Origin of the sequence: Bradyrhizobium sp. IC3195 (assembly GCF_020193585.1) — a bacterium.
Lineage (GTDB): Bacteria > Pseudomonadota > Alphaproteobacteria > Rhizobiales > Xanthobacteraceae > Bradyrhizobium > Bradyrhizobium yuanmingense.
Genome location: NZ_JADYVG010000026.1, coordinates 1 through 101735 on the forward strand (window position 1 = coordinate 1; position 101735 = coordinate 101735).

The 101735-nt window shown below is 60.5% G+C and carries 88 protein-coding genes and 9 pseudogenes; 65 read left to right on the forward strand and 32 right to left on the reverse strand.

All coding sequences use genetic code 11. The features are described from left to right. Positions 1–101: 101 nt before the first annotated feature. From I6F09_RS32355 to I6F09_RS32395, 9 genes are all read right to left on the reverse strand, one after another. Positions 102–2030, reverse strand: a complete 1929-nt coding sequence (locus I6F09_RS32355) for an AAA family ATPase (RefSeq protein ID WP_225143643.1) — start codon at positions 2028–2030, stop codon at positions 102–104. Between the two features lie 2 nt (positions 2031–2032). Continuing rightward, positions 2033–3265 (reverse strand): exonuclease SbcCD subunit D, encoded by a 1233-nt coding sequence (locus I6F09_RS32360; RefSeq protein WP_225143645.1) that lies wholly within the window; start codon positions 3263–3265, stop codon positions 2033–2035. 5 nt (positions 3266–3270) lie between these two features. Then, complete coding sequence (locus I6F09_RS32365) at positions 3271–5397, reverse strand: DUF87 domain-containing protein (RefSeq protein ID WP_225143647.1); 2127 nt, start codon at positions 5395–5397, stop codon at positions 3271–3273. A gap of 7 nt (positions 5398–5404) precedes the next feature. Continuing rightward, positions 5405–6709 (reverse strand): SIR2 family protein, encoded by a 1305-nt coding sequence (locus I6F09_RS32370; protein WP_225143649.1) that lies wholly within the window; start codon positions 6707–6709, stop codon positions 5405–5407. Between the two features lie 74 nt (positions 6710–6783). Then, positions 6784–7704, reverse strand: a complete 921-nt coding sequence (locus tag I6F09_RS32375) for a nucleotidyl transferase AbiEii/AbiGii toxin family protein (RefSeq protein WP_225143651.1) — start codon at positions 7702–7704, stop codon at positions 6784–6786. Further along, positions 7694–8314: a type IV toxin-antitoxin system AbiEi family antitoxin domain-containing protein gene (locus I6F09_RS32380; protein WP_225143653.1), complete on the reverse strand. Its 621-nt coding sequence runs from the start codon at positions 8312–8314 to the stop codon at positions 7694–7696. Before I6F09_RS32380 ends, I6F09_RS32375 begins: the two co-directional genes overlap by 11 nt. Before the next feature lie 210 nt (positions 8315–8524). After that, positions 8525–9244 carry a DCL family protein gene (locus I6F09_RS32385; protein ID WP_225189855.1) on the reverse strand — a complete coding sequence of 240 codons (720 nt, stop codon included), beginning with the start codon at positions 9242–9244 and terminating at the stop codon, positions 8525–8527. Further along, the gene (locus I6F09_RS32390; protein WP_225143656.1) at positions 9245–11728 is read right to left on the reverse strand and encodes an AAA family ATPase; all 2484 of its coding nucleotides are present in this window, start codon (positions 11726–11728) and stop codon (positions 9245–9247) included. After that, positions 11721–11948: a hypothetical protein gene (locus I6F09_RS32395; protein WP_225143658.1), complete on the reverse strand. Its 228-nt coding sequence runs from the start codon at positions 11946–11948 to the stop codon at positions 11721–11723. The genes I6F09_RS32390 and I6F09_RS32395 overlap by 8 nt, the downstream gene beginning before the upstream one ends. 247 nt (positions 11949–12195) lie before the next feature. Between I6F09_RS32395 and I6F09_RS32400 the strand changes: the two genes are divergently transcribed. Together I6F09_RS32400 and I6F09_RS32405 are read left to right on the forward strand one after the other, a co-directional pair. Further along, a complete protein-coding gene (locus tag I6F09_RS32400; protein WP_225143660.1) occupies positions 12196–13389 on the forward strand; it encodes a DUF932 domain-containing protein in 1194 nt (397 codons plus the stop codon). A gap of 173 nt (positions 13390–13562) precedes the next feature. After that, a complete protein-coding gene (locus I6F09_RS32405; RefSeq protein ID WP_225143663.1) occupies positions 13563–15707 on the forward strand; it encodes a ParB/RepB/Spo0J family partition protein in 2145 nt (714 codons plus the stop codon). A 40-nt stretch (positions 15708–15747) separates the two neighbouring features. Here I6F09_RS32405 and I6F09_RS32410 read toward each other — a convergent pair whose 3' ends face one another. Next, positions 15748–16236 (reverse strand): hypothetical protein, encoded by a 489-nt coding sequence (locus tag I6F09_RS32410; RefSeq protein WP_225143667.1) that lies wholly within the window; start codon positions 16234–16236, stop codon positions 15748–15750. Between the two features lie 180 nt (positions 16237–16416). Between I6F09_RS32410 and I6F09_RS32415 the strand changes: the two genes are divergently transcribed. The 3 genes from I6F09_RS32415 to I6F09_RS32425 all read left to right on the forward strand — a co-directional run bounded on the left by I6F09_RS32415 (position 16417) and on the right by I6F09_RS32425 (position 23067). Then, positions 16417–20748 (forward strand): strawberry notch family protein, encoded by a 4332-nt coding sequence (locus tag I6F09_RS32415; protein ID WP_225144986.1) that lies wholly within the window; start codon positions 16417–16419, stop codon positions 20746–20748. Continuing rightward, positions 20748–21809 (forward strand): toprim domain-containing protein, encoded by a 1062-nt coding sequence (locus I6F09_RS32420; protein WP_225144987.1) that lies wholly within the window; start codon positions 20748–20750, stop codon positions 21807–21809. The genes I6F09_RS32415 and I6F09_RS32420 overlap by 1 nt, the downstream gene beginning before the upstream one ends. Positions 21810–22137: 328 nt before the next feature. Then, complete coding sequence (locus I6F09_RS32425; protein ID WP_225172856.1) at positions 22138–23067, forward strand: DUF2493 domain-containing protein; 930 nt, start codon at positions 22138–22140, stop codon at positions 23065–23067. Positions 23068–23142: 75 nt separating this feature from the next. Here I6F09_RS32425 and I6F09_RS32430 read toward each other — a convergent pair whose 3' ends face one another. Then, complete coding sequence (locus I6F09_RS32430; RefSeq protein ID WP_225144989.1) at positions 23143–23811, reverse strand: hypothetical protein; 669 nt, start codon at positions 23809–23811, stop codon at positions 23143–23145. A gap of 295 nt (positions 23812–24106) precedes the next feature. Here I6F09_RS32430 and I6F09_RS32435 point away from each other — a divergent pair, with 295 nt between their 5' ends. Beyond that, positions 24107–24547, forward strand: coding sequence for a hypothetical protein (locus I6F09_RS32435; protein ID WP_225144990.1), 441 nt, complete (start codon positions 24107–24109; stop codon positions 24545–24547). A 47-nt stretch (positions 24548–24594) separates the two neighbouring features. Here I6F09_RS32435 and I6F09_RS32440 read toward each other — a convergent pair whose 3' ends face one another. After that, positions 24595–25353: a class I SAM-dependent methyltransferase gene (locus I6F09_RS32440; protein WP_225145050.1), complete on the reverse strand. Its 759-nt coding sequence runs from the start codon at positions 25351–25353 to the stop codon at positions 24595–24597. A 419-nt stretch (positions 25354–25772) separates the two neighbouring features. Here I6F09_RS32440 and I6F09_RS32445 point away from each other — a divergent pair, with 419 nt between their 5' ends. Next, positions 25773–26012: a cold-shock protein gene (locus I6F09_RS32445; protein WP_249784675.1), complete on the forward strand. Its 240-nt coding sequence runs from the start codon at positions 25773–25775 to the stop codon at positions 26010–26012. Positions 26013–26043: 31 nt separating this feature from the next. On the opposite strand, the gene I6F09_RS32450 is transcribed toward I6F09_RS32445, so the two are convergent. After that, positions 26044–26385 carry a hypothetical protein gene (locus tag I6F09_RS32450; protein WP_225144991.1) on the reverse strand — a complete coding sequence of 114 codons (342 nt, stop codon included), beginning with the start codon at positions 26383–26385 and terminating at the stop codon, positions 26044–26046. Between the two features lie 720 nt (positions 26386–27105). Between I6F09_RS32450 and I6F09_RS32455 the strand changes: the two genes are divergently transcribed. Then, on the forward strand, positions 27106–27432 hold the full coding sequence (locus I6F09_RS32455) for a DUF736 domain-containing protein (protein WP_225144992.1): 327 nt from the start codon (positions 27106–27108) through the stop codon (positions 27430–27432). Positions 27433–27537: 105 nt separating this feature from the next. Here I6F09_RS32455 and I6F09_RS32460 read toward each other — a convergent pair whose 3' ends face one another. Both I6F09_RS32460 and I6F09_RS32465 read right to left on the reverse strand, forming a co-directional pair. After that, complete coding sequence (locus I6F09_RS32460) at positions 27538–27957, reverse strand: hypothetical protein (RefSeq protein WP_225144993.1); 420 nt, start codon at positions 27955–27957, stop codon at positions 27538–27540. 165 nt (positions 27958–28122) lie between these two features. Continuing rightward, entirely contained in the window at positions 28123–28356 is a 234-nt protein-coding gene (locus I6F09_RS32465; protein WP_036046501.1) for a helix-turn-helix transcriptional regulator, read from the reverse strand. Positions 28357–28588: 232 nt separating this feature from the next. On the opposite strand from I6F09_RS32465, the gene I6F09_RS32470 reads away from it, so the two are divergent. The 15 genes from I6F09_RS32470 to I6F09_RS32540 all read left to right on the forward strand — a co-directional run bounded on the left by I6F09_RS32470 (position 28589) and on the right by I6F09_RS32540 (position 40121). Then, positions 28589–28852, forward strand: coding sequence for a DUF2285 domain-containing protein (locus I6F09_RS32470; protein WP_225144994.1), 264 nt, complete (start codon positions 28589–28591; stop codon positions 28850–28852). A 112-nt stretch (positions 28853–28964) separates the two neighbouring features. Then, a complete protein-coding gene (locus I6F09_RS32475; RefSeq protein ID WP_225144995.1) occupies positions 28965–29174 on the forward strand; it encodes a DUF6499 domain-containing protein in 210 nt (69 codons plus the stop codon). Further along, complete coding sequence (locus I6F09_RS32480) at positions 29146–29751, forward strand: DUF2285 domain-containing protein (RefSeq protein WP_225145051.1); 606 nt, start codon at positions 29146–29148, stop codon at positions 29749–29751. The genes I6F09_RS32475 and I6F09_RS32480 overlap by 29 nt, the downstream gene beginning before the upstream one ends. Before the next feature lie 200 nt (positions 29752–29951). Then, positions 29952–30203 (forward strand): helix-turn-helix domain-containing protein, encoded by a 252-nt coding sequence (locus I6F09_RS32485; RefSeq protein ID WP_225144996.1) that lies wholly within the window; start codon positions 29952–29954, stop codon positions 30201–30203. Positions 30204–30216: 13 nt separating this feature from the next. Beyond that, positions 30217–31329 (forward strand): replication initiator protein A, encoded by a 1113-nt coding sequence (locus tag I6F09_RS32490; RefSeq protein WP_225144997.1) that lies wholly within the window; start codon positions 30217–30219, stop codon positions 31327–31329. Further along, positions 31326–31964 (forward strand): ParA family partition ATPase, encoded by a 639-nt coding sequence (gene parA, locus I6F09_RS32495; protein ID WP_225144998.1) that lies wholly within the window; start codon positions 31326–31328, stop codon positions 31962–31964. The genes I6F09_RS32490 and parA overlap by 4 nt, the downstream gene beginning before the upstream one ends. Beyond that, entirely contained in the window at positions 31961–32215 is a 255-nt protein-coding gene (locus I6F09_RS32500) for a hypothetical protein (protein WP_225144999.1), read from the forward strand. The genes parA and I6F09_RS32500 overlap by 4 nt, the downstream gene beginning before the upstream one ends. After that, the gene (locus I6F09_RS32505) at positions 32212–32730 is read left to right on the forward strand and encodes a DUF2840 domain-containing protein (protein ID WP_225145000.1); all 519 of its coding nucleotides are present in this window, start codon (positions 32212–32214) and stop codon (positions 32728–32730) included. Before I6F09_RS32500 ends, I6F09_RS32505 begins: the two co-directional genes overlap by 4 nt. Then, positions 32727–33272 (forward strand): S26 family signal peptidase, encoded by a 546-nt coding sequence (locus I6F09_RS32510; protein WP_225145001.1) that lies wholly within the window; start codon positions 32727–32729, stop codon positions 33270–33272. Before I6F09_RS32505 ends, I6F09_RS32510 begins: the two co-directional genes overlap by 4 nt. A gap of 34 nt (positions 33273–33306) precedes the next feature. Then, positions 33307–33642, forward strand: a complete 336-nt coding sequence (locus tag I6F09_RS32515) for a DUF736 domain-containing protein (RefSeq protein WP_225145002.1) — start codon at positions 33307–33309, stop codon at positions 33640–33642. Between the two features lie 4 nt (positions 33643–33646). Continuing rightward, a complete protein-coding gene (locus I6F09_RS32520; RefSeq protein ID WP_225145003.1) occupies positions 33647–34555 on the forward strand; it encodes a lytic transglycosylase domain-containing protein in 909 nt (302 codons plus the stop codon). Between the two features lie 564 nt (positions 34556–35119). Beyond that, positions 35120–36859 carry a VirD2 family relaxase/mobilization nuclease gene (locus I6F09_RS32525; RefSeq protein ID WP_225145004.1) on the forward strand — a complete coding sequence of 580 codons (1740 nt, stop codon included), beginning with the start codon at positions 35120–35122 and terminating at the stop codon, positions 36857–36859. A 41-nt stretch (positions 36860–36900) separates the two neighbouring features. Then, positions 36901–38883 carry a conjugal transfer protein TraG gene (locus tag I6F09_RS32530; protein WP_225145005.1) on the forward strand — a complete coding sequence of 661 codons (1983 nt, stop codon included), beginning with the start codon at positions 36901–36903 and terminating at the stop codon, positions 38881–38883. 7 nt (positions 38884–38890) lie between these two features. Then, entirely contained in the window at positions 38891–39355 is a 465-nt protein-coding gene (locus I6F09_RS32535) for a dolichyl-diphosphooligosaccharide--protein glycosyltransferase subunit 2 (RefSeq protein ID WP_225145006.1), read from the forward strand. 142 nt (positions 39356–39497) lie between these two features. Continuing rightward, a complete protein-coding gene (locus I6F09_RS32540) occupies positions 39498–40121 on the forward strand; it encodes an NUDIX hydrolase N-terminal domain-containing protein (protein ID WP_225189856.1) in 624 nt (207 codons plus the stop codon). 224 nt (positions 40122–40345) lie between these two features. On the opposite strand, the gene I6F09_RS32545 is transcribed toward I6F09_RS32540, so the two are convergent. From I6F09_RS32545 to I6F09_RS32560, 4 genes are all read right to left on the reverse strand, one after another. After that, on the reverse strand, positions 40346–40777 hold the full coding sequence (locus I6F09_RS32545) for a LysR substrate-binding domain-containing protein (protein ID WP_225145008.1): 432 nt from the start codon (positions 40775–40777) through the stop codon (positions 40346–40348). A gap of 154 nt (positions 40778–40931) precedes the next feature. Beyond that, positions 40932–41348, reverse strand: coding sequence for a LysR family transcriptional regulator (locus tag I6F09_RS32550; RefSeq protein ID WP_225145009.1), 417 nt, complete (start codon positions 41346–41348; stop codon positions 40932–40934). 57 nt (positions 41349–41405) lie between these two features. Then, positions 41406–42179, reverse strand: coding sequence for an enoyl-CoA hydratase/isomerase family protein (locus tag I6F09_RS32555; RefSeq protein ID WP_225145010.1), 774 nt, complete (start codon positions 42177–42179; stop codon positions 41406–41408). A gap of 14 nt (positions 42180–42193) precedes the next feature. Beyond that, complete coding sequence (locus I6F09_RS32560) at positions 42194–42940, reverse strand: FadR/GntR family transcriptional regulator (protein ID WP_225145011.1); 747 nt, start codon at positions 42938–42940, stop codon at positions 42194–42196. A gap of 125 nt (positions 42941–43065) precedes the next feature. On the opposite strand from I6F09_RS32560, the gene I6F09_RS32565 reads away from it, so the two are divergent. The 16 genes and pseudogenes from I6F09_RS32565 to I6F09_RS32640 form a co-directional block, all read left to right on the forward strand. Continuing rightward, complete coding sequence (locus I6F09_RS32565) at positions 43066–44193, forward strand: ABC transporter ATP-binding protein (RefSeq protein ID WP_225145012.1); 1128 nt, start codon at positions 43066–43068, stop codon at positions 44191–44193. Continuing rightward, entirely contained in the window at positions 44190–45245 is a 1056-nt protein-coding gene (locus tag I6F09_RS32570; RefSeq protein ID WP_225145013.1) for an ABC transporter substrate-binding protein, read from the forward strand. The genes I6F09_RS32565 and I6F09_RS32570 overlap by 4 nt, the downstream gene beginning before the upstream one ends. A gap of 43 nt (positions 45246–45288) precedes the next feature. Beyond that, entirely contained in the window at positions 45289–46068 is a 780-nt protein-coding gene (locus tag I6F09_RS32575) for an enoyl-CoA hydratase-related protein (protein ID WP_225145014.1), read from the forward strand. Between the two features lie 3 nt (positions 46069–46071). Beyond that, positions 46072–48186 (forward strand): acetate--CoA ligase family protein, encoded by a 2115-nt coding sequence (locus I6F09_RS32580; RefSeq protein ID WP_225172857.1) that lies wholly within the window; start codon positions 46072–46074, stop codon positions 48184–48186. Then, positions 48183–49025 (forward strand): ABC transporter permease, encoded by an 843-nt coding sequence (locus I6F09_RS32585; protein WP_225145016.1) that lies wholly within the window; start codon positions 48183–48185, stop codon positions 49023–49025. Before I6F09_RS32580 ends, I6F09_RS32585 begins: the two co-directional genes overlap by 4 nt. A 133-nt stretch (positions 49026–49158) precedes the next feature. Further along, entirely contained in the window at positions 49159–49860 is a 702-nt protein-coding gene (locus I6F09_RS32590; protein ID WP_225145017.1) for an ABC transporter permease, read from the forward strand. 150 nt (positions 49861–50010) lie between these two features. Next, the gene (locus tag I6F09_RS32595; protein WP_225189857.1) at positions 50011–50883 is read left to right on the forward strand and encodes a CoA ester lyase; all 873 of its coding nucleotides are present in this window, start codon (positions 50011–50013) and stop codon (positions 50881–50883) included. 441 nt (positions 50884–51324) lie between these two features. After that, a complete protein-coding gene (locus I6F09_RS32600; RefSeq protein WP_141343522.1) occupies positions 51325–51786 on the forward strand; it encodes a transposase in 462 nt (153 codons plus the stop codon). Further along, the gene (tnpB, locus tag I6F09_RS32605) at positions 51783–52136 is read left to right on the forward strand and encodes an IS66 family insertion sequence element accessory protein TnpB (protein ID WP_069279868.1); all 354 of its coding nucleotides are present in this window, start codon (positions 51783–51785) and stop codon (positions 52134–52136) included. Before I6F09_RS32600 ends, tnpB begins: the two co-directional genes overlap by 4 nt. Before the next feature lie 50 nt (positions 52137–52186). Continuing rightward, positions 52187–53750: pseudogene (locus I6F09_RS32610) on the forward strand (IS66 family transposase). Next, positions 53747–53989 (forward strand): hypothetical protein, encoded by a 243-nt coding sequence (locus I6F09_RS32615; RefSeq protein WP_225145019.1) that lies wholly within the window; start codon positions 53747–53749, stop codon positions 53987–53989. The pseudogene I6F09_RS32610 and the gene I6F09_RS32615 overlap by 4 nt, the downstream one beginning before the upstream one ends. Next, positions 53986–54363 carry a UPF0149 family protein gene (locus I6F09_RS32620; protein ID WP_225145020.1) on the forward strand — a complete coding sequence of 126 codons (378 nt, stop codon included), beginning with the start codon at positions 53986–53988 and terminating at the stop codon, positions 54361–54363. Before I6F09_RS32615 ends, I6F09_RS32620 begins: the two co-directional genes overlap by 4 nt. Before the next feature lie 887 nt (positions 54364–55250). After that, positions 55251–56519, forward strand: a complete 1269-nt coding sequence (locus I6F09_RS32625; RefSeq protein WP_225145021.1) for a lysine 2,3-aminomutase — start codon at positions 55251–55253, stop codon at positions 56517–56519. A 95-nt stretch (positions 56520–56614) separates the two neighbouring features. After that, positions 56615–57565, forward strand: coding sequence for a class I SAM-dependent methyltransferase (locus I6F09_RS32630; protein WP_225145022.1), 951 nt, complete (start codon positions 56615–56617; stop codon positions 57563–57565). Between the two features lie 256 nt (positions 57566–57821). Continuing rightward, positions 57822–58595, forward strand: coding sequence for an enoyl-CoA hydratase/isomerase family protein (locus I6F09_RS32635; protein WP_225145023.1), 774 nt, complete (start codon positions 57822–57824; stop codon positions 58593–58595). Positions 58596–58616: 21 nt separating this feature from the next. Beyond that, a pseudogene (locus tag I6F09_RS32640) lies at positions 58617–58709 on the forward strand (amino acid ABC transporter permease); the annotation flags it as partial. A gap of 347 nt (positions 58710–59056) precedes the next feature. On the opposite strand, the pseudogene I6F09_RS32645 reads toward I6F09_RS32640, so the two are convergent. Then, positions 59057–59140, reverse strand: a pseudogene (locus tag I6F09_RS32645) (IclR family transcriptional regulator); the annotation flags it as partial. Between the two features lie 13 nt (positions 59141–59153). Here I6F09_RS32645 and I6F09_RS32650 point away from each other — a divergent pair. The 12 genes and pseudogenes from I6F09_RS32650 to I6F09_RS32705 form a co-directional block, all read left to right on the forward strand. Then, positions 59154–59306: pseudogene (locus I6F09_RS32650) on the forward strand (phosphonate C-P lyase system protein PhnL); the annotation flags it as partial. Between the two features lie 509 nt (positions 59307–59815). Then, complete coding sequence (gene trbB, locus I6F09_RS32655) at positions 59816–60814, forward strand: P-type conjugative transfer ATPase TrbB (protein WP_225145024.1); 999 nt, start codon at positions 59816–59818, stop codon at positions 60812–60814. Beyond that, positions 60811–61152 carry a TrbC/VirB2 family protein gene (locus tag I6F09_RS32660; protein WP_109141606.1) on the forward strand — a complete coding sequence of 114 codons (342 nt, stop codon included), beginning with the start codon at positions 60811–60813 and terminating at the stop codon, positions 61150–61152. Before trbB ends, I6F09_RS32660 begins: the two co-directional genes overlap by 4 nt. Beyond that, a complete protein-coding gene (locus I6F09_RS32665) occupies positions 61152–61427 on the forward strand; it encodes a VirB3 family type IV secretion system protein (protein ID WP_225130570.1) in 276 nt (91 codons plus the stop codon). The genes I6F09_RS32660 and I6F09_RS32665 overlap by 1 nt, the downstream gene beginning before the upstream one ends. A gap of 7 nt (positions 61428–61434) precedes the next feature. Continuing rightward, positions 61435–63873, forward strand: a complete 2439-nt coding sequence (trbE, locus tag I6F09_RS32670) for a conjugal transfer protein TrbE (protein ID WP_225145025.1) — start codon at positions 61435–61437, stop codon at positions 63871–63873. Then, a complete protein-coding gene (trbJ, locus tag I6F09_RS32675) occupies positions 63870–64628 on the forward strand; it encodes a P-type conjugative transfer protein TrbJ (RefSeq protein WP_225145026.1) in 759 nt (252 codons plus the stop codon). The genes trbE and trbJ overlap by 4 nt, the downstream gene beginning before the upstream one ends. A gap of 10 nt (positions 64629–64638) precedes the next feature. Then, positions 64639–64959 (forward strand): putative entry exclusion protein TrbK-alt, encoded by a 321-nt coding sequence (gene trbK-alt / locus I6F09_RS32680; RefSeq protein WP_225145027.1) that lies wholly within the window; start codon positions 64639–64641, stop codon positions 64957–64959. Then, positions 64956–66308: a P-type conjugative transfer protein TrbL gene (gene trbL / locus I6F09_RS32685; RefSeq protein WP_225172859.1), complete on the forward strand. Its 1353-nt coding sequence runs from the start codon at positions 64956–64958 to the stop codon at positions 66306–66308. The genes trbK-alt and trbL overlap by 4 nt, the downstream gene beginning before the upstream one ends. 3 nt (positions 66309–66311) lie before the next feature. Further along, positions 66312–67001 (forward strand): conjugal transfer protein TrbF, encoded by a 690-nt coding sequence (gene trbF, locus I6F09_RS32690; protein ID WP_225145029.1) that lies wholly within the window; start codon positions 66312–66314, stop codon positions 66999–67001. Continuing rightward, positions 66998–68077: a P-type conjugative transfer protein TrbG gene (trbG, locus tag I6F09_RS32695; RefSeq protein WP_225145052.1), complete on the forward strand. Its 1080-nt coding sequence runs from the start codon at positions 66998–67000 to the stop codon at positions 68075–68077. Before trbF ends, trbG begins: the two co-directional genes overlap by 4 nt. Then, positions 68068–69270: a TrbI/VirB10 family protein gene (locus I6F09_RS32700; RefSeq protein WP_225145030.1), complete on the forward strand. Its 1203-nt coding sequence runs from the start codon at positions 68068–68070 to the stop codon at positions 69268–69270. Before trbG ends, I6F09_RS32700 begins: the two co-directional genes overlap by 10 nt. Next, on the forward strand, positions 69267–69524 hold the full coding sequence (locus I6F09_RS32705) for a DUF2274 domain-containing protein (RefSeq protein ID WP_225129157.1): 258 nt from the start codon (positions 69267–69269) through the stop codon (positions 69522–69524). The genes I6F09_RS32700 and I6F09_RS32705 overlap by 4 nt, the downstream gene beginning before the upstream one ends. Here the strand turns inward: I6F09_RS32705 and I6F09_RS32710 are convergent. Both I6F09_RS32710 and I6F09_RS32715 read right to left on the reverse strand, forming a co-directional pair. Next, positions 69488–70405, reverse strand: a complete 918-nt coding sequence (locus tag I6F09_RS32710; protein ID WP_225145031.1) for a LysR family transcriptional regulator — start codon at positions 70403–70405, stop codon at positions 69488–69490. The two genes, I6F09_RS32705 and I6F09_RS32710, sit on opposite strands and share 37 nt — an antisense overlap. Before the next feature lie 470 nt (positions 70406–70875). Further along, positions 70876–71580, reverse strand: a complete 705-nt coding sequence (locus I6F09_RS32715; protein ID WP_128930987.1) for a GntR family transcriptional regulator — start codon at positions 71578–71580, stop codon at positions 70876–70878. A 131-nt stretch (positions 71581–71711) separates the two neighbouring features. Between I6F09_RS32715 and I6F09_RS32720 the strand changes: the two genes are divergently transcribed. The 6 genes from I6F09_RS32720 to I6F09_RS32745 all read left to right on the forward strand — a co-directional run bounded on the left by I6F09_RS32720 (position 71712) and on the right by I6F09_RS32745 (position 80106). Continuing rightward, complete coding sequence (locus tag I6F09_RS32720) at positions 71712–72878, forward strand: mandelate racemase/muconate lactonizing enzyme family protein (protein ID WP_050992058.1); 1167 nt, start codon at positions 71712–71714, stop codon at positions 72876–72878. 308 nt (positions 72879–73186) lie between these two features. Next, positions 73187–74695, forward strand: coding sequence for an ABC transporter substrate-binding protein (locus I6F09_RS32725; RefSeq protein ID WP_225145032.1), 1509 nt, complete (start codon positions 73187–73189; stop codon positions 74693–74695). 43 nt (positions 74696–74738) lie between these two features. Then, complete coding sequence (locus I6F09_RS32730) at positions 74739–75725, forward strand: ABC transporter permease (RefSeq protein WP_225145053.1); 987 nt, start codon at positions 74739–74741, stop codon at positions 75723–75725. Next, positions 75719–76639, forward strand: coding sequence for an ABC transporter permease (locus I6F09_RS32735; RefSeq protein WP_097669317.1), 921 nt, complete (start codon positions 75719–75721; stop codon positions 76637–76639). The genes I6F09_RS32730 and I6F09_RS32735 overlap by 7 nt, the downstream gene beginning before the upstream one ends. Beyond that, a complete protein-coding gene (locus tag I6F09_RS32740; RefSeq protein ID WP_225189858.1) occupies positions 76636–78468 on the forward strand; it encodes an ABC transporter ATP-binding protein in 1833 nt (610 codons plus the stop codon). The genes I6F09_RS32735 and I6F09_RS32740 overlap by 4 nt, the downstream gene beginning before the upstream one ends. Before the next feature lie 54 nt (positions 78469–78522). Beyond that, positions 78523–80106 (forward strand): GMC family oxidoreductase N-terminal domain-containing protein, encoded by a 1584-nt coding sequence (locus I6F09_RS32745; RefSeq protein WP_225172861.1) that lies wholly within the window; start codon positions 78523–78525, stop codon positions 80104–80106. 486 nt (positions 80107–80592) lie between these two features. Here the strand turns inward: I6F09_RS32745 and I6F09_RS32750 are convergent, their stop codons facing one another. Next, on the reverse strand, positions 80593–80868 hold the full coding sequence (locus I6F09_RS32750; protein ID WP_225145035.1) for a helix-turn-helix transcriptional regulator: 276 nt from the start codon (positions 80866–80868) through the stop codon (positions 80593–80595). Between the two features lie 348 nt (positions 80869–81216). Here I6F09_RS32750 and I6F09_RS37785 point away from each other — a divergent pair. Beyond that, positions 81217–81438 (forward strand): annotated as a pseudogene (locus I6F09_RS37785) (ArdC-like ssDNA-binding domain-containing protein). A 540-nt stretch (positions 81439–81978) separates the two neighbouring features. On the opposite strand, the gene I6F09_RS32760 reads toward I6F09_RS37785, so the two are convergent. Next, the gene (locus tag I6F09_RS32760; RefSeq protein ID WP_225145036.1) at positions 81979–82311 is read right to left on the reverse strand and encodes a DUF2285 domain-containing protein; all 333 of its coding nucleotides are present in this window, start codon (positions 82309–82311) and stop codon (positions 81979–81981) included. An 811-nt stretch (positions 82312–83122) separates the two neighbouring features. Here I6F09_RS32760 and I6F09_RS32765 point away from each other — a divergent pair. Then, on the forward strand, positions 83123–83467 hold the full coding sequence (locus I6F09_RS32765) for a hypothetical protein (protein ID WP_157785278.1): 345 nt from the start codon (positions 83123–83125) through the stop codon (positions 83465–83467). 83 nt (positions 83468–83550) lie between these two features. Next, positions 83551–83724, forward strand: a complete 174-nt coding sequence (locus I6F09_RS32770; RefSeq protein ID WP_157785279.1) for a hypothetical protein — start codon at positions 83551–83553, stop codon at positions 83722–83724. Positions 83725–84399: 675 nt separating this feature from the next. Here the strand turns inward: I6F09_RS32770 and I6F09_RS32775 are convergent. From I6F09_RS32775 to I6F09_RS32785, 3 genes and pseudogenes are all read right to left on the reverse strand, one after another. Continuing rightward, the gene (locus I6F09_RS32775; protein ID WP_225145037.1) at positions 84400–84999 is read right to left on the reverse strand and encodes a hypothetical protein; all 600 of its coding nucleotides are present in this window, start codon (positions 84997–84999) and stop codon (positions 84400–84402) included. Positions 85000–85449: 450 nt separating this feature from the next. After that, a pseudogene (locus I6F09_RS32780) lies at positions 85450–85729 on the reverse strand (DUF2285 domain-containing protein). Between the two features lie 76 nt (positions 85730–85805). Beyond that, positions 85806–86135, reverse strand: coding sequence for a hypothetical protein (locus tag I6F09_RS32785; protein WP_050992060.1), 330 nt, complete (start codon positions 86133–86135; stop codon positions 85806–85808). 899 nt (positions 86136–87034) lie between these two features. On the opposite strand from I6F09_RS32785, the gene I6F09_RS32790 reads away from it, so the two are divergent. Further along, the gene (locus I6F09_RS32790) at positions 87035–87259 is read left to right on the forward strand and encodes a hypothetical protein (RefSeq protein ID WP_157785281.1); all 225 of its coding nucleotides are present in this window, start codon (positions 87035–87037) and stop codon (positions 87257–87259) included. 129 nt (positions 87260–87388) lie between these two features. Here the strand turns inward: I6F09_RS32790 and I6F09_RS32795 are convergent. From I6F09_RS32795 to I6F09_RS32810, 4 genes and pseudogenes are all read right to left on the reverse strand, one after another. After that, positions 87389–87897 (reverse strand): annotated as a pseudogene (locus I6F09_RS32795) (recombinase family protein); the annotation flags it as partial. Positions 87898–88231: 334 nt separating this feature from the next. Beyond that, positions 88232–89596, reverse strand: a pseudogene (locus I6F09_RS32800) (IS1182 family transposase). A 57-nt stretch (positions 89597–89653) separates the two neighbouring features. After that, positions 89654–89977: a hypothetical protein gene (locus I6F09_RS32805; RefSeq protein ID WP_225129178.1), complete on the reverse strand. Its 324-nt coding sequence runs from the start codon at positions 89975–89977 to the stop codon at positions 89654–89656. Between the two features lie 9 nt (positions 89978–89986). Further along, positions 89987–90817, reverse strand: coding sequence for an acetoacetate decarboxylase family protein (locus tag I6F09_RS32810; RefSeq protein ID WP_225129179.1), 831 nt, complete (start codon positions 90815–90817; stop codon positions 89987–89989). A 1200-nt stretch (positions 90818–92017) separates the two neighbouring features. Between I6F09_RS32810 and I6F09_RS32815 the strand changes: the two genes are divergently transcribed. Further along, complete coding sequence (locus I6F09_RS32815; RefSeq protein WP_225145039.1) at positions 92018–92776, forward strand: glucose 1-dehydrogenase; 759 nt, start codon at positions 92018–92020, stop codon at positions 92774–92776. A gap of 45 nt (positions 92777–92821) precedes the next feature. Continuing rightward, positions 92822–94583, forward strand: a pseudogene (locus tag I6F09_RS32820) (oleate hydratase). On the opposite strand, the gene I6F09_RS32825 reads toward I6F09_RS32820, so the two are convergent. Beyond that, the gene (locus I6F09_RS32825; protein WP_225145040.1) at positions 94571–95014 is read right to left on the reverse strand and encodes a hypothetical protein; all 444 of its coding nucleotides are present in this window, start codon (positions 95012–95014) and stop codon (positions 94571–94573) included. The pseudogene I6F09_RS32820 and the gene I6F09_RS32825 overlap by 13 nt on opposite strands. A 2181-nt stretch (positions 95015–97195) precedes the next feature. On the opposite strand from I6F09_RS32825, the gene I6F09_RS32830 reads away from it, so the two are divergent. Then, positions 97196–99196, forward strand: a complete 2001-nt coding sequence (locus I6F09_RS32830; protein ID WP_225145041.1) for a cytochrome c — start codon at positions 97196–97198, stop codon at positions 99194–99196. A 126-nt stretch (positions 99197–99322) separates the two neighbouring features. After that, on the forward strand, positions 99323–100555 hold the full coding sequence (locus I6F09_RS32835) for a cytochrome P450 (protein ID WP_225129187.1): 1233 nt from the start codon (positions 99323–99325) through the stop codon (positions 100553–100555). Positions 100556–101735 lie beyond the last annotated feature (1180 nt).

The following is a 101735-nucleotide window of genomic DNA, read 5'->3' on the forward strand; positions in this document are numbered from 1 at the left end:
GATATCTCGCAACGCCGAAGCCCACAGCGTCAGCGTATCTTCAACTGACGCGCCACCAATCATCAGATCCCGAATCATGGTCGCCCATGGATTCAGAACCTTCAGGAAGATGCAACTGTAATGCTAGCAGCTATTTCGTTCAGCGCGCTTGGATGCGCAAGATGGGGATGGTCGGTGCTGCCGCACACCGGGCAGGCCAAATTTGGAGCCAGCAGGCTGCGCAGATGAATGGCCTCAGATGAGACCGCCTCGTCGGCGAGCTCTGCGATCGGAACAATTTCCGTACGCGCGGTCCGATCGCGGAGCTGGTCCGCTTCAGCTTCAACGATCTGCCCTTTTGCTGTACTTACCGCCTGCGCCGCCAGCGTGTGTTCCGATGCTCGTCGTGCTAGATCTGCCGATGCCCGAGTATACTGGTCGGAGACGGTACTAGCCTCGCGCAGAGCCTCGAGCGCGCGTTGCAGGTCGATGTCTCGTTCGTGGAGCGTCGCCTCATCGATGCCGGCGAGACTGGCTCTACGATCACCGATTTCACGACTTAAGCCATCCTTTCGCTCGCGATCCTGGGTGAGCTTCTCCAGCAGCGCAGTTATTTCATTTTGCGACAGCGTAGCTGTTTCTTCCGTTGCAGCGGCCGCCTGCCTGGCTGCAGCGTGCTCCTGTTGGAGCGCTCCTCGCTTCGCTAACAAGTCCATCGCATCGCCAAGACGATCAGCAAGAAGAACGCGATCCGATCGGCTGTTTAATTGCGCCGCAGTGGTGCGGTACGATTCTGATGTTCGACCGAGAGTCTCATCAATCGTTGCCAGCGCATCGGCCTTCTCGCGCAGTGTCGCTTCCGCCTGCTGTGATTTTTCCAGCGTATCAATAAACTCAGTCCGAGCTGCCGCCAGCTCAGTGTCGAGCCTTTCGGCTTCGCTCCAAAGGGGACCAAAATTCTTGAGGACCTGTTCTGCCGCTGCGTTGGCGGTTATCGCGTCCGCCAGTTGCGTTGTAGAGTCCGAGTGTAGTTTCTGCGCTTCCTCGCGTGCAACAAGCAAACCGTCGAGGCGGGTTTGGGCCTCCGCTGCCGTCCGCCGTGCATTTTGCAAGTCGCCTGCTAGGGAACGAAGCGGCTCGACAAGATCGAGTTCGGCAAGAGATTGATACTCATCAGCGGCTGCCTCGCGCGCCGCGTGCGCTGCGACCGCTTGAGCCTCAGCCCGTGCGAGGTCGCTGCGGGCGGCGGCGACGCGCTTGAAATGATCTAACCGCCCGCTGTGTTGATCGCGCTCCGCGCCTTTCTGTGCAATGGTTGAAGCAAGCTGCCTCTGCTCGTCCAGCAGCGCCTGCCTGGCTTCGTCATCAAGAAGCCCGATGTCGTCTCGACGCCGCTCCAATTGCTCGACAATTCTTCGTCGTGCGTCCGTTCCATCGTGAACGCGGACCGAGATCGCTGCGTAGATTTCAGTACCGGTGATCTTCTCCAGCAATTCTGCGCGCTCGCTCTCGGCGGCGAGCAGGAAAGCGTCGAACTCGCCCTGTGCGAGGAGCACCGTTCGCCGGAACTGGTCGAATGTGAGGTCGGTTCTCCTCTCCACCGCCTCACGGACCTGAGTCTTACCAGTCGCCACCGCGCTGCCGTCGTCGAGTCGATACAACGAACGCTGCTCATTCTGCAGCCGCCCATTTGCACGCCCTCGAGCCCGATTGGCCTCCCAGCGGACGCGATAGCGCTCGCCGTCCTGCCCAACGAAATCCACCTCGGCATATCCGCTGCCGGCGTCTCGGCGCAGGATCGCCCGGCCATCATGAATTGAAATCGCCTCCCCACTGGGATCGGGCGCATTCTCCCGTCGACCGACGGAGACTCGTGGATACTCGCCATAGAGCGCGAGGCAGAGCGCGTCGAGGATGGTCGATTTTCCGGCGCCGGTCTCGCCAGTGATGGCAAAGAGGCCGGAACCTGCAAGAGGTTCTGCGGCAAGATCGATCTCGAAAGGAGCACCAAGACTTGCCAGATTCTCGCCGCGGATAACCAAGATCCGCATGGCTATGTCTCCGCCTGTGCGCGGTGGAAGACATCGAGATGCGTGGCATCCGGGGCTACGCCGAAGGTGCGCTCAAATGCGAGCTTGAACAGATCCTCCGGATCTCTTTCCGCAAGGCGGATCATAGGATCGGCGGAAGTCACGTCGTTTGACGCCTCGGGTATTGCCGCGACACGGGTGTCGACGATGCGCGCCGGAAAGCTCTCCGCAATGCGGTCGACCTCCTCTCTGAACCCGGGCGATAACCCTTCTCTGGCAAGCCTGATCTGGACGAATGGCTGTTCATGAAGCGGCAGGTCCGATGAGAGGTTCATTGCCGTCAGATGATCACCAAGTTCGCTCAAGCGCATATCTTCCGCCTCAGGAAGGCGGACGAAGGCAACTGGCCGGTCGATCGGGATATGTTCGGATAGAACCGTTGTTCCGTCGAGGCTCACAAGAGTGACCCCGTGCGCGTAAGGCATCTCCGTCGCCGACAAGGGGATCAGTGAACCAGAATAGCGGACGGTATCACGACCGATGGCCTGAGCCTTATGCAAGTGGCCAAGCGCCACGTAGCTCGCTTCCGCCGGGAACACGTCGTGCGGCACAGCATGCTGGCCACCAACTAGAATTCTGCGCTCCGCGCCTTCCGACTCAATGCCGCCCGCAACATGGAGGTGTCCCGTCAGGACGAACGGTAGACCATCCATAGGTCCCCGTAACGTGTCGACCAATTCGGCATAGAGGCTCCGCACGCCAGCGATGACGGGCGAGCCTACTTCACCATCGAGCCGCGTCAAATTCGGAAGGCAGGCTGCGGTTGGGTAGGAGACTGCAAGCACATGAGCAGCTACCGAACCGCTTGCATCAGCGATGGGAACGAGATGACGGGCCGCCTCGACTCGCCCTTCGCGCCGCCGCACATTGCCCACGACACGGATGTTGAATGTCTCCAACAGAGGCCGCGGCGCTTCCAACCGACCAGCTGCATCATGGTTGCCAGCAGCGATCACCATAGCCATGCGCGGATGCGCGCGGCTGAGCCGCACGAGCGTATTGTAGAAGAGCTGTTGCGCTTCCCCGGAGGGGTTTTGGCTGTCAAACACGTCGCCGGCGATGACGAGGGCATCGACATCCCGCTCCACAACGATCTCTTCGAGCCGCTCGAACACCCTGCGGTGCTCGTGCTCCCGAGAGAACCCGCGTAGAGTTTGACCGATATGCCAATCAGCCGTGTGAAGGATACGGATCATTGTCTTTATTCCGCCGGATCTTGCACCGGAGGAGCGCCCGACCATTCTTCAGAGATTGCGCCCCAACCGACGCCACGCTCCTCGGTCAGCGTCCACACCTTCCAGAAATCCGGGTCCGCCGACTGCGGTCGCTGCGCATCGGGCAATTCATCGACCTCAACTAGCACCGGGATCGGCGCTGCCCAGCCCAAGAGAACCGCCTGGCGGGACGGAAGACTCGGCAGTTCGCGCAGCAGTCCCCCGACGTTGTCTGGGACAAGACGGGCTACGAGGTTCTGGTCGGAATCGTTGACGATTCGATGCAACAGAAATGTGTTGCACTGCGCGAGAACCGTTGGAGAAAGCTCCGACGGTCGCTGCGACGACAGGACTAAGCCCAATCCAAATTTTCGACCTTCGCGAGCGATCCGCTCGAACGCTTCGCGGCAGAGCCGGGATGCTGAAACAATATTTGCGTCATCCCCACCACCCCCGCCGCGCACGAACGTGTGCGCCTCTTCAAGCACTAAAACCGTTGGAAGTGCCTTGCCCTGAGCATGTTGCTTTCGATATCTCTGAGATGCCTCAAAAACCAGTCTCGCGAGGACGGCAATTACGATGTGAGTGGTTTCCGAGGGTACCAGCGACAGATCCACAATCGCAACTTGACCGTTTTCAGCGTTAGACATTCCGAGCAAGCCCGAGAGCCAATTCTCGAGAGTCGGCGGGTTCTCGGGCGCTATCACTTGCGCGAGCTGCCGATCGGCCAGCATTGAGCGTATTCGCAATGTTAGTGTAGCAATAAAGTTCGCGACGTTCGGGTTTGCTGAAGTGTCTGCCGAAAGGGCTTCGACATGGTCGGCAATTTTCCGAACATCAAATGGCGAGGGAGCGTCTTCGCTGATTTCTTCTTCAGCCGCTACCGGTGGCAGAGCCTGCTCGATAAGATCAAATAACGGAAGAAAAGCGCCAAATTCCGCGGCATTTGGCGCGTTGTAATAGAAGCGTTGGTTTTGATTATTCCAAACCGCGTGTGCGTCGAAGAAGGCCTTTGCGGCGGTCGCCAAGGTATCAAGATGTGCGCTTGCCAAATCTGCGGCCGGGATACGCCCATGAAAGTCCCGCATCACTTCCGATAGGTTCTTGTACGCTTGGCAGCAGCCGAGCAGCCCAACATAATCTGTGTAAGATGCGCCCGTACCATCGGCGATATATGCGAGAATGCGAGACCGATAGAGACGAACTTGCCTTACTATACCAACGTGGATGGGCTCCCGGAGTGTTCGCCCTGCACGCAAATTTCTCAGAGCTTGCATAAGCAGCGGTCGCTGCGCTCCCGGCTGGGCTTGGGTGACTGCGCCCCATTCATGGCTGTTCCACATCCACGCCGGCAGTGTTAGTGGGTTGTGCTGGTCTCCAGGCTTGAAGACACGCACCCTATCGGGCAGATCGGTAAACGCCCGAGCATATTCACCATTGGGATCTAACACGATGAAACGCATGTTCGGCATTTTGGTCGAATCACCAATTGCCTTGCTAGCTGCTTCCATCGACCACCGAATGAGTCCGGCAACCGTGCAGGACTTTCCACTGCCGGTGTTGCCCAAGACGGCGAGGTGGCGCCCAAACAACTTATCTGGGTCCACCATGATCGCCGCATTTGCTGCCATTGGCGACGAGCCAATTCTAACTCTCTTGTCGTCGGCTCGCGCTCCGACAATGGCTTCGATCTGTGCCGACGTCGGTATTAAGACCTGATCCCCGACCGATGGAAATGCGACGACGCCGCGGGTGAGTTCGTATTTGGTCGTTCCCGAGCTGCGTTCGCGCCGGAAGGTGAGGGTTCCGACCGGGGATAGCGACATTTTCCGAAGCGGAAACGGCAGATCGATCAGGCCGAAATCTTTGAGCCCAGCGCGCTTCGGATAGGGAGAGCGCTCGATGCCAATCCAAGTGATGTAGGCAACCGTCGCTCCAGCTTCGTTAGGGATAAGTACGTATCCGTTCAGACGTGGAAACCCGGCCGGTACGCCGGTATTCAATGCCGTGGAGTGCGGAGCATCCAGCTCGAGAAGCGCCCGAACCTCATCAGGCGCGACCGACTCGACCACACCTACCACAAGACCTGACAAACGTTCGATTGGAGTCGTCATGATCGCCTCACGCCACGCCAATTGAGGACGCCGGAGGCGGTACCGCTGGCGGATCGCTGGCTTTCGGATCGCCCGGACGATGCTTCAACAGTTCGGTCATGCGGCCGGATATGTAGTCGAGCGCCGGTTTTGGCAGATAGTTTGCGACTAGTGTTTGAAGGTCAGAGAAATGAGGCCCGATCATCAACGAGACCTGCGCATTGCGCGTCTTTTCTACGAATGCTTTGAGGCGATCGTCGGCCGAATAGGCCATAATCACCAAATGGGTCGACGGGATCGTGAGCATATCGAGCAGCACTCGATTGACATGATCGTCGCCGAACCCATAGCCGTAGGTCACGACAACGACGTTAGGTCGGCAAGCTGCGGCCGCAAAATCGCGAAAGAGCTCCGCATATGGATATTGCGTTGTTTCGACGTCCTTCGCAGGATTGGGGTAGATCATGACCGTATCGACGGGTTCTTTGGGAATGTCGGTATGATCCGCAGGCGCTCCGAATGGGATGCCCTTGCGATAGATTCGCCGTTCGTCCTTATCAAAAAACCAGTCCAGTGAACCATGGAGCTTAGTCAGGCGAATGACGCCCTCCATGAACCGCGGCTCTCCCCGAATGCCGGGTGGATTGTAGTGGACATCAACTTCAACGCGCGATGCTCGGAAGACCGGGTTCAGGGCACCGACGAATCTATCTATGATCCGAAGACCTGCAAAATCGCAACCATGTTCGATCAGGCGGTCGTAGTTTGTTGTGAAGATGTGCAAACGTTCACGAGATGCAGCGCGGCTCGCAAAACTCAGCAGGAATGATTGCAGAGCACCTTGGGCAGCATCTTTCGATGCGGGATCCTTTCCAGCAACAATCCCGCTTTCCGTCTTCAATAATGAAGTGAGAAAGCCAGACATCTGGGCGTCGATGCCCTTCTTGAGGGTTTGTTCTGCTCCCTTGTCGATGACTCCCAGCCCCTCAAGCAGAGCAAGCGCACTTCGAAACTGATCTTCGATGTTTGCCGCACCTCTTTTCATCGCCGTTGCTCCGGCCTGGGCGTGCGCATCGATCGCGGCGTCATATGACGTGCCAAATGTAACCTTGGCCATGCCTGTGGTCCCTACGCCCGCCAGGTAACCAACCGCTGTGGTGAACCCGCTGCCGAGCAGCAGGTTGAGGTGCTCTGCTTGGAAGACAGCAGAGAGCCACGGCTCGATATGCTTTCGAGCACTATTGGTCAGGGTGTCTAGTTCATCTGGGTCAGTGGGCAGATCGTGCCAGGCGCCTGAGTGACTGCCTACGCGATAAAAGTGCTTCTTATCCATACTTCCCCCAACCGCGATCGCGGCTCTTTTCTCCATCAATCGCGCCATGCGGAACGAAGTAAATTATCATCCCGCTATGCCTCATCGATTGCTGCTCCCGGCGACCATGGCCCGCTCGGCGGCCAAATTCGTTCTTCTTTCGATCCGACAACCAGCGGCATCAAGAAGAGGCGGAGATCGGCGACGGTAACGGCAAAAGCATTCGGTGCGGCTGCCATCCGATCGCGCCCGAGGAAGGCGTGCCACTGAGCAGCCCATGCTTCCGCAAATTCATCGGTCAGACCGATCGGGACAACGGATGGGAGGACCGTTCCGCGACGCTCGAAGGTCCGCTGAATTGCCTCGGCAACAGCGGCCCGGCGAAGTTCGAATGTTCGGGAGATTACCCAGAGATCATAGAAGTCCTTGAGCCGACTGTTGGCGACGCCGAGCGTCACGAGCGCTTCGAATTTCTCAGCCACCACTGTTTCGACCGGATATGCGCGAAGGTGCGGCGTTGGGGCGTCCAGCAGGGTGGGATAGTCGATCTCGACGGCCGCGGGTGTAATGGCGTCGCCGAAACCGATGTCGACCTGGATCGGAATTCGCGCCCCGGCGATAGTTGCCGTTGTGCGGACCCGCACGCCACCATATTCCAGCTCCTCACGAATCGGGGTCGCCATCAGCGCTGCGACATCAAACGTCACACCGTCATCGACAACCGGCTGCGCACAAATGGCCCGGAAGGTTTCGGCAATGGCTTCGGAGTCGCGGTCGCCGTGGCCAAGCAGATCCAGATCGCGCGTAGGCCGAAACGGATCGGCTATCCAGGTCACGAAGAGCATCGCACCTTTGAGGATGAAGCGGTCGCGGTGCGTCGACGCGCTTAGCCGGTAGAGCAGACGCTCGAGCGCATATCGCGTCAGGAGGATCTGGAAATCCGATCGCTCGGCACGTGCCCGATCGAGGAGCCGCGCTCGCACTGATGCGCCGATGTTGCGAGGCTCACGCGCCATCGGACACCATTGCTTCGACGTAGGGACTCATGACCGACCAGACCCGCACCTTGCGTGCGTAATGCCAGAGTTGATCCGGCTTGCATCGGCGACGGCGGAGGCCTTCGCGCAGACCCTCCATCGCGACGTCAAGGCCGATCTTGGTCCGGTAGCGAAAGCAATCGACAATTGTCCTCGCCGGATCCGTGATAGGAACGTCGACATTCTCAATGCGGTGACGCTCGACCCCTTCGGTAAGCGCCGATCCGGTGAATCGCACGAACCGGATAGGTGGATAATCGATCTTGGGTCGCCAGGCGGCGCGATCGATCGCCATCCATACAGCCGACGGCATCTGCAGCGTCAGTTCGTGGTATTGGAGGGCCGAGGTAAGGCAGACCACACCCTTTGGAACCAGGACTGCTGCCTCAGCGAGGGTATGGGCAGCCTCGAGGTGGGCGTCGGGGAGTTGATAGAGGCCACGCGCTGGGCGGACGACTGCCTCCTCCCGAACAAGACGGGCAAGCGTCTCCGGGCCGATGCCTTCGGCGACGAAATCCTTCAGCCGGAGCATTCCTCGGGTCTTCAGGAGGTCGAGCGCACGAAGTCGCTGGGCGCTGGTGGACGGCATGGAGTGTGACGTTTCCTCTGATCTGGAAATATATAGCAGAGGTTTTATCACAAGGTGGTTGGCTTGGGAATGCCCGAATCCTCGGCCATCCCCGTCCTTATTCGAAGCTTGACCGAGAGGTGTCGGACGACGACATGGTCGCCGACCTAATATTTTCTTAGTGCCCGATGAGACGGGAACGCGCGGCGAAGCTCTCATGACCGGCAGTCGCTATCCTGTCAGGGTAATCCGGCCATCCTTCAGCCGATGCCGACTGGCTTGTGCCAGATTGACCGTATTCCGCACGAATTCGAGCCGCGCAATCCCAGCGTGGTAGGCTCGAAACGCCTCGCTCAGGGCATTATCCGTCACCTCAGGCGAGACTTGATCATCCTTGCCTGTCGTGAGCGGCACATCGTCGAGTGATAGCCCGCGCCCGCAAAGAAACGTCCTCACGATGACCTCGAAGGTCATCGGTGGACGGTGATCCATATGCGCCTCGTCCCGCGCGATGCGTTCGCCTGTCACGGCGCAAGAAACCAGACCGTCAGAACCGCTGTGGATGGCGAAGAAGTTATCGCGGGCCTTGTAGAGATTGAAGCGCACCGCACGTCGAAAGGCTTGGGCGACCTCCTGCTTATGGCTGGGTGGTCGCTGGGAGATGCAGTGCGGATAGGAGAAATCCGTGCCGCTGCCGTCGGTGCGGATGATCCGGAAGCATTGCGTCCCATGCTCGGTCATCATGACCTGAAAATGGCTGACGCCACAGCCCACCTTGGCAACATATTCGGTGTGGCGTTCGAGAAGAGCGGCAACGTCGAGGCCATCCTCATCGCTCACTCGCTCACCGGGCTGGTAGCGGTTCAGCATGGCCTTGAAGAACGCCGTTGCGTCGCCTTGCTTCTCGAAGCTGCGTGTCGCCAGCTCGACGGGTTTCGAACGCCCCGCCATTCAAGCCGCCCCTGCTGGTGCTGCCGCAAACTCGAACTGCGCCTCGCAGCCATTATGCGCACATACCGGCTTTTTGAGAGTAAAGGGTCGCTGGAATTTCGTTCGACTGCACTTCTTGCAGGCAAACTGGCTGCGGAAAGTCTTAAACTCCTCCCAGCGCGCTTTCTCGTCACCAATCGAACCGTCGCCATAGGGCCCGTCCTGGAAGTGGCTGCCGAAATTTTCGATCTCGCCCTTCACCAAACTGTCGAGGAAGCGATTGTTGACGCCCGGCACCAGCGCTGGCACCAGCTTGGCATCCTTAAGCAGGCCGGCGAGCGCAGAGGCCAATTCGCTGCGTTCGTAGGAATAGGCCCTCTCCAGCGGTCGGATGCGGACGCTGACCCCGAAATCCCGACAGATGCCGAGAAGCCACTCCTCCTCCGCCTGGCGCATCTCGTTGGCCGCCGACTGGCCCGCTGCCCAACGCGCCTCGATCATCTCATCGCTGACCTTGTGATCAGCGAAACGCGGCCCGTAGGCCGGATCGAGGCCAATGATCCGGGTGAAGTGCCACGCTTTCGCCTCGAGCTGATCCTTCAAATAATTGAAGAACCGCTCGTCGTGCGTGGTGATCAGGATCTGGCAGTCTCCGAACATGGTGGCGATGAGTCCGGCAATGGTGCGCCTATGATCCGCATCGTAGGAGGTAACGATGTCGTCGAGCGCGATGATGGGCGCGCCTGCATTAAATTGCTTGATTGCCGCCATGCGCAACGCCAGCGCCACCGAATGGATCTGGGAGTCGCTCAAATAGCCACCCGGCTGCACGCCCGTGCGGTTCTTGGCGAAATCGATCAGCAGGTTGAGCCGCTGTTGGTTCGTGTCATCTTCCGCCGGCAGCTCCAACCGGATTGACGCGGCGCTCGCGCCCTGGATCCGCTTGTAGATGTCGTTCATCGGCCTCTGAAGCTTGTCGAGCAGAGCTTGCACCTTCTTGCGGATCTCGGCCGAGATTATCGTCGCCTGCGCCGTCAACGCGTCAGAGAGTTTCCCCAGCTGAGTTCGCGTCCGCAGGGCGAGGTCCCGCTCGCTCTGTAGCTCCAGCAGCCGATCGATCTTCGTCTTGGCTTTGATATAGGTGTGGTCGCCTTGCTTCGACTCGATGTCGACGATGGCCTGATCGAGCATAGCGAGCAGCTTGGCGATCGAGGTAACGATATCGGCCGAGGCCGGCACGGCAGCCTGAGGCCAGCCGGCGATGCCAGTTTGATATGCGATGAGATTGGCTTTCAGTTTCGCTTCATCGTCGCCAAGGAGGCCAATAAGCCCCGGTAACGCCGCCACCAATTGGGTATGAGCTTTGGTCGCCGCGGTCTTGGCTGTGTCGAGCACCTTCTTGGCGGCGGCATAATCGGCCAGCTCTTCCAGATGCTTGGCGATATGTCCTCGGATGGCCCCGGCACTGCCCGCCGCCGTGTCGGCTACGGGCGTTTCACAGACTGGGCATACAGCAGGCGCCGGTACACCTTCGGCGAAAAGCGGCTCTGCGGCTTTCCACAAAGCCTGAAACATGGTGCTCGCCGCCTTGCCGCGCTCCTCCGCTTCCTCCGCGACGGCGGCCGACAGCGCCCCCAAGGCCGCATCAAAGGTCGGAATCGCGCCGCTGACGACGGTCTTGCCGCTCTCCGCGTCCGTTACCTCCGACCACAAAGCGGCCGCCGCATTGCTGATCTGACGCAGGCCTGCAAGCCCTATCTTGTTCTCTTCGGCCTTGGCTCGCACTTTCAGCTCGATATAGGCCGGATCACCAGCCGTCAGCGCCACCAGCACTAGCGCCGCGTCGAGCGGGGCCAGGACCGACGTGTTGGCGTAAGCGAGGATCTCCACCGAATCCCAAGCTTTCACCACCTGGGCCGTCTCCCGAGCAAGCTGGGTGTCTGCACGCTGTAGTGCCGTGCCGTCCTCTGAGGCAGCCTTCACCTGCGTGCGCAGCGCGCGAATATTCTTCTGCACCTCGACCAGCGGGCCAAGCTGCAGCCAATTGGCGACATCCGTGTAGCGCTGTTCGGGCGTATGGATTTCGACGAACGTGCGCAGCGCATGCCCGCGGATGATCGGCGGCACCGCGAAGCAGGCGTTCAAAGTCGCGGCCACCGCCGGTATCGGTCGCTTCGCCCCCGCCGCCGCTCGGCTACCGTTGGTGGCATCCTTGCCCGAAACGACGCCAATCGTGACCGCCGGAGCGATCTTCGCTTCCTCCGACAGATTGTGCGCCATTGCGACGGGGCCGGCCTGGTTGTTGATAGTGCGCTGCCCGAGCCTTTCGAGTGTGCCATCCTTGGAGAACATGAATTCCAGCGCATCGATGACACTGGACTTGCCGCTGCCATTCGGCGCGAAGATCGCTAGGCAACGCTTCTTGCTGAAATCGAATGTCTTTGGTTGGAGATACGCGCGGAATCCAGAAAGTCCCAGGGACTGGAGGAAGTAAGGGTCAGCCATTGGCCACCTCCGGTTTTGGAGGATTGGCACGTTCGCCTGCGAGTTTCAGGATGGCATCCTTGGCCTGAGCGACGGCGTTCTGAGCGGGCGCCGCCTTCAGGATGTACGTCTTCAGGATCTCCGCTAGGCCGGCATCGACACCTTCTCTTTGCTTCAGGCTTTCTCCCAATGTCGTAAGAAATGCCTCCGGCGAATCCGCCGGCTCTGCTTCACCTTCCACGCATGTAGCCCCCAGTTGTTTGCTTCTGACAATACACCGCGACTAACCAAAGGTGAATGACGCTTCCCTTGAAACTACGTGCCTTTATGGGGAAAGCTTTCCCCTGCGGCCGAGCCGAGGTCTCGGCCGACCCCTTCTGCGGGGAGACCCCGCAACGCCCCCGCAGAGTGAGAGTTTGGAAGGGATTTCCGTGACGGGTTGAGTGCCGAGAGAGAGGCTCACGGCGCCCGTCATGGAGTCTAACCCCATGAACATGAAGGTTCTCGATGCCCGCCGTGACATGAGCGGCGGATACAAGGTGGATGTCAGCCGCGGCGACCGGATCGGCCGCGTTTCCTCCGAGTGGTTTTCGCGTCCGGCCGACGAGCGTTACCTCTCGCTCTCCGAACTGGCGGACTCGGTACGCGGTCGGTCGGAGCGCAGCCGGACGCGCGTGGTGGAAACCGCGCTCATCCATGTCGAGGCGAGCCGGACCGACCCGGAGCGGTTGTCTCTTATCTTGCCCGGCTCTGACACGCCGATTGCACCGACCCACTGGAGTTTCGGCCAACTCGCCAGCCTGGTCGGAGCGCCAGCGGCCTACCTCCGGCAGCTTCCGGCACCGCTGGCCGGCATCAATCTGCAGTACGGGCTGACCTCCCATTCCGCCGAGCAGGTGAAGACGCTCGAGATCGAAGACGGTCGCGTTGAGCTTCGCGCCGTTACGGGCCCCGAATACGGGCGAATCTTTGACGACGAACTTGTGGCGGCCGTTCAGCGCATCGCGGGCAACGGCACAGGCGACACGCGCTGGAAGGTGCCGGGTGTCCTCAACTGGACAACCGGCGTCTATAACCCGCGCGTCGACATCACCCAGGACACAACGACCCTCTACGCTTCCGATCGAGACGTTTTCCTCTTCCTGGTCGACGACCTCAACCCAATCGAGGCCGGGCGGCTTCCCGACGGTTCGCCCGATCTCTACTTCCGTGGATTCTACTGCTGGAATTCCGAGGTGGGCGCGAAGACGCTCGGCATGGCGAGCTTCTATCTCCGCGCCGTCTGCCAGAACCGCAATTTATGGGGCGTGGAAGATTTCGAGGAGATCACCATCCGCCACTCCAAATACGCGGCCTCACGCTTTGCCCAGGAGGCAGCGCCGGCGCTGGCCAGCTTTGCCAATTCCTCACCGATGCCCTTCATCAACGGCATCAAGGCGGCCCGGGAGAAGGTCGTCGCCCGCACCGACGACGACCGCAGCGAGTTCCTGCGCAAGCGCGGGTTCTCTAAGGCCGAGACAGCGAGGATCATCGAACGGGTGTTGTCTGAGGAAGGGCGCAAGCCCGAAAGCGTGTTCGATTTCGTGCAGGGCATCACAGCGGTTGCGCGCGGCAAGACCCATCAGGACGCACGACTCGATCTCGAGACGCGCGCGAAGAAGTTGCTCGATCGCGCAGGCTGATACCCGGAAAGCCGGAGATACGGAACGGCGTGTCTGGCAGCTTCGTGCCTTTCCGTTCGTACTGATCGTCCATTTGCGGCGCGGCCCTTGAGAGGAAGAGGGCCGCGCTGCGCTTCGTGACGGGTTGGAGGACCAAAGAGAGTCTTTGGGCCGCCCGTCGCGGAGTATCACCTATGGCTAACGTCGTTCAGAAGATCACCCTGTCGTCCTCGCGCGACATTCCCTTCAATAAGCTGGTACTCAGCCAATCGAACGTCCGGCGCGTGAAGGCCGGCATCTCCATCGAGGAGCTGGCCGAGGACATCGCCCGGCGTACCCTGCTCCAAAGCCTCAATGTCCGGCCGGTCCTAAACCCCGAGGGCACCGAGACCGGGATGTTCGAGATCCCGGCCGGCGGACGGCGCTACCGTGCGCTGGAGCTGCTGGTAAAGCAGAAGCGCCTGGCCAAGACCGCGCCGGTGCCTTGTGTCGTACGCGACCCGGCAACCACCATTCTCGCCGAAGACGACTCGCTTGCGGAGAATATTCAGCGCGCGCCACTCCATCCGCTCGACCAGTTCCGGGCATTCCTGGCTTTGCGCGAGAAGGGGCAGTCCGAGGAGGACATCGCCGCTGCCTTCTTCACCTCCGTCAACGTCGTGAAGCAGCGCTTGCGCCTGGCCTCGGTCTCACCCGCGCTGCTCGACGCCTATGCCGAGGACGGCATGTCGCTCGAGCAGTTGATGGCTTTCACCGTCAGCGCAGATCATGGACGCCAGGAGCAGGTCTGGCAGGCCATCTCCGGCGCTTGGCAGAAGGAGCCCTATCAGATCCGCCGCATGCTGACGGAGAAGACGGTGCGCGCCTTTGATCGTCGCGCCATGTTTGTTGGCCTCGACGCCTACGAGGCGGCCGGTGGCGTGGTGCTGCGCGACCTGTTCCAGTCCGACGACGGCGGCTGGCTCGAGGACGTCGCTCTGCTCGACCGCCTGGTCGCTGAGAAGCTGCAGGCAGAGGCGCAAACAATCGCCGCCGAAGGTTGGAAGTGGATCCAGCTCGCGATCGACTTCCCCTACGGCCATACTCGGGGCTTGCGCGAGCTGGACGGCGTACCCGCCGATCTCACCGCCGAAGAGCAGGCGGCCATCGAGGCGCTCAAAGCCGAATATGCCAAGCTCGAAGCCGAGCATGACGGCGCGGATGAGCTTCCCGACGAGGTTGACCAGCGACTTGGCGAAATTGAGACGGCTCTCGCTGTTTTGAACGATCGACCCGTCATCTATCAGCCCGCCGACATCGCCCGCGCGGGCGTGTTCGTCGGCATCGACGCCGAAGGCAAGCTCTTGGTTGATCGCGGCTACGTCCGACCCGAGGATGAAGTGCCCGTGTCCGAACCAGAGCAGGGCAGGGGCAGCGAACCCGATGCCGCGGCCCTGGACGGCGACGAACCATCAGCGCCCGTTGTCCAGCGCGCCGTCATCACCATCGGCGGGCAGGTCGCGGATCCCGAGGACGAGGACGACGATGCGGTGAAGCCGCTGCCGGACCGCCTGCTGACCGAGCTCACGGCAGAGCGGACGCTGGCGCTACGCGACAAGCTGGCGATCACGCCTTCGGTCGCTTTCCAGGCGGTGCTGCACAAATTCTGCCTGGACGTGTTCTCCCGCTATTCCTCCTTTGGGACGGCGATGGAGGTCTCCGTGCGCAGCGTCAGCTTCCCCGTGCAAGCGCAGGGCCTGAAGGACACACCGGCGGCCAAGGCCATCGACGCGCGCCACAAGACGTGGGAGGAGCGCCTGCCCAAGGACAAAGCCGGTCTTTGGGACTGGCTCACCAGGCTGACGGGCGACGAGCAGGCGGCGCTCTTTGCGCACTGCGCCTCATTCGGCGTCAACGCGCTCTACGAGAAGGGCGACCGCTACGGCGGCGGCGCCACCCCGCACGCCGTCGAGCAGCGGATCGCGGATGCCGATCGCATCGCCCTCGCCGTCGACCTCGACATGGTGGCGTCCGGTTGGCGACCGACCGTCGAAAACTATCTCGGCCGGGTGCCGAAACGCCGCATCCTCGAGGCGGTGCGCGAGGGTGCCGGCGAGCGGGCCGCCCAGCTCATCGACCATCTGAAGAAGGGCGACATGGCCAAGGAGGCCGAACGCCTCCTGGCCGAGACCGGCTGGCTGCCCGAGCCCCTGCGAATGGCCGATGCCGACCAGGCGGCGCCCGGCGACGCCGCGGAGTCCGAGGGCGATGACGAAGCGCTTCCGGAATTCCTCGCCGGGGACGACGAGGAAACTCCGGCCGATCAAGCGGACGAGTCGCGCATGCTCGCCGCCGAGTAGAAGCACTGGCTGGGGCGACGAGGTTCGCCCCAGCCTATTTTTATGCGCTGCGAGCCACCCGTGGCTGCACCCGCAAGCCGTCGATCCAGATCGCGATCCGGCCGACGGCCACGAGGCCGGAGGTTTCCGCCACGAAGCGCCGTACCGCCCGCGTGCTGCTGACTTCGAAGCGATGTCGATAGCCTTGGGTTACGGCGCGATCGGTAAAGCCTTTCAAAGCAGCAAACCCTGCCGCTTCCTGAATCTCGAACTGAACCCTCCAGCGCGTGCGTCGCGGCCGAACATCATCGAGCACTTCGACGCTGATGCGGTGCTTGCTCCCGCTGCGAACGGTGACCGGTTCGATCTTCTTGGTGGGAAACCTCAAGATTAGAGCCATCAAATCCTCCTTCGTTGTGTGAAGCGGTTCGATGGTCTTGTCGGGGCCCGTGAACCGCATGCCGAGACCCGCGCCCTGCGCAAACGCGCGGGGGCAGGTCAGCGGCAGCCTGTTGACCAGGCCGTTCAGCTCTTGAGGCTCGCACCACAAGCGGTTCTTGCTGCGCGAACGCGCAGCGACCCTGACGCAGCAGAGATAAGTTCCTGGCCGCAACGTTTCAAGGCATCGGGCAGAGAGTGAGAGAGGGGCCGGGAAGGATTTGAGCCGGTCCGGTCCGAGAGGAGAGCGCCGCCGGCTCGCTCCCTCTCGCTCTCCTTAAGGCTTCCCCTCATGAACCACCTTTTCTCGATCGCGGCCGACGAGGCCGCCCCGATCTCGCCTGCGCGCGCGCCCGAGGGCGTCAGCGTCATCATCGCTGCGGCTGAGCAGCTTCTCCCTCATCTTGAGCATGGTCGACGCATCGACGCCGCAATCCTGCGCGCCGTCATGGAAGCGGCCTTCGGCGCATCCGATGCGACGGGCGCGTGGGATTGGAAGACGGCCTATGACGTTTGTGAGGTCGCCACCGTCCTGTTCCTGCGCAAATACGGAAAGGCGCTCTTCCGCAAAGCCGCTTCTCCGGCTTCACGACTTTCCGCCTTGGGCAAGATCGCGGAGCTTCTGCCGACCCACACGCGCCGCTCTGCCGAGAGCGAGACTTTCCAGCAATTCTCGACTCCGATTCCGCTCGGCCTGGCTGCGCTGACCGCGGCCGCCATTACGCCGGCGGATCGCGTGCTGGAGCCGTCCGCAGGCACAGGGCTGCTCGCCATCCTAGTCGAGATCGCCGGCAGCAAGCTCGTGCTGAACGAACTGGCCGAGACCCGCGCCATGTTGCTCTCCTCCCTCTTTCCGGCCATTTCCGTCACGCGCTTCGACGCGGCTCAAATCGACGATCACCTCGATCCCACGGTGGTCCCGAGTGTCGTGCTGATGAACCCGCCCTTCTCGGCGATGGCAAACGTCTCCGGCCGCATGGCCGACACGGCGTACCGTCACATCGCCTCGGCCCTGGCGCGTCTCGCCGAAGGCGGCCGGCTGGTCACGATCACTGGCGCAAACTTCTCACCCGAAGCCTCAGCCTGGCGCGACGCCTTCGCCCGATTGCAGGAACGTGGCCGGGTGGTGTTCACCGCCGCGATCGCCGGCGCGGTCTATGCCAGGCACGGCACCACGATCGAGACGCGCCTCACCGTCATCGACAAGGTGCCTGCCGATGACCCGAACGGTTTCCCGGAGTCGCCGGGAATCGCGCCCGACGTCGCGACGCTGCTCCGTTGGATCGGCGAACACGTTCCACCTCGCCTGAGCGTCGCATCAACCGGTCTGCTCCCCGTATCAACCGCGTCAGCGCCTCGCACCGTGCGCGGCTATCTGGCACGGGCGGCCGGGCAGACGGCCAAGCCGTCGGTCGCCGACCCCGAAGCGGTTGACCTCGTCTATGAGACGACAGATTGGGCGCCGCCCGAGGGCGCGCGCCTCAGCGACGCTATCTACGAGGAATACCGTCTCCAATCCATCCGGATCCCCGGCGCGCAGGCGCACCCGACCAAGCTGGTGCAGTCGGCCGCGATGGCCTCGGTCGCACCGCCGAGGCCGAGCTACAGGCCCCAGCTGCCGGCCAACCTCGTCAGCGACAGCATTCTCTCCGACGCCCAGCTTGAGACGGTCATCTATGCCGGCGAGGCGCATGGTGACTATCTCGCCGGCGCCTGGACGGTTGACGAGACCTTCGACCTTGTCACGGCCGCCCGCGATGATGCGCCGAACGCCGTTCGCTTCCGTCGAGGTTTCATGCTCGGCGACGGGACCGGTGCCGGCAAGGGTCGCCAGTCCGGCGGCATTATCCTGGACAACTGGCTGCAGGGTCGGCGCAAGGCGGTCTGGATCTCGAAGTCCGACAAGCTGCTCGAGGACGCGCAGCGCGACTGGTCCGCGCTCGGCATGGAGCGTCTGCTGGTCACGCCGCTCTCGCGCTTCCCTCAAGGGCGCGACATCCCCTTGGCCGAAGGTATCCTATTTTTAACCTACGCTACGCTGCGGTCCGACGACCGCGGCGAGAAGCTTTCGCGCGTCCGGCAGATTGTTCAATGGTTGGGCTCCGACTTCGACGGCGTCATCATTTTCGACGAGAGCCATGCCATGCAGAATGCCGGCGGCGGCAAGGGCGAGCGGGGCGACGTCGCACCCTCGCAGCAGGGGCGTGCGGGCTTGCGCCTGCAGCATGCGCTGCCCAATGCCCGCGTCGTCTATGTCTCGGCGACCGGCGCCACCACGGTCCACAATCTCGCCTACGCCCAGCGCCTTGGCCTCTGGGGCGGCGAGGATTTTCCGTTCGCCACGCGTGCGGAATTCGTCGAGGCGATCGAGGAGGGCGGCGTCGCGGCGATGGAGGTGCTCTCGCGCGACCTTCGCTCGCTCGGCCTCTACACTGCTCGCTCGCTTTCCTACGACGGCGTCGAGTACGAGCTCGTCGAGCACCAGCTCACCGACGAGCAGCGGCGCATCTACGACGCCTATGCCGGAGCCTTCAGCGTCATCCACAATCACCTCGACGCGGCAATGCAGGCCGCCAACATCACCGGCGAGACCGGCACGCTCAATCGTCAGGCGAAGTCCGCCGCGCGCTCGGCCTTCGAATCGGCCAAGCAGCGCTTCTTCGGCCATCTGCTCACCAGCATGAAGACGCCGACCCTGGTCCGCTCTATCGAGCGGGACTTGGCCCAGGGCCATGCCGCGGTCATCCAGATTGTCTCGACCGGCGAGGCGCTGATGGAGCGGCGGCTTGCCGAGATCCCGACCGATGAGTGGAATGACGTGCGCGTGGACATCACCCCGCGCGAGTACGTGCTGGATTACCTCGCCCATTCCTTCCCGGTTCAGCTCTATGAGCCCTTCACCGACAGCGAGGGCAATCTCTCATCCCGGCCTGTCTTCCGCGCCGGCCAACCCGTCGAGAGCCGCGAGGCCGTCGCCCGCCGCAATGAGCTGATCGAGCACCTCGCTTCGCTTCCGCCCGTTCCCGGCGCGCTCGACCAGATCGTGCAGCGTTTCGGCACGGACATCGTGGCGGAGGTGACCGGACGCTCGCGGCGCGTGGTGCGCAGGGGTGACCGCCTTGCCGTCGAGAACCGTTCAGCCTCCGCCAATCTCGCCGAGACCGCTGCCTTCATGGATGACGTGAAGCGCGTGCTTGTCTTCTCGGAGGCTGGCGGTACGGGTCGCAGCTACCACGCCGAACTCTCGGCGCGTAATCGCCGGCTTCGCGTCCATTATTTGCTCGAGCCGGGCTGGAAGGCCGATGCCGCGATCCAGGGGCTCGGTCGAACCAACCGCACCAACCAGGCGCAGCCGCCTCTATTCCGCCCCATCGCGACCAACGTGAAGGCGGAGAAGCGGTTCCTCTCGACCATTGCCCGCCGGCTCGACACGCTCGGTGCCATCACGCGCGGCCAGCGCCAGACCGGCGGCCAAGGTCTGTTCCGGCCCGAAGACAATCTTGAGAGCCACTACGCCCGCGATGCGCTGCGCCAGCTCTACCTGCTGCTCGCGCGCGGCAAGCTAGAAGACTGCTCGCTCCAGACCTTCGAGGACGCCACGGGCTTAAAGCTAGTGGACGACAACGGCATCAAGGACGAGCTGCCGCCGATCACGACGTTCCTCAACCGCCTGCTCGCGCTCACCATCGACCTGCAAGGTCTGCTGTTCACGGCCTTCGAGCAGTTGCTGAACGCCAAGGTCGAGGGCGCCATCGCCAGCGGCGTCTACGACGTCGGCCTGGAGACACTGCAGGCCGACAGCTTCGTCGTCGCCGATCGGCACCCGATCTACACGCATCCCGCGACCGGGGCAGAAACCCGGCTGCTCACGATCACGGAACGCCGGCGCAATCGCCCCATGACGCTGGATCAAGCGCTCGATCATCTCGCCGATGCTCGCGCGGTGCCGCTGGTCAACGAGCGCTCGGGGCGTGCCGCCGTGCAGATTCCGGCGCCGAGCTTCATGCTCGATGACGGCGAGATCGAACGCCGTGTCCGGCTGATCCGCCCCATGGAGCACCATCATGCTTCGATGAAGATGATGGACGAGAGCCACTGGCAACCCGCGGATCGCGAGACATTCGCCGCAAGCTGGAACGCTGAAGTCGTCGACGTCCCCGAGTTCGCTGAGAGCACCCTCCACATCGTCGCTGGCTTGCTGCTACCGATCTGGAAGCGCCTTCCGAACGAATCGACCCGGGTTTATCGGCTTCAGACCGACGAGGGCGAACGCATCATCGGTCGCAGGGTCTCGCCGGTCTGGGCGGCGAATGCTTGCGCGACCGCGACCTGCAGTTTGACCCCACACGAGGCGTTCTCGGCGCTGATGGAGGGACGCACCGTCCTTAACCTCGCCGAGGACCTGCAACTCCGTCGCGTCCGCGTGATGGGCGCCCATCGTATCGAGCTGTCCGGCTTCACCGATGCGATGCGTGAGCGGCTGCGCGCGTACGGCCTCTTCAGCGAGATCATCTCGTGGAAGCTGCGCATGTTCGTGCCGACTAACGAGACCGGTGCCGTGGTGCTGGCAAAGGTGCTCGACCATTATCCGGTCGCGCGCGTCAGTGAGCGGGAAGCCGCCTGATGGCTCGCGACAACGCCTCCGAACTGGCTCACCGTCTCGCGCGTGAGGCGGAGGCGGTGTGCCGCCATTATTTGTCCAACGGGCGCCGCCAGGGTCGTTACTGGATGGTAGGTGACGTCCGTAATACGCCTGGTCGCTCAATGTTCGTGCGACTCAAGGAATCGGTGAAGGGACCCGCGGGCAAATGGACCGATGCCGCCTCGGCCGAACATGGCGATCTCCTCGACGTGATCCGCGAGAGCTGCGGTTTCACCAGTTTTCGTGATGTCGCCAATGAGGCGCGACGCTTTCTGAGTCTGCCGCGTTCAGAACAGGAGCCCGAGCCAAATCACCGCCGGTCGCGAAAATCGCCTGTACCCCTCGGATCGCCAGAGGCGGCGCGGCGGCTCTTCGGCATGTCGCGGTCGATCACAGGGACACTCGCAGAAACGTATCTCCGCAATCGCGGCATTGCGGCTTTGCACGAAACTGGAAGTCTGCGCTTTCACCCACGTTGCTACTACCGGCCCGACGACCACAGCCCGACCGAGACCTGGCCGGCGATGATCGCCGCCGTCACCGATCTCTCCGGCCGCCTGACCGGCGCGCATCGCACCTGGCTTGACCCCGAAGGCTTCAGCGAGACGACGCTCGGCAAGGCGCGGATCGACACGCCGAAGCGGGCGATGGGCGACCTGCTTGGTCACGCTGTTCGATTTGGCGTCGCTGGTGAAGTCATGGCAGCCGGCGAGGGAATCGAGACGATGCTCTCGCTCCGCAGCGTCCTGCCGACCATGCCGATGGTCGCGGCCCTCTCGGCGGCGCATCTCTCCGCCATCCTTCTCCCGGACACGCTTCGCCGGCTCTACATCGCCCGCGATGACGATCCTGCCGGTGACGGCGCCATGGCGACCTTGATCGATCGGGCGCAGGAGGCCGGGATCGAGGCAATCGTGATCTCGCCACGGCTTGGCGACTTCAACGAGGATCTTCGCCTGCTCGGATTTGACGCCCTTCGGGCCGCGAGCCGCATGCAGATCGCGGCGCAGGACCTCGCGCGCTTTATGGAGCTGGCGACATAGCCGAAGCGGGAGGAGGGGCGATGCGGCCGCTTCGTCTCAGCGAGGTCGGTGGTCATGCTTCTACTCGGCGGCCGGAGAGAACCGCACCCACGGCCTTCTGAGAGGGCGATCGGGCGGCAAGCGGCCCGGACCGGCAACCTCGTGGGCCGACTATTTTCCGTCGGCGGCAGAGCCGCCTTTACATCGCGAGGCAAAATAGTCGGCCCCCTTCGGTCCTCCGCTCCGCTTCGGCCTTTCGCTTCGCTGCGGGTGCAAGTCCGTTCCGCCTGCCGCCTTCGTCGCCATGAAGGCCGCGATGGGCGCGGTCGATCCGACGAGGGAAGCCGCAATGACCACCGACCGCGACAACGACTTCGAGCCGCACCACAGCTCATCCCCGACCGACCAGGTTCTCCAGGAACTCCAGCTCTATGGCTACCGTGCCTTCCAGGACGAGCCTGATCCGAGGCCGCTCCCCGAAGGTCACATCCTCGCTGGCAGCGTCGCGGACATCTTCGAGGCCTTGGTGGCGGCGCTGTCCGATACCCGTCTCGAGCCAGACCTCGAAGACCTGCTCTGGTCGACAGTGAACGTCTTCCACCGTGCCATCGACAGGGTCGAGCGCGAGCTCGACGTCAACGAGCTGGCGCAGCAGCGCTCGCAGCGGGAGCAGGACGGCAGCGAGATCAAATCCGTCGAGCTGGAGCGACTGACGGCAGAAGGGCAGACGCTGATCGAGCGACGAGGCGCCTTCGAGCTGATGCGCGACCACGCCGCCGATGAGTTCGAACGCCACACCCACTCGAGTTGGTGGCCGCGCAACGGGTCGAAGGTCAACCACCGCAATCTGACCGCCGCGATGATCGATAGCCGCGATTTCCTGGCCGCGAAGAAGCGCGCCGACAACCAGGTGCTCGTGCCGCCCGGCCCGAAGGTCGCGCTGACAGGCGGTCTCGACTTCAGCAACCACCGGCTAATCTGGGCTAAGCTCGACCAGGTGCACGCCAAGCACCCGGACATGGTGCTGCTGCACGGCGGATCCCCCAAGGGCGCCGAGTTGATCGCCGCCAAATGGGCCGATAGCCGCAAGGTCCCGCAGATCGCCTTCAAGCCCGACTGGGCCAAGCACGCCAAAGCCGCTCCGTTCAAGCGCAACGATGCGATGCTCAACGAGCTGCCGATCGGCGTGATGCACTTTCCCGGCACCGGGATCCAGGACAATCTCGCCGACAAGGCCAAGAAGCTAGGCATCCCGGTCTGGAAATTCGGCGGCGCGTGAGCGCCGCCGTACGTTGTCGTGCAGAATTACGCGTGAGCTCAGGGTCCAATCGCGCCATGAAATAGCTAACGGCCTTCAGGCGTCCTCATCATAATAGTACGAGTCATCAACGGCGCCCGATGTCTCCAGCTCCGGCCGCCTATAGCCGATTCGACCGGCCACGCGCTCAAATGTCATCATTGTCGTAAAAGCGATCGAATCCCCGTGGAACGGCTTATCCGGATCGTTCTCTCCATTGAGAGCACCTGAGACATTTGCCACAAGCACATCGTCTCCGACGTTCAGGCTTACTTTGTCGATGTAAAGCTCGTCAAAAAAAGCATTCGTCGTTGCCATCTCACCCGAGAGAGCGTCCTCAATCATCATGGGATCTTCTTGAATGAAGGACACCTCGATATACTCTTCGAGATCTCGGGTGTACCAAACCTCACCTGAAAGGTAGCCGTTTTTACTGAGAAAGCCGGAGAGCTGCGACGCCAGTTCGTCAACATTGGGTAGGCCCACGGGGAGACCGTTGAGCTGCTGCATCCGGTGGTCCATCAAGCGAAGATCAGGTATTAGGATCGCGGCTTCGTCCAAAGCAGAAAGCTGGTATTTGGGTTCGGCCCTTAAAGCCGCTGCGGTGCAATAGCCAAAATACGCAGCCACGATCTCGTGGGCGTGACCTGACCCGAGCTTGCCGCCGGTCGGATTGTTGAACGTCATACGCAGAAAGTCTGCGCAGTCCTTTTGGATGGTAGACATGGCAAATCCTATTCACACCGGCGTCTTAGTGGCAGTCACAAGCGCTTCATGACCACCGCGCGCCGGCAGAATGGTTGCCGTTCGGGTGTTCGATTGGGAAATCGAGATGCCGCCTTTTGGGTCGCTTGCAGCCCAGGCGATCGGCTCCTGACGCTCAATATGGTGACTTTGTCGGTCGCGCGCAACCGGATTTGTGATGATTCCGATTCCTGGCGTTTGCTGCTATACAGCGTTCGCGCCGTGGTGGTGGTGGAAGGCGCGACCGTCAGACCTTTATCTCACGGAGACCACCACCATGATCATCTTTGGACCACTGCTTATCCTAGTTGGCATCGGCTTTTTCTGCTGGCTGCTGTTCACGCTCGCTGTCTTCGCACTGCCCTTCTTCGTCGGCCTGACGATCGGCATCTGGGCCTTCCACACCGGCGCCGGGGTGTTCGGCGGCATCGCAGCAGGGCTCGTGGCGGGCGGTGCAACGATTTGCATTGGCCAACTCGCGCTCGCCTTCGTGCCATGGACTTGGCTTCGACTCTTGATCATCCTCATCTATGTCGCGCCTGCTACCTTCGCCGGTTACAGCGCGACGCACGGAATCGTCCAGATGGGGATATCTTCACCCGCGTGGCAGATGGTTTTCGCAGTCGTCGGGGCTGTTGCCGTTAGCATGACGGCCTTGGTTCGCTTCACCGGGATGGCCGCAGACGAACCAGCGAGACAACGCGTGGCGCGGAGCTGACGTCAGCACTGGGGGCGGGCCCGGCAGGAACCCAGTCAGGCCGGATCTCACGACGGCTTCAAAGCTCTACCGGCCATCGATGTGGACGCAGACACAATCAGCATCATGGGGCGCTCCAATTCTTCGGCCAATTGCGGCATCTGCTGGATCTGGTCGCGTGTCGGGGTAAACTCCTCGACCCGTCGAATTTGAAAGCCCGCGCCGATCAGCGCGTTCAGGGTAGTGCCAAGCGTCCTGTGGTATTTCAGAACGCCCTTGGCGAACCAGTCCGTCCGACGTTCACCCTCGACGGAATATCGATTGACCGGCCAGGTTTTGCGGCCCTCCTCATCGGAAATCCAGTGCGCATGTGCCGCTGCCATGAAGATCGGATGCTCAATCGTAAAGACGAAATGCCCATCAGGAACCAGTGCCTTGCGGATCACCTGCACGAGGCGGCCAAAATCCTGAACATAGTGAAAGGTCAGTGCGCTGTAGGCGAGTTCGAAAGCCGTCTCAGGTAGGTCCAGTGTGTCCAGATCGGCGATGCGATACTCGATGGCCGTATCCGCTGTGTCTCTCCTGGCACGCTCGATCATGTTCTGCGACAGATCCAGACCCAGGACCGAGGCCGCGCCCTGCTCGCGCATCCAGCGCGAGGCCCAGCCGAAGCCACATCCCAGATCGACGACACGTTTCCCGCCTAGATCGGGCAGCATAGCTCGGATCGCGGGCCATTCAGGGGCGCCGTCCAGCCCATGTACCTGTCGGGGCAACTGGCTGTAGCCAGCGAAGAAATCGGGATTGTCGTAAATATTCTGCGCCATGTCTGCCTGCTGTTCGGCTTTTCGCTCTGCCCCGGACAGTTCCTGCAGATCCAAGCAGAATTGTCGCAGTCTACGACGCGTCATGATCCTACTCAAATCAGCTGCACAAAAGGCATCTTGAATCGGCGGGCTTCTCGCGCCAAAAACGAAAAACCCCGGCATGAAGGCCGGGGCTCCCGTGATGCCACGGCGTACATCCGGCCGCGACAACCAGGCAACAGTTAGCACGCGGTTTTCGAAGAAAATGTGACCTTCGCGTCCGCGTTCTTGAACGTCGGCCCATTTCAAGGTGCTTGTACGACCAGCACGTCGGGCATTTTATTTCCTCTGTCCAAGACCTGCGACCGCGCGAGACAACGGATCCCTTCAAGCTACGATTCGCGCGGAGACTTGCGACCGGATCGTTGATTGATTTAGATATGAACGTGTTTTTCCTTTTTGGAGCAAATGACGTGGCGTTAGGGACTGTTAAGTGGTTCAACCCGACGAAAGGCTATGGATTCATTGCGCCGGATGATGGTGGCAAAGATGTTTTCGTGCACATCTCGGCTGTGGAGAAGGCGGGCTATACCTCGCTCGTTGAAGGCGCGAAGGTCAGCTACGAGCTGGTGACGAACCGCAGCGGCAAACAAGCCGCAGAAAATCTCCGCCTAGGATGAGGCGAGGCTCGACGTCCTGGCGTTCTTTGAGCTAGTCCGAATCTCGCGCTCTTGAGACATTTGGAACATATCCCAGTTGGCGCTCAAGGGCGGCCAAAGTCGAGCGGGCTGAATCCAAACGTGCGGTCGCCTCGGTTAGGTTGGCCCACGCTTCGTCCTGCCGCGAGACAGCTGCCAAGCCGATCTTGATGCTATTCTTAAGACACCGCGGGTCTTGGCTGCGTAAGGCGCGCCCCAATTCAGGCAGTATCCTGGTCAGCGCTCGATGCGCGGAACGTTCTTTTCGCTCCAGGCCGTCGACCACGGCGAGGGTCTCGCGATAGTACCGTATCGCTTCGATGGTTCTGTCTTCGAGGTTGCTATTGTCGCTCATCCGATTCTCTTCTTCCTTGAGCTGTTAACGGGCATCGTCCTGCACGAGATCCTCCGTGGGCTGCGCGGCTCACATGTCGTGACCTCTGCGCCGTCCGACGAAGGGCCTGGCGACGGCCGATAGCGTCACATTGAAAGGGCGGATCAGGCATCCAGCGTGCTCGCGATTCTTGTCTTTGAGCTACACTCAGAGCGGGCCCAAGCGTCGAGGCTCGACCGATCATCGCAGAGTGGCAGTTTCGTGGCGGTCGTATGCGGCATCGACCAAACGGCGACGGATCACAGATACGGCCAGCCGCTCTCGTCAACGGGGCGTCCAGCCGACCCGCGATCGCGCAAGCGGAGATCCGCCTACCTGCAATAAAGAGAGCTCATCACCATTGGATTCGGTTGCGCCAGTCTTTCAGTAGACTCGCAGATCGTCACGCTCTCCTTGATGTCAGCTCTGTTCGGACCGAGCGCACCGAACGGCCTCTTCGATGGGTGGATCTGGCCGAAGGACGGCTGACGCCTCGACCGCCTATGGCGCAATGGCGCCGATCGACTTTCTTCCCCTGCCGGCTGCGCCGTCATTCCTCGCGAAACAAGAAAGTCGCCTGGCTGCCATCCTCCGCTGACGCTTCGGCCCCTTCGGGGTGCGCCGTCGATCGCCTCCGGCCTGTCGATCACCATCGAGGCCGCAAGGTGCGGGCTCGGAGAACAGAGATCAAGGAGAACTACCATGGCGACCATCGGCACCTTCAAGAAGACCGGCAACAACGAGTTCAACGGCGAAATCGTTACCCTCTCGCTGCAGGCGAGGAACGTCCGCATCGTCCCCGAAAGCAGCCGCTCGGGCGACAACGCCCCCAGCCACCGGATCTATGTCGGCCGGGTTGAGATCGGGGCCGCCTGGTCCAAGCGCTCCAACGAGGGCCGCGACTATCTCGGCCTCAAGCTCGACGACCCGAGCTTCACCGCACCGATCTTCGCCAACCTCTTCGCCGATGAAGAGGGCGAGGGCTTCAGCCTGATCTGGTCTCGTCCCAACCGTCGGAACGGCGACTGATCCGATCCGCAATGCCTCGCCCGGCTTGGCCCGGGCGGGGCATCGCTAAGCTCAAGAAGCCGTGCAGAGTTCCGCAGTCAGGCACAGGTGGCGGATCGATTCCGATCAGCGACGGCGAACCTGACGGGCCTTGATTGGCCGTCTCTGATCGGCCTCCGATATCGTTTCGACGATGTCTCCCCAGTCGGGGCAGATTGCGATGAGACGATCCAGAACCGTAGGATCGCGCTCGATCTGCCCGAGCGCCTGAGCACGCCATTGGTCGTTGAAGCTGATGCTCATCAACCCCACACATTCGACAACCGTACTGTCAGGCGGCAAGTGTTCCAAGATTGCCGTCACTATGCCGGTCCATTGTTGAAGTAGGCGCCAGTGCTCAGCCGCGGGTCCGCTCTCCAACCTTTCTTGAAGGAGATCAATCAGCAAGAGGAAGCGAATTCGCCAAGTTTGGGGCCTGAGGTCCGCGACGTAAGCGTCCACGACTTTGCGGATGTCGGCTGGCAAGTGCTCGTACAGGGTGGTCATAAGGCTCACTCTATCTCGCTCAGCACGCCCTTCCGCCCCTGGACTGGTATGCGCGTTTTTGAGACAGACCAGATTTACGCAAAGTTGCCTATCAACTTGTGCGTGAGGTAATGCCCAGTTGATACATAACGTGACAAGGCTGCGATGGAGCACAAGTTTGTTGCCTCATCGAGCGCGATGAGGATGAACCGCCGTTCGTTTGATCAGATCGGTTGCTTCGACCCCTAGCGCCTCCGCGATTCGGCCGAGCACGGTTACGCTGGCCGACACATCGGCGCGTTCAATTGCGCCGACGTAACGGACACTTAGTCCGGCGCCATCGGCCAACTCTTCCTGCGTCATCTCCTTCTTATGGCGTATCCGACGCAAATTGATCGCCATGACCTCCTTGAGATCCATGGCGACAAGGGAACTCACATCGGAACGATCGTTCCAGGAACGATCGTTCCGATTCGTACCGAGCCGTGCTATTCATATCGTCTGGCTTGGGCCGAGTTTGCCGCTTGCGGGGAGCGCCGCGATGCGATTTGCGCATCACGGCACAAATCGCGTGCGACGATTTCCCAGCTTGCAAAGTTCTGGAGCTTTAGATGAATTCTAACCGCTGCATCGATGCTGAGGGGCAATTGCAATGAACGACGCGCCATTTCAGGACCAGCCGCCAATAACTGATCGCGTCAACGCCTACGACGAGAAACATCTTGCCATCTACGTTCGGTTGTTGATGGCCGAAGAGGAGGGCGCTGACTGGCGTGAGGTGGTCAGTGTGATCTTCGGCCTCGATCCCGCGCGCGAACCGGATCGTGCCAGACTCGTCCATAACAGCCACCTCGCCCGTGCGCGATGGATGTCGAAAGCCGGTTATCAGGACCTTTTGGAGCCGCGGATGCAGTGAACTGCGCCCACGTAACGCAAATTGCGATCTCGCGTGATGCAACCTAAGGGTCTAGTCTCTCGTGCCGTCTTTTCGGATCGTAGCATGGGGCACAGAGACGAGAAGACAGACCATGCCGACCCAGTACTGGCGCTCGCCGGAGACCATCGAACGCCTCAATCGCCTTGAGCGCCCGGGTTTTGCCCTTGAATTCCTTCGCCGCAACGCTGACTACCGCCGCGACTTCGCCCGTACTGAGCGCCAGATCGCGCGCGACGGCGCTGATCCCGAAGCTGTCCGAACCAGTTTCGCACATCGATGGAGGTTGCGGTGTCGCCCATGATCCCGCTTCTCCGGTTGGGCCCGAGACAGCCATTTGGCTGCCCGAGGCATCACCGGGAACATTAATCCTGACGCCTGCGCCGCCGGACTTCGAGACCGTCCATTCGATTGATCGCAATGCTTTCGGACTGCCGCTCGTCGAGCGGACAGATGCTGACGGTCGCGAGCTGGTGATTGCGGACGCGTCGGGTGAACTCCATGTCCATTTGCGCGACGAGCAGGCCGCGCGCCGCCCTGCGGTGCTTGTGCCGCTCGACAGTATGGGCGAACTGCGCGCCGACGTGGCGCTACACTTCGCCCGCCGCCTTGCCGGCCAGCGCACAGGTCTTCTGCCGGCGGCGCTGCGGCTGACGTCGTTTCAGAAACGGCGACTGACACAGCTTCTTCACGCCTTCGACGTCCACGACCTGGGCGGCGGTCCGCGAGACGTGGCGGCGAAGGTGCTGGCCTCCGATCACGCCCAGCGTCGTTCGGTCGAGTGGAAGGATTCGCATGCCCGCCGCAAGGCGAACCGGCTCATTCACGATTCGATCGCCCTGGTCGAGCGCGACTATCTGAGACTCCTGCGCGGCCTCTGATCGGCCCGATCCCTCAAAGCCATCCATCCCTGAGTTAATCCGCGCCTCGTGGCAATGCCTGGCTTCGCCCGGTTGCGACGATGGGGGGACACAAACGTACGTCAATTTTCGTCCACCCCCAACGCCTGAACTCTCCGCCACTCTGGCCCGGACACGCCGCGACTTGGCCGCGGCGCTTCGAGGCAAGACGGAGATCTCCCATGCTCGATAGGCTCGCGCAACTCGCCACCCGCTACGTGCGCACCCCCGAGGCCGCGCGCCTGCTCGGCATCTCGCCGCGCACGCTGGAAAAATATCGCTGCCATGGCAATGGCCCGACTTTTCGTAAGCTCGGCGGCCGCGTCGTCTACGCCGTCGGCGATCTCGAAGCCTGGGCCGATCAGGCCGCCTGCAGCTCAACGTCGGATCCTCGCTATCTCGAGGCCCGCGCCGCCGGCAACGCGCATCGCTAAGGCAACGCCTGCCATGTCGCGTCGCCTCATCACATCAAGCGAGCGAAGCAAGCTCGACCCATTCGTTGTCGCCACCGGCGATGCCAGCCCGCGCGATCAGCGCGACCTGATGGAGCGCCCGTTCTTTTCGCTCGCCAAGGCCAAGCGGACGACGCCGATCCTTTACCAGGCCGGCGACATCTGCGTCGAGGTTTATGCGGTTCCCGAGCACGGGATGGCGACCATTTGGGATGCCGACGTGCTGATTTGGGCGGCCAGCCAGATTGTCGAGGCTGAGAACGTTGGCCTGAAGACTTCACGTTTCCTGCGCTTCACACCGTACCAGCTTCTAACCGCCGTCGGCCGACAGACCGGAGCCCGCGACTACAAGCTCTTGAAGGGAGCACTGACACGCCTGCAGGCGACCGTGATCCGCACCAGCATCCGCCAGGGCGAGCATTGGCGGCGCCACCAGTTCTCCTGGATCAACGAATGGGAGGAATGCACGCGGCGTGACGGCCGCGTCGAAGGCATGGAATTTGTCCTCCCCGACTGGTTCTATCGCGGCGTCATCGATCGCTCGCTCGTTCTCACGATCGATCCGGCCTACTTCAGCCTGACCGGCGGGATCGAGCGCTGGCTCTCCCGCGTCGCGCGCAAGCACGCCGGCCGCCAGCCAAGAGGATGGCTGTTCGAGGTCGCACACCTCCATGCAAAGTCGGGCAGTCTGGCGCGTGTCTCTGATTTTGCGCTGCAGATCCGGCGCATCGCCGCGCGTCAGCCGCTTCCCGGCTACCGCTTGCGCATCGAGCGTGAAGCGCGTCGCGAATTGCTGCGCATTGTTCCGGCCAAACTATCCACTGCCCCTGTGGACGGCGCTGTGGAAGCGCTCGGGACTTCGCACGCAAACCATATCGGGATTCCGCACGCAGCCCTATCGGGACTTCGCACGCGTGAACCGCAACTAACGCTTTGGCCGGAAACCGCGATTCCCGGTCTTAACTTAGAGTCTAACTTAGAATCTAACTGTTGTAGTGGGCCCGCGCGTCTTGCGGATAAAGACGACGCTCGTGCTGAGCCACCAACCAAGCACCCAAGCCAATCATCTCTGCCGCTTCCAGGTCGCAAGACGGGAGGCAAGCGATGATCGTCGCCGTACTCAACCAGAAAGGCGGTGTCGGCAAGACCACGCTCGCCCTGCACCTCGCCGGTGAATGGGCGCTGCGCGGAAAACGGGTGACGCTGATCGATGCTGACCCCCAGGGTTCGGCATTGGACTGGTCGCAGCAGCGCGCGAGGGAGAACGTCGCACGGTTGTTCGGCGTCGTTGGTCTCGCACGCGATACGCTCCACCGCGAGGCGCCGGAGATCGCACGCACCGCCGATCATGTCGTCATTGACGGGCCGCCGCGCGTCGCTGGATTGATGCGTTCGGCGCTGCTGGCGGCGGATCTGGTCCTGATCCCCGTGCAGCCGTCGCCATTCGACGGCTGGGCGTCGGCCGAGATGCTCGCTCTGCTGCGAGAGGCCCGCATCTACCGGCCACAGCTCGCCGCTCGCTTTGTGCTCAACCGCTGCGGTGCGCGCACGATCATCGCCCGCGAGACGGCTGAAACGCTCGCCGATCACGATCCGCCGGTGCTCGCCAGCACGGTCGGCCAACGCGTCGTCTTCGCTGACGCCGCGCAGTCCGGTCGGCTCGTCTTCGAGTTTGTCGAGCAGAGCGCTGCTGCCCGCGAGATCACAGCTCTCGCTGCCGAAGTCGCGAGGTTCGCGCCATGAGCGAGCGTTCCACCAAGCGCGGCTTTGCCTCGCGTCCAGGCGATGCCGAGAGTTGGATCAAGTCCAGCGACGCACCGCCACGCCGCGTGGACGACGCGGCCGCATTCACCGCGCGCCTGACCATCGACGTCACGCCGGCGCTTCGCGGCCGCATCAAGGTCGCCGCGTTCCAGCGCGGCGTGACCGTCGCCGACATGCTCCGCGAATTGCTCGCGCGAGAGTTCCCCACTGACGCCGGAGAGCCGTCATGAATGACAATGAGGCCCTGTCGCCGCGCGCCGTGCCGTCGTCGCATCGACAGGGTGTCGCGCTGACCCATGTCGAGCTAACCTGGATCGAGAAGCGGATCGAGCACTGGCTGCGCTTTGGCCGTCGCACTGAAGAGAGGATCCTTGACCGCCGCCGCAGCCTGTCGAGCTTTACGCCGGGCAGCATCTTCGGCTTCGTCCGCTGGGCCTCGAACGACTATGGCACCGTGGTGTCGCGCATGGACATCGTGCGCGCCGTGGAAGCGGGCCAGCGCTATCAGACGCTGCCGTTCGTCCGCCCCGGCGGCGAAATCCTGCTGCGTGTCGATAGCTGGCCGAAGGTCGAGCGCGTGTTGCAGGCCGTCGACGCCATTGAGGCGCTCTCCATCGATCCGGCTGACGCTGCGCCGGAATATTGGCGGCATCTCCACAACCGTCTCGCTGCCGACCATGTGCCGCGCGCCTACACGCGCGAGCAGCATGTCGCCTGGCTCAAGCGTCGGAGCGTCACGCCATGACCCGCTTCGGCTATCTCATGTTGACCTACATTGCGGCCCTGGTCGCTGGCGCCCTGGTGCTCGTTCATCCTGCGCCGCGGCTGATCTGGAACGCCACCGCGAGCACGCCAATAGGGCTCTACGTGTTACATCCGCTTGGAGAGCTGCACGACTTGGAACTGGTCGCGGTACGACTACCGGAGCCGATCGCGAGCTTCCTTGCCGATGGCGGCTTTCTTCCAAAAGGTCTGCCGCTGCTGAAGCGGGTGATGGCGCTGCCCGGGCAGACTGTTTGCCGGTCAGGCGACACCGTTTCCGTCGATCATGTCGATGCCGGTACCGCGCACGATCGCGATCATCGCGGCCGTCCGCTGCCGCGTTGGAGCGGTTGCCATACCCTCGAGCCGGGCGAGGTCTTCCTCATGAACCCGACCGTCCCCGACAGCCTGGACGGCCGCTATTTCGGCGCGCTCCCCGTCACCTCGATTGTCGCTCGTGCGGTCCCGCTTTGGACCGACGAAGCCGCCGACGGCCGCTTCGTCTGGCGTGCAGCCACCCATTGACCCGTTTCCAACCGAGCAACCCAGGAGCTTTCCCATGGCACAAATCGGCCAGTTCACCCGCGACAAGTCCGGCTTCACCGGACGCGTTGAAACGCTGTTCTTCGAGCGGATTCTCACCCTCGTCCCGGCCGAATCCTCCGATGCCGAGAACGCGCCGGACTACCGTGTCCGCCTCGGCGATGCCGACGGCCCGGAGATCGGGGCAGGCTGGAAGCGTACCGGCGAGAAGGCCGGCGAATACGTTTCGCTCGTCATCGACGATCCGACGCTTCCGCGGCCGATCCGAGCAAATCTCTTTCAATCGACCGACGACAAGTCGGCTTGGACGCTGAACTGGAATCGTCTGCCCCAGCGCGCCGAGCGGGACTGATTGCATGCAGGGTCCCGTCACGCGTGCCGGCAACCAGGCGCATCAACGGTCCACCTCCTTGTTCGGGGGAAAGCCGTCTCATCCCTCGGGTTCGCGCAACGGTCGGGCGGCTGCCGCGCACAGCGGCGGTCAAACCGGCGGTCCGTGCGCACCGCCGGTAGGCAGCACGACGCCTCGCCATGATGGCGGAGCCACGGCGGGCTTTGCCGTTCTACTCCTTACCGGCCTGCTGGTGATTAGCGGGACAACGGCAGCAGTCTCCGGGCAGAGAGCGCCGGCGCAAAGTCAACCGGCGAGCGATCACTACGCAGCTCATGTGGCGGAGGCCGCGCAGCGCTTTGGCATTCCGGCAGCATGGATACGCGCCGTCATGCGGGTCGAGAGCAACGGCGATCGGCGTGCCGTCTCACCGAAAGGTGCACTCGGCCTGATGCAACTCATGCCCAAGACCTGGACGGACATGCGAGTCCGCTACGGTCTCGGACGCGATCCCTTCGATCCCCGTGACAATATCCTCGCCGGCGCCGCCTTCCTTCGCGAACTGCACGACCGCTACGGCTCGCCGGGCTTTCTCGCGGCCTATAATGCAGGTCCCGGCCGCTATGAGGAGTTTCGCGATAAACGCCGTCCACTGCCCGCGGAGACGACAGCCTATGTCGCAGCCATCGTCCCTTTTGTCGATGCGGAGGGGGCGCCAGGGCCTCTTCTCCTCGCGGCCTCTTCTCGTTCATCCTGGACGCGGGCGCCGCTGTTTTTCGACCACGTTGACGGTCCGTCGTCTGCCGCCCCGGCAGCATTCGATCGGCCAGCGCTCGACAGATCGGCTGCCGTTCCCGTGCACGATCTCTCTGCGATAGCGCCGCAGTCGGAGGGCCTGTTCGTCGCGCTTTCGGCCACGGGGCGATCGCAATGACTGCACGGCATCTTCAACGTCAATGCGCGGATCGCGGTACGTCTGCACGCACCCTTGTCGCGGCGGCTGCACATCGGGCAGCTCGTGATATCAGCCGTCAGTTTCCAGGTTCGCTGGCGCCCCGTGACGGACATTCGGTTTGCTTTCGAAACGCTGCAACACAGTCATACGGGCGATGCCTTCGGCCCGCGCTCTACTCGTCGCTTCGCTCCTCACCGAGCCACCCTACGGGTGTCTCGGCCCTTCGGGTAACGATCGCTATCGCAAACGCTCGGTCAACTGCCAAGTCGCGGCGGATCTTTTCCAATGAATCGGCCACCAGCCAACGTGTTCGGGCGGGCGCTATTGAAGGATCTACCGCAATGACCCGAACCTGTCGCAAATCGCCGCAAGTACCGACCGGACGATGGCGAGATAAAAGGCCGCAATGTGCGGCTCGGTTGGTTGGTTGTTGTTGCTTTCTTTTTTTGCTGATCCGGCAATGTGCGGCTTCGGCGCGCAATGTGCGACCCACCATCAACTCATTGTACGGATTCTCGATTTCGCACATTGCCGAGGCTGGCCATGGCTGAAGAGAACGAATTTCAGCCTCGGCCCGGCCGCATCCGCTCCTCGCGGGCCCAGCGGGCAAAACCTTTCATCGCCCAGGCGCTCGCTGCCGCTCAGCGCGCCGGCGGCGGCATTTCGCGAACTGGCCATCTCGTCAGCCACCGTCATTCGCGCTTCGGCCGCGGCCGGGTCGCCAGCGAACGGGCAAACCGGCTGCTCACCGGCCGTTCGCGGCTGGTGACGATCAAGACCCGCGTTGTCCGGCATAGAGCGAGATCGGCGCCGCTCGCCGCCCATCTCAGCTACCTCCGGCGTGAGGGCGTGACCCGGGACGGGGAGAAGGCCCACCTGTTCGGCCCCGACACCGAGGATGCCGATCCCAAGGCCTTTGCCGAACGCTGTCAGAATGACCGCCACCATTTCCGCTTCATCGTCTCGCCCGAAGACGCAGCCGATATGGCCAACCTCAAAGGTTTCGCCCGCGATTTGATTGGCCGGATGGAGACGGACCTCGGCACCAAGCTCGACTGGGTGGGTGTCGACCACTGGAACACCCAGCACCCCCACGTCCACATCATCGTGCGGGGGGTCGCCGATGATGGTCAGGACCTCGTCATTTCTCGCGACTACATCAAGGAGGGTATGCGAGCCCGTGCCCAGGACCTGGTCACACAGGAGCTTGGACTACGCTCCGATCTCGACATCCACCGCTCGCTCGAGCGCCAGGTCGAAGCCGAGCACTGGACCCAGCTCGACCGCCAGCTTGTCCGGGATGCAGACCGGCATGGTGTCATCGAGCTTGCTCCCGAGCCGGGGCGGCAGCCCGATCAGTTCCATGCGTTGAAGGTGGGCCGGCTGCGGCGCTTGGAGAGCCTTGGCCTAGCTCATCAACTCGGGCCCGGCCAATGGTCCATGGACGAAGCCGCCGAGACGACGTTGCGCGAGCTCGGCGAGCGCGGCGACATCATCAAGCGCATCCACCGCAGCTTGAGCGAACGCGGCATTGAGCGTGGGAGCGCCAACTATGTGCTGGCAGGCGAAAGCCTCGACGTTCCTGTCATCGGCCGCCTCGTCGATCGCGGCCTTGACGACGAGCTCAAGGGAACCGCCTATGCCGTGGTCGACGGCGTCGATGGCCGCACCCACCACATCAGGCTGCCCGATCTCGACGCCGCCGGTGACAGCGCACCGGGCTCGATCGTCGAGCTCCGCAAATTCGATGACGCGAGAAGGCAACGGCGCGTGGCATTGGCGGTGCGCTCCGATCTCTCGATCGAAGCGCAGGTGAGGGCGAGCGGCGCGACGTGGCTCGACCGGCAGGCGGTCGCCCGCGATCCGGTGCCGCTTGGCCAGGTCGGCTTCGGCGCCGAGGTCCGCAGCGCCATGCAGCAGCGGGCCGAGCAGCTCATCGAACAGGGGCTCGCTGAGCGCCAGGCGCATGGGCTGGTGTTCGAGAAGAATCTCATCGGCACGCTGCGGCGCCGAGAATTGGAGGATCTCGGCAAGCAGCTCGCCGCCGAGACCGGCCAGCCACTCAACCCGTCGGCTGGTGGCGAGTATGTGGCGGGCACCTATCGGCGGCGCTTCGCGCTCGCTTCCGGCCGCTTCGCCATGATCGACGATGGTCTCGGCTTCCAACTCGTGCCCTGGACGCCCTCGCTCGAAAAGCAGCTCGGCCGGCATGTCTCCGGCGTCGCTCGCGCGGATGGCGGCATCGATTGGGGTTTTGCGCGCAACCGGGGGCTCGGCTTGTGAGCGATCCTTCCAGTCACCGACGTCAGGAGAGGGCCGCCGCCATGTCCGCGACCAAGATTCTCTGGGGGCAGGTCATCACGGTCTTCGCAATCGTCGTGCTGATGATCTGGGCCGCGACGGAGTGGACGGCCTGGCGGCTTGGCTTCCAGCCCCAGCTCGGGCAGCCCTGGTTCGAACTGCTCCATTTTCCGTTCTATCTCCCGCCGGCCTTCTTCTGGTGGTGGTACGCTTACGATGCCTATGCGCCCTCAATCTTCACCGAGGGCGCCTACATCGCGGCATCCGGCGGCATCATCGCCGCAGCCGTTGCGATCGGCATGTCGGTCTGGCGCGCTCGTGAAGCGAAGAATGCTGAGACCTACGGGTCTGCGCGCTGGGCTGAGGCAAAGGAGATCGAGCAGGCTGGCCTGCTCGGCCCCGACGGCGTCGTGCTCGGCCTATTTGAGCGCACCTATCTTCGCCATGATGGGCCGGAGCATGTCCTGTGCTTTGCTCCCACAAGATCGGGCAAGGGCGTCGGCCTGGTCATCCCGTCCCTCCTGACTTGGCCGGGCTCGGCGATCGTTCACGACATCAAAGGCGAGAACTGGCAGCTCACTGCCGGCTTCCGCGGCCAGCACGGTCGCGTCCTTCTGTTCGATCCGACCAATGCAAAGTCGTCGGCCTATAACCCGTTGCTCGAGGTCCGCCGCGGCGAGTGGGAGGTGCGCGACGTCCAGAATATCGCCGACATCCTGGTCGACCCCGAGGGTAGTCTCGAGAAGCGGAACCATTGGGAGAAGACAAGTCACGCCCTGCTCGTCGGTGCCATTCTCCACGTGCTCTACGCGGAGGAAGACAAGACGCTTGCCGGTGTTGCTGCGTTCCTGTCCGATCCAAAGCGGCCGATCGAGACGACGCTTGCCGCAATGATGCGGACCGCGCATCTCGGTGAGGCCGGTGTCCATCCCGTTGTCGCGTCCGCCGCGCGCGAGCTGCTGAATAAGTCCGGCAACGAACGCTCCGGTGTCTTGAGCACCGCGATGTCGTTTCTGGGCCTCTACCGCGATCCGGTGGTGGCGGAGGTGACGCGACGTTGCGACTGGCGGATCACCGACATCGTCGGCGGAGAGCGAGCGACCACACTTTACCTTGTCGTGCCGCCATCGGATATCAACCGCACCAAGCCGCTGATCCGCCTGATCCTCAATCAGATCGGCCGTCGCTTGACCGAGGATCTGCAGGCTAAGGGGGGCCGGCGCCGGCTCCTCTTGATGCTCGACGAGTTTCCGGCGCTCGGCCGGCTCGACTTCTTCGAGTCAGCGTTGGCCTTCATGGCGGGTTACGGCATCAAGAGCTTCTTGATCGCCCAGTCCCTGAACCAGATCGAGAAAGCCTATGGGCCCAACAACTCCATTCTCGACAACTGTCACGTCCGGGTCAGCTTCGCGACCAACGACGAACGGACTGCGAAGCGGGTGAGCGACGCCCTCGGCATGGCGACCGAGATGAAAGCGATGAAGAACTATGCCGGCAGCCGGCTGGCGCCCTGGCTCGGTCATCTGATGGTGTCGCGGTCAGAGACCGCCCGTCCGCTGCTGACGCCCGGCGAGATGATGCAGTTGCCACCATCCGATGAGATCGTGATGATGTCGGGCCTCCATCCGATCCGCGCCAGGAAGGCGCGCTATTACGAGGACGGGCGCTTGCAGGAGCGCATCCTGGCGCCGCCGGCGCTGACCAAGGCCAAGAACAGGCGGCCAGACGATTGGAGCTCGCGGCCTCTGCCGCCGCGCCCAATGGCATTGCAGGCATCGACCGACGACCCGACGGATGACGAAGACCCCAAGACCGCGGATCGGCGGCGGCATCCGGAATTGGATTGCGATACCGCGGAAAAGAAGGAACCGCTCGACAACGAGTTCGCGTCTGACGTGGCCGACGAGTTCGATGAAGATCCCCCGCGGATCAGGCGCATGAACGACATGATGCGGGGCGTCGCGCGCCAAGCCTCGCTCGATCCTGGCGATGATCTCGGATTGTGAGGCAAGCATGACCGCAGCGAAGAAGAAGGCGCAGATGTCGGTCTATCTCGATCCTGATGTCATGAAGGCGCTGTCGGCCTATGCCGCCCGGCGCGAGCAATCGCTCTCGCTCATCGCCGAAGCCGCCATTGCGTCCTTCCTGTCGCCAGATGCTGACGAGCGGCGGGAGGCCGCAGTTACCAAGCGCCTCGACCAAATCGATCGCCGGGTCGCGCGTCTTGAGCGGGATGTCGGGATTTCGGTCGAGACCGTCGCTCTCTTCATCCGCTTTTGGCTTGCGACAACACCGCCACTCCCCGAACCGGCTGCAAAAGCGGCCAAGGCGCAGGGGGGCGCGCGGTGGGACAATTTCGTTGCGGTGCTCGGCCGCCGGCTCAGTCAAGGGCCGAAGCTGCGGCAGGAGATCCCGGATGACATGGATGGCATTCAGCCCTCTGCTCGTCATGAACGAGCAGAGTCAGACGGCAAATAAGAATTCAAGTAGCGCCAGCTATGCTCTAATCCATTCGCTCGCGGATTGTTGAGTGCTTGCTCGTACTGATCCACGTCCTGGGCCATACTAGATTATGGACTTGGGGACCGTCGCACAGATAGTCACTCAGCAGAGGTCTGAAATGGAACCCCAATGGCTTACCTACGCAAAACGTCTCCAGGCGATTGCTTCGACTGGTCTGCATTTCTCAAAGGACCCATACGATCGGGAACGGTTCGACGAAATCGCCACCATCGCCAATGAGATGCTGGCGACTCTTGGTCATGTTCCGATCGAAAGGATCGAAGCTCTCGTTTCCGACTTCGCTCGCGGTTACGCCACACCCAGGGTCGACGTGCGAGGAGCAATCATTGAGGATGATGCGATCTTGCTTGTGCGTGAGCGAAGCGACAGCCGCTGGACGCTCCCAGGCGGCTTCGCCGACGTCGGACGATCTGTTGCGCAGAACATCGAGAAAGAGATGCTCGAAGAAGCTGGCTTGCGATTTACTGCACGGCGTCTTTACGCCGTTCGATACAAGGGCGAGCGGTTCTTATTCGGCAGATGTCCGGGATTTCTACAAGATGTTCTCCTTTGCGATCGCGTCGGCTGCGGCGAACCTGCCTCTGGTGGAGAGACGAGCGAAGTGGGGTTCTTCCGGCGCAATGAACTGCCACCCCTATCACATGCAAGGGTGCTAGAAAGCGATATCGAAGCTGCATTTGCGTTCTCGGCCGATGCGCATAGGCCTGCCGTGTTTGACTGATGAGCGGCTCGTGTATGCCAAGTAGCCGATTTACAGCTCCTGCATCTTCTGTTGGACAACGGTAAACCGGATTAACTGAAACTCTTGCCGTCGCACCCGAAAACCTGCCGAGCAATTGACCCCTTCTCTGGGTCGGCCTCATCTACCCTGCAGCGGAAAGGAAACAGGGCGCGCACTTTTCCATCCGGCTAATAGCTCGTCTGGTAAGGCTCGGCGGATGCTGATCAGCCTATCCCAGTAGCAGCGGAAAGATCCGGATAGCGTTCACGAAGCAGATCAAGAAATGGCCGCAGCGATGGATCGCTGTTGGCATGCCGCCAGTACGCGCGGAAGCTCATTCGTGTCGGACCGTCGGCATCGCGAACCTCTCGGAAGGAAGCACCTGGATAAGCAGCGCCGGTCGCACCTTCAAGGGCCAGCAAGACACCCCAGCCTGCGCCGACCAAGGTGAGCAGTCGCTCGAGCGCCACATCATGGCGAAGCACTGGACATGGATCGGAGCCTCCCATTTTGCTGACAAGCAGCTTGTGGAATTCCGGTCCCGGGCCATGCTGTGACAACAAGAGCGTCTCGCCCCTCAACTCGCTCCAATGAACTACTTTGCGGGCCGTCAGCGGCTGGTCTTCGGGGAGAGCGAGGACGACGCTCCAGACCAATAAGGACTTGTCGTTCCACTTTGGATTCGGTTCCGCTACGAAGCGATATCAATGGTCGAACTGATGAGATCGGAGATCAGTTGGTCTCTCGCTCCATCGACGAGATGCGTATCGACATCGGGAAGCGGCGTCGATGGTCGAGGAGAGTAGCCCGCTAATTGCCGGCGGAGATAGAAGCGTGGATGCCAATGATCAATCGACCGCATTCGCCGCGCGATTGGATCTTGAGTTGAGCCGTCAGTGCTTCCGTATCGCCCACGATGCGCCGGGCAGCATCGAGGAATTCTTGACCGTCCATGGTTGGTCGCGTGCCACCGCTAATGCTCTCGAAGAGCTTGCTGCCTAACGTGTGTTCGAGACTTCGCAGGCAGCGACTGAGCGTTGATTGCCTAATTCTGAGCGTCTCTGCCGCCTGACGAAGGCTCCGATCCTGGAATGCGGCGGTCGCCCAGCGCAGGTCTCGAAATTCGGTCGAACCGTTATGGCTGTCTGCGTACAGATCGATACATTTTACGAATTGTGCGCGTCTTGCCTCCGCAATTAACGCGAAGCACATCGCAGGCACGACCATTGCGAGCCCAGCACGATGTGCTGGGCTCGCAGTCGAGCCGGCGCAGCGAATCACCATTCAATTTCCGACAAATTTCGGCGGCCGGCTTACTGTGAACGCCTGGGCCCCTTCAGACGCATCTTGTGTGCTCATAAGGAACCGATTGAACATCTGCTCTATCCGGAGCCCCGTTGCCAAGTCGACGTCCCTGCTCCGAAGGGCAAGTTCCTTTGACGCCTGCACAGCGAGCGGCGCGTTGCGAGCAATCCGATGTGCATATTCCAGCGCTGCAGGCATCAATTCATCGGGCGCAACAACCTTGTTGATGATTCCCCAACCTCTCGCCGTCTCTGCATCAACATCGTCGCCGGTCAGGAGTAGTTCCATCGCGAGCGGATACGGCAAATTCATCAACGTCCGTTGTGTGCCGCCATTGCCTGCGATGATCCCTCTCTTGATCTCTGGTAAGCCGAAGCGTGCGTGAGAGGCGGCAATGCGAATGTCGGTTGCAAAAAGGAGCGTCATTCCACCTCCCAAGCACCACCCATTCACGGCTGCGATGATCGGTTTCCAAACCTCCAACCCTCGATTGAGAAGCTGCTCCGTTTGTGTCAGCCACATTTCGCTTGCGCTTGGCGGGTTCGGTATGAACTCCTTCAGATCTGCGCCTGCGCAGAATGATTTTGTGCCTGCACCAGTGACGATGGCCGCACGAATATTTGCGTTGTCCCGCACCTCTATCCACGCCGCGGAAAGCGATTGATAATGCTCTTGATTCAGCGCGTTGAGGCGATCGGGACGGTTGATGGTTACCGTCGCTATCCCATCGTCGATGGTAAGATCAATGCTCATGTCTAGCCTTCTGTCTAGTCTTCGAGTGAGATGTTGGCTGGCGCATGAGGCGCGATCTGCTTCGAATAGGCGACCACATGTCGTTCCATACGCCTGCGTGCGGCCGCTGCGTCTTGGCGCAAGATTGCATCCATTACGCGCCGATGCGCTTTGGCCACCGCGACCCGCGATTCAGCCGTATTGAATTCATCGATGTCGGTTGCTGCGTGCATGACGTCTGAAATCGCGAGCATGAATCCGATCAACAGGTCGTTGTGGCTCGCCTGCATTACAGCTAAGTGCCACTTTGTGTTGGCCTTGAGATACCGGCTTACATCATCCAAGGATGACTCCAATTCCAGGCATGCGCGCTCCATACGCTCAAGGTCGTCATCGGTACGGTGGATCGCTGCTAGGCTCGCGCCGTTTGGTTCGAGCGCTTCTCGAGTTTCAATAATCGCTTGAAAGGGGAGCCGGCGGCCGCGAATCAGGAGTTGAATCGGGCGGGTCATGATCGCCGGCCCAGGCTTCTGCACAACGGCCCCGCCGTTTCGCCCGGGTCGCGTCGTGATGAGATCGTCTGCTTCTAGCAGGCTAAGCGCCTCGCGAACCGAGGTGCGACTAATCCCAGTCTTTTCTACAAGCTCGCGCTCGGAAGGAAGAGGGTCACCCTCTCGCAGTTCGTCATTCAAGATTTTCTCGCGCAACATGGCTGCGAGGACGCCGGACTTCTTCGGCGTCTGAATGACATCGATGTCCAGGGTGGGCTTATCTGGCTTCATTGCGGTCTTACCTCGCGTCGAACAATTGGTCCAACAATTTGCTTGACGGACCGTTACCATAGGTCCTACATTTAGGCCAGAGAAATTCGATTGGTTTATTGGCATCACCTGAATCGCCGAGTTCGATGACGATGTACGCAGAACGATCAGGGACGAACGATCGCGGCAGGCTTGAGATTCGCGACGTGAGCAAGCGCTTCGGTAATCTAGAAGTCGTGCGTTCGACGTCACTCTCGATTGAGCCGGGGCAGTTCGTGACTTTGCTTGGACCGAGCGGCTCAGGAAAAACTACCCTGCTCAAAATGATTGCGGGATTCGAACAACCCTCTACAGGGGCAATACTGATAGGTAACCGCGAGGTCACAGGTCTAGCCCCGCAAAAGCGCAACGTCGGTTTCGTATTCCAGCAATACGCGCTGTTCCCGCACCTTACAGTCGCTGGCAATCTGGCCTACCCACTTCAAATGCGCGGGATGCGAAAGCGCGAGATTGAAGTCGCGGTTAAAGAAGCGCTTGAGATGGTGCGGCTCTCGCACTTGGCAACTCGACGACCTTCGGATCTCTCCGGTGGTCAACAACAGCGCGTCGCGCTTGCTCGGGCCGTGATATTCCGTCCGCCGGTGCTGCTGATGGACGAGTCGCTTGCGGCGCTTGATAAGCGGCTACGTGAGGAAATGCAGCTTGAGATCCGCAATCTTCAACGCGAGCTGAAGATTACCACGATCGCTGTCACTCACGACCAAACCGAAGCACTCGTGATGTCGGACGTGATCGTCGTTATTAACGATGGGGTAGTTCAACAGACTGGCAATCCCGCGGACCTCTACTACCGACCCCAAAATGAATTTGTTGCGGGCTTCCTCGGTGAATCCAACGTCCTCAAAGGGCGCGTCGAAGTGGATGCGGGCCGAGCTGAGCTGGTGTTGGGCTCAGGACTGCGAGTCCAGATGGATGAGCCCTCCTCAGTTAGCTCGGGTGCATCTGTCACCTGCCTCGTTCGCCCTGAGGCCATCGACCTATTCCCGCCTACAGCAGATGCATCTCGTGAACTGCGAGGCCGAGTCCTTCAGCGCATCTTCTGCGGCGACACGTTCCGAGTGACTCTGCAATTGTCGGACGGCACCCGTCTTTTATCGAAGCCGATCGGCGGCAATTCTCGATGGCTGCCCGAGCCGGGCGAAGACGCTCGAGTTTCCTGGCATCCCTCCGAGTTAGTGCTCATCTCCCCAGTGCCGAAAGGAAGCCACCCATGACAATCGAAAGCCGCATGACCACGCGCCGTCGCTTCGTTGCCACGATGGCGACCGCTTCCGCCGCGCTAGCTCTTCCTGCGATACGGGCGCGCGCGCAGAGCAGCAAGGAGCTTGTCTTTGCAGGCTTCGGTGGCGCTTATCAAGAAGGGCAAGTCAAGGCGCTGTTCGAGCCATTTGAGAAGGAGACCGGCATCCGTATCGTTGCGACAACAGGCGTTGAACTAGCGCGCCTGAAAGCGCAGGTGGGCTCCCGCAATGTCGAATGGGATCTGATCTCGCTGCCAGATCGCCTGCGCTACACGGCTCTGCTCGATGGGCTTCTTGAGAAGTTGGACTACAGCAGATTTTCAGCCGCGGATCTGCTTCCCCAGACGGTGACCGACTACTGCTGTGGCTGCGTCACGTTCGCTGCGCAACTTGCCTACAATAGTGAGGTATTCAGCGCTCAGTCCGTCCCTACTACGTGGAGTGACGTGTGGGACACGGACAAGTTCAAGGGGCGCCGCGGCATGCTCTCTTCGGTCACTTATTTACTGGAGTTCGCACTCCTGGCGGACGGCGTTCCGAAAGAAAAGCTCTATCCGCTCGACGTCGAAAGAGCTCTCAAAAGCTTGGAAAAATTTAAGCGAACCGCCGTCTGGTGGACCCAGTTCCCACAGGTCGAGCAGATGCTTCTTTCGCGCGAGATTGTAATGACGCCATGGACCCGAGGTGTCACATCCCAACTCGCGGGCAAGCCTATTCGCGTTTCGTACGAAGGGGCCGCAATCTCATACGAGGGCTGGGTCATTCCAAAAGGATCGAAGAACTACGACCAGGCGATGCGCTTTATCGAGTTCGCGATTCGCCCCGACCGTCAGGCTGAGCTCACAAAGTACATCGCATACGGACCAACAAATCGTAAGGCGCTTCCACTAGTAGCGCCTTCGATCCTCGATTTGCTGCCGTCCGCACCGAAAAACTTTGAAGCGGGATTCCTCTTTAACGGTGAGTGGTGGGGGCCGAACCTGGCTCGTGTCACGGAGCAGTTTAACGAATGGCGACTGAGCTAATCGACTTAGGGGCCGCGAAACCTTAAAGGCAATGAGTGATTCTATGGAAAAGGTCGTCTTCGAACGTCGTGGTCAAGTGGCCATCCTAACCATCAACCGCCCGGCTGCAATGAATGCCTATGATGCAGAGGTGGTCGCCTCCATGGGCGAATACTTTGGTGAATTCGATCGAGACCCAGAACTGAAAGTGTGTATCCTCACCGGTGCCGGAGAAAAGTCCTTTTGTGCTGGCGCTGATCTGAAAAGCCTGCACGGGGCAAATTTTGGCGGTGGCGTCGCGGAACTTTGGGACGATGATCGATCGTATCGGCTCGGACAGGCCATCCAAGTTCGCAAGCCGGTAATTGCTGCCATTAACGGGTATTGTCTGGCTGGCGGCCTCGAGCTCGCATTGGCGTGCGATCTACGCATTGCCTCGACACAGGCGTCATTCGGGTGTCCCGAAGTGAAGCGAGCTGTCCTGCATGGGTATGGGGCAATGAGACTCGTGCAGACGATTCCGTTCGCCGTCGCGATGGAAATGTTGCTCACAGGCAAGCACATTAATGCGCAGCGCGCATATGAAACCGGGCTCATTAGCCAAGTTGTTGCGCCTGACGAGCTATTGCCGACAGCTTTGCAGCTCGCCGGGTCTATCGCCGAGAATGCTCCGATGGCGGTCAAGATCACCAAGGAACTTGGCTGGCGAGGTTTGCACGAACATCCGCAAGAATTTATGCGCTTTGTTGCCGCCGGATTGGCATTGATGCATGCGAGTGAAGACGCCAAGGAGGGCCCTCTCGCCTTTGCCGAAAAGCGTCAGCCCGTTTGGAAGGGGCGCTGACACATGAGCGCTCCGGTTGAATCGTTGGCCGACAGTTTTCTGCGGCCGCGCTCCATCGCGATGATTGGCGCTACTGCGGCCGTACACAAAGCTGGCGGACGGCGCTGGCGGAGTGCCCTGACTGCACGCGGCGACCGAGCTATCTACCCGATTCATCCCTCCGCCGATCAACTCGATGGAAAGCGCGCTTACCGAACTCTAAAGGAACTGCCGGATGCGGTAGATCTGGCGGTCGTGATGGTGCCGTCTGAATTCGTGGCCAACGTCGTCGGCGAATGTGCGGCCGCGAATGCGAAGGCCGTCATCGTTGTCTCGGCTGGTTTCGGCGAGACCGGTGAGGCGGGGCGCGTCGCAGAGCGTGAGATGGTAGCCACCCTGCGCGATCGCGGTATCCGCATGCTGGGACCCAACAGTGCTGGCGTTTTTAGCGCTGCTGGCGGGGTGAACACGCTCGGTTGGGAGATTCCAAGCGGTCATATCGGTCTGATTACCCAAAGCGGGAATATTGCGCTCAGCTTTACGCGCTATGCGCACGCGCGTCAGGTCGGCTTCTCCAGCATTCTTGCCGTGGGGAATAGCGCTGATCTCACCATCTCAGAGCTGGTTGAGGTTCTGTTGTTGGACGACGAGACGAATGTCATCTTGATCTATTGTGAAGGCTTCGCGCCCAATGACGGGCGCAGGTTGATAGACGTTCTGTCGCGTTCGGCAATCCGAAAGCCGGTTGTTATTCTCAAACCTGGCGGATCGGAAGAGGGGCGCCGGGCAGTCCAGTCTCACACCGGATCGCTGGCCGGTGATGACATCATTGCTGACTCCGCCCTCCGCGCGGCCGGGGTGTATCGAGCCCAAGAAATCGATGAGGCGTTTGATGTCGCCCTGGCTTTCTCAATTGGGAAGAGGCTTCGAAGCAACGCGGTTGCGATCCTGTCTGATGGCGGCGGCCATGCGACCATGGTGGCCGATACTGCTGGGCGCCTAGGGCTTACGCTTGCTAGCTTTTCGCCTAGCACCCATGAAAAGCTGAAGACTCTGTTGCCGGTGCGCAGCGGCATCGGAAATCCAGTCGACTTCGCTGGCGTGGCTGAATCGAACCCCGAAAGCATCCCAGGGGTGCTGCAAGCATGTCTCGAAGATCCGGCTGTGAGTGGTGTCATCTTTGCCGGTCACTTCGGCGGCTACCACTTGATGGCGCCTGGTGGCGAATTGTTGAGTGGAGTGAAGTCTGCTGAATCGGCTGCAGCTGAGCGCATTGGTCAGCTTGCCACTGCCTCGGGTAAACCCGTATTGATCCACAGCGATCATGCAGACAGCCATCCGAGTACTTTGCGCCCCCTGCATCTTGCAGGCGTACCTGTCTATGGAAAGCTTGAGTCTTCGGCAAAAGGCATGGCTGCATTGATGCAGCGCAAAACCTTGTCGGCTCTTGTTGAGGTGCAAGCGCATGCTGATGCCCATGAAGACGTCGTGGACGCGGTGCTGCTTGAAGATGAATGCCGTCGGATCCTGAGCGAAGCAGGCATAGCAATGCCGCCCTCGTGGGTTGTACGCAGCTCTGCAGAAGCACGCCAAGTGATGTCAAAGGCTGGTGTGCCAGTGGCAATGAAATTAGTGTCGTCGCGAGCAATTCATAAGTCGGATGTTGGTGGAGTATTGCTTAGTATAGCTACCGATGAAGACGCAGCGGTAGCGTATACGAAACTCGAAGGTATCGCGGCCCGGCTGGGGGAGGAGAATCCCAAGGCCTTAGTCACTCCTATGATAGGGAAGGGGATCGAATGCTTTATCGGGGCGAAGATCGACCCGCAGTTCGGGCCCGCAATCTTCTTCGGTGCGGGCGGCGTGTGGATCGAAATCATGAAGGATGTGAATTGCAGGCTAGCGCCTATGACCGCCGTGGAATCGGCCGCAATCGTAAACGCGTCCCGCATCTCGCCCCTCTTGTCCGGCTTCCGAGGTGGCGACAAAGTGGCGCAACAAGCGCTCGTGGAGCTAATTGAGAAGGTGTCTCGATTCTGCTGGGATCGAAGAAATGATCTGATTGAGCTCGACCTCAACCCTGTCATCGTGAATTCGGAGGGGGCACACATCGTCGACGCGCGTATGGTGACTGCATGAGCCGCTATCTCGGCAGCTACGGTGCCACTGCCGCGCTGATGGCTCTTCCAGCAGCATTCCTTGGCGTGTTCTTCCTGCTCCCGATTGCTGGAAGTATCGCCCAAAGTGTCGGATCGACGGCTCTCGATTTTTCGCATTACCGTCGTCTAGTGGAAGTTCCTCTATACCGTTCGGTATTTCTGAGAACATTCGAGGTGGCGCTCATCGTTTGTGCGATTTGTCTGATCGTCGGATACCTGTGTGCGTACTTCATCGCCTCACTGGACTCGAAGTGGCGCACGATTGCGATCGGCCTGATCTCATTTCCGTTCATGTTGTCTGTCTTGGTGAGGAACTATGTGTGGATGCTCATCCTGCAGGATACAGGATTGATCAACCGGCTCCTGGTAGATAGCGGTTTGATTTTTCAACCACTTGAGCTCATGTACAACCGCTTTGCGGTGGTTGTCGCGATGGTGAACATGCTCTTGCCGTATGCCATATTGCCTATCTTGAGCTCGCTCTTGGCAATACCGCGGGAACTGAAAACAGCTTCTTCTAGCCTGGGCGCGAGCGAAATGCGGACCTTCATTCGCGTGACGCTGCCGCTCACTGTTCCGGGCGCCGCGGTGGCCGTGCTTCTGACGTTCATCATGGGCCTAGGTTTCTACATCACGCCTGCAATGCTCGGTGGGACACGGGAGATGATGGTAGCAAACCTCATCGCATTCAACGTCAAGGAAGTGCTGAATTGGTCGCTTGCATTTGCATTGTCGACGAGCCTACTCGCCTCGACGCTGATTCTATACATGATCTATCGCGCGCTCTTACCCGAAGCGACAGTGTTGAAGGCAGTCTGAATACCACGGTTTCGAGACCATTTCCGGCATGTCTCAATATCGCCCCCAAAGCACTGGAATGCGGATCCTCCTTGCGCTCGCTGGAGTTGGCACAATTCTGTTCCTTCTCCTTCCGGTATTCGCTGTGATTCCAATGTCGTTCAACGACTCGACTCGTTTTGAGATCGTTCCTTCCCATCCATCGCTGACTCAGTACCGTCTGTTCTTTTCCGACGCGAGATGGATGGAATCGTTCTGGCTCTCGGTAAAGGTTGCCTCGATAGTCATGATCAACGCGACCGTGCTCGGGACGTTGGCGGCGATGGGGATTAGGCGTTTGCCCGCACGCCTGCGCGGGATTGCTGAGGCCGTGTTCATGTCGCCTCAGATTGTTCCTTCGGTGGTGATCGCGGCGTCTGCGTATTTCATATTTGTTGAACTCGGGATGGTTGGCACCGTTACAGGCATAGCGGTGATGCACACTGTAGTCGCCTTGCCGTTTGTCGTTGTCATGATGGGAAGCCGCTTACAAACGCTGAGCCCCGACCTGGCGCAGGCATCCGCCAATTTGGGAGCGCAGCCTTGGCAGACGTTCTGGCGTGTAACGCTGCCGCAAATCAGTACCGCTCTGGTTGGTAGCGCGTTACTGGCCTTCCATGTGTCTTTTGATGAAGTGATCTTGTCGTTCTTCCTAAGTGGTGCGCGCAACAAGACGCTGCCGGTGCGGCTCTGGGACGGCATCTTGTTCGAAGTCACACCCATACTCCCGGCAATCTCGACTGTGGTGTTGATCGTCCCAGTGATGGGCGTATTGATATTGTTTCTGTTTCGGCGTTGGCGGGCGATTAGCGGCTGAGACATTGACAATCACGCCGCGCAGCAGAACTCGCGCCGTGGGAGCGGGAATGGGCTTGTCGCCGCGGTACTCGGAAAGAAGAAGTTATCGCTAGATCCTGTTCGGGGTTCACCGCGATGACGTCTAAGGATGATGCGTAAGAGCCGTCTAATGCGTTCGATGCTGTTTGTGCCGGGGGATTCTCCGCGAAAATTCGAGAAGGCGAGCGAAGGCAAGGCCGACGCGCTGATCATCGATCTCGAGGATTCCGTCGTCACCGAGAAGAAAAAAGAGGCGCGCAAGCTGACGTTGGCGATGGTCACGGGTAGGCGCGGCCTGCACCAACTCTATGTCCGGGTCAACGCGCTCGACACCGGGATGACACTTGCCGATCTCGCCGCTGTCATGCCAGGCAAGCCCGACGGCATCGTGCTACCGAAGTCGCAGGGCGGCGACGACGTCCGGCGGATTGCCTCTTGGCTCGAAGCGCTGGAGGCTGCGGCCGGCATCACGGTCGGCGCAACCCGCATCGTCTGCGTGGCTACCGAGACCGCCGGCTCGATCTTCGGTCTCGGCAGCTACAACGGCTGCTCTCCGCGCCTCACCGGCCTGAAGTGGGGTGCGGAGGATCTGTCAGCTTCGCTCGGCGCTACCGAAAGGGCCAGCGGCGGCGTGTTCCACAGCCCCTATCGTCTGGCGCGCGATCTCTGCCTGATGGCGGCGGCCGCGGCCGAGGTTGCCGCGATCGATACCGTCTTTACTGACATCGATAATCTTGCAGGGCTCGAGCAGGAGACGCGCGCGGCGCGGCGGGACGGCTTTTCGGCCAAGGCGCTGATCCACCCCAAGCATGTCGACGTCGTCAATGCGGCGTTCGAGCCGACGGAGGCTGAACGTACCTGGGCGCAGAAGGTGATCGCGGCGTTCGCAAGCAATCCGAACTCCGGCACGCTGCGTCTCGACGGCATGATGATCGACAAGCCGCATCTTCGCGCCGCGAAGAAGATGCTCGGTCAGCCCTATCAGGACGCCGCGCCGCTATGATCGTTCGCCAAGCCACAAACGTGCTGGAGATCGAGAAATTCTTCGCGCAAAGTAGGAAACCGGCACGCTTGCCGAGATCACCGATTATTTGGGCTGGCCAGCTTCGGCCTGGCACTCCATGAGGGCGAGACGCGGCTGATCGAGTGTGGCCGGTTCGCGGCCCTCTTGCGTGAGCGGCGCGGCGAACGGCGACCCGAAACCTTTGCCGTTCTCGGCGTCATCCATTACTGCGGGCTGACCTGGGACGGCCCGTTCATCGTGAATCACAAGACGGAAGGGGAACGCCTGACGCGCAAGCTGAGGGCGTTGTGCTTGAGCTTGGCGGCTTATGCACTCGCCACTAGCCACACAGCACGGTAACCGGCATGAGGGCCTCACCTCGCAGTGACGAAGCTTGTCTGCGATACAGGCTGGCAAGAGCTGATCGGTGGAGGTGGCGCGATGGCAAATGCCATGCTTGATGCCAGGCAGGAAGGTGACTCTTATCGCCGCGTTGAGGTGATCACTGGGGAGCGCCGGCGGCGACGGTGGACGAGCGAGGAGAAGGCCCGGATCGCGGCAGAGAGCTTTGAGGAGGGGGCGAACATCTCCGAGGTGGCGCGGCGCAATGGCGTTTCTCGCGGACTGCTCACGGTGTGGCGCCGCCAGGTAGCGGCGGCGCTGGCCGGCAAAGCCCAGAACTTCGTGCCTATCCAAATTGGCGCCGAGAGCGATGGCGGGAGGGTTGGCAAGTCCGAGTGTATTTCGCCGGTACAGACGAAGCCCGTGGAGATTGCCACGCCGCCGGCCAAGGTCTGTGGAGTGGTCGAGATCGAGGTGAACGGGGCGCGCATCCGGGTCGAGCCGGGGGTGGAACTGGCGACGCTTTCGGTGGTGCTATCGGCGCTTCGAGGGATCCGGTGATTGCTCTACGGTCAGACCTCAAGGTGGTGCTGGCGGCCCAGCCGGTCGACTTTCGTAAGTCGGTGCATACGCTGTCGGCGCTGGTGAGCGAAGCACTGCGCGCGAACCCATATTGCGGCGACGTCTTCGTGTTCCGCAGCAAGCGCATGGACAGAGTGAAGCTTCTGGCGTGGGACGGCAGCGGCATGGTGTTGGTAACGAAGTGGTTGCACCAGGGGCGTTTCACCTGGCCGCCGATCCGCGACGGCGTTGTGCATCTCAGTGCGACGCAGCTTGCGATGCTACTCGACGGGCTCGAGTGGACGCGTGTGTCGCCCAAGCCTGTGAAGCAGCCGGCCATTGTCGGCTGAGAAGTGAGGATTTCACTGGAGCATGGGTCGCACGGATGTATCGTCTGGTCATGGCGATTCGCCCCGACACTCTCCCGACCGATCCGGCAGCTCTGACCGAGATGGTGCTCGCGCTTGACGCTGAGAACGAGACGCTGCGCGTAGCAATGCAAACGTTCAAGGACATGATCTTCGGGAAGCGCTCGGAGCGGCTTGCCGCGCTCGTGGCCGAGCAGCTCGCGCTTGAGCTTGGCGATCTTGAGACCGACGTCACGCCGCCTGCAGCTGCCAACGACGATGCAGCTGCGGCAAAGCCGCCCGGCAAGCCACTGCGGAAGAAGGCGCGCCGCAACATCGGCGCGCTTCCAAAGCACCTGCCGCGCTGTGAGCATGTGCTGGAGCCGGAGGCGACCGCATGCCCGTGTTGCAAGGGCCAGCTTCACAAGATCGGCGAGGACGTCAGCGAGGTGCTGGACATCATCCCGGCGATCCTGCGGGTGCTGCGGACGGTCCGTCCCAAGTACGGCTGCCGCCGCTGCACCGATGGTGTGATCCAGGCGAAGGTGCTGCCGCGCCTGATCGAGAGCGGCATGGCTTCGACCGCACTCGTGAGCCACGTGGTAGTCTCGAAGTTCGCCTGGTATCTGCCGCTGTACCGACAGGTGCAAATTCTGGCCGGCCAGGGTGTCCATCTCGACCGGGCGACGCTTGCCGGCTGGGTGAAGCGTGCGGCCTGGTGGCTCAGGAGCCTCTATGCGCTTCAGCTGCGCACGATCCAGACCGCGCCGCGCCTGTTCTGCGACGAGACGCCGATGCCGGTGCTCGATCCCGGACGACATCGCCCGCGCATCTGCCAGTTCTGGGCGCATGCCATGGATGACCGGCCATGGGGCGGTCCCTCGCCGCCGGCGGTGGCCTACGTGTTCGCCGACGGCCGCGGCACGGCGGAGATCGCCAGACAGTTGATGGGCTTTTCCGGCATTCTGCAGGTCGACGGTTATGCCGCCTACAAAGCGCTCGCCCGCGATCATGGCGGCGCGATCCAACTCGCCTTTTGTGTCGCCCACGCCCGCCGCAAATTCGTCGAGGTGTATAAGAAGACCCAGTCGGCGTTCGCGCGCGAAGTGATCGAGCGCCTGCAGGCGGTCTATGCCATCGAAGCAGAGATCCGTGGCAGCAGCTGCCGAGCAGCGGCTGGCCACCCGCGGCACCAGGTCCGCTCCATTGATGGAGGCGCTCAGGACGCGCCTGACCGCAATGGTCGGCCAGCTCTTCTCCCAATCGAAGCTGGCGGAGGCAATCAACTACGCACTCAATCACTGGGACGGGTTGACGCTGTTTCTCCGCGACGGCCGTGTCGAAGTTGACAGCAACACAGTCGAGCGTTCCATGCGCCCGATTGCGATGGGAAGACGCAACTCATTGTTCAGCGGCAGCGAAGGCGGCGCCGAGAGCTGGGCGATCCTGGCGTCGCTCGTGAACACGGCAAAACTCCATGAGCTCGACCCGCAGGCCTACCTGACCGATGTGCTGGAGCGCATCGTGTCTGGGCGAACCAAGAGCCATCAGCTGCACGAGCTGCTCGCCTGGAACTGGAAGGCGGCGCGCCGGCACACACCGCAGGCGGCGGCATGAGCCCACGTCGCCATAAGGCAGCATCGTCGATGGCGTCAGCCGCGATGTCGCTTGCGGAGCTCGAGCGATGGCTCCAGGATCGCGTCGATCGCCATCCTGCCGCCACCAGCATTCCCATGCTCGACGGCTATACCGCCGCGATCGTGGCCGGACCGGTGTCGATGAGCCCGCTCGATTGGATCTGCCCGCTGCTCGCGATCGATGCCGACGCTTTCAACCATGGCGGCACGCCGGAGTGATCTCCGCCGTCGCGCTGCCCCACAACGACATCAGCAACACCCTCTCGACTGCCCCCGATCGGTTCGAGCCGATGCACCGGCGCGACCCCAGCGGCAACATCGATGCGCATCCCTGGTGCCAGGGTTTCTATGCTGCGATGCGGCTCAGACTGTCGGCGTGGGCGCCGTTGCTCGACGTCAACAACGTCAATCACGGCCTGCTGCTCCCCATCCTGCTGCATTGTCGCGACGATCAGGCCCGTCCGCTGCTCGGACCGCCACGAAGCGGTCGCAAAACCGAGGATTTCCTCCGTAACGCCTACCTCGATATCCCAGCCGTCGTCGAGGCGCTGCGCCAGCACTGGATGCCCATTCGCTACGCCCGCGACCGCTAATCATCGCGGACGTGGGAGCTCATACCGGTTACACAGCACGAATGGTTCGTCGCCGCTCGCCGTTGCCACTACGGCTACTATGGCCGCACAACTCTCCTTCGCTCAGCGGCTTCTACCGGGGAGTGCGTCGGACCTGGTTGCGTGGTGTGAGACGGCGCAGCCAGAAAAGCTGGCGCATGGCCGGCCGGAGTTCGACGCCTTGAGGACCGCGTTCGCCTGCCAACTCCACGCATTAATCGCACATGTGCGCAGGTGTGGATATGACGCGGGCTCCGCGGGAAGATCCGGAGTGCGGGAAAGCGGCCCGCCCGGATCTGTGAGGGCGAAGCCAACTGGCCGATCTACTCGTCTGTGATCTTATGCCAGCGCAAGAAACGTGCATTCTCCCTCTGGTCCTTCGCGCGCATCACACGTTCACGACGGAATTGGTCAAGCGACGCTAGAGCCGTCACATAAAATTTGGTGAGCTTTGCGCGAGACGTGTTTGGCGCGATCCGTTCAAGCCGTTTATGTTCCATACCCGACATAAAGGTGCAAGTCTTCGCTGGCGCAGCGAAACACGCCCCTGGTTCCTAGGGCAAGGCTCGCGCGATGTCTTTGGCACGCCGATTGCTGAGACAGCAGTAGAAGCGGAGTGTTCGTTCATGGACTGGCAATTGGCTGATGCAGGACTCGTGAACTTTCGTACAACGTTGAGGCAACGACCGGTACTTCAAGGCAAGCCCTTCCGACCTAATCGGACGGGTGGAGCATAAGGCTGAGTTTTCTGGGCTCGAGCCGTTGAGCAGCGGATCTTGAGGCCTCTTCACCTTACGACCGAGCTTAGCTGGTAGCAGGGCCTAGCTGTTGCTCGTGCGCGAGGCTGCTTCGGTCAGATGGCGGGTTCTATGAACGAAAAAGAGGGCGCTATGTCGAATACTATCAAATGCAAGGTCGGAAGGGGCACGCGTTTAGATGACAAGCGGACAACCGCGAGTACGCCGTCGCAATTTCACGGTATCGACCCTATCTCGATCCCAACCCTTGGCAGACGAGAACAATCAGCAGCCGCTCATCTGCCTGCACCACCCACCTACTCGGATCCGCGCCCCCACGCTGCGGTGATGAATTTCATCGAGGAAACGCGAGTCGTTAGCGAAAGCGAACTGCAAGCCAACAGCATAACGCGTTATCAGGTGACAAAGTTCTACCGTGAGCAGATCACCAACAGTGGCTACTATGACCAGCTGAAGTACATCGTGGAGCCCTCACTCAAGGAGTTCGACAGTCCTGGCCATCTGGATACCAGCGGTGAGCATGAAAACACGATTGTGCCCGGATTCCAGCATAAGTATGCCCAAACCGGGTTGTTGCTGGTAACGGATCGTTGCGCTTCATATTGCCGATATTGCCTTCGCAAACGCATCGTCGGCAAGGACTCCGATGAAATAGCGACTGATTTCGACCAAATTGCGCAATATATTGCCAGCCATCCCGAGATGACGAACGTGCTGCTATCGGGAGGCGATGCATTCATGCTCGGCACGGCCAAGCTGGACAAAATACTTGATCATCTGCTGCCAATTCCACATCTGACTTCGATTCGATTTGGCACGAAAGCATTAGCCTATCAACCCAAGCGATTCGAGGATCCTGCTCTACCGAGATTGTTCCAACGGATCCATGAAGCGGGTAAGGCCGCAGTGATTGTCACGCACTTCGATCACATCGGCGAAATATCTGTCGATGCGGAGCGGAACATTCGCTCCTTGCGTGCACAGGGTGTGCAGTTACTGAACCAAACGGTGCTTCTCGCAAAAGTCAATGATGATCCTGAGATCTTGGCTGCCACCTTCGCTAAGTGCCACCAAATGGGTGTTCGCCCCTATTATCTCTTTCAGGCCAGGCCGGTGAGGGGCGCGTCGCATTTTCAGGTTTCGCTACGCCGCGGAATCGAGATTGCACGCAAGATCAACCAACGTCTCAGCGGCATCCAAAAAACATTCAAATACGCCATGTCGCACTACACGGGAAAGATCGAGATCCTCGATCTTGGAGCCGATGGCCGATTGTATATGCGTTATCATCAAAGCAAGGCTCCAGAAAAGATCGGAACGATCTTTTCTCGGCTGCACCGTGAAGGCGCCTGTTGGTTAGACGAGTTGCCCGAAGGATGAGATTGAAGGGCGCGCCGGAATGCTGCGTGCTTAGCCAGTACTGTGGCGCTTCTATCGCTCTAGTCACCGGCGGTTGATCACCATGGAGAACTACGATGTTTTCAAATAGCCTAGATTTTCGCCTCGCCGAGTTGAAAAAGTTAAACCCAATCGCCTTTAAGGCCATCGAGCCCACAATAGTTGGAGAATCATCCGCCTTTACCAACCTGGCCAATCTCTCGCGCAATGAGTTTACGTCGGAAGGGCGTGGGTTGGACTACCTTGATAGCATCCAACTGTCGCTGCTGGCACGATCGGAGGGTGTGATGGATCTTCTGGATAAGATGCACCCCGATGGTCGCGACGGACTTTGTTCATCATTGATCATCTGCGATCTTCTCGCTGGCGACGGATACGTGAACAAGGTAGCCCAACAACTCTTGGGTACGGCGCGCTGCCCGACGTTCATCAATTCTGATATATCTCAGTTCATGGTCGACCGTTGCATCCGCGACGGCCTATTTGCGACGTGGCAAAGCGCGACCGATCCGTTCTGGATTAGAGACGCATCGGTGGATGGTGTGCTGATGGCTTACGGCACACATCACATCCCGCGTGCTCAGCGCGCCACCGCGGTCCAGGCGGCCGCGCGAATTCTCCGGCCCGGTGGTATCCTTGTTCTTCATGACTTCGAGGAGGGCTCCCCCACTGCCCGCTGGTTCGCTGACGTGGTGTCTCGTTATTCGGTGACACCGCATGACTATCCTCATTTTACCGCGGGCGAGGTGCTCGATTTGTTCGCCGTAGCGCAGTTCGATGAGGTAACGGTGCAGCGCATCACGGACCCGTTCGTCTTCCACGGAAGGGACGAGCAGAGCGTTCTCCAGTCGCTAGCCGAATACGTTGTAAAGATGTACGGGCTAGAGAAGCTTCGACCCCATACGCAGCGCGTACTCGCGCTTCTTGATGAGTGTTTCGGGCTCGTCGTGACACGAAACCCTCGCGGTGAGTTCGAAGCGCGCGTCTCGCGCAATGCCTTGGTTGGGAGGGGGCGACGTGTGGTCTGATCAGGGGCCTGCTTCTGCTTACCCTCCCATATCGCGTTGTCTGCATGTGAGCGCGAATTTGCGGCAACAGATGTCACGAATTTCAATACGATAGAGCAGTGAAGCGCGGTCTCTCGCATTCATCGAAAAATCGTCCGAGACGTTGAAAGTGGTGATCCGGATGCGCCCGCCAGGCGGATGAGTCGAGATGTACTAGCGTACGCGAGTGGAGTCTCAATCTGCGTCCCGAAAGATCTGCCTCTCCAGGAAATGAATCATGAGCATTGATTTTGAGCTGCGTAATAGCATTGCGATCATCACCATTAATCGCCCGACGCGCATGAATGCTCTCGATCGCTCGCACTATAGCGAACTATCATCGGCTTGGACGCAAGTTCGAGACGATCGCAATATTCGGGCCGCCATCATCACGGGAGCGGGTTGCAAGGCATTTTGCGCTGGTGCCGATCTGAAGGATGAAATCCCGAACCCCCCAGGCCCCGCCGAGATGTGGCGAACGCAGCGCGAACCACTACTCAACCGCGGGCTTGAAATCTGGAAGCCAGTTGTCGCGGCAGTTAATGGGTGGTGTCTTGGTGGTGGAATGACGTTGCTGCTTGCAACGGATATTCGTGTCGCTGCTGAACACGCGCAGTTTGGTGTACCCGAAGTGAAGCGAGGTATCATCGCGGGTAATGGAGGAACTCAACGCTTGCTTGCACAACTTCCTTATCCGATAGCGATGCAGATGTTACTCGCCGGGGATTCGATTGGTGCCGCGGTCGCCGAAAGATGGGGTTTGGTGAATTTAGTCGTGCCTGCGGATCAGGTGTTTCAAAAAGCCTGGGAGCAAGCCGAACGCTTGGCCCGTAACCCACCCTTGGCAGTGCAAGCATCTAAAGAGTTGTCACTCAGGGGGCGGGATGTCGATTTGGCAACCGGACTCAGGTTAGAACAAATGTTCAACCGTTTCCTCATGACGACAGCTGACGCAGCGGAAGGAGCACGCGCGTTTGTTGAAAAGAGAGAAGCGACGTTCATAGGCTCATAATCGAAGCCGAACCAACTTACTCTCGGCTTGCGGCGGCTGGGCATTGTGATGGATGCAGTCCCATCGGGCATACCGGCACTTTCACCCTGTGTTGATGCATACATGGCAGAAATTTTGGGTCCGGCCTTGCGAAATCGGCCGCGGTCAATGGGAGGTGTCCCGATGGGAACATGTTCATTGGCATGCTGGGGACAGCTTGCTCGTCTCGGTCCTCGGCGTGTGGGAGTTGTGTTCCTTGTTTGTACAATTTGCCAGCCTACCCTCCAGCACAAGAATTTTCCAGAATGGGCAGCTTGCCGGCAGACTCACAACCTACGGAAACTCATTGCCCTTTTCTACCTCATTCCAAACCGAATTCCCTTGACGTCAGCCTTCGGAGGACAACGGTCACGTCATGAGGAGGCGCCTAGAGTCTTTGTCCTCAAGTTTCGTCGAGCGTTGATCAAGCTCCGCTAAGCTGAGCTGACTCGCGCCACGGGCTCCAATACGCCAAGGCAGGCTATCAGCTCTCGCCCCGGAGAAACGATGGGAACGGCGCAGTCCACCCGCTCTCTCGGGTATCCGATTCTACTGCTGGACGAGCCTACGGAATCCCTTGACGCTGCGAACAGCGCGACTGTGGTGGACCTAATCAGTGAAGCGAAGGACGGGGGAGCTGCTATCGTCGGGATTTTCCACGACGAGGAAGTCCGGGAAACCGTTTCAGATTGACTATTCGAGGTAGGCAGAATGAGCTCTATGCCTAGGCCTAGCTAGGCCTAGCGCTCCATCGGGAGCAGTCACCTAATGTTACTCGCGACAACGCTTCGGCCGCGCCTGCGGTGTTTCGGGATCTACGGGGGACGCTCGCCGCGTCGCAGCATCGAAGGTCGCACGAGATTGGCATCACCGGCCCTCAGGGTCTGGAGCGAGCGGTCGTCGAGACCACGGCGCAGCCCAAGGCCGTTGCGGATCCCTACCTATCGATAGGGCTAGACCTTTCGCGGTCTCGACCACCGAAATTCGGTCAGATGCTTGGTGTCCGTCGTCGGCTGCGATTCCAACAAGGGTGTTAGTGCGACCTGCCACCGGGTCTAGCCCTCTCTAAAGCAAGTATTTTTTCGCCGCTCCACGCCTGCTCCCTACGACAGCTGAATACTTGTTGAACTAACCCATTTCCTGCCTTTTCTATCCATCCCCGTTGCTGATCGCTTGCCGCGGTTGGCTTTCGGGGGACGGTCGTGGCGGGCACACCAATCAATTCGGCAGCGTTCTCGCGTGGCGCACGCATGCTGCGCACCGCGCTTGGCCCTGCGATCGCGACATTCCTCGAAGACCCGGCGATCGTCGAGGTAATGCTCAACCCCGATGGACGGCTTTGGATCGACCGGCTGTCCGGCGGGCTGGAGGATAGCGGCCGGACGATGTCCGCCGCCGACGGCGAGCGGATCGTGCGCTTGGTCGCGCACCATGTCGGCGCTGAGGTGCATGCCGAGAGGCCGCGCGTGTCGGCCGAGCTTCCCGAGACGGGGGAGAGGTTCGAGGGACTCCTGCCGCCCGTCGTTGCGGCGCCGGCCTTTGCGATCCGCAAGCCCGCCGTCGCTGTCTTCACGTTGGACGACTATGCGGCTGCCGGCATCATGACGGCGGGACAAGCGGGCGTGCTCCGCGAAGCCGTCGCCGCCCGCAAGAACATCCTGGTCGCTGGCGGCACCTCGACCGGCAAGACAACGCTGACGAACGCGCTGCTGGCCGAGATCGCCGGGACCACCGATCGCGTGGTCCTGATCGAGGATACGCGTGAGCTGCAATGCCGCGCCCCAAATCTGGTTGCGCTGCGCACGAAGGACGGTGTCGCGTCGCTGTCCGATCTCGTTCGCTCCTCCTTGCGTCTGCGCCCCGACCGCATTCCGGTCGGCGAGGTCCGAGGCAGCGAGGCCCTGGAGCTCCTCAAAGCCTGGGGCACGGGTCACCCCGGTGGAGTCGGAACGATACACGCCGGCACGGCGCTGGGCGCGCTTCGCCGCCTCGAGCAGCTCATCCAGGAAGCCGTCCTTACCGTTCCCAAGGCGCTGATCGCCGAGACGATCGATCTCGTCGCGGTGCTGCGCGGCCGTGGCAGCGAACGCCGCCTCGCCGAACTCGCCCTCGTCGCCGGTCTTGATCCCGCCACTGGCGATTACCGCGTCCAATCGGCCGGAGCGGGCGGCCAATCCTCGCTTCCCAAGGACCCATCATGATTCAGTTCCCTCCCGCGATCCGTGACGTTCGCCGCCGCTTCACCGAGCTCGCGGCAATTGCCTTCATCTCCATCGCTTTTGCCCCCGCGGCTTACGCCTCCGGCTCCTCGATGCCGTGGGAGACGCCGCTCAATCAGATACTGGAGTCGGTGCAAGGTCCGGTCGCCAAGATCATGTCGGTCATCATCATCACCGTGACCGGCCTGACGCTCGCCTTCGGCGATACCTCCGGCGGCTTCCGCCGGCTGATCCAGATCGTCTTCGGCCTATCGATCGCCTTCGCCGCGTCGAGCTTTTTCCTGACCTTTTTCAGCTTCTCCGGCGGAGCCTTGGTGTAATGGCCGCGATCGTCGATCCGGAGGTGCCAGGCTTCTTCGCGCCGGTCCATCGCGCGCTCACCGACCCGATCCTGATGGGCGGTGCGCCCCGGACGGTTGCGATCGCCAACGGCACGTTGGCGGCCGCAATCGCGCTCGGCCTCCACCTCTGGATTCCCGGAGCGCTGATTTGGGCTGCGGGTCATGCCGCAGCCGTCTGGGCGGCCAAGCGCGACCCGCAGTTCGTGGACGTCGTTCGACGCCACCTCCGCTATCCATCCTATCTCGGCGCGTGAGGCCTCCATGCTGAATCTTGCCGAATATCGCAACCGGCCTCACAGTCTCGCCGACTTCTTGCCCTGGGCAGCTCTGGTCGAGAAAGGCGTCGTCCTCAACAAGGACGGCGCGTTCCAACGCACGGCCCGCTTCCGCGGTCCGGATCTCGACAGCGCGACGCCTGCCGAACTCGTCGGCGTGACGGCCCGACTCAACAACGCGCTGCGTCGTCTCGGCTCGGGCTGGGCGATCTTCGTCGAGGCCCAGCGCATCAGTGCCCAGACTTATCCGCACAACACCTTTCCCGACGCCGCATCAGCGTTGGTTGACCTGGAGCGGCGGGACGCTTTCGAGGAGGCTGGAGCCCATTTCGAGAGCCGATATTTCCTGACCTTCGTCTGGCTCCCGCCGGCTGAGGACGCCTCGCGCATCGAGGGCTGGCTCTATGAGGGCCGCGCGCAGGGCGGCGTCGATCCTCATGAGCTGCTGCGCGGCTTCGTCGATCGGACCAACCGCGTCCTGCAACTGGTCGAAGGGTTCATGCCCGAAGTGGCATGGCTGGATGACAGCGAGACGCTGACCTACCTGCATTCGACCATCTCCACCCGGCAACAGCGGGTCCGCGTTCCCGAGTCGCCGATGCATCTCGACGCGCTGCTCGCGGACGAGCCGCTCGCCGGCGGTCTCGAGCCGCGCCTCGGCAGCCACCACCTTCGCACGCTCACCGTGGTCGGCTTTCCGACCGCGACTCATCCCGGAATCCTGGACGAGCTCAACCGGCTTGCCTTCCCGTACCGTTGGTCGACGCGCGCGATCCTCCTCGACAAGACCGAGGCGGTGAAGCTGCTGACCAGGATCCGCCGGCAGTGGTTCGCCAAGCGGAAGTCAATCGCTGCCATCGTCAAGGAGGTGATGACGAATGAGGCCTCGACACTGGTCGATAGCGATGCGGCGAACAAGGCCGCCGATGCCGACCTCGCTTTGCAGGAACTCGGCACTGACAACGTCGGCCAGGCCTATATTACCGCGACCGTCACCGTCTGGGACGAGGACCCCGGCCTCGCTGCTGAGAAGCTTCGCCTGGTCGATAAGGTGATCCAGGGCCGCGACTTCACCTGCATGGCGGAAGGGGTGAACGCGCTCGAAGCCTGGCTCGGCTCTCTTCCGGGGCACGCCTACGCCAACGTCCGTCAGCCTCCGCTCTCGACATTGAACCTCGCCCACATGATCCCGCTTTCGGCGGTCTGGGCCGGGCCGGACCGCGATGAGCATTTCCGCAGCTCGCCACTTTTCTTCGGCAAGACGGAGGGCTCGACGCCGTTTCGCTTTTCGCTGCATGTCGGCGACGTCGGGCACACCCTGATCGTCGGTCCCACCGGCGCCGGCAAGTCCGTGCTGCTGGCGCTGATGGCGATCCAGTTCCGCCGCTACCGGAAGAGCCAGATCTTCGCCTTTGATTTCGGCGGCTCGATCCGCACGGCGGCGCTTGCCATGGGCGGCGACTGGCACGACCTCGGCGGCAGTCTGTCGAACAGCGCTGAAGACTCAGTGTCTCTTCAACCGCTCGCGCGTGTCGGCGATGCGGCGGAGCGCGCCTGGGCGGCAGAATGGGTGACCGCGATCCTCGCCAAGGAAGGCGTCACCATCGATCCGACCGTGAAGGAGCACGTCTGGTCGGCGTTGACCTCGCTGGCGTCCTCGCCGGTCGAGGAACGCACGATCACTGGCCTGACGGTTCTGTTGCAATCGACCGCGCTCAAGCAGGCACTGCAACCTTATTGCGTCGGCGGCTCCTCCGGCCGCCTGCTCGACGCGGAGGCAGAGCAGCTCGGACTTGCGTCGGTGCAGGCGTTCGAGACCGAGGGCTTGATCGGCGCTGGTGCTGCGCCCGCCGTCCTCACCTACCTCTTCCATCGCATCGAGGGACGGCTCGACGGCCGGCCGACCCTCCTCATCATCGACGAGGGGTGGCTCGTCCTCGACGATCCGGCCTTCGCGCAACAGCTCAGGGAATGGCTGAAGACGCTCCGGAAGAAGAACGCCTCCGTCGTCTTCGCAACCCAATCGCTTTCCGACATCGACGGCAGCAACATCGCACCCGCAATCGTCGAGAGCTGCCCGACGCGGATCTTCTTGCCGAACGAGCGCGCGATCGAACCTCAGATCACCTCCATCTACCAGCGGTTCGGCCTAAACGATCGCCAGATCGAGATCATCGCGCGCGCGACGCCGAAGCGGGACTATTACTGCCAATCCCGCCGCGGCAACCGGCTCTTTGAGCTCGGCCTTGGGCCGGTCGCGCTCGCCTTCTGCGCTGCGTCCTCCAAGGCCGACCATGCCGCCATTGAACGGCTGCTCGCTGAGCACGGCCGCGACGACTTCACGGCCGCCTGGCTCGCGGATCACGAGCTGCTCTGGGCCGCCGACCTCATCCCTGACCTGACAAATCTGGAGGTGCAATCATGACCGTCCGCAAGACGCGGCGCGCACGCTTGGTCGCCGCGACCACTCTCTCGCTCGCCCTATGGATCTCGCCGCTTTTAACGGTGCCGGCCTCTGCGCAGTGGATCGTCTACGACCCCAGCAACTTCAGCCAGAACGTGCTGACTGCGGCGCGCGAGCTGCAGCAGATCAATAATCAGATCCAGATGCTGACCAATCAGGCCCAGAGCCTGGTGAACCAAGGAAAGAACCTCGCCAATCTGCCGATGTCGACGCTGACTCAGCTTCAGGCGTCGATTGCCCAGACCCAGTCGCTGCTGAGCCAGGCCCAGAACATCGCCTTCAACGTCGAGCGGATCCAGACGACGTATTCCAGCACGTACGGCACGGCGGCGGCAACGGGTTCCAATGCGACAATGTTTGCTGCGGCTCAACGTCGTTGGCAGAACTCGGTCGGCGCTTTCGAGGATTCGTTGAAGGTGCAGGCCGGCGTCGTCGGCAATATCTCGACCAACTCCAGCGCAATGAGCTCGCTGGTGACCGCCAGTCAGTCGGCAAGTGGCGCGCTGCAGGCCGCTCAAGCCGGCAATCAGCTTCTCGCCCTGCAATCCCAGCAGCTTTCCGACCTTGTCGCGGTCCTCGCTGCAAAGGGGAGGGCAGACGCGCTCGAGCAGGCGCGCGTCGCGGCGAGCGAATCGCAAGGCCAGCAACAATACAAGATCTTCTCGACGCGTAGCGGCTATCAGCCCGGCAACGTCACCATGTTCAGCGGCAACTGAGGCTTGGGTCATGGAGCGCTCGGATATCCTTCGCGCAGGCGCGATGATCGTCGTGTTCGTGATTTTCCTCGCAGCGCTGCATGTCATCCATCGGCGTCCGGCCGAGCGCCCGGCATCCGACGTCCCCTCTGTCTCCGCTCCCGATGACCTTTCGGCCGAGCTGCTCCGCTGCGCTGAGCTTGGACCCCAGGATGCCGAAGATCCGCACTGCCAGGCGGTTTGGAAGGAGAACCGCGCGCGCTTCTTCGGCAGGCCGGCGCGGCCACTTCTGCCGCAGGCCGCGCCGGCCACACTGCCGATGACGAGCGCTCCGCAGGGAGGGAGGTCATGAACAACGTCGGCGTTATCGACACCTTCCTCAATACGTTCACGACCTACATTGATTCGGGTTTCGGCCTGATCAAGGGCGAAGTCACGTATCTGTCGTCGACATTGATCGTCATCGACATCACGCTCGCCGGCCTGTTCTGGGCCTGGGGCGCAGATGAGGACATCCTCCAACGGCTGGTGAAGAAGACCCTCTACATCGGCTTCTTCGCCTTCATCATCACCAACTTCACCAAGCTCTCATCCATCATCTTCAATAGCTTCGCAGGCCTCGGCCTGAAGGCCGGCGGCTCGTCGATCTCGACCGCGGATTTCCTTCGTCCCGGCAGGCTCGCACAGGTTGGGCTCGACGCTGGGCAGCCCCTGCTGGACGCAGCAAGCCAGATGATGGGCTTCACCAGCTTCTTTGCGAACTTCGTCCAGATTGCCGTGCTGATGGTGTCCTGGCTCTTGGTGCTGATCGCCTTTTTCATTCTGGCTGTGCAGCTGTTCGTCACGCTGATCGAGTTTAAGCTGACGACGCTTGCCGGCTTCATCCTCATTCCCTTTGCGCTCTTCAACAAGACCGCCTTTCTCGCGGAGAAGGTGCTGGGTAACGTCGTTGCCTCCGGCGTGAAGGTCATGGTGCTCGCCGTGATCGTCGGCATCGGCACTGGGCTCTTCTCTCAATTCACCACAGCCTATGCCGGCGGCCAGCCGACCATCGAGCAGGCGCTCTCAGTCGTGCTGGCAGCGCTCGCCATGCTCGGCCTCGGCATCTTCGGTCCCGGCATCGCCAGCGGTCTTGTCTCGGGGGCGCCGCAGCTTGGCGCGGGCGCTGCCGTCGGCACCGGTCTCGCCGTCGCCGGTACGGCGATGGTCGGCGGCGCGGCGTTCGGTTTGGCCGGAAGGGGAGCGATGGCAGCGAGCTCCGGTGCTGCGGCCGCCGCACGTGGTGGTGCGGCGATGGCCGGCGGCATGTCCACGGCCTACAGCATCGCATCGGTCGGCAGGTCTGGCGCCGGCGGCGTCGCGGCCGGTCTCAGTGGCGCAGGTCGTGCGGCGGCTAGTCACGGGACAGTTCCCGTCAGACGCGCCGCTTCGCAAGCGGCGGGGGCAATGAGGGAGAGCTTCGCCTCCGGTGCCCGTGCCGGCGTCGTCAACACGGGTGGCACCTCGACCATGGGAACCATCGGGAGTGGCGAGGCCGCAAATGATGGGGCCGCGTCTCAAGCAGCGAGCCCGCCCGCCTGGGCCCGGCGCGTCAAGCGCAATCAGGCCGTCATTCACGGCGCGCAGACGGCCGCGCAAGCCCTCAAATCAGGCGACAGCCACGGTGGCGGTCACTCCGTCGACCTCTCGGGAGGAGAATAATTGATGTCAGTCTTTCGGCGATCGTCGGTGCGCTACGGCCGTACACCCGAACCCGAAACGCCCTATCAGCGCGCTGCGCAAGTTTGGGACGAACGCATCGGCTCCGCCCGCGTGCAGGCCAGGAACTGGCGGCTGATGGCTTTCGGTTCGTTGATCCTCGCTTCCGGCCTCGCCGGGGGGCTCGTCTGGCAATCCACGCATGGCACCGTCGTGCCCTGGGTGGTGCAGGTCGACAAGCTCGGCGAGGCGCAAGCCGTGGCGCCCGCCGTCGCCGACTACAGGCCGAACGACCCGCAGATTGCCTGGTATCTCGCCCATTTCATCCAGATCGTCCGCTCGCTTCCGGCCGACCCGATCATCGTGCGGCACAACTGGCTGCAGGCTTATGATTTCACGACGACGGCGGGCGCGGCGGCGTTGAACGACTACGCCCGCGCCAATGACCCCTTCGCCAATCTCGGCAAGCAGCAGGTCGCGATCGACGTCTCCAGCGTCATCCGCGCCTCGCCCGACAGTTTTCGCGTGGCCTGGGTCGAGCACCGCTATCAAGACGGGGCGCTCGCTGGCACCACACGTTGGACCGCGATCCTCACCATCGCGATTCAGCCGCCTACCGACGCCGATCGGCTTCGCAAGAATCCACTCGGGATCTACGTCAACGCCATCAACTGGTCAAAGGAGCTGGGACAATGACCCCGCCGATTTTCTCAAGAGCCGGCGGTCCGGCTTTACGTTTCTCCATCGTTCACCAAGGCCGGAAAGGCAGCGATACATGCTTCAGTAAACCCGCACTTGCGGCTTTACTCATATCCGCCTCGACGCTCGGTGGCTGCGCGCACAATTTCATCCCGCCCGACATCAACTACGATAGCGCGGAGCCGGCGACGCTCACCGCTGATCCGCCGCGGCCCGTCCAGATCGTGGAGTTGCCAAAACCGCTGCCGCTGCCAGGGCAGTTGAAACCGCTCGCCGCCGGCAAGCGCACCCCCGAAGCCGCCGATCCGAAGGTTCGCGTCAAACAGGCCAACGCCGCGGCACGGGTGCAGCCGGTTCGCAACGGATTCATCAACGCGGTACAGGTCTATCCTTTCTCGGGCGGAGCCCTCTACCAGGTCTATACCGCGCCAGGTCAGATCACCGATGTCGCCCTCCAGGAAGGCGAGCAACTCGTCGGTTCCGGTCCGGTCGCCGCCGGTGACACTGTGCGCTGGATCATCGGTGATACCGAGAGCGGCGCGGGCGCGACCAGGAAGATCCACATCCTGGTCAAGCCGACGCGGCCGGAATTGGTCACCAACCTCGTCATCAACACCGACCGGCGGACCTATCTCCTCGAGCTGCGCTCGACGGAGAAGACCTACATGGCTTCGGTCTCCTGGCAGTATCCCGAGGATCAACTCATTGCGCTTCGGCGGCAGAATGCGGCCGCTGAAACCGCAGCCCCCATCGCGGCTGGCGTCGATCTCGCCGCGATCAACTTCCGCTACGCGATCGAGGGCGATGATCCGGCCTGGCGTCCGCTGCGCGCCTTTGACGACGGGAATAAGGTCTACATCGAGTTCCCCAGCGGGATCGTCCAGGGCGAAATGCCGCCGCTGTTCGTCATCGGTCCGGCCGGCGGGTCCGAACTGGTGAACTACCGCGTCAACCGCAACTACTACATCGTGGACCGCCTGTTCGCTGCCGCCGAATTGCGTCTTGGCGACAAGGACAGCGAGCGGCGCGTGCGCATCGTCCGCACCGACGGAAGGCCGCGCTCATGGCGATAGGCAGCGAAGACGAACATCAGAGCGACATCCCGCCCGTCGCGCCGCCGCACCTTCGGCTCCGAGGCGTGCGGCCGCGTGTCACACGGCTCTCGCGCAAGGTGCTTGTCGGCCTCGGCGCGGTGTCGGCCCTCGCCGTCGCGGGCGCGCTCGGCTACGCGCTCAAGACCGGCAACAAGCCGCAGACCGGCCAAGAGCTGCTCAGCACCCAGAACAGGCCTTCGGTCGAGAGCCTCGCTGCCTTGCCGAAGGACTACACCGGTCTGCCGCGTCAAGCGCCGCCGCTCGGGCCGCCGCTGCCCGGCGATCTCGGCAAGCCGATCCTCAACGCCGGCACCGCTCCGAACACCATGGCAGCAACGTCTGATCCGGAGACGCAGCGCAGGGGCCAGGAAATCGAGGCGGCACGGGTCAGTCGTCTCTTCGCCCAGACTGCTCAGCAACCGCAGAGCGCCGGCCAACTCATCCCGACCGCCGCCACCGGCGCCGTGACGACCCCGGCCGCGACACCGCCCGTCGATGCCGGCTCCGCCCAGAACATGCAAGACCGCAAGACGGCCTTCCTCAATGCGGCGACGGACAAGCGCACGGTCAGTCCGGATCGGCTCGAGGCCAAAGTCTCTCCTTATGTCGTGCAGGCCGGCACTGTGATCCCGGCTGCGCTCATCACGGGCATTCGGTCCGATCTGCCTGGCCAAGTCACGGCTCAAATCACGGAGGCGGTCTGGGATAGCCCGTCCGGAAAATATCTTCTCATCCCTCAGGGCGCGAAACTGATAGGTCAGTACGATAGTTCCGTCGCGTTCGGCCAGTCCCGCATACTCCTGGTCTGGACTCGCATCATCATGCCGGACGGCAACTCGATCGTGCTGGAGCGCCAGCCCGGCGCCGACACCGCTGGTTATGCCGGTCTCGAGGACGAGGTCGACAACCACTGGGGCATGCTGTTCAAGGCCGCCGTTCTCTCGACCATGCTCAGCGTCGGAGCCGAGGCGGGCACGAGCCAGAATGAGAACAACCTCGTTCAAGCAATCCGTAGCGGCGCGTCCAACAGCATCAGTCAGACCGGACAACAGATCGTGCAACGTCAGCTCAACATCCAGCCGACGCTGACTATTAGGCCGGGTTTCCCGGTCCGGGTCATCGTTACGCGGGATTTAGTGTTGGCTCCATACGGAAAGGGAGGGGCGCCATGACGAAGCTCAAGCTTGGACCGCTTGAAGACGACAAGCCGGTAAAGCTCACGATCGAGTTGCCGGCGGCGGTTTTCAGGGATCTCAAAAGCTACGCCGAGATTTTAACACGTAGCGGAGGCACTACGACGCCGAACGAACCTGCCAAATTGATCGCGCCGATGATCGAACGTTTCATGGCAACCGACCGCGCTTTTGCGAAGGCCCGGCGAAATTCTGCTCAGCCCGCACCAACAGCAGCGGAAAGATCCGGGTAGCGCTCGCGAAGGAGGTCCAGAAACGGACGTACTAATGGATTGCCGTTGGACTGCCGCCAATAGACGCGGAAGCTCAGCCGCGTCGGCCCCTCCGCATCATGCACCTCCCGGAAGATGACACCGGGATAAGTCGCGCCAGTCGCACTTTCCAGGGCGAGGAGAATACCGAAGTCCATGCCCACCATGGAGAGAAGCCGGTCGAGCCCCACGTCATGGCGAAGCAGCTTGCAAGGATCGGAAGATCCTAATTTGCTGATGAGAAGCTTGAGGAGTTCCGGTCCGGGGCCACGCTGTGACATCAAAAGCGGTTCGCGCCGCAGTTCGCCCCATTGAACTACGTCATGACTTGCCAGACGATGTTTCGCAGGGAGGGCAGCAACAACACGTTCGCTCCAGAGCACCAATGACTTGCCGCTCCAAGTCGGGTTGGGATCCGCCACGACAGCGACATCGATGGCTGAGCTGGCGAGGTCCGAAATCAGATGCTCGCTCGCTCCGTCGACAAACTGTCTATCGACATCGGGAAAGCGGTGCCTGTGCTCGAGGAGAGTGGCTCGGAGATTGCCGGCTGACAGGGAGGTATGGATCCCGATGGTCAACCGACCGCTCTCGCGACGCGAGCGGGTCTTGAGGCGAGCGGCCATTGCTTCAGATTCGCCTACGATGCGCCGGGCATCCTCGAGAAATTCTCGACCTTCCATCGTTGGTCGCGTGCCTCCGTTGGTGCGCTCGAATAGTTTGCTGCCCAACGTGTGTTCGAGACTTCGTAGGCAGCGACTGAGCGTCGACTGCTTGATTCTAAGCGTCTCTGCCGCTTGACGGATGCTTCGATGCTGGGACGCAGCGATCGCCCAGCGTAGATCTCGAAATTCCACAGCCACGCTCGAAGCCCTATGGTGAGTTGTGGGACCAAGTGTTTTCTTGCCCCTCCATTGTGTTGCGTCAGCTCCTACGACTTCGGCCGGAATACGTATTTCAACACCGAGGTTATTTCAAACGTTAGGATGTGTGATGGAAAAGACAACTACAGGCTACTCACCGTCTGATGAATTCGGTTCTCTCTCTCTCTTCCGTTTTTGCGTCGTTGGGTCAGAGGACAATCAACCAGCACAGTGAGCAGGTGGCTGAAGGACGCGATCCGCGGCTTTCATTCGTACCCTCGGCAGATCTTGGGCCGATCAGCAAGGGCCCGTTTATCGCCCGGTCGATCGTTCCGGCAACGTTCGGCATGGGGACTGGGTGATAAGCGATACTAACCGGAGGGCCTCGATCCTGCGGCGAATGTCGCCAAATGATCCGGCCCAGCCGGCTGCGCGAATTTTGCGGTCGCTGACTGCAATGCCTTCCCTCCCTAGAGCTTGCGCGAAGCCACTTTGTTAGTCTGTTTGGCTTCCGTCTCCTGAAGGTGCCGAACCAGAAGCTCGCCTGAGGTCTTGTTGTGCTCGCGTGCGTAACGTTCGGAGGCGGCCGCATCGCCCCTGAGCAGCGCGTTGACCATTTTCTCGTGGTTCGCGATGACCATGTCGGGCCGTTCAAGGATTGCGTTTGAAGAGGCCATGTACATGCAAACCTGATGTTCGACTAAGCCGTAATGATCGGCGAGGCGGTTGTGTCCCGAAAGGACAACGATCGTCTTGTGAAGCGCGAGATCACTATCGTTAATCCGCTTCTGGTTGCGGCTTTTTGCGGCGGCCTTCATGTCGTCGTAAGCCGCCTCGATCGGTTGCCTCCGATTCGGGTTGGCGGCAGCGAGCTGTGCGGCCAGGCCCTCGAGGCTGGATCGAAGTGTGTAGAGCTCCCATGCATCCTTGGATGTCAAGCTCGCGACTTCCCAGCCCGAGTAAGGCTTCTGCTTCACCAGGCCCTCGCTCATCAGCCGCTGCAACGCCGCCCTTATCGTACCCCGCGACACGTTGAGCTCCGTGGACAGTTCGGTTTCTGTCAGGCGCTTTCCCGGCGCGAGGCCGCCACTGGTGATCGTCTGGCGGATAACGTCGGCAGCCGCACGGTCCAAACTCCGCTTCTCGACTAATCCCGAGATGATCTTAGCAGCCATTCTTCCTCCAACCGCGTTTGCGGAATGTTCGTTCTGAGTCACGGCGGATATTGGCGAACATTCGCCATTGACACCAGAGAATTCGTGTTGTTTGTTAATTGTCGACAATCAGCAGTTGAGCGGGGCCGTGCTTGCGCATTTCCGAAACCAAGGGCGTTAGCTTCGCCGGTCTGCAGCGCCTTTCGTCGTCAGCCGCCTCTCACAAGATCGTAAAGGCGGATGCGATCCTGGTATCGATTCCGTTCGAATCCGGCGGAGTGCCGCCTTGGAGCTTCGGCGGAGCGCCGAAACTGCAGTTCGACACGCTGTTGGTGAGACTGGAAACCGAACAGGGCATCGTGGGGTGGGGCGAAGCCTTCTCGCGGTGCGAGGACAAGTCGCTCAAGGCGATGATCGAGACGCGCGTGTTACCGCTCGTGATCGGCCGGAGCGCCCTGGAAATCGGCAAGATCAAGTATGATGTGGAATTCCGGCTCCAGAATTTTGGCCGCGTGGGCCCTATCATCTATGGCGTCTCGGCGGTCGACATCGCCCTGTGGGACATCCTCGGCAAGATCTCCGGACTGCCGCTCACCGCATTGCTAGGCGGTGCATTCGCCAGCGAAGTCGAGGTCTATGCCAGTCTGATGCGCTACGGCAATTGCGCCGATGTCGTCAGGGCCACCCGGCAGGCAATTGAGCGCGGATATCGTTACATCAAGTTGCACGAGATCACCGAGGACGAAATCCACGCCGCCGTCGAAGCCGCAGGGGCGCAGGCCGCCGTCATGCTGGATACCAATTGCCCATGGCCGGTGGCGGAGGCGCTCAAATACGATCGGCTTCTCGAGCCTCTCAATCTGTACTGGCTGGAGGAGCCGGTCTGGCCACCAGAGAACTATGCTGGGCTGGCCCGCATTCGTTCAACCGGGCGGCACCACATCGCCGCCGGCGAAAATGCCGGCAGCCTGCATGATTTTGTTGCGATGATCGCCGCAGGGGCCATCGACATTGCGCAGCCTGATGTCGCGAAAGCTGGCGGTATTTCCGAGCTCGTGAAGATCGCATCGCTTTGTCAGGCTGAATCAATCGAATTCGTGCCGCATTGTGCAATCTTCGGCCCCGGCCAGGTCGCGACCATACACCTCAATGCGGCGCAGCGATCAGTCCCGATGCTCGAGCGGCTCTATTGCGACTTCGAGGCCGAGATCTACGGCGGTGCTACGCTTCCGGTCAATGGAAAGGTTGCCGTGCCGACGGGGCCGGGGCTTGGCCTCGACCCTGATCCAGGCGTGATCAACCGCTACCGCGTTGCCTGAAGGACGGAGGCGTTGTGACATGGGCCATAGTTACATTCGTCTCAACAGCGTCGTCGGCGGACCATCACCTAGCCGCGCTGCTGCGCGCAATTGCGCTCTTCGTGAAGGCACGAAGGTTCGCGCAGGCCTGCCTGATCAGCTCGCGGGCGAGATGAAGCAGATCAGCATCGCGCTGGAAAGCGCGGTCCTGGACCAATTTATGTGAAGAGAGCGCTCATCAAGCGCGCTGTTTGCGCGTCTAACCCAAGAAGAGGGGACTCGAAATGGTAACACGGAGAGAGTTGCTTGCAGGAGCCGGAGCAGTTGCCGTGGCTAGCGGAGCGGGTCTCAAACCGCTCCCAGCGAAGGCGGCGCAAAGTAAAACCCTCGTGCTGGCGTCGATGGGCCCGGTCACCGGCAATTGGGATCCGACCTCTCACACGACCCTGGGGCAGTTGAAGTTCGAAAAGTTCGTATTCAATCATCTGACACGCTGCGAAATGCGGGAGGGTAAGTCTGAAGAGCTGACCCCAGACCTCGCCACCAGTTGGAAGCTGATTGATGCGCACACCCTGGAGTTCAAGCTTCGGGACGGCGTCAAATTCCACGATGGCAAGGAGTTCGGTGCTGAAGATGTTAAGGCGACCATGGAGTATGCCTCCAATCCGGCGCGCCCGGCATCCGCCCTCTATCCGGGCCGCGTTGATGTCGAGGTCGTCGACAAACTGACGGTCCGGTTGAAGACCGAAAAACACGGCTACCCCGCGTCTGCCTTCTGGTTCATTTCGAGCTTCCTTCCAATCCTGTCGGCAAAGGATATTGCCGATCCCGCGCTCCTCCAAAAGCGCCCGAACGGCACGAACGCCTTCAAATATGCGGGCACGCAGGGAGACAGGAACAGCCTCGAAGCGAATGATGAATTCTACGGCGGACGTCCCAAGATCGATCGGATCGTCTATGCCTACGTTCCGGACGCCAACACGCGCGCGCTGGGCCTGTTGAACGGCGAATATCACATTGCCGAACGGCTGGAGCCCGAGCAATACGCCTCGTTGTCAAGCAACCCGAAAGTCACCACCCACAGGGCGCTGACGACCGAAAACAAATATTTGCACTTCCGGTGCAACAAGCCTCCCTTCAACGACGCACGCATTCGCCGCGCAGTTTGCCACGCCATCGACCGCGATCAAATCCTGTCGCTGATGGGCGAGGCGGCCACACCGTCTAACTGCTATATTTCGCCGACCAAGTTCGGCTTCACGGACATTCCTGATTATCCCAAGTTCGATCCGGATGCCTGCCAGAAGCTTCTCGCCGAGGCAGGGTTTCCCAAAGGAAGGGGGCTGCCGCAACTCGAATATATCACCTCGATCGGGTTCTATCCGAAGACGAAAGAGTATGGCGAGCTGATCACAGCGATGCTCGCAGAACAGGGGCTTGATGTTCGCCTGACTGTTCTTGAACCGGCCGCGTGGGAGCAGGCGATCTATCGCCGCGCTGACGGCCAGGGCCAGGGCCACATGTGCGACGTCGGCTGGATGACCGGATCGCCGGAGCCGGATCTCGTGCTTCGACCGAACTGGCATTCAAGCGCCGCGCTGATCACCGGGATCAACGACCGGGAAATTGACGCGGTGCTAGACAAGGAACGCGCCGCTACAAACCCGGAAGAGCGCCGCAGCATTTTCAAGAATGAGACGTTTCCCACTCTCGCAAACAAGGTTCCGAGCTTGTCGCTCTTTTCCGCCGTGACCTTCCATGCCGCAGCCAGGAATCTGACGGGGGCATACTATTTCCCCAACGGGCCGATTGACCTGAGCAAGGCGGACCTGAGCTAAAGGGGCCGCAGCAAAAGTCTTTGGGAGGCCAGGAGCCGACATGCTGTTTGCGCTCGACTTCTTCGCTCGGCGCCTTGCACAAGGGTTGGTATTGGTCGTCCTCGTGACGATGCTCATCTTTACGCTGCTGCGCGTCGTTCCCGGCGACCCTGTGCGTATGATGCTGGGGCCAATGGCGTCAGTATCTGTCGCAGAGCAGACCGCCAAAGATATGGGCCTGAGGGATCCAATCCCGATTCAATTCGGCCGCTATGTCGCGCAAATCCTGACGGGGGATTTCGGGAGCTCTTTCGTCAGAAGCGCACAAGGCGGCAGCACTGGCGGCTCGCGAGGCGGCTCGACTTTCGATGCCGCCAACCGTGCATCCGTTTTGGGCCTCATCACAACCAGTCTACCCTTCAGCCTGCTCCTTGCTGGCCTTGCATTCCTGTTTGCCTTGGCAATCGCGCTCCCGATCGGCATAGCCGCGGGCTTGAGATCAGGACGATGGCCGGATCGGCTTGCACTGCATTTGGCTTCCGTCCTGGTCTCACTCCCCAATGTATGGTTGGCCCTCGTTCTCATCTTTCTCGTCTCCGCCAAGGCCGGATGGCTGCCGGCGATCGGCTATCAGGGGCCGAGCTACGCAATCTTGCCCGCCATTGTTCTCGCGATCGAACTTGCTCCGACCCTCATTCGGTCCGTCTCGGTCTCGGTGAGCGGAAATCTTGTCGAGCCATACGTGTCGCAGGGTGAGATTCGCGGTCTCTCGCGCAGCCGAATGATTGTCGCGCACGTGCTGCGCAATTCGAGCATCCCCGTCCTCAATGTACTCGGGATACAGGCCATTGGGGTTTTGCTTGGTGGTCTGTTCGTCGTCGAATACGTCTTCAACTATCCCGGCGTTGGCCTTTTGATTATCAACGCGGTCTTCCAACGGGATTTCCCAGTTATCCAGGCCATCGCGATCCTCGCCTGTGCGACCTTGGTGATGCTCAATATTCTCGTCGACTTTGCAGCGATGGCGATCGACAGGAGGCTCCAATACTAGCATCGACGGAACTTTCGGCCAGGACCGACAGCCCTGCGGCAACACGAGGTCGCGGCATCGCGGCCAGCATCTTCGTGCAGGCATGGCGAACAACTGAGTTCAGGATTGGATTTGCCCTGTTTTGCCTGCTGATCATCCTTTCTGTCCTGGGACCCTACATTCTCAATCTGTCGCCGACCCAATTCAATGTCAGCAAGAAATTCCTGCCACCGGCACTGCTGGATCATTCGAGCTGGCCTTATCTGTTTGGCACCGATCAACTCGGCCGTGATCTGTTTACCCGCTCCCTCATCGGTCTTCGGAATGCCCTGCTGATCGGCATCACGAGCGTTGCGGGAATGTTCATCCTTGGCTCAGCCATTGGCATGATCTCAGGCTATTTCGGCGGATGGGCCGGCTTGCTCTTGATGCGGATCACAGACGCGCAGATGTCGATTCCCGCGATCATTCTGGCGATCACAGTTCTCGGCGTTTCACGTCCCACTCCGCTGGCCATCATCCTTGTTCTGATTCTTGCCGGCTGGCCGGCGTATTCTCGCGTAGCGCGCAGTGTGACCCTGTCCGAGCGCCGCAAAGAATATGTTCGAGCGATAAAGATTCTCGGCGCCTCAGACGCGCGGGTCCTGCTCGTTCATATCGCGCCCAACATCTTGCCTCCGATCGCCTTTGTCGCAATCCTGGACATTGCCCGCATGATGATTTTCGAGGCTGTGCTGGGCTTTATCGGGATCGGCATTCAGCCGCCCACCCCGACATTCGGCACCATCATCGCTGACGGCACGAAGTACATTTTGAATGCCTGGTGGATCACCACGGTGCCAGGCCTCCTGCTCGCGATCACACTCTGTTGCATCAACATCATGGGAGGAGCTCTCGAGCGATCTCGCAACAAGATCTTGCTGGGATTCGAATGATATCGCCGGTCAACATTCTTGATGTCCGCAATCTGACCGTCACCCTTGAACTCGGGCCGCGCGGAACGCGCGCCGTGCTCACCGACGTCAATCTGAGTGTCGATGAAAACGAAGTGCTCGGCGTCATCGGCGAGAGCGGCTCGGGAAAGACCGTGCTGTCGCGGGCGCTTGTCAGGTGGGTCACCAGCCCACTCGAAATCGAATCGGGCGCTATCAGTTATCGCGGCAACGATCTTCTGAGACTACCCCGGGCAAAAATGCAGGCGCTCCGTGGGCGCAAGATTGCCTACATAGGCTCCGATCCCGCCAGTGCTCTCGATCCAACCCTTCCGGTTGGCCGGCAAATCGTCGAAAAACTCAAATCCATCGAGCCTGATATCTCCAACGGCGAGGCAGAGGGACGTGTCATACGCCTGCTCGATGCCGTAAAGATGCCCGGCGCGAAACAGCGATTTGAGGAGTTTCCGTTCCAGTTCAGCGGCGGAATGATGCAACGCGCCCTGATCGTGGATGCGCTCGTGACGAACCCGGACCTTCTGGTCGCCGACAACATTACGCAACCTCTTGACGTTACCGTCGCTGCTCAAATCCTTCGGCTCCTGCGCGAGTTGCAGCGGGATTTCAAGACGGCGATTCTGTTCGTTTCATCTTCTTTCGGGGTCATCAACGAAATCGCGCACCGGGTTCTTGTTCTCGCAGGCGGCCGCGTCGTCGAGACGCAAAGCGTTCAGCAATTGCTCGCGGCTCCGCAACATGCCTATACAAAGCAGTTGATAGCGGACATCCCCCGCATATGGCAGAGCTCGACTGAAGCCGTTGCAGATGAGGTGTCACCTGCCGCAAATGATGTCATTCTGTCGGTGCGAAACGTCAGCCGGATTTATCCCACGAGGGATAGAAACAAGCTGTTTGCAAACCAGTTCGTGCACGCGGTGCGGGGCGCTTCGTTCGATGTTCGACGAGGTGACAATTTGGCGATCGTCGGCGAATCGGGGTGCGGGAAGTCAACGCTTTCGCGTCTCCTAAGCCGCCTGGAGGTCCCGGATTCAGGGCAGATTTTGTTCATGGGCGAAGATATCGCGTCTATGAAGGCCGAGCGCCTATTGGCGCTCCGAAGGAAATTCCAGCTTCTCCTGCAAGATCCGTTTAGCTCCATTCCGCCTCATTTTTCGATCGGGCGAACCATCGCCGAACCTCTGTACATCCATGGAGGGATGTCGCGTTCCGAGCTCCGCGATCGGGTTGCGGCGACCATGCAGGAAGTCGGACTGTCTCTCGACCTGTTCGGCAAGCTTCCGGTCGGATTGAGCGCCGGGCAGCGTCAGCGTGTGAGTATCGCCCGGGCCCTGGTCCTCGATCCCGAGTTGCTTATTCTTGATGAGACGCTATCGGCGCTCGACCAGGTCGAGCAGCGCAAACTGCTCGCCCTTTTTCAGCGGCTTCAGGACCAACGCGTAATTACCTACATCTACATCTCACACGATCTTGGGATGGTGCGGCGAGCCTGCAATCGCATCGCCGTGATGTATCTGGGGCGCGTGGTGGAGCTGGCTGACAATCGGACCACTTTCATCGAGCCGAGACACCCCTATACCCGTGCGCTCTTGAGCGCGGTACCGGCGGTTGAGGAACGTCCTTTCAAGGCTGAGACCTACCTCCTGGAAGGTGAGCCGCCCAACCCAATCCACATCCCAGCAGGCTGCAGTTTTAGACCACGCTGCCCGTTCGCGCTCGATAAGTGCGCCATTGATGATCCGCCGCTCGCGGCACGCGGACGCGATGAATTGGCTGCTTGCCATCTGACAGAAATAGACCCGCACCATCAATGACTTTGCAGGATTGCGCGGCCATCCAATGGCGCTCCTATTCGGAGAGTGAACAGCATGGAGTTTGACTACATTGTCGTAGGATCCGGAAGTGCTGGATGTCCTCTGGCGGCGCGATTGGTTGAGCGAAAACAATCGGTCCTGTTGCTGGAAGCCGGGAAGAAGGAGCGTCTCAATCTGTCTCATGTTCCGGGTGCCCTCGTCTATACGATCGGGAATAGACGGTACGACTGGGCTTACAAGACGGAGCCAGATCCGAGCAGGGGCGGCGTGGTCGAGGACTGGCCTCGTGGCAAGGTGCCGGGAGGTTCATCTGCCATAAATGGGATGATCTTCATCCGCGGGGCCGCGCGGGACTATGACGCTTGGGAGGCGCTGGGCAACAGAGGATGGGGATGGAAGGACGTGTTGCCGTACTTCCGAAAAATGGAGACGGCGGATGAGGACAGAGACAATCAATTTCGCGGAGGGCTCGGACCTCAACGGGTCTCAGCTTTACGTTGGCGTCACCCCATTTCACAGAAGTTTATCGACAGCGTTCAAGCCGCTGGCATTCCCTTCAATGAGGATTTGAATGGTGCCTCGCACGAGGGAGTTGCCTGGAACCAAGGATCGACGCGCGACGGGCGTCGGCTTTCGGCCTTCGAGGCTTTCATAAGGCCAAAGCTGTCAGCAACTGATCTGAAGTTCTTGGATGATACCATCGTTCGCCACATTCTGTTTGACAAGACGCGCGCGAGGGGTGTTGCCGCCACGCATCACGGACAAAATGTCGATTTCGTCGCAAGAAAGGGTGTCATTCTTTCGGCCGGCTCCATCAATTCCCCGCACTTGTTGATGCTTTCCGGTGTCGGTGATCCCCGTCATCTCACAAAACATGGCATTGTTCCCCGTGTGGAAAGTCCTGAGGTTGGACGGAATTTGATGGAGCACCCGGGTCTGTATGTCCTTGCCGAACTCGATGTAGAGACCGCGAATGCACTGTCGCATCCGGTAAGGGGAGCACTCGCCTTGGCGGAGTGGGTCTTCAAACGGTCGGGGTTCATGAGCGTGCCGACGGCGCAAGTCCTCGCCTTTCTCAGATCGTCTCCTGAGCTTGCTGAGCCGGATCTGCAATTTCACCTCTTCCCGTTCGGCCTCACCAAGGAGAATGGAAGGCTGAAAACCCCGAGAGCTAACCTGGTGACCATCCTGGTGAACGTCAATTATCCGAAGAGCACGGGTCATCTCGAACTGACATCGAACGATCCTCTCGCTCCAATCGCCATCTTTCCGCGCTTGCTTGAACATCCTGATGATTTTGAGGGAGTTATGCGGGGATTGGATTGGGTCCGGAAGATCTGCTCTATGCCTCCGTTCGGCTCTCATGTCGTCAAGTTCAGGGACGCACCCGTACCAGGGGCCGGGCGGCAGGCAGATGAAGCGTATATTCGGAAAGCGACTGTCCCCTTCTTTCATCCCGTCGGAACTTGCCGCATGGGAACAGACGATCGTGCGGTTCTCACGCCTTCTCTCAGAGTGAGAGGTACTGAGAATTTGTGGGTTGCGGACGCCTCCATCTTTCCTCGTCATATCGCTGGGAATACCAACGCAACGTCTATTATGATCGGAGAGAGGGCAGCAGATCTCATCCATCCGTAGTCGTGATTCCGTAAATCAAAATTGGAGAAAGTCCGTGGCGCGCTTCTATGTGCCAGATAGGAAGGATGGAATAGGCACGCATGCATCCGATATCTGTCGTACTCAACGAGAAATCGTATGACCACAATCGTGCGTATTATCGTAATTGTGCCGCGCGCCACGAAAACTGCCCCCTCATATTGGCTCAGATGACAATGTTACCGAAGCGCACCCTAGTGTCTCCTGAATCAGCTGGCCGCGAGTCTGAGCAGGCCGCGCGCAAGGCGCGGCCTCCGGGCGCGGTAGCGAGCGAGCGGCTTGCGTCGATTCGGCCAAAGAACCTGTCGGGATTAGATACCAAAGCATATCGTGCAGTCATTATGGCTTCGCGCTATGCCTTCGAAGAGACGTGCCTCATGGGAAAACATTCTGAGCGCTGCATAATCCTGCCGACCGGCGTCGCGTTATCGAGATGGCTTGTGTTGCTCTCCCGTCGCGTATGAATGGCTACCCGTTCTTGCGAAGCAGACGCGGCCGCTTAGGCCGGGGCGAAATCTTGAGAATGCTCGCACAGCTCGGCTCAACAAAGAGATCGGACGGATGAACGCCGAGCGCTTCGGAAATGCGATCGAGAACATCAATCGTCGGATTTTTCGATTGGCGCTCAAGACCGGCCAAGTAGGAACGATCGATCCCCGCCGTGCGAGCCAATCGTTCCTGCGACATACCACGTTTGATGCGGATCCGACGGACGTTCCAGGCCAGTAGCGCACGAGGCTTCATGTCTCGAAGCTTGCCATTCCTCGATCGGTTAAAACACTGGCTATAGCCTACCATTTAGATGAAAGTCCGTGTTCTCGCCGCACAAGGAGAAGTGCGATGTTCCGAACCGAGAAACTGGTCGAGGGGCCTGCGGCCCTCTGTCAAGGCCAAAAAGCACGGGCCGTGTAGTCCCGGACCAAGCATCCGGGGTCGCAACCCCCCTGCTTTTTTACCCTGACCGCTACCCCCGCTCATCGCCGCGCGGCTAGTCGGTTGCATGCCGCAACCCTCAAGCCATGAAAGGCAACGACAAGGACGCAGACATCTGTCAACGCATCCGACCAAATCGTCCGCGAGGTCGAAGACGGCGTGCGACCCTGGATCAAGCCTTGGAATGCCGGTAATGACAGCGGGCATATCGCGCGGCCCCTGGGCGCCAATGGCATCCCGTAGCAAGGTATCAATGTTCACATGCTGTGACCGGAAGCCGTAACCAAAGGCTACCGATCGCCGATTTGGATGACGTTCAAACAGGCGCTGGACCATAAGGCCAACGTGCGCAAGGGCGAACACGGCAGCCTCGTCGTTTAAGCCGACAAGCTCGTCCTCACTGAATCCAATGCCGAGGCTGGCGACGCGGTCCATTCCGTTCATAAATGGTTACACTGTTTGCCGGTCTCTCACACTTGATCAACCAAACCGCGTGCTGCGCAATTTGACGCTATTCGAGATGTAATTGGCTAAAGCGCAAGGCTTACGCGCCGACCGACGTCAAACTCCCCAAGCAAATTCAAGGGCGCGAACACCCGTATCGGAAATCGCAAAGCTGTTGAAGCGGAGCGCGGCCGCGTTGCGGCAGAAGGGCGTTGAAACTCGGTGTCACGTTAAGTCATCAGCGATAACCCCGCATTTTTGAATGGCCGTCCGGCTGCCTTGTTTTATTGAATTGAGCTCAAGCATTCTGTGGGCATCGTTTGGTTCACGCTTGGGATCGCGGCGCAACACGATCGGCGCCTTCCGCCGATAGGCGCCGTCGCTTCCTGTCAGGTCGTGGCTAAGAGAATGCCGAGTTCAGCTCGCTCAGCCTCACGGAGATGGAAGGGCGGGTGGATAGAGAAAGACCCCCGGCCGTCATTGGTGGTCAGCGGACCAACTGTGGCACGACAGCTTGCCGTCGCTCAGCTCATGGCCCGTAACACCGCCACGCAATAGCTGTCTGTAACCATACTCGGTCATCCACTTCGCGCGGGCCAAATGGCTGTCGAAAGCGCGCCTAGCACGCGCTGGCTCGCGTTCGGGATCGATATGCAGGATGATCCGTGACACCTTGCGCCAATCGGCCCCTTCCCTGTCGGCATCCAGCATCCGCGAATAGGTGGCGAGATGTCCCTCATCGTAACGGGTAAGCAGCGCACCGGACGGCGCACCGTCGTCGACGTGGGGACAGCGTGTTGGCTTCTGCATTGGCTAACCTCGGTTGGGGTTACCTGGACTGACCATTCTTGGCCGATTGGGCTGCTGTGCCTCGTGACATTTTCTGTATCACGTGATGTAATCTATCAGCCGGCTCGGCAGAAGATCATGCTCTTGCAGGCGCTACATGCGCATAAAATCCTCTCGGGCGATCGCCAACGGCCCGCCTTAGTCGCGCGGGCTGAAAGAGGACCCGCCGCAGTGCGAAGCTTGCACACGGTACTTCTTTCGCGGACTCCGTTTGCGACTTCAATTGGGCGATTTGCTCTCTCCAAGTGTCTGCACCGCTCTATCGAAAGTGTGAAAGGGATGAGCACGTACGCGATAACATCCACTGCCAGGCCGTCGGGCTGCTTCGAAAGTGGTCGCCGACTTCGAACCTGAATCTGTCGGTTGACGTACAGCCTTCGTCGACGGCCTGTCGGCAACGAACTTTTTTTGTGCGATCGTTTTGCGGCCGGATCAGACGCTCGAACCCAAGTAGTGTGTACGCGAGATCATGTATTCCTTTCTCGGTGCGTTTATGCCGCCTTCCTTGAGGATTTTCTGCACGGCTCGATGGCCGGGCGCTGGAATTCAGCTTCGTGCTTCAAGTTGCATCCCGCAAATGTTACAGGATGTATGCCGTCGATCGTTTGTTGCGGGCAAAGCGGACGACCCGCATTTAAAGAAGTTTATTAACTGGGCCAGCCTTACAACCCGAACCAACAAGCGTTGCTGCTCATGTAATTCCATTCGCGCGCGGATCTATCAGCATGACTGCGCGCGCGTGATTTTGGATGCGCTTTGATCGAGGTTCGAAATGCCCAATGTTGTGGAGTTTCGTCGACCGAGTGCGCCGGTGCGGGCCACTCGTGAAGCAGCAGAAACGACCGTCCTTGGCAAGTGTGACACGCCGGTGGTGCCGTTCCCGATGGCGTGTGATTCCGGTCGATGTGCAAATCCAAATCCACGGCTTAAATCCATTCAAGCGAACGCCAAGCTCACGATTGATCATGCCATCGCCACGCTGGAGCAGACTCATCGTCAGATACGAGCTGCCATACAAAAGATTGGCGACGCTTCAGCTAGGGCCAACCTTGAAACCAGTCTCGATCTGATTGAGCGCAACCTCGAACTCGCCAAACTGAAATCGTCCTGTCTATAGCTGACGTTTTCACCGGGCGATCAGGTCGCTGCACGCGAGCATTCTAAGCACGGCAACCTTCCGCTAGCAGAGAGCCATAGCAAGTGCTTGCAAATGTCAAAATCGCCGGTCGGCTGATGGTTGGTTTCGGATTTCTCCTTCTGATGACCGCAGCAATTGGCGGCTACACGATCCATGCCTCCCGAAGCGCGAGCGGATCGTTGGCGACCGTGGTCCGCCAAAAAGATCACGTGGTCGAAGACGAGCGCATCGAATAGCGCGTATTTGAAACTCGGATGCATGTATGGACGGCCTTGGCAACCGATGACCAGTCGCATTGGGAGAAGGCCGCAGCAAGCGTTAAGCCAACATTTGCGCAGCTTGATGAGCTCGCTGCCGACACCAAGGACTTGGGTCGCCAAGCACGAGTGCGGGATCTCAAAATAGCCGTCCTCCTGCCAAGCAATTCGTGGTTTCGATAAATTGGAGATTACCGGCGGCGAAGGCCGCCGTAGGCGAGAAGCCGATCGAAGGAGTGGCTCACCCACCAAGCCCGAGCCCACATATGCGGCAAAGCCACAAGTAATCCCAGAGCAAACTTAGCGAGCCTTCTGTTCTTACTTGGCCTTCCAGCCCAAGAGCTTGTTCTGAAACCGTCCGCTATTGAGAAAAAGAAGAACCGTGAGCGACGCACCACGACGTCAACTGCAAGCTTCCAAGGAAACAGAGGGATCATCGATATCGCCGTCCCGTCAATTGAAAGCGTGAAGCCCAAGGCGACGTAGATTGAGGCCCAGCTTTCTGCGCCGCGCGTCATCCTCGTCTGGCGATGGGGCATATCTGGTAGCTGAAGCGCGACTAAGGGCTTGCCGATCACGCCTGCACCGCCTCAGATTTGACTGCCCAGTCGAGCTCGTTTCGCCCTTGATCTAAGCGCGCGAGCCGCGGCGCTATTATCGACGGCCCAAGTCGTCTGGATCAGAAGCGTCTTTTAATCTGGCTGCGGTTTCGCTCAGAGCAGAGAGCGCAGCTTGCATTTTGTCGGGCTGCGAACCGAGTGTCGTTTGAAGATGCTGCCGGTCAAGCTCGATGGCGCGATCGAGCGAGGAGCCGTATATCGCCGCAATCGCGATCTCCTTGGCCAAGCGCGTGAAGCTCTGCCACATGAGATAGAACATCAGCGGCGGGACCTGACAGTTCGCAAGCATCTCATAGCAGCGCGGTTCAGCGTTTTCGATCGCCCACCATTGCTGCGCGAGCACCACGAGCCGTCGAAAGTCTCGTCTCGTTCGGCTGAACTTGTCAGGGTCGACGCCGCCGATGAAGGAGCAATGATCGAGCCAATTCAGGCCCGCCATGATCGCAACTGGATAATCGACAACAGGAACGCCCTTGAAGTCGGCGACGGTTTCTTCGTGCGGAGCCTGCCTGAGAAAGGCATCCATCATTTCGGCCTGGCGGACGGCGCTGACCAAAAGATCTACGTCGCGCCGCGGCACCATCATCACGTAGCGGCAGGCTTCGAGCCGCGTGTGCTCCCAGATGGCACGCACATTCCGTCGGTGTCGCCCAGTCCACGCTTGCAGGCAGGGTAAACCAACCGGCCTTCATCGGTTTCCTTGAGGTACAGCGGAAGCAGCCTGTCGAGGGCTGACAGGAGCGTCAGAGGTTCGAAGAGATCGCCTATAGCCTTTTCGGCAGAGGCCAGAACCGACTTCTTTGATCGTCCCCATCCGAACATTTTGGCCGCCCCAGGTCCATGCTGCGCTGAATGCCGATTACAAGGGGGCTCGCCTGAAGACGCAAGTCCGCCCATTTCCGGCCTTCGAATGATCCGGAGCCCGCCCGAATCGGTTAGTGGGTTATTAACCGCCGTTCGGCAGGCTTGCAGCCACGGTTATCGCTGCCTAATCAGCCCCCCAGCCCAAGGCAGCGTAAGATGGCCGGCGGTGGATGACCTCCGCCGGCCGTTTTGCTCGAGAGACTGTCCGCGCTCGCTGCCGTTACGGAGCCTTCGAAGGCCCGCCTCGCAGTTGACGGTATCCGCTGTTGGCCATCCAGAGCGCGCGCTCAAGATGGGTTTCAAAATGCCTGCCGGGCCCGCTTGGGCTCGCGGTCTGGGTCGATACCAAGGACGATCCGCGATACCTCGCGCCAGTCAGCGCCCTCGGCATTGGCGTCGAGCAGGCGCCAATACGTGGTCATGTGCTCTTCATCGTACACGGTAAGGTCGGACCCAGAGGGCGCTAGATTGGCGAGAACTGGATTGAGGAGAGGCGGCATTGGCTTCCCCGCGATCATTGGTTGTGACACCGGGATATTTCCCGGTGTTTGTGTCGGCGGCGTGACCGGTGCAGGATCATCCAAACAGCCGGGGGCTGACATTGATGATGAAACCGGCCGATGCACCGATGATAGCGCCGACTAGGCCATAGCCGGCGGCGCCACCGGGACCGATCATCACCGCGCCGTAGAAGAAGCCGATACCTGTACACAAGACAATCATGCCGATCAGTGCCTGATCGTTCAGCTCTTCGATCGGGTGTAGGCGTTGCTCTTCGGAGCTTTGCACATAATGACCGGCTGGCTCACGCGAGCCGCAGTGCGGGCAGGCGACGGCCGAAAACGAGACATTGCCGCCGCAGTCGGAGCAGCCAATCAGTTCCTCTTGTACGCGCCCGCCCGTCATGCGTCCCAACGTAGCCGCGTCGCTACCATGGTGCTACAGGCTTTGCCCGCGGTCCACAATCACTATTCCTCGGCCCGACCGATCGTCGCCTAGCAGCTCGCCAGAGGAGGATCGCGGAGCGGCACTGCCGAGATATTCGACGCGGCCCGCGCCCGCGTCCAGGCCGCCTGGGAGGAGCTGGCGGTCGCGCGACGGCCGCCGATTAAAGTGCCCACCCGGCTAACCGTCGCATGAAGCATACCGCAGAACGTCCAAGCGCCGATCCGGAAGCAGCGGCCCTCCGGTGGGTGCCGATGTTGAAGCCTGACTTTGGCTCTGTCGGCAGGCGGATCGAATGGAAGGCGACCGTATCGCGTGGGTCCGCCACCTTGCCGAAGCGACGGTACGACGGCGTACCCCTTGGCTGTTCCGGGCATTCGAACTCTGATGATCTTCACTGCCGCGACGTATACTTCCAGATCGGCTTGTGAGAGGCCGGGGCGGCCTGGATAACACCCGAGCTGACGAGTGAGCCGCAGATGTCTCACGTGGCTCGTCGAGCAACGCAGCAGTTGAAAAGCTTCGCTTTCCGTCCACATCTGCGAGTTTGGTTTGAGCTGCGCTTCATCGCGCGATTCAAACACGGTGCACCTTTGCGTGTCGATATAATTAATGGTTCAATACGTGTTATAAAAAACAATACAACTTAAACGTTGACAGGGCCGAATCGCATTTCCTATTGTCGCGATGAGGTCCAGAAAACCTCGTGCGGCAGGCGTAATCGTTTTCCTCAGAGTCCTGCGTCCTCGCGCGTATGTCCAGTGGCGCAAGCCTAAAGGCGCGAGGGAGCGCCTGTCGTTGCTTATTTCTGGCTCCGGACGACTATCTCGATCTCAGAAAGATCGACGGAGAAAACGACAGTGAAAACGGTAACAAAACAAAAGGCAGACAGAGCTTGCGCCAAAGAGTTGAAGATTTTGGCACGGGTCGAAAAGGATCTCGAAAATGCACGCGGCTCCGGAGCGGTTGAAGACGTCTTCCTTGGGCTTGAGGAAATCTACTCGATGCACATGCGCACCGAGCATCAAAGCGTCCGAGCAAGATGCGAAGCCATCTTGCGCGCCGGCAGTTTGCCGAAGGCGTAACTGACGATCTTAGAGCGCCCCGTAGGGAGCGCTCTATGCATTTGAGCAACGCGGCCGGCAAAAGCCGGCATCTGAGGGCCCCGGCACGCTCCTAAAAGGTGGTAATAATCCGTGCGAGACCTGATCATCGCCGCGATTCGTCAGTCGGACTGCCCCTGCGAAAACTTTGGCGGAGAGTTCCCGACTGAACTCAGCTGCCATCACTCTCTTAATATTCTTCATGATGCTAGCGAGAAGGCTTCCGTCATTGTCGAATTGCTCCGCGCAATAAGCAACCTGGACGCCCGCCTTGCGGCAGATGAACTCGTAGTGCGCGCTCTCGTCAACGTCCTGAAAGCGTCCCCATCGGCTCACGTCGAAGACAAGCAGATGAGCGAAGTCAGCGCGTCCCGATTGCACGTCTTCAACCAGTTCGGTAAGGCCCCCCGGTTTTCGATTCTGAGGCCGCTTTCTCCCTCGTCACGATAGGTGTGGACCATGGTTAGCTTGTGAAGTTCGGCGTAGGTCGCGATGACCACTGCCTGATTCTCAATCGAGTATTGCTTGTAATCCGTCGACATGCGGACATACTGCGCCGCCCGTCGCGCTTTCTGAGACTGAGGCAGACGTTTCGCGTGTACAACAAGGGTGTTCCCCATGTTGCCTCCCCGCGGCTATATCGCGTCGCGCTGTATTGCGCATCGCAAACCATTTAGGCGCATCATCAAGTCCGCGCCATCGGAAAGTGTATTCAGAAAGAGTCAACTGCTATGTCGTTTTTCTTGAAAGCACGTTGCGGCGGGCGAAGCGAGCTGCAGAGAAATGCGGGTTTGCGCTTTTGGGCCGATTTTGTTGCAGAAGTCGGTAGGATCGACGCTCTCAGCCGGGCTGAGATCTGAAAATTTGGGCTCGCGATCTCTTGGCCGCCTGCCCGGCATGGGCTGCGGAGACGGCCGGGCACTGATGCCTGACGCAACAACGCGACGGACGCACTTACGCAACGCATAGTGCGGCCGTGTTGGGTGGATGGAGCGCCAGCTTGGCAAAGCGACGAAGGTTCTGAGCTATTGCTGCAAGCGTAAATTCGAACCGCGCGCCGGCCGGTCCACGCAGTCTTAGGCGGTCGAACCGCAGGATCCGCTTGAGGTGCGCAAACAGCATCTCAACCTTCTTGCGATCTCGTCGGGTCTGATCGTAGGCAGGTGTCTTGGCGATAGCCCGGGCGACATCGCGCGCTGCCTCGTGCACGTGGCGGCTTCCGGCTCGGCGAGTTTGGACAGCACTTGGATTTGGAGCGGGCAGTCGCGGCAATCGGCGACGCGCGAGAAATACGAGATAGCGTCATCTCCGCGTGGTCCGCGTGCGCGGCAGGATCTTGCCGCTGCGGCAGACATATTGATCGCGCGCCTCGTCATAGATGAAATCGTCGCGGCTGAACGTGCCGTCGTCGCGCTGTGACTTGTCGATCACCGGGATGTGGGGCGCGATCCCCTTCACATCGACCAGGAAGTGGAGATTTTGGGCCGCGCCGTAGGCCGTATCCGCGACGAGCCAGTCGGGTTTGATGCCGAACGTCTTCTCAGTCCTTTCGATCATCGTTTGGGATGCGCCAACCTCGGATTGGCGGATCGCCCGGGACGCTTCGACATCCATGATAATACCGAACTTGATGTCGATGAGGTAATTGTCGGCGTAGGCGAAGAACGCGGCGTTGCGCAGTGCGCCAGTCCACTGCGCGGCTGGGTCGGACGGCGCGACAAACTTCGGCACGACGTCGGTGGCACGACCCCATGCTGGATCGTCGAGATTGGCGAGATAGTCCTGAACGGCGCGCCTAGCCCCCATCGGGTCGATGTCGTGGCTCCATTTATCGCCCGGCGTCGAGCGGCACTTATTGGCGTCCGCCGCGATCAAGCTGGCATCGACGGCGAAACCATTGCCGCCGACAAGGCCAGCCTTGATGCACGAAGCGACGACGCGCTCGAAGACGTGACGAAAGACATCATGATCGCGAAATCTCTCGTTGCGGGCGCGCGTGAATGCCGAGTGATCCGGGATCCTGTCTTCTATGCCAAGGCCGCAGAACCAGCGATAGGCGAAATTGAGCTGAACCTCGCGGCATAGTGCGCGCTCCGAGCGGATCGCGAATACGTAGCCAAGGATGAGCATCCGGATCATCAGCTCCGGATCGACCGATGGTCGGCCAGTGTTGGAGTAATGCGGCGCAAGCTCGACGCGCACCCACGACAGATTGAGAACTGCCGCAATTTGCCGAACCTGATGGTCGTCCGGCACTACGGCCTCGAGGTCGAACGCATAGAACAGATGACCCTGCTCGCCCTTGCGCCGCCCCATCATCGATTCTCTCCGTCGATAGCCGCTTCACTTCGACGGAATCACGGTTCGCACCGCTCCTCAAGGTAGTTCTGCAACAAAATCGGCCCGTAGCCGACATGTCCGGCGCAGCTCTTTCGTCTGCTTCTGACGAGGCAACCAGCAGGATATCGTCGTTGTCCTTGTCGATGATGTTGAACGCCCATCCATCATGGCTGTGGCGATCGCCACGTCGGCCTTCTTCTCCTTATTGCCGCTATTCTTGTTGTAGACGTGGGTCTTGAAGCCGGCCTTGTCGACCATCTTCCAGAATGAGTCGCCGGGAGGAGGTGAACCCCACATACCGCCCGTCAGCTGGCAAACCGACAGCCCTGGCAGCAATTTAGGATTGGATGAATTCTTCAAGCTCGTCGATCATCTGTTTACCGGGTTTGATTCCTCCGAAAGGATATCAATGGCCTCGAGCCTTGCGTCATACTCCTCGTATGTGCCGAGCAGGGCTTGGCCAACTGTCAAGTTGTGCACGGGATCGATAATCGAGGGGGAGTCGTAAGTTAGGGAGGTTGGTCCAGTAAATAGAACTTCTTCGCCACGCTCGTCGCGTCGCAACGTTCGGTCCGTACACCATTTGACGAGTTGCGTGACCTCTCCCTTCCCGGACTCAATGATGGACGGCAGCTGCCGAACCGAGTAGAAATTCGTCCGCGCAGAATACATCTGCCGCGAATCCGAGCTCATGCGCTCGTCTGGTTGAGCGGTAAGGGTCAGCAGGCGCTTGCCTTTCGGACGCTCGAGCGTACCCTGAATTAGACCGCCTTCTCTGATCAGTCTAATGTGCGCCAGCTTTTTTGGAGCACCAAGAACCTCTCGTCCCGAGGCGAGAGCTGCATCATTTACCGTCACGTAAATGTAAGGGATGTAGTAGCCAGTCTCACCGTCGGGATCACGAACTTGAATTCCTGAATAGCACTCCAAGTATGGCCCGACAGTGCTTGAGCGATAGCTCGCGACCCCCACAATGGCGATTGCAGGGTTTGCTGCAGGTGCTAGCTCCTTCGGCAATAAACAATTCGCCTCGTGCCCCACGCTGAACATAAGGTTTATGGCTTGGCAGCCGAGAAACGCAGTGCCACGATTTTTGCCCCCATGGTAAAGAGGCGCATCAAGCGGAATGCCTTTGACGTCGGGCATCGCATCCTCCTTGATCTCAGAATAATTCGCGCGGTTGGAGATTGAGCTATTCATCTCACCGCGCCTCTCCGGTTGTTGAAGCGCCCCTGAAGCGACTGTACTGCGCTGGCAGCGATGTGGGTTCGGTAGTCCGTACGGCACATCGATCCGGTGATAGCGATCTTCGCTACGCGAGGCCGCAGTGCCGTTTCTGCGCCTTGCACCTCAATCCGCCGGATTAAACGATCCGAAAACATCCGACACGCTTGACCTTCTCCATTCTAGAAGCCGGCAGCTGTCCTGTGCTGCCGGATGCGCCTGATTGTGCATCCATTCCGGCGGAGCGTGCTCACCGATGATGACGTCAAGGCGAGTGGGTGATTCCTATTTGTCTATCAGTCGTTATGCAACGTCGATGCCAGGCACCTCGTGCGGTTTATACGGCTCATTGGCTGACATCAAATTGGGTACGAGTGACCCGACAACTTTCGACTATTGTTCTGTTGCCTTCCTCGCTTGTCCGATTGACGACGCGATGTCGAAAGCCCGACATAATCAAGTATCCGGACAGAAAGTCGATGAGGCTCTCTCACGAGTTTTCGCAACAGCATGGCTATCGCCATTGTGTCTCGATTAAACCAGATCAGCGCAACATTATCGCTCGCATGGTCGAAAACGCAGGCCCTGACATCGCCGTCTCGGTGGTGAGTCGGAAGACCTCCAGCGCCTGTGCAAGAGTCACGTGAGGCTGACTTCCCATCAGAGTCTCGGCGCGGCGATTGCACGGAATGGATACTCCAATTCGCAAGACTTAGGAGAACCTCATGCGTTCTGCGCCCCACTTTTCGATCCACAAGGAGCTCAGCACCGTTCGGCACCGGTATCGCTCCGCTCGCGGGTACCGATCCTATCTCCGAAACCGGAGGAAATTCGGTCGCAAATTGTCGGCGTCTAGAAGGTGGGGTAGTTCGGCAAAGCCAATGCAACAATCCAAAGGATGGCTAACGCCTGAGCGGCGGAAGCATGTTCGCGACGTGAAATCGTTATTGAAGTGCTTTAGCGCCAATTTACACGGGTACTGCGCACAGGCTTTGGGCATCAAAGATGATGCGTAGCAGAGGGCAGATCGGCAAGAGTCCGGGGCGTGGTGCAGACCGCAACTCTTGGCTTGCCCGACTTTCAATGCTCGTTCTCAACCATTTTGATCAACATGCCCGTCATCCTTTTTGATGCTGAAAAACCCTGCACCGCCACTGATCGAGGGAACCAAGAGTTATGGGACGTGTGAGCGAAAAAGTCATTTTGGTAACCGGCGGGGCTCGAGGAATGGGGGCCGCTCATGCGCGCCTGCTGGTAGCCGAGGGCGCGAAAGTCGTGATCACCGATACTCTTGACAATGAAGGACCGACTTTCGCGGCCGAACTTGGCCCATCCGCGATCTATGTGCGTCAAGACGTCGCCCAGCCAGGGGAATGGTCCCAGGCGATCGCAGCTGCGGAGGGCAAGTTCGGCGCGCTGCACGGCCTCGTCAACAATGCAGGCATCGCGAGTATGGCTCCCATCGAGCGGTTCCCGCTCGAGCAGTGGGAGAAGACCCTGGCTGTCAATCTCACCGGTGTATTCTTGGGAATGCAGACTGCCCTACCTGCCATGCGCCGCGCGGGCGGAGGCTCGATCGTCAACATCTCGTCGGTTGAGGGGCTGAGGGGTAGTGCTGGGCTTCACGCCTATGTTGCTTCCAAGTTCGGCGTGCGGGGCATAACGAAGTCCGCTGCCTTGGAGGCCGCCGCGTCCGGCGTTCGCATAAACTCTATCCATCCGGGCTTCATCAACACTCGGATGACAGAGAACATCGATCTTTCCGGTTTTCCAATTCCGCTCGGGCGGCCAGCCGAGCCGCAGGAAGTGTCACAGGCAGTCTTGTTCCTGCTTAGCGACGAGTCCTCTTATCTTACCGGCTCCGAAATCGTCGTCGATGGCGGTCTGACGATCGGCGTCCCGCAGAAGTGTCAGGCGGTCGAAAACATCTTCTGACTATCAGCGGACGGATTGTCACATCAAACGAGATGGAATGTCGCGATGTATTACACCAGTGGAAATTACGAAGCTTTTGCTCGGCCCCGCAAACCCGCCGGCGCGGACAGCAAGACAGCTTGGTTCGTTGGTTCGGGGTTGGCTGCGCTCTCCGGCGCGGCCTTCTTGATCCGCGACGGGCAGATGCGTGGCGACCGTATTACCATCCTCGAACGACAGACGGTTCCGGGGGGGCGCGTTGGACGGTTGTCAGGATCCGAAAAGCGGATTCGTGATTCGAGGTGGCAGAGAGATGGAGGATCATTTCGAGTGTCTCTGGGATCTGTTTCGTTCGATCCCATCGCTCGAACTTGAAGGCGCCAGCGTGCTCGATGAGTTTTACTGGCTGAACAAGGATGATCCGAACTACACACTACGGCGGGCGACGGTGAAACAGGGGCAGGATGCCCATACCGATGGCCTCTTCACACTGAGCGAACAGGCCCAGAAAGAGCTGATTGCCCTTTTTCTTGCCACCCGTAAGCAGATGGAGACCAAGCGCATCGACGAAGTGTTCGGGAGAGATTTCTTCAACAGCAATTTCTGGCTCTATTGGCGGACCATGTTCGCCTTTGAAGAATGGCATTCGGCCCTCGAGATGAAACTTTATCTGCATCGATTCATCCACCATATCGGCGGCCTGCCGGATTTCAGTACGCTGAAGTTTACCAAATACAATCAATATGAATCGCTTGTTCTGCCGTTATCCAAATGGCTGTTGGCGCAAGGCGTCAATTTTCGCTACGGGGTCGTAGTCACCGATATCGATTTCGACATAAAGCGTGGACGCAAGCAAGCCACAGCCATTCGCTGGCAGGAGAATGGCATTGAGGGCAGTCTCATTATTGGCGCCGACGATCTTGTTTTCATGACGATCGGGTCGCTGACCGAAAACTCGGACATGGGGGACCATCACACGGCCGCCAGGCTCAACGAAGGACCGGCGCCCGCCTGGGATCTGTGGCGGCGTATTGCGGCCAAAGATGCGGCCTTTGGACGCCCAAATGTCTTTTGCGGCAATATTCCTGCAAGCAAATGGGAATCGGCGACGTTCACGACCCTGGACAAACGCATTCCAGCATACATCCGCAAGATCGCCAAACGCGATCCGTTCAGCGGCAAGGTTGTCACAGGAGGCATCGTTACGGTGAAAGATTCGAGCTGGTTGCTCAGTTGGACCACAAATCGCCAGCCGCATTTCAAGCGCCAGCCCAGCGATCAAGTCGTCGTCTGGGTCTATTCGCTATTCGTCGATAAAGCCGGCGAATACGTGAGGAAACCGATGCAAGATTGTACGGGCGAGGAAATCACGCAAGAATGGCTTTATCACCTCGGTGTACCGGTTGCGAGTATACCGGAACTCGCCGCTGGGGCCGCCAAGACGGTCCCGGTGATGATGCCCTACGTCACTTCCTTCTTCATGCCGCGGCAGGCGGGCGATCGGCCAGATGTTGTGCCGAAAGATGCGGTCAATTTCGCCTTCATCGGCCAGTTCGCGGAGTCGGGTGAACGGGATTGTATCTTCACGACGGAATACTCCGTTCGGACCGCGATGGAAGCCGTGTATATCCTCCTCAAGATTGAACGTGGAGTGCCCGAGGTATTCAACTCGACCTATGATATTCGCAAGCTGCTTGCAGCAATGGCTAGACTGCGCGACGGCAATGAAATTGAGGTCCCGGGACCTGCGTTCCTGCGCGAGCTCATTCTAAAAAAGATTGAAGCGACTGAGCTTGGCGAACTACTGAATAAATATCACCTGAGTTGATTAAGGCGCGGACGCTGCGGGCGACCGTTCGCTCGGATAGAGAAGCGCTGTCCTGCGCCGTGACGGCTCGGACTCGCCAAGGCGCGGATCAAACGTTCGCGCCGATCTTCCAGGCAACCTTTAGGCGTACTCTGGAATTCGGTGTTCTTTCGGCTTGATGTTATTCTCGCCACACGCATCCGATTAACCTCTTGCCACGAGGTGAGGGCGAAACTAGCTAGTGGCTCGTCACAGTGATTTTGATGGTTTGATACCGGCCAGCTTAGGATCGGCAAGTTTTCTGGCGGCACGAGGATTTCGATGCTTCTGGGGATGCAGGATTCGGCGGGTGGCCGTCCGAACATGTGCGAATAGGTATAGATGAACGCCAGATAATGGCCCTGCTTCTCGGTAAAGCGTGCGCCTGGTTTTTGACTCATGGATCGATTCATCCGTGCCTCCTTAGTCGTCCGTGAAGAACGGGTAAGGGGCTGATCTGGAGTCGCTTTTTTTCCGGCTGCGTCGACTTTGTGGTTGCAGGCTTTGACAGTGCGGTAGCTCGGAACCTGCAATTTGCAGTTTGAGATTCCCTCGAATCGCACGGCATGATTCGGCGCTCGTATCGGGAGGAGCCGATGCGACCGAAGAAGCCGAAGGCGACGGAGGAAGGTGATCTGTTCCGGGCCAGGCTCGAGCAGATCATCTCCTGCACGAGCGCCGGATCAAAGTCGATAGCGACTGCTGCTGACTTTGCCGTCGTTTGTCCCTGTTGCGTTGCTTGGCCTCGGCGAGCTCTCATGCGCTTGACCTTGCCGATGATGGCGTTGCGAGATACGCATCGCCACCCCTCGCAGACACCGAGTGGCCCGCGCTCCACATGCATTGCAGAAGCGACACGTCCTCAGAATCCCATGCCGATGTGGCTTGATTGACCATCGTTCGTCATCGTCACGAGCACGAGTCGATGGTCGTTTTGATTGTCGCCAAAAGCAGTGCGTGTCGATGTTTACGCTTGTTCGCCGCTATTCGATGTTCGGAAAGGTTTTTGGCTGCGACGATCGGCCTGCCTTATAAAATAGGCAGACGAACGTGTATTTATGCCTGCGGTTGCATCGTGTCCGGAAAGTTGATCCGCTTACGTTCGCTGCTGTTGACAACATGCGTTAACGGCGTTGCAATCACCAGCACGACAAACGGCGGTGAGTTTACCAACTAACAACAGCAGCTAGACCACGACGGCGTTACTGCTCGCACACGGCTACTAGCGTGGGTACCCGAGCGTTTGCGCGGAAGTATGGGCCATGCAGTCGATCCCTTGCTAGGTGTCGTCGGTGCCGGGGATCGTGCCGTTCTCGGAATACTGCCAGAGCTTCCGTTGCCGCGAAGCCGACGTCTCCGGAGGTGACGATGCTGACGTCGACTCGACTTCAACCATTTCAACAGCGACGATGCAAACTTGGTCGCTTGGATCAGCCCTGCGGGCAGCAGGCCGCCGGAGCCGCCGCCGCCGCCGCGGATGGTCGAGCAGCGCCTGGACGGCCTCGTGCAGATCGCCGAGCGGGGCTCAAACCCACCTTCGAGAAGGTCGTTCAATTCGAGCCGCAGCATCTCGTCATCCCAATCGGTGCGTCGAAGGCCTCGAAGAGACGCGACCAAGCGCGAAGCTCGAGACAATACCCGAGAGTGTACCAACAGCAACGGGACAGCTCGCAGAGATGGAAGCAAAAGTAAAAGATCAAACAGCGTCATAGCAAGTCCGCCGATCTGGAAGCTAAGCGCGCGCTGAACCGCCTGAAGGAGGTTGACCCGGAGGGATATGAGGCCTTCCTTCGTAAGCGTGAGAACTGCGGGGACACTGGCGGTTTCGGCCCGGCTGGACGGGCGAGGCCATAGTCACCACCACATTCCTCGCCGTCGCATTCGCACAACTCTGGCGCGTCGTCGCCATGCGCAGCAGCCGCTCCGGTACCGTTGTCAACGAGTTCACGCGCAATCCATGGGTCTGGCTGCGCTCGGCCTGTACGGCCCTCTGCTCGCAGTCCCTCTCTACTGGCCGCCGATGACAGAGGTCTTCCACGTCTGCCACCGACGCTCACGATGTGGAGCATTGTCGCGGGCTACAGCCTGACGCCGATGCTGCTAATTCAGGTCAGCCACGCCGTCATCGTGCTTGCAAAACGAAGCCGTTAAATGGTAGCCGCGTTGCTTGGCTCGAATTCGCCGTCTGCATCATCGTGATCGGCGTGGCCGGATGTATGCTCATGGTCATTGCGCCCTACGGAGGCCTGATCTCCGAGTGCGAGCCTATTGCCCTCAGGCGCCCGGCCGATTCCGTTCGCTCGCGTTCCCGCGGATTACAGCCCCCGATCTCCCACAGCGGACCCAACGTCACTGCAAATTCGATCGCGAGGATGGGATGGCGGCTCGAACAAGAGCTCGTCCGAACGCTCTAGATGTTCTTGTTATGCGGTCAAGTTCGCCCATTCCACAGACCACCGATTGTGACGTCAGAAAGAATAGTGATCGCGTCTCAAGGACGTCAACAGCGGGGGTAAGCCTACAAGATCATGTAGTTGTAGTATTACTGTTTGCACGGCTCTCTGCTGGAGGCCGTTCGCTGACACGGGGGAGCCATGTCGACAGTTGCCAGCGCAATTCGGCGCCTTTGGTGGCGACGCTTTCTTGTTCTTCTGGCGATCATCGTGATCATTGCTTTGATCGCAGTCATGACCAGCTCCCAGCTTGGCGCGACAATCGAAGCTCTGACGCCGCCTGGTCTCCCTGAACCGGTTTCCGCGAGCGAGCAGGTTTCGCTCGATCAGGGCTGGAACGCCGAAGACGCCGATCGATTCCATCATAAAGCCCAGGGCACGCAGACCTTACCGATCCCGCTGTCATGGTTTCTCGCCCTGGAAGCGCCGCTGAACTCGCCTTTCGCTATCCCCTTTTTCAAACGAGAACGGTTTTCTGACAACCGCTATTTACTGCGGTTTGGATTCATAGAGTCTGCCGAAAGCGAGAACAATGAGTACGGTTTGCCGATCGGCTTTGCATATTCGCCGTTTCAGTCGATCCGCGGGCTTTCGCGTAAGGAGACTGCCGTTGGATTGACCTGTGCCGCGTGCCATACCGGCCAACTGATCTTCAAAGAGAAGCGCTATGTCATTGAAGGCGGCCCCGCCGTGACCGATCTCGGTCAATTGACAAATGCGCTCCGCGCTGCGCTCGCACAGACCGCTTTGTCGGCAAAGCTACCCTTCTTCGACGGTCGCTTCGGGCGGTTCGCGAAGCGCGTTTTAGGAACCGAGTACAGCGATCTTACACGCGTCCAACTGTCCAAGGAGCTCGATGGAATACTTGGTGCTCTGATCGATCAGCCCGCTGGGATCGACGTCACGGAAGGGTTTACCCGCCTCGATGCGCTCAATCGCATCGGCAACCAGGTGTTCGCACTCGACCCCAAGCGCTACGGCAACTACGTCAACCTCAACGCCCCTGTCAGCTACCCGCACATCTGGACATCGTCATGGTTCGATTGGGTGCAGTACGACGGCTCGATTATGCAGCCATTGGTGCGCAATGCCGGCGAGGCGATGGGGGTTTCGGCGGAGCTCAACCTCACCGCCCCGCCCAAGGGGGGACGTTTTGCCAGCAGCATCCCCTTCGATAATCTGCACTGGATCGAACAACAGCTCGCTGGAAAGGACCAGCCGCTGGTGGCGAAAGCCTTCACCGGACTGAATGCGCCAGCCTGGCCCGACAGCTTTCCTGCGATCGACAAAGCCAAGGCCGCCGTGGGAGCCCAACTCTACGACAAACATTGCAGCGGCTGCCATCTTCCAGCGCTGACGCCGGACATCGTGCACGGCAAGGCCCCGGACGCGGAGTTCTGGAAGAACTTCGGCCCTATCCGCTGGCGCGGTCGCGATGGGCAGGAGAAGCAGACGAGGGAATCCGTACTCAACGTCAAGATCATCAAGCAAAGCCATATCGGCACCGATCCGGCCCAGGGCGACGTGCTGCGCAATCGCACCGTGGACACCGCCGGCAGCGAACTGGCCAGGGCGGGCCAGAGCAGCCCAGGACTCGGCCTCGACATCGATGTCTGCCAACGGAAGGCTGACAACACGCTGGATACGATCCACCTCTCGGACCATGCGATGCAACTCTACGCGCTTGCGCTCGGCGCCGTGGTCCAATCCGGCATCGACGAATGGCTTCGGTCGACCGGGACGGTCCAAGCGGAGATCGAAGGCGATCGGCCGAACTGTCTCGCGGCAGGTTTCGGCTATAAGGCGCGTCCGCTGAACGGCGTATGGGCGACTGCCCCGTTCCTGCACAATGGCTCGGTGCCGACGATCTACGATCTGCTCAGCCCGGTTGCGGAGCGCCCACAAGTCTTCCTGCTCGGTGAGCCCAGCTTCGATCCTGTCCGCGTCGGTATCGTGACACGGACGGTCGCTCCTGAAGGCAGGACCTACGACAGCAAGGGCTACTTCATCATCGATACGTCGAGGCCCGCCAATCGCAATACCGGCCACGAATTCTCGAACGAGAAGCATGAGGGCGTCATTGGCCCTGCGCTGTCTCCGGAGGAGCGCAACGCAATCATCGAGTTCCTCAAGTCGATCTGAAATTGATTGGGTCAGCTCCAACTGGAGCAGTAGCGAAGACCATCTCGCTCCCGCAGGGGGAAAGGTGGACGAAAGCCCGGATCGACCGACCAGGCGAAGCTTTTCTTGAGTTAGGGTGCGGCAGCAATGGCGGAACAGAAACAGGGGCCGGCGGCGAAGTTCCTGAAATGGATGATCGCCAAACATCCGGATGCATTGTTCGCATTCATCCGGCGCGTCAGGCCCAACCTGGCGTTGGGCGCCGCGGGGCCGGTGTTCATCACCCGCTTCCCCGACGTGCAGGAAGCGCTGAGCCGCCCCGACATCTTCAACGTCACCTATGCGCCGATGATGGACCCTTCGGTCGGCCCCTTCATGCTCGGCCGCGACTGCACCGAAATAAACCAGCGCGACAAGGGTATCATGCGCGCCTTCATGCGCATGGAGGATCTGCCGGCAATTCGCCAGAAGGTGCGCAGCCTCGCCAATGCGTCTGTCGAAAAGCAGATCTATACCCAGAACCAGATCGACGTGGTCAGCACGTTGTCGCGCCTGGTGCCCATTCAGCTGACCCGAGAATATTTCGGCTTTCCCGGCCCCGATCTGGCCTCGATGTTCCGCTGGTCGCGCGCGACGCAATATGACATGTTTCACAACCTGGACAAAGATCCGAAGGTGCACCAGGACAACATTGACGCTGGGCAGGAGATGCGCGCCTATCTGACACAACTGCTCCCGCAGCGGCGCGAGCAGCTGAAAAATGGGGCGCCGCTCGAGGACGTGTTCAGCCGCCTGCTGAATAGCCATTTTGACGATTCGATCGGCTTCGCCGACGAACGCATTATTACCAATATGATGGGCACACTGGTCGGCGGGATTGAGACCACATCGGCGGCCATCGTGCAGCTGCTCGACGAGTTGTTCAAGCGCCCGAGGATCCTGAAGGAGGCCATCGACGTCGCCAGCAGCAACAACGACCATCTGATGTATCGCTATTGCTGGGAAGCGCTGCGCTTCAACCCGATCAATCCGTTCGTGGTGCGCCACTGCCGGACCGATTACCGGATAGCCAAGGGCTCGCTGCGCGCGACGACAATCAAGGCCGGCAGCACGGTGCTGATCTCGACCCGGTCGGCGATGCGCGATGGCTTGCAACTGCCGGCGCCGTCCAACTTCGCGATCGACCGGCCGGAGTCGGTCTACATGCATCTGGGCTACGGGATGCACACCTGCCTCGGCGACCAGATCAGCCGCATCCAAGTTCCGGAAATCGTTCGCCGCATCCTGCAAATCCGGGGCGTCCGTCCCGCCGCGGAGATTGACTACGCAGGAGGGCCGTTTCCAGAGCGTTATCCCATCACCTACGACACGCCCGTCTGAAGGCCGGACTTCCCAGCAACGAGCCGCGAGTACCGATCCGGCCGCTGGCGTGGCGGCCTCTGGCGTCAGCACTAGGTCGTTCGTCGCGAAGTCTCCGTCACGCGATGCGCGTGAGATGCGTGAGGCAATAATCAATCGTGTCGGTGGTGTGTTCCGCTTGCGAAACACATCAATAGATGAGAGGCAGAGCTTCGCATGCGCGGCTACTACATTGGCTTACCGAGGAAATGGTTTAAGCGAACGGAAGCCGTACGCTGAAGCGGGCCTCGGCAACCGGCAGTTATGCACGAACATCGCGCAATCAGCGCAACAGCAATGATGCGCTCAAACGGCACCTGCAGGATCACCATTACGCGCGACGCCGACGACTACAAACAGCGCATAGCATCGAGCGCTGCTTCTGCTCGCTGATACACTCTTTCGACGCTTGGCACCCGTTATGACAGGCGAATAGGACAGGCGAACCGTCAATTTTACCGGCTTCTTTCATCGATCTCGCGGCCGCATTGGTCTGCGGTTGCACGCGTTTCCCCGTAGCCGCCCGGATTGGCAAGTGTTGGAACACGGGAACACGGGAACACGGTGTTCTACTGAAAGAACACCGGCTGAGGGATTTTATACTTAAACTGTCTTTTCACTAAATTCCGGTGGCGAGGCCGCGGGACTGCATCGTCTCGCGGCCCCATTGATTTTCGCTGTTCAGGTCCGGGCGAGTTCCTCCACCGAATTCCGACTCTTTACTCCCAGAAGGGGTAAGCGCTTCGATCGCCCGTTGGCATTCAAACGCGTCAAATTCGGGCCGTCGGCAAGTCCTCGCTGGACAGCATTCCGGAGTATGTTGTCGTGGAGTGCACATGGCTGCTGCCAACCTGATCGACAGTAGCGACGGCGATCGCACGAAAACGCGCTCCGCATCGAACATGGTGCGTGGTGTTTGACGTCCCAAGATGGCTGGAGTTCTCCCATCGAGACAGCTTCGGCCGAGCTTGTTTGGCTTTCTGGCTCTGCCAAAGGCCAGAGCCAGACTGATAAGACAAAGTCGGCTCGCTGTCGCGCGCGCCATGGAAAACTGCCCCCTCATATTGCCTCAGATGACAATGTTACCGAGCGCCCCCAGCTGTCGCGCGAATTGGACCCCGCGGGTCCGAGCAAGCCGCTCGCGAAGCGCGCCCTCCAGAGC

Coding starts and splice junctions, on each gene's coding strand:
- I6F09_RS32355 (WP_225143643.1), bottom strand. CDS start 2,030: ATGCGGATCTTGGTTATCCGCGGCGAGAATCTGGCAAGTCTTGGTGCT.
- I6F09_RS32360 (WP_225143645.1), bottom strand. CDS start 3,265: ATGATCCGTATCCTTCACACGGCTGATTGGCATATCGGTCAAACTCTA.
- I6F09_RS32365 (WP_225143647.1), bottom strand. CDS start 5,397: ATGACGACTCCAATCGAACGTTTGTCAGGTCTTGTGGTAGGTGTGGTC.
- I6F09_RS32370 (WP_225143649.1), bottom strand. CDS start 6,709: ATGGATAAGAAGCACTTTTATCGCGTAGGCAGTCACTCAGGCGCCTGG.
- I6F09_RS32375 (WP_225143651.1), bottom strand. CDS start 7,704: ATGGCGCGTGAGCCTCGCAACATCGGCGCATCAGTGCGAGCGCGGCTC.
- I6F09_RS32380 (WP_225143653.1), bottom strand. CDS start 8,314: ATGCCGTCCACCAGCGCCCAGCGACTTCGTGCGCTCGACCTCCTGAAG.
- I6F09_RS32385 (WP_225189855.1), bottom strand. CDS start 9,244: ATGGCGGGGCGTTCGAAACCCGTCGAGCTGGCGACACGCAGCTTCGAG.
- I6F09_RS32390 (WP_225143656.1), bottom strand. CDS start 11,728: ATGGCTGACCCTTACTTCCTCCAGTCCCTGGGACTTTCTGGATTCCGC.
- I6F09_RS32400 (WP_225143660.1), top strand. CDS start 12,196: ATGAACATGAAGGTTCTCGATGCCCGCCGTGACATGAGCGGCGGATAC.
- I6F09_RS32405 (WP_225143663.1), top strand. CDS start 13,563: ATGGCTAACGTCGTTCAGAAGATCACCCTGTCGTCCTCGCGCGACATT.
- I6F09_RS32415 (WP_225144986.1), top strand. CDS start 16,417: ATGAACCACCTTTTCTCGATCGCGGCCGACGAGGCCGCCCCGATCTCG.
- I6F09_RS32420 (WP_225144987.1), top strand. CDS start 20,748: ATGGCTCGCGACAACGCCTCCGAACTGGCTCACCGTCTCGCGCGTGAG.
- I6F09_RS32425 (WP_225172856.1), top strand. CDS start 22,138: ATGACCACCGACCGCGACAACGACTTCGAGCCGCACCACAGCTCATCC.
- I6F09_RS32430 (WP_225144989.1), bottom strand. CDS start 23,811: ATGTCTACCATCCAAAAGGACTGCGCAGACTTTCTGCGTATGACGTTC.
- I6F09_RS32435 (WP_225144990.1), top strand. CDS start 24,107: ATGATCATCTTTGGACCACTGCTTATCCTAGTTGGCATCGGCTTTTTC.
- I6F09_RS32440 (WP_225145050.1), bottom strand. CDS start 25,353: ATGGCGCAGAATATTTACGACAATCCCGATTTCTTCGCTGGCTACAGC.
- I6F09_RS32445 (WP_249784675.1), top strand. CDS start 25,773: ATGAACGTGTTTTTCCTTTTTGGAGCAAATGACGTGGCGTTAGGGACT.
- I6F09_RS32450 (WP_225144991.1), bottom strand. CDS start 26,385: ATGAGCGACAATAGCAACCTCGAAGACAGAACCATCGAAGCGATACGG.
- I6F09_RS32455 (WP_225144992.1), top strand. CDS start 27,106: ATGGCGACCATCGGCACCTTCAAGAAGACCGGCAACAACGAGTTCAAC.
- I6F09_RS32460 (WP_225144993.1), bottom strand. CDS start 27,957: ATGACCACCCTGTACGAGCACTTGCCAGCCGACATCCGCAAAGTCGTG.
- I6F09_RS32465 (WP_036046501.1), bottom strand. CDS start 28,356: ATGGATCTCAAGGAGGTCATGGCGATCAATTTGCGTCGGATACGCCAT.
- I6F09_RS32470 (WP_225144994.1), top strand. CDS start 28,589: ATGAACGACGCGCCATTTCAGGACCAGCCGCCAATAACTGATCGCGTC.
- I6F09_RS32475 (WP_225144995.1), top strand. CDS start 28,965: ATGCCGACCCAGTACTGGCGCTCGCCGGAGACCATCGAACGCCTCAAT.
- I6F09_RS32485 (WP_225144996.1), top strand. CDS start 29,952: ATGCTCGATAGGCTCGCGCAACTCGCCACCCGCTACGTGCGCACCCCC.
- I6F09_RS32490 (WP_225144997.1), top strand. CDS start 30,217: ATGTCGCGTCGCCTCATCACATCAAGCGAGCGAAGCAAGCTCGACCCA.
- parA (WP_225144998.1), top strand. CDS start 31,326: ATGATCGTCGCCGTACTCAACCAGAAAGGCGGTGTCGGCAAGACCACG.
- I6F09_RS32500 (WP_225144999.1), top strand. CDS start 31,961: ATGAGCGAGCGTTCCACCAAGCGCGGCTTTGCCTCGCGTCCAGGCGAT.
- I6F09_RS32505 (WP_225145000.1), top strand. CDS start 32,212: ATGAATGACAATGAGGCCCTGTCGCCGCGCGCCGTGCCGTCGTCGCAT.
- I6F09_RS32510 (WP_225145001.1), top strand. CDS start 32,727: ATGACCCGCTTCGGCTATCTCATGTTGACCTACATTGCGGCCCTGGTC.
- I6F09_RS32515 (WP_225145002.1), top strand. CDS start 33,307: ATGGCACAAATCGGCCAGTTCACCCGCGACAAGTCCGGCTTCACCGGA.
- I6F09_RS32520 (WP_225145003.1), top strand. CDS start 33,647: ATGCAGGGTCCCGTCACGCGTGCCGGCAACCAGGCGCATCAACGGTCC.
- I6F09_RS32525 (WP_225145004.1), top strand. CDS start 35,120: ATGGCTGAAGAGAACGAATTTCAGCCTCGGCCCGGCCGCATCCGCTCC.
- I6F09_RS32530 (WP_225145005.1), top strand. CDS start 36,901: ATGTCCGCGACCAAGATTCTCTGGGGGCAGGTCATCACGGTCTTCGCA.
- I6F09_RS32535 (WP_225145006.1), top strand. CDS start 38,891: ATGACCGCAGCGAAGAAGAAGGCGCAGATGTCGGTCTATCTCGATCCT.
- I6F09_RS32540 (WP_225189856.1), top strand. CDS start 39,498: ATGGAACCCCAATGGCTTACCTACGCAAAACGTCTCCAGGCGATTGCT.
- I6F09_RS32550 (WP_225145009.1), bottom strand. CDS start 41,348: ATGGTCGTGCCTGCGATGTGCTTCGCGTTAATTGCGGAGGCAAGACGC.
- I6F09_RS32555 (WP_225145010.1), bottom strand. CDS start 42,179: ATGAGCATTGATCTTACCATCGACGATGGGATAGCGACGGTAACCATC.
- I6F09_RS32560 (WP_225145011.1), bottom strand. CDS start 42,940: ATGAAGCCAGATAAGCCCACCCTGGACATCGATGTCATTCAGACGCCG.
- I6F09_RS32565 (WP_225145012.1), top strand. CDS start 43,066: ATGACGATGTACGCAGAACGATCAGGGACGAACGATCGCGGCAGGCTT.
- I6F09_RS32570 (WP_225145013.1), top strand. CDS start 44,190: ATGACAATCGAAAGCCGCATGACCACGCGCCGTCGCTTCGTTGCCACG.
- I6F09_RS32575 (WP_225145014.1), top strand. CDS start 45,289: ATGGAAAAGGTCGTCTTCGAACGTCGTGGTCAAGTGGCCATCCTAACC.
- I6F09_RS32580 (WP_225172857.1), top strand. CDS start 46,072: ATGAGCGCTCCGGTTGAATCGTTGGCCGACAGTTTTCTGCGGCCGCGC.
- I6F09_RS32585 (WP_225145016.1), top strand. CDS start 48,183: ATGAGCCGCTATCTCGGCAGCTACGGTGCCACTGCCGCGCTGATGGCT.
- I6F09_RS32590 (WP_225145017.1), top strand. CDS start 49,159: ATGTCGTTCAACGACTCGACTCGTTTTGAGATCGTTCCTTCCCATCCA.
- I6F09_RS32595 (WP_225189857.1), top strand. CDS start 50,011: ATGCGTTCGATGCTGTTTGTGCCGGGGGATTCTCCGCGAAAATTCGAG.
- I6F09_RS32600 (WP_141343522.1), top strand. CDS start 51,325: ATGGCAAATGCCATGCTTGATGCCAGGCAGGAAGGTGACTCTTATCGC.
- I6F09_RS32615 (WP_225145019.1), top strand. CDS start 53,747: ATGAGCCCACGTCGCCATAAGGCAGCATCGTCGATGGCGTCAGCCGCG.
- I6F09_RS32625 (WP_225145021.1), top strand. CDS start 55,251: ATGAACGAAAAAGAGGGCGCTATGTCGAATACTATCAAATGCAAGGTC.
- I6F09_RS32630 (WP_225145022.1), top strand. CDS start 56,615: ATGTTTTCAAATAGCCTAGATTTTCGCCTCGCCGAGTTGAAAAAGTTA.
- I6F09_RS32635 (WP_225145023.1), top strand. CDS start 57,822: ATGAGCATTGATTTTGAGCTGCGTAATAGCATTGCGATCATCACCATT.
- I6F09_RS32660 (WP_109141606.1), top strand. CDS start 60,811: ATGATTCAGTTCCCTCCCGCGATCCGTGACGTTCGCCGCCGCTTCACC.
- I6F09_RS32665 (WP_225130570.1), top strand. CDS start 61,152: ATGGCCGCGATCGTCGATCCGGAGGTGCCAGGCTTCTTCGCGCCGGTC.
- trbE (WP_225145025.1), top strand. CDS start 61,435: ATGCTGAATCTTGCCGAATATCGCAACCGGCCTCACAGTCTCGCCGAC.
- trbJ (WP_225145026.1), top strand. CDS start 63,870: ATGACCGTCCGCAAGACGCGGCGCGCACGCTTGGTCGCCGCGACCACT.
- trbK-alt (WP_225145027.1), top strand. CDS start 64,639: ATGGAGCGCTCGGATATCCTTCGCGCAGGCGCGATGATCGTCGTGTTC.
- trbL (WP_225172859.1), top strand. CDS start 64,956: ATGAACAACGTCGGCGTTATCGACACCTTCCTCAATACGTTCACGACC.
- trbF (WP_225145029.1), top strand. CDS start 66,312: ATGTCAGTCTTTCGGCGATCGTCGGTGCGCTACGGCCGTACACCCGAA.
- trbG (WP_225145052.1), top strand. CDS start 66,998: ATGACCCCGCCGATTTTCTCAAGAGCCGGCGGTCCGGCTTTACGTTTC.
- I6F09_RS32700 (WP_225145030.1), top strand. CDS start 68,068: ATGGCGATAGGCAGCGAAGACGAACATCAGAGCGACATCCCGCCCGTC.
- I6F09_RS32705 (WP_225129157.1), top strand. CDS start 69,267: ATGACGAAGCTCAAGCTTGGACCGCTTGAAGACGACAAGCCGGTAAAG.
- I6F09_RS32715 (WP_128930987.1), bottom strand. CDS start 71,580: ATGGCTGCTAAGATCATCTCGGGATTAGTCGAGAAGCGGAGTTTGGAC.
- I6F09_RS32740 (WP_225189858.1), top strand. CDS start 76,636: ATGATATCGCCGGTCAACATTCTTGATGTCCGCAATCTGACCGTCACC.
- I6F09_RS32745 (WP_225172861.1), top strand. CDS start 78,523: ATGGAGTTTGACTACATTGTCGTAGGATCCGGAAGTGCTGGATGTCCT.
- I6F09_RS32750 (WP_225145035.1), bottom strand. CDS start 80,868: ATGAAGCCTCGTGCGCTACTGGCCTGGAACGTCCGTCGGATCCGCATC.
- I6F09_RS32760 (WP_225145036.1), bottom strand. CDS start 82,311: ATGCAGAAGCCAACACGCTGTCCCCACGTCGACGACGGTGCGCCGTCC.
- I6F09_RS32765 (WP_157785278.1), top strand. CDS start 83,123: ATGCCCAATGTTGTGGAGTTTCGTCGACCGAGTGCGCCGGTGCGGGCC.
- I6F09_RS32785 (WP_050992060.1), bottom strand. CDS start 86,135: ATGACGGGCGGGCGCGTACAAGAGGAACTGATTGGCTGCTCCGACTGC.
- I6F09_RS32810 (WP_225129179.1), bottom strand. CDS start 90,817: ATGAATAGCTCAATCTCCAACCGCGCGAATTATTCTGAGATCAAGGAG.
- I6F09_RS32815 (WP_225145039.1), top strand. CDS start 92,018: ATGGGACGTGTGAGCGAAAAAGTCATTTTGGTAACCGGCGGGGCTCGA.
- I6F09_RS32825 (WP_225145040.1), bottom strand. CDS start 95,014: ATGAATCGATCCATGAGTCAAAAACCAGGCGCACGCTTTACCGAGAAG.
- I6F09_RS32830 (WP_225145041.1), top strand. CDS start 97,196: ATGTCGACAGTTGCCAGCGCAATTCGGCGCCTTTGGTGGCGACGCTTT.
- I6F09_RS32835 (WP_225129187.1), top strand. CDS start 99,323: ATGGCGGAACAGAAACAGGGGCCGGCGGCGAAGTTCCTGAAATGGATG.